Consider the following 115343-nt stretch of genomic DNA (forward strand, 5'->3'; position numbering starts at 1 on the left):
TGATCCTTGCTAATAATGTTCCACCTCCGAAATAGTCTGCCGAACTAAAGGTTCACAAACAAAAACAAAAAATGCGAGCCGCATTCGGCCCGCATCCAGTCCTCACGTTAACGTCCATGCCGGAAAGCCGAGGCTTCCGTCGCACTTCCGTATATCGTCGGCTACGCTGAACCCGTCAGCTATAGCCGATCGGGTGAGAAGCGGGCGCTTCTGCTTGCGCGTGCTGATTAATTTGCATAAACAGTCACAACGACCACTTTACCACGCCCGCCGCAGAATGTCAACATTCCGATTTGCATTTTCCAGCTTAGCCTTGTTAGCATTCCCTTACCAAGCCATGCAAGCGGATTACATCTGTTTGCCCTGAACTTCTTCCAAGCGAATGACGCGCGTATGCTGCGTATGGCTCCACGTCTTGTTGTTCTGAGTGAAGAACGCATAGAACGCGATCGGCCACCAGGACAGGAAGAATACGGGGAACAGCAGCAGCTTCACATACATGCGCCAGTTGACCTTCTCCATCAGCATCGCGATCGGACATTGCAGATAACCGTACAGCACGATCGTGAGCGACAGTCCGAGCGGCATTTTCGCATAGATGGAAGTCAGGTGCGGGTCGCCCGGGAGCATCATATCGAACCAGAGCGCCAACGTCACAAGGAAGCCGATCAAGTAAATAAACGCGTTGAAAATATAGAGAGCGGCGTCGATCTTGACGATGCTGCCCGTACGAATCCCCTGCCACAGCAGCGGAAGCATGTACCGGCGCGACACGTCGAAGTGTCCTTGCATCCAGCGCAAGCGCTGGCGGGCCGACGCCCGGAACGTAATCGGCTTCTCGTCGTAGACGCGCGCGTCGTAATTAAATTTCGGATAGATGCCCCTCTGGATACAACGGACGGTAAACTCCAAATCTTCAACAAGACTCGTCGCTCCCCAGCCCATCTCCTTCAGCAGCTTCGTCTCAAAGCACATGCCCGTGCCGCCCAGGAAGTTGGACAGCTTCAGGTTATAGCGCGGCAGCTGCCAGAGCCGATTGCAGAACCAGTAAGTAATGCCGTTGGCGGCGCTGATCCAGGAATCGTGCGGGTTTTTCGTGTCCAGGTAGCCCTGCACGACACGGTAGCCGTTGCACAGATCCTCGTTCATATATTCCAGGAAGTTCGTCGCCACCAGGTTGTCGGCGTCGAACATGACGATCGCATCGTATTGGCGGGGATTTTTCCATAGCTCCTTCAGCATCCACTCGATCGCGAAGCCTTTGCCCCGCTCGTTCGGATTCGTTCTCTCGCAGGCGTACACGCCTTCGTAGCTGCGAACGATGTCCGCCGTACCGTCCGTGCAGTTGTCGCAGATGACGAAAATATCGAACAGCTCGCGCGGATAGTCCATTTTCAACAGGTTCTCGATCAAAGCGCCAACTACGGCTTCCTCGTTGTGTGCGGCGACGATGAGCGCGAACGACTTGGTCGGTTTGTGCGTGATCCGCTCTTTTCTTCGATACCAACCGAAAAAGGACAGAAAAATCTGATACACGCCGATGGCCGCGGCTAGCGCTTGAATCGCCAAAAGAACGTTGTTAAACATATTCAGTTGTACCCCCGATTCCCTTTTTTCTTTGTCTCTTTTTTATTTTTCTCTTTGTCTGTTTCCTCCGAAGAGGTAATCTTGATTTTGTTGCCTTTGCTCCTTTTTGTCAAAACGGGAGGATCGCCATTTTAGCGTTCTACGCGCTGCATGCCGTAATGGCGGTGAGTCAGCCGATAGCGCAACAGAAATTCCTCTTGCTCAGTACCGATTTTCATCGATTTGCTCATTTTTTCTATCTGAAGACCTAAATCTCCCCTTTGAAAGTTTACCCATCGCACTGAAATGTAAAACTAAAAAAAACTTAATACAGCCGTGACACTCGCATTGTATGCTATGCTGAGAACGGATAAGACATTCCCGCACTGAAGGAGATGGAGTCCATGAGCCGGATCTACCGCATGCTCCAGGAAGTCGAACGTCCATTATTTCTGTACGTTAACATACGATGGAACCGTTCCACACTGAACTGGCTGTTTCACGCGCTGTCGCTGATCGCCGGGGCGACGTTCAGCTTAAGCCTGTCGTTGCTGGTCGCGATTTTCGCGCCGGAGCCTTGGAGCAGCACTGGATGGCTCGCGCTCGCCTCCGTCGTGCTCAGCCATATTCCCGTCTCCATTGCCAAGAGAAGCGCTCCCCGCCTTCGGCCTTATCAGGTGTTCCCGCAAGCCAATACGAATCGCCGTCCGCTCAAGGACCCTTCCTTCCCTTCGGGGCATACGACGGCTGCGTTCGCGATGCTGACGCCTTGGATGCTGGCCGAACCGTTGCTCATTCCGACGCTGCTGCCGATCGGCATCGGCGTGGCGCTGTCGCGAGTCTATTTCGGCTTGCATTTCCCCAGCGACACGATCGTCGGTGCGCTCTTAGGAACCTCTACCGCCATGCTGCTTTCCATTTGGATTTAAAATAGCGGAGGGCTGTCTCATAAGTAAAAAAGTCGTAGGAAAGGAGGATCGATAGAGGTTGTCGTGCATGTAGCTCCTTACGATGCTATACGCTCCTGAAATTTGGAATGGTTAACCCGTGACAAGGTGATTTCAGGAACGTATGAGGCAGTCTCCAGGAGAAACATGCACTTTTTCTTGATCGATCATCTTGTACGACTCTACTTATGAGACAGCCCTTTCTCTTTGTTGGCCGGATACTCGGCTTATTCCTCTTCCGATTCGAAATCCTTGGTCGTTCCCCGGCTAAGCTGCTTCTACAGCTCGTCCGCCACGCGGCGGCGATGCTCCTCGCGAACCTTGTCGCCGATGACCGCCTCCAGACGATAGATCGGCTTGCCTTGCCCGATGAATTTGGCCTCGTACTCCGTCAGCACCAGATCTTCGCGAATGCCGCTGCGGTGCAGGTCGAGGGAGATGTTGCGCATCTGCAGTTCGACGTCGGAGAAGCTGTTCAAGGAAAATTCGAACAGGCTGAGCGAATCCGTCTTGAAATGGATTTCCCCGACCTCGTTAAGCGCCTGCTTATATTTCATCAGGAAGCGCGGATGGGTCAGCCGACGCTTGCCATGCTTCGACTTCGGCCACGGATCGCTGAAATTCAAATAGATGCGCTCCAGCTCGCCCTCCTCGAACATTTCCTCCAGAAACTCGACATTGCCTCTTACAAGCGCCAAATTCGGCACAACCTCGGAATTTCTTTCCTTTTTCCAGAACGCTCTCGCTTTCTCGCTCGCACGACTAAGCAGTTCATCGTACATGTCCATTCCGATATAGTTAATGTCCGGATTGTTGACGCTCCACCGGCTGATGAACTGGCCTTTGCCCATGCCGCATTCGATATGAATCGGTCGATCGTTGTCGAAAAATTCGTTCCAACGTCCCTTAAGCTTGCGGGGCTCGAATACGATCAAATCCGTCTGGCGTTCCAAATCTTCCTTCATGCTTTTCCTGCCGCGAAGTCTCATCTGTCCGTTATCCTCCTGCGGTCCTTAGGCCGCTCAGCGTTCAATGAATTCTATTGTGAACAAACTGCCGTCGGTTGTAAAGGGAGCAATGTGGGTATATTAACGAAAAGGAATCATAAAGGAGGCCTATTCACGAATGAACACGACTCGACGAATTATCGCTCTTGTCGCACTATCGGCGCTATTCGCGCTCGGAGCGTGCGGAGGCAACAACAACGGCGCCAACAACGCCTCTCCGTCTCCAACCGTTAGTCCGACGACTCCGGCTACCGAGGGAGCGGGGGGGACCACCCAAGACGTTACAATCAAGGCCAGCAACTGGAAGTTCGAACCGGCGGAAATCCGCGTCAAAACCGGAGATACGCTCAAGCTTACGCTGGAAAATGCGCAAGGCGCGCATGGCATCGAAATCAGCGATTTGAACGTCAAGCTCAAAAACAACGAAACCGCGGAAATTAAGCTCGACAAAGCCGGAAAGTATGAATTTCATTGCTCGATCCAGTGCGGGCAAGGACATGATTCGATGACCGGATTTATCGTTGTCGAATAGCGGCTAACCATAACAAAAGCGGAAGTCCCTGAAACCGGACTTCCGCTTTTCTTCGTGGCATCAAGTTTATTCAACTCTTCGAGGAGCTTCCCAACCAGCCGCGAAACAGCTCGATTCCGAGTCCAAGCCAGACCATGCTTGCCAAGTAGCCTGCCAGCACATCGCTCGGATAGTGAACCCCAAGGTAAATTCGGCTCAAGCCTATAGAAATTACGAGCAGTATGGCCGACACGATCAGGATCAGCCTCCCCTTCCTGCTCTTAACATGTCTCCACAGCAAAAACGCCAAAACTCCGTAAAGCGCGAATGCCGCCATCGAATGACCGCTCGGAAAGCTGTACCCCGTCTCCTCCGCCAGGCGGTGCAGCGTAGGACGCTCCCTCTGGAAAGTCGATTTGAGCACCGTGTTCAGCAGAGCGGCTCCTCCCACGGAAAAACCGAACAGCACCAGCTCTTTGCGATGTCCAAGCATCGCAGCCAATAAAATGCCTACCACCGCTACGATTACGATGACGCCTATCGTCGAACCGATCGCGCTGAGCGTCTCGGCGATTCGCGTGACCGACGGCGATTCCCACCCTTGGACAACGCCGATCACCCCGGAATCAAAGGACGACAGCTTATCTTCAATAACGAGCCAACTGACGACTATAAATAAAAGCGCAGCCAATAAGGCCCAAACGTGCGCTCTGCGATCGTGTTTCACTTTCATATGTATGCTCCTTGCTCCGGCTGAATTGAGGATGCTGCATTTTGTATGGTATCATAGGTAGAACAGGAAACGAAAGGAGGAACGGAAATGACCGCAACGATACAGCCTTTTCGCCACAAATCGTTCGTTCTGATCCTACTTGCCGCTTTCGTTCTGCTTTGTATGCCGACCGTCGCGATTGGCGACAACTTTCTAACCTCCAAAAGTTCCTCCCTCGCTCATGATGTACCTAACAGCGTCAAAGCGACCAAACGCACATCCGTTCCCTTGAACGGCAAAGTGTTCTTTACCGCTCTGCTGCTGGTCGTTTTTCACCTTCACCTTTACGTAGTTTCGCCGCATTTGCTTCCGACGGCCACAAGCGCTTCGCGCTCTCTACATTGGCCCGGCTTGCGCAAACTCCTTCTAATGCCTCTAAAGTTTACCTCAACCTACGTCCGGATATAAAATTTTTCTCAGGCTTCAGCGTATGCGCGGAAGTTTATTTGACTTGCCGCCGAAGTATAAGCAGCATTGAAAATTTTATATCGGATGAAAAGGGGAGTATCGACATGACCCACATGCGCATCTCCGTCCGGCTTGCATGGGTAACGCTTGGAGCAATTTTATCCGCGGTCGGCTTGGAGCTGTTTCTTGTCCCGCACAATATGATGATCGGAGGGGTGACCGGGGCGTCCGCCATCTTCTCTTATTTGTCGGAAATGCGTCTCGGCTTGTTCCTGTTTCTGCTTAATCTGCCGCTTATCATGTTCCGGTATCGCAAGCTGGATGCCCAGACTCGTCTGCTGACGTTTGCGGGACTTGCCGTTCTGTCGCTTAGCGCCTTCTTCCTGCACCCGGCTCCGGCCGCAATGGATCATACGCTGGCTTCGTCTGCGGCGGGCGGCATCGCCTTGGGCCTCGGTATCGGCATCGTGCTTCGTTACGGCGGTTTCCTCGACGCCGCGGACGGCTGGGCGATGACCTCGGAGGCGAAAACCCCGAGAAGAATCAGCCGTAGATACTGGTTGTTTAACGGAGCGGTTCTGTTCGCCGGCGGCTTTGTGTTCGGTTGGGATGAAGCGATGTATTCGATTATCGCCTTCCTGCTCGCCTACCGCTGCTCCGATTTTGCGCTAAGCGGCTTCTCGTTGACGCGAATGGTATGGATTACGAGCGAATGCGTGGATGAGATTCGCGAGACGCTGCAGAGCGATTACGGGAAAGAGGTTATCGTGCTGGACAACGGGGAATCGGGCGGAGAAAAAGTGATGCTGTGCACGGTAAGCCGTATGGAACAAGCAGCCGTCATTCGCCGTATTCGTTCGCTTGATCCGGATTGTTCTCTGGCTTTCCACGCGGCTCATCGATAAGACGAAGAGGCTGTCCCAATAGCAGAGTTGCTCAAGATGATCGATAAATAAGGAAGGTGTATATACCTCCCGGAGACTGCCTCATACGTTCCTGAAATTTCCCTATCGCGGGTTTCCCAATTCGAGATTTCAGGAGCGTATAGCATCGGAGGGAGGTATATACACCTTTTACCTTTATTGTCGATTATCTTTCCGAGCAACTTGACCTGCTTATGGGACAGCCTCTTGCCATTTATGTCGACGCTTTGCGGAGCAATCCGTAGGAGAGGGCGATGTAAATCAATGTGGAAACGAGCAGCCAGTTTACCAGCTCAAGTACCGAAGTGCCCATAAACCAGTCCAGAATCGGCTTCCAATTATCGAAGTAAGTGATCAGATAGAAAGCGCAGGTAAGCGCAAGCGTCAGTACGATGAACACGCCGAACAATCCGTTGCGCCCCACCTTGCGATAAATAGCGGCGACGGTAAAGCCGCAGAAAAACAAATTCATCATCACGCTGAAGAAAATCCAGATCTGCGCAAGCGGCGAACCGTCGGCAAAATACGAAATGTCAAAGAAATGCAAGCCGATGCCCCAGTGATCCGTCGCTCGCTCCACAAAGCCGATCAACAGGAGAAGAATCGCCGAGCCGACGGAGACTAGCGCGGCCGTGGCCGTTGTCCCGAAGAAATAATCCTTTCTGCGGGCTCCGAAGCTGATCAGGAACGGGAACGTCTGCCCGACGCTGACAATGCCGATAACGAGCATGTAGACGAAGATGGAAGCCAGCCCTCCCGTCTTGATCTCGTCGCCGATCAAGCTTCCGATGATGAGATTTATAATAAAGCTCGATCCCAGAATAATCCAAGGGAGTATGAGCCAGGAGAATTTATCCGTCAAGTGTGTTTTGACAATTCCCGCCACTCTGTTCATTGCGCCGCCTCCTCGTTATTGCCGTTGCTGCCGGTCATATGCACAATCATCTGCTGCAGCGATACCGGCCCGATCTCAAGCCCCTGCTCCGCTGCCAGCAGCCGCTCTTGTTTGCTAAGCTGCCCCAGCACCGTCGCCGACATCAAGCCCCCGAACGGAGAGCGATGAATTACCTTTTTGCCCGCCAGGAACGCATCTACCTTGGCCGCGCTCCCGACGACGTTGGATGCGCTGCCTCTAAGCGTCTCCGCTTCCTCGTCAAGCAACAGCTTGCCGGCGTCGATGACCAGAACGTGCTCCAGCAGTTGACTGACCTCGTCGATCAAATGCGTGGACAATATGATCGTGCGCGGGTGTTCCCCGTAATCCGCCAGCAATCTGTCGTAGAACAAATTTCTCGCGACCGCATCCAGACCGAGATAAGGCTCGTCGAAAATCGTCAACGGCGCTCTGCTCGCCAGACCGACGACGATGCCGACGGCGGAAAGCATTCCTCGCGACAGCTTCTTCATTCTGCGCTTCAGAGGCAGCCGAAAGTCCTCGACAAGCGACTGCGCAAGCTCCTTATCCCAATTCGGAAAAAACAACGGACTTACGTTCAACACGTCTTTCACCCGGAACGTCTCGGGATACTTCTGGCTTTCCTTGATAAAACAAATTTGCTTCAGCACCTTTTCGTTCTCGTAGGGCTCCTCGCCGAACACCTTCATCTCGCCGGAGGTACGGAACAGTTGCGCCGTCAGCATATGCATAATCGTCGTCTTGCCCGCACCGTTTCTGCCGAGCAGACCGTAAATTTTGCCTTCCTCCAGCTTGAAGCTGACATTATCCACCGCTTTGACTTTGCCGTAATGCTTCGACAATCCCTTTACCTCGACAATCGTCGTCATTGCTCCTTCGCCCCTCTCTTGATCATATCTGTCAGCTGCTCAGCCGTGATGCCGAGCTTATGCGCTTCTTTCACCATCGATACGACGTATTGCTCATAAAACTGCTCTTTGCGTTTGTTAACGATTATCTCTCTTACTCCTGTCGCCACGAACATCCCGATCCCTCGCTTTTTATACAAAATGCCTTGATCTACGAGCAGGTTAATCCCTTTCAAAGCCGTCGCCGGATTGATCTGGTAGAACGCCGCGAACTGGTTGATCGAGGGCACTTGGGACTCTTCCGGCAAAATCCCTTCCAGAATATCGTTCTCCACCCGCTCGGCAATCTGTACGAAGATAGGGCGGCTGTCGTCCATCGGAAATGACATATTTTCACCACCACGTTATTCAGTTAGTTACTTGTGTAATTAACTATACATGCGAGTAAGCGGACTGTCAATGGGCATTCTCCCCGAAAATGCGGCAAGGACTGTAGCGCCCTGCCCTCAGGCAGCCGTTACAGTCCAGTCAAATAAAAAAAGAGCTGATTCCCACATTATAGGAATCAACCCTTTGATTGCGTATTCCGCTTCAATTAATGCGCCTGCTTGCTCTCATCGAGATAGTGGCCCTCGATTACGTGATTCAGCTTCTTCTTGGCGGAAATCTCAATGCTATGATTATTGGGGAACTTTACTCCTGTCAGCGCCAAAACTTCCTTTACCGTCAATTCCACTTTTACCGTGTCGTCCCCTTGAGGAATCCGTATGCCTGTATTCATTGCCTTCACCTCTCCAATCGAGTTTGATCTTCGCTATCAGCTTGCCCGAATATGAGAACATGATGAGTTAGGCTGCAGAAAATGGTGCGATGTCAGGTTTTTTCATTGATTTGTCGCACTCTCAATATAACACACCATGTTAGGTATTTCAAGTTTAAAGCTGCCGTTTTCCGCCTGAATTTCAATGTTTGTTTGGAATCGAACTGCGGTCGATCAATCGGAATTCGGAATGAATGATTGCCTTCAATAACAGCCGCTCTCGCAATTTGGCCCGAGATTCGCTACAATTAATACCGACTTCTGCAAAGGACGGATGCAACGATGGACATGACCGAAACGGAACAACGAGCTCCACTGCTCTGGACGGGCAAAAGATTTCATACATGGAATTACGAAATGCGCGAGACGTTCGGAACGAAAATTTTCAAGGTGATGCTCGACGCCGGGTTTACTTGCCCTAACCGGGACGGCACAATTGCCGCGGGCGGCTGCACGTTCTGCAGCACGAGAGGCTCCGGAGATTTCGCCGGCAGCCGGCGCGACGATCTCGTATCCCAGTTCAATCAAATACGCGACCGTCAGCATTTGAAGTGGCCGGAGGCGAAATATATCGGCTACTTCCAGGCATACACGAACACCTACGCTCCGGTGAAGACGCTGCGGGAATACTACGAGGTCATTCTGGAGCAGCCCGGCGTCGTCGGATTGTCCATCGCCACCCGCCCGGACTGCTTGCCGGACGATGTCGTCGATTATTTGGCCGAGCTGAACGAGCGCACTTATTTATGGGTTGAGATGGGTCTTCAGACGATCCATGAATCGACCTCGCAGCTCATCAACCGTGCTCACGACACGGAATGCTTCGTCGATGCGGTTCGGCGGCTGAGGGAACGAGGTATCCGCGTGTGCGCCCACATTATTCACGGCCTGCCGGGAGAGACGCGGGAGATGATGCTGGATACGGTGCGAACCGTCGCCGGCATGGACGTGCAGGGCATTAAAATCCACCTGCTCCACCTCATGCGCAAAACGCCGATGGTGCGCCAGTGGAAAGATGGGCTGCTGCGTTTCCTCGAGATGGACGAATACGTATCGCTCGTCGTCGACTCGCTGGAGCTGCTTCCGCCGGAGATGATCGTCCACCGCTTGACGGGAGACGCCCCGCGCGATCTGCTGATCGGGCCGATGTGGAGCCTGCGCAAATGGGAAGTGCTGAACGCCATCGACGACGAGTTGACCCGCCGCGACAGCTGGCAGGGCAAAGCCTGGGAGGGGACGTCCCGTACGTAACCTCTTCGGCCTCGCCGTTTAACGGATAGGACAGGACATGGACTGAGAGGGGAAAAGTCCCATACGGGCAGCCCCCTTTGGCTCTCGCCGTTCAGGTGACAGCTGACAAGTCAAAGATTGGGAGGAGCTAGAAACGCATGGGTTTTCTCTCCGTGCTTAGTCAGGCGCAGCGCTGGGTGAAGGAGCGCGCGGGGCCGGGCGACTGCGTCGTGGACGCGACGGCCGGCAACGGCTCGGATACGTTGTTTCTGGCGCAATCCGTCGGCCCGCGAGGTCGGGTATTCGCCTTCGACGTGCAGGCGGCGGCGCTGGAAAACACTCGCCGCCGCTTGGCGGGCGAGCCGGACGGCAAAGCGCTTGCTCCGGCGGAGCTGGTGCTGGCCGGCCACGAGACGATGGAGGCGGCGCTGCCCGCCGAGCTGCACGGCCGCATAGCCGCGGTGATGTTCAACCTCGGCTACTTGCCCGGCGCCTCTTCCCCGCTAATCACGCTGCCCGGTACGACGCTGGCCGCGCTGGAAGCGGCGGTCCGTCTGCTGCGCCCCGGCGGAGCGCTTACCGTTGTCGTCTACCCCGGCCACGAAGGCGGCAAAGACGAAGCGGACGCCGTTGAAGCTTGGGCGGCGGAGCTTCCGCAGACGACCGCTCAGACCGTTGTCTATCGTTTCCCGCAGAAGCCGGCTTCGCCTTATCTCATTGCATTAACCAAACGATAATCGACTATTAGGAGGCTATAACGAAATGAGCGTACAACCTTATCCGCTGCATTTTAAACCGGAATTCAAAGAAAGAGTGTGGGGAGGCCGCGCGCTGGAGAAGTTCGGCTTCGACGTGCCCGCAGGCGCGATCGGCGAAGGCTGGATGATCGCCGACCACCCGAACGGCGTATCGCATGTCACGAACGGAGCGTTCGCGGGCAAAGGTCTGGATGAGATCCGCGAAGCGGTCGGCGAAGCCTGGTTCGGGACGAAGGGCGGCGCTTCCGGCAACGGACGTTTTCCGCTGCTGATCAAGCTGCTCGACTGCAATGACGACCTGTCGATCCAGGTTCACCCGAACGATACGTACGAGAAGCTTCCGCAAGGCGAACTCGGCAAGACGGAAATGTGGTACGTGCTGGACGCCAAGCCGGATGCGAAAATCATTTACGGCCTGAAGCCGGGCGTCGATCGTGATGCGATGGCCCAAGCGATCGAGGAAAACCGGATTATGGACTGCTTGCAAGAGGTATCCGTCAAGGCGGGCGACACGTTCTACATTCCGGCCGGAACGGTGCATGCGCTGTGCGCGGGCGTCGTCGTGGCGGAAATTCAGCAAAACTCCGATACGACGTACCGGCTGTACGATTACGATCGTCCGGGTCTGGACGGCAAGCCGCGCGAGCTGCATATCGAGGATTCGCTGAACGTAACGGCTTATGAAGGCGCGGGAGCCGAGCGTATGGATACGTCGTCCGCCGTGCCGGGCGAATGGCTGACGCTGGCCAAATCGCCGTATTTCAAGACGGATAAGGGCATTGTGCGCGGGCCTTGGTCGCTGTCGACGACGGCGGACAGCTTCGTCATCGTCATCGTCTGCGAAGGCAGCGGTACGATCGGCTGGGGGAACGGCCTGGTCGACGCCAAATCCGGGGACTGCTTCCTGCTCCCGGCCAATCTGGGCGGCTACACGCTGGACGGGTCGATGACCGTGCTGCGCAGCTTGGTGCCTTAAACCGATTGATCTAGAACTTAGTTCATAAGGCATTCCCGGAAGCCTGTCGATCATTTTAGGCATAGGCTCGGCGTTTCGGGAAGGATTTTGCTTGACCCTGTCGAATACATGGCAGAACGACAGACCACACAAGTAGCGAAAGGACAGATCACGATGCGGCAGGGACTGATTATTGCTGGACTAGGCCTGGCGGTGTGGGCCGTACCGACCCTTTTCTTTCTGTTGTTCGGGGACTGGGTCCTGCTTGAAGTCGGAGAAGCTTATTTCGGAACTTCGCTGTTCCTGCTCGAAATGCTGTCGTTCCTGCTGCTGATCGGCCTAGCCTTGATCGTCAGACTAAGACTTATCAAGGAGCGCGGCTCCGCGGCCCGATTCGGGTATGCGGCTGCGGTCATCGGATTGCTGCTGAACGCTTTCGTCGTTTGGCACCGGGACTCGGTATTCTCCTCTTTCACCGAAGGACAGCATCACGCCTATGCGGTGTGGATGACATTCGCTTACGTCTTAACGCTGGTCGTGCCGGTCATAGTGGATCGCTTCGTCAGGGAGCCAGCCGAGGCGAAGGGGCCATTGGCAACCGCCGCCGTCCCCGATCCGATCGCCGAGGAACCGCTCGATTCGGAAGCGGAAGGAACGTCGAAAGAGCAAGATCAAGGGCAGCAAGCTCCGCAATAATCGAAGTGGCTTCTCGCGCGCATCATCCGATGCCGTGCGGGAAGCCTCTTTTGGGCTTGCAGACGGGGTTCCCTGTCCGTTACAGATAGGAACTAAGCGCTTCTACGAATCGGTTCAAGCCGCGGACGTCGTCCTCGTCGAAACGGGAGAAGCGGGGGCTGTCGATATCGAGTACCCCGATCAGGCGTCCGTTCCGATCCCTTAGAGGAAGAACAATCTCCGAATTCGAAGCGGCATCGCAGGCGATGTGGCCGGGATATTGGTGCACGTCGTCGACGACGATCGTTTCTCCCTTCTGCGCCGCTGCCCCGCACACGCCTTTGCCGAGAGGGATGCGAATACACGCGGGCAGTCCTTGGAACGGTCCCAGTACAAGCTCCTTCTCTCCCTCAAGCAAGTAAAAACCGACCCAATTGATTTCTTCGAGAAATTGGTTCAGCAGAGCCGAGGCGTTGGCCAGATTAGCGATGAGATTCGGCTCGTCCTTCACGAGGTGCTCCAATTGGCGCGTCAACGTCCCGTAATTTTCTTCCTTCGTTCCGGTGTAGATTTCTTTGGCGAACATGCTGCTTTCTCCTTTCGCGCAATCAGTTCGCGGCCTCTTCGCTGCGATCCGTCGCCAGCGGAGGATCGATCGACAGCGCCGTAATCTCCTTGCGCCATTCCTCGGTGAATTCCAAATCTACCGCCGCCAGCGACGGCTCCAGTTGCTCCACGCTTCGCGCTCCGATAATCGGAGCCGTAATCGCCGGATGACTCAGCACCCACGCTACCGCAAGCGTAGCCGGATGGATGCCCCGCTCGCTCGCATAAGCGGAGAACCTGTGGGCGATCGCATAGTAGGTTTCATTTTCGTAACGCTTCGTATAGTTGTTCTGCTCCACCAGTCTGCCGGTTTCCGGCCGTTTGCCGATGCCGTATTTGCCGGTCAGCAGCCCTCCCCCGAGGGGGCTGTAGCTGATGACGCCTAGTTTCTCGGATTCCGCTAACGGCAAAATCTCGACCTCGGCCTGGCGCTTGACGAGATTATACATCGGCTGGATTAACTCGAAGCCGGCCAGGCACTCCTTGGCGGAAACGCCAAGCGCTTTGGCGATCTGCCAGGCCGCCCAGTTGCTGACGGCCGGGTACAAAATTTTGCCTTGCCGGCGCAGGTCGTCCAACGCACGAACGGTCTCCTCGATCGAGGTCAGCGAATCGAATCGATGGATAAAATAAAACTCGATGCGGTCGGTCTTAAGCCGCTTCAAGCTCTGCTCCACGGCCAAAAACAGATGCCGACGCGAGGAGCCCCGGGCGTTGAGATCGGTTCCGGACGGGAAGCCGGCCTTGGAGGTAATGACCACTTCGTCCCGCCTGCCTGCGATCAATTCGCCGAGAATCTCTTCCGCCACCCCGTCGCTATAAACGTTCGCGCTGTCGAAGAAGTTGATTCCCTTGTCCAGACAACGATGAAACAATTGCTTGGACGTCTCGCGATCGGCATTGCCTCCGAACGACATCGTGCCGAAGCACAGCTCCGATACTTGAATGCCCGTCTTTCCTACCGTTTTATATTTCATTCTCTTTTACTCCTCCCGTTCTCCGCATCACAGCAGCTTTGCCCAGTTCGCCCCCGCTCCTGTCTGTAATCTACAATAGCCCTTGATCCGATCGCGCGCAACCGTTCCTCTATAGACTGTGTTATGTCCCCTTGCTCGTACTCTACTCACACTCACACTCATACTCATTGGCAAAATCGTTAGACGAGCTCTCGCCGGTTGCTCTTTTCGCTTGTCTCCGTGTCGAATATCTGTTATTTTCTAGGAAACCGATAGGGAAGGGGAACGTTCTCCATGACATCGAATTCAACCGAGCAGCACCGCCGGGAAGCTCCCGCCAGCGTCGCTTGCTCCATCATTACCGTATCCGACACGCGCACGCCGGAGACGGACAAGAGCGGACAGCTCATCCGCGAGCTGCTAGAGGCAGGCGGACATACGATCGCTGCTTACGCGATTGTGAAGGACGACTACGACGGAATCTCCGCGCTGCTGCGGGAGGCCGCGGGCAATCCTCTTGTTGAAGCCGTTCTGCTTAACGGGGGAACGGGAATTGCAGGCAGGGACACGACGTTCGAGGCGGTCCGCGATCAGCTGCACAAGGAAATGCCGGGCTTCGGCGAAATTTTCCGCTATCTCAGCTTCGCCGAGGACATCGGCTCAGCCGCCATTCTGTCCCGCGCCATCGCCGGCACGATCGGAGCGACCGCCGTCTTCTCGATGCCGGGCTCGACCGGCGCTGTCCGTCTCGCGATGACGCGCCTGGTCGTGCCGGAACTTGGCCATGTGATGCGGGAGCTGTACAAGGACAAGGTGGACAAGTAATCGCCGCGTAGGACAACTCTTGTTTTCTCGCACCGTGAGCTTGCACTTGGCAAGGGTAGGGGTACGGAATGTTTTAGGGGGGAATTGGCGGAACCGAGGCCGGGGCGCGAAGGCCAAGAAAGTGCCTTGACCGGGCCCAGGCCGGGGCGCGGAGGCTAAAACACCGTGTCCGCATGAATTCTTCGGCAAGCGAGGGAGCTGTATGATCTAAGGCCGCGTGATCAACGGGGATACTAAAGCAGCCTTGATGCGATGAACTCCAGCGCCTGACGCTGCATCTCCCCGGTCACCGCATGGCCGGTAAACGGAAACGGTACGATGCGCTTATCCCCATCGATCCGGTTGTACGCCGCGTAGATCGTCTCCGGCATCGTCACCGGGTCCTTCAGGCCGACGGTGACGAACACCGGAATGCGGATGCGGTGCGCCAGGTTCATGTTGTCGAAGTAACTAAGCGTATGGAGCACCGCCTCCAAATGGCCTGGGAACCGCTCCACGAACGAAGCCGCCTCCGTCAGCGAACTCGCCGAGTTCAAAATACCGAAATCCATATGGCACATATTCGGAATATGCGGAACTGCGATCGCCGGCTTGTCGGACAGCGCCGCGGCAATCATCGCGAGCCCTCCGCCCTGGCTGCCGCCCATCGCGCAGATGCGACCCGCATCGATCTCCGGCTGCTCGGAGGCCCAATCCAGCGCTTTGAGTGCGTCCACAGTAATCGCCTTATAATAGCAAGTATCGCGATCCAATATGCCCTGCGTCAGCCACCCTCTCGTCATACCGTAAGATTGCGGCATCAGGTTGCCCGTCTCTCCGGCCTGCCCGCGAACGTCGATGGCGAATACCGCCAATCCCATCAGCAAATAAGAAGCGTACTCCTCCGGATAGCCGCGACTGCCTCCATAGCCGTGATAAAGCACGACGCACGGAAGCTTGCGCTCTTCTCCGCGAGGAAACTTCGGCAGCAAATACCAGCCGCGAATCGGCGTCTCGTCGAAGCCTTCGTACGCAACATCGTACGCCTCCATGAACGCCATCGGCGTCTCTACGAGCGTCCTTGTCGCGTTCAACGGTTTGGCCGCATACCGCTTAAGCTCCTCGTCCCAGTATGAGTCCAGGTCGGGCTGGGCCGTCAGCGGCGGGGCCAATCGCTCCAACTCTTCTACTCTTCTCGCTACTGCATGATTCATGCTGCTTTTCTCCTCCAAGTAATTGCGGTATAACGTTATTTCAGGTCTAGGGGCGTCCCGTAAACAGTAGAGTTTGTCAGGAAAGCCCCCCGTTCTGATCTCGTGCAAGAATCTCCACTCTTATCCTAGTTCAAAATCGCTTCAATCCGAGACAACTCGTCCGCGGAGAAATCAAGCCGCTGCAGCATCGCAACGTTATCGTCGAGCTGAGCGACCTTGCTCGCCCCGATCAGCACGCTCGTCACCCGCTCGCCGCGCAGCACCCATGCCAGCGCCATCTGCGCCAACGTCTGCCCGCGCTCCGATGCGAGCTCGTTCAGTCTGCGCACTTTTTCCAACTTATCGGCGGTGATATTCCCTTCATTCAGGAATACCGATGCGCCCGCCGCCCGCGAATCCTGCGGAATGCCGCCCAGATAACGGTTCGTCAGCAGCCCCTGCTCCAGCGGCGAGAACACGATGGAGCCGACGCCGCCCTCTTCCAGCACATCCTGCAGCTCGGCTTCCATCCAGCGGTCGAACATGCTGTAGCGCGGCTGGTGAATGAGCAGCGGCGTACCGAGCTCCTTCAGGATGCGAATCGCTTCCTTCGCCTCGGGCGCACGATAGTTGGAAATGCCGACGTACAGCGCCTTGCCGGAGCGTACGGCATGATCGAGCGCCATCATCGTTTCCTCCAGCGGCGTCTCCGGATCGGGACGGTGATGGTAGAAAATATCGACATAGTCGAGGCCCATCCGCTTCAGGCTCTGGTCGAGGCTGGACAGCAAATATTTGCGCGAGCCCCATTCCCCATACGGCCCTTCCCACATATAGTAGCCCGCCTTCGTCGAGATGACGAGCTCGTCCCGGTACGGCTTCAGGTCGGAAGCCAGCAGCAATCCGAACATCTCCTCCGCCGACCCCGGAGGCGGTCCGTAGTTGTTCGCGAGATCGAAATGGGTAATGCCCAGATCAAAGGCGTGTCTCACCAAGGCTCGGCCGTTCTCGAAGGAATCGATCCCTCCGAAGTTATGCCACAATCCGAGCGATACCGCCGGGATTTTCAACCCCGAGCGCCCAACCCGGTTATACTTCATCGATGCGTAACGTTCCTTGTTCGCCACATAAACCATAATCCGTTTTCCACCTCTCGCCTTATAATTGGACTGCCGCAAGCCCCTCAGGAAGCGGCAGCGCCAGCAATTGCGGCCCTTCGCTTTCACCCGAGTATTGGAAAACAAGCAAGGACGGCCTCGTTCGATCGACCTTGCCTTCCTGCACCCATGCGCCGTAGTCGAACGGAAGCCGATCCAGCGTACTCTTCTTCTGCAGCTCGCGCTCGTCCAGGCCCAGCTTCTCGGCTGCATACTTCAACCCTGCCGACCACTCTTTTTTGTCCAGACGATCCTCCCACCAAAGCTTGCGAGGCTTGTACTTGTGCTGCAAATAGTAGTCGATGCGCAGTAAGCCGAACGCGACGTCGCGGTCCAGCTCGGGACGCGCATCATGCTCAAGGAACGCCCACAGCCGCGAGAATAAATCCTCCAACTGGTGGCCGATTCTGCTCCAGCCCCGCTCTTCCCAGTAGTCCCCGAACGCCTGGAAAAAGTCGAACGGAGACGGGTACGCCTGTACAATCAAATATTCCATCGTTCGATCCATCCGGTGAGCGTTCCAGAACTTCTCCAGCACGTCCTCTACCCGCTTGATCCGTACGATGTCGCCGAACGGCATCAGCTCGTTGCCGAGCATCTCGTACGGCGCGCGCCCCGAATAAATATACCCGTACTTGGCCGCGTCGTTGCGCAGTCCCGTTCCCCGCAGCATTTTCAGGAAGCCGAGCTGCAGCTCCTCCGGTCTGAGCGCGAACACGTCGTTAAACGTTTTGCGGAACGTATCGTAGTCCTCGTGAGGCAGTCCGGCGATCAAGTCCAGATGCTGGTCGATCTTGCCGCTCTCCTTCACCTTAACGACAGTCCGCGTCAGCTTCGCGAAGTTCTGCCGGCGCTGTACCGCCAGATTCGTCGGATCGTTCGTCGACTGCACCCCGATCTCGAAGCGGAAGACGCCCGGCGGCGCGTTCTCGGCCAGAAAATCCAGCACCTCGGGACGCATGATGTCCGCGGTAATCTCAAACTGGAACACGCAGCCGCGATGATTGTCGATCAGAAACTGAAAAATCTCCATCGCGTAATCGCGCTTGATGTTAAACGTCCGATCGACGAACTTGATCAGCTTGGCGCCGCTGTCGATCAGATAGGTCAGCTCCGCTTTCACCCGCTCCATATCGAAGTACCGCACGCCCACCTCGATGCTGGACAAGCAGAACTGGCAGCTGAACGGACAGCCGCGGCTGGTCTCGAAGTACACGACGCGGTTGCGCAGCGACGGAATATCCTCCTGGAACCGATGCGGCGAAGGAATCGTATTCAAATCCAGTTTGGGCCGTCCCGGCGTGATGACGACCTCTCCCTCCTTGCGGTAGGCCAGGCCGAATACGAAGTGATACTTGCGCTCTCCGGCAATCTGCCGCAGCAAGTCCCGGAACGTCTCCTCCCCTTCGCCCATCACGATAAAATCGACGGAGGAAAGCCGGTTCATCCAAAACTCCGTATCGTAGGACACTTCCGGTCCTCCGAGGATGATTTTCGCCTCAGGCAGCACCTTGCGCAGCATGTCGACGACGACAATCGTCTCTTCGATATTCCAGATATAACACGAAAACCCGATCACGTCGGGCTTCTTCGAGAACAGATCGGCGGCAATCCCCATCGCGGGGTCCTTGATCGTATATTCGGCAATGTCAATGTCAAACTCGTCCTGAGCGTAGGCTTTCAAATATCTCAGGGCGAGCGAGGTGTGAATATATTTGGCGTTAAGCGTCGCTAAGACGACTTTCATGGCAGGCTCCTCTTTCGGCATAAGGCTTTTCCTTATTGTAACGGATAATCGGCAAGGAAGAAAACCTTTTGCGCGAAGCTGGAGAAAGGGCGATTGCTCGCCCTCCTGTACGCCGTTCGCAGCTATTATACTTCAAATCCATTCTTCCCAATGACATCCTGGATAAAATAGTAGCTGATCTTCGGATGGCGCTCCAGCGTTTCGTAATTCGTATAGACGATGCCGAAGCGTTTGCGGTAGCCTTCCGCCCACTCGAAGTTGTCGAGCAAAGACCAGGCGAAGTATCCCTTCAGCGGCACACCGGAACCGATCAAGCGATGACACTGGATAAAATGCTTGCGATAATAGTCGGTACGCTGGACGTCATGCACGCGGTTGTCAGCGGTCAGTTCGTCCTCGTAGCAGGCCCCATTCTCGGTGATGTAGATCGGCGTATCGCCGTATTCCTCATGCACCCAGCTTAGCACCTTGTACAGTCCGTCCGCATAGACGTTCCAGTCCATATACGTCTTATCGAAGCCGATTTGCACTTCCTCGCAGTCGAACAGACCCTCGCCTTCCTTATAACGTCCGAAGCCGCCGCTGTAGTAGTTGACCCCGATAAAATCGATCTTCTGCGCGATCGTCTCCATATCTCCCGGAAGGATCGGCACCGTCGCCCCTTTGGTTTTGAACCAATCGACCATAAACTGCGGATAGCTGCCTTTGAACGTCGGATCCATAAACCATTCGTTGTTAAACGCTCGGTTGCGGCGAGCTGCCTCGATGTCTTCGGGAGAAGTCGTATACGGCTCAAACCAGTACAAGTTGTGCGTCGTGCCGATTTCTCCCGAAATACCGAGCTCGCGGAACTTCTTGACCGCCTCGCCATGCGCGACCATGCAGTGGTGGGCGACGTTGATCGCCAACTGAAGATCACGGTTGCCCGGAGCATGGGCGCCAATATAGTTGGACAGGAACGATACGCACCACGTCTCGTTAAACGTAATCCACTGCTTGATCTTGCCGTCGAATGCCTTGAACATGACTTCCGCGTAGTTCACGAACGCGTCGATCGTCTCGCGGTTGTCCCAGCCGCCTTTGTCCTGCAGCGCCTGCGGCAAATCCCAGTGATACAGCGTGGCGCAAGGCTCGATGCCCGCGGCAAGCAAGGCGTCCACGACCTTCCGGTAATACTCCAGCCCCTTCTCGTTCACGTCGCCCGTCCCTTGCGGGAAAATGCGGGGCCAGGCGATCGAGAAGCGATACGCCTTCACCCCCAACTTTTTCAACAGAGCCACGTCTTCCTCATACCGATGATAGCTGTCGCACGCCACGTCGCCGTTGTCGTCGTTGAACACCTTGCCCGGGGTATGGGAGAACGTGTCCCAGATCGACAGCCCTCGCCCGTCCTCTTGATATGCGCCCTCGATCTGATAAGAAGCCGTTGCCGTCCCCCAGACGAAATCCTGTGGAAATTGAATGTTGGCCATAAAAAAATCCCTCCGTGCCCGCTTAGAATGGAAAACGTTTTCTAAGATGTGATTTCGACGGAGGGGAGAGCAAATCCTGTATGCGATTTTGGCGTGTCTTTATTGCTTTTTAGCGGTGGGCAGCTTGGAGACGGCTTCATCCTGCAGCTTGTCGCGGAATTTCTTGACGGCCGGCACGTCCGTCTGCTCTCCGTTTTTGCCTTTGATGAATACTTGATCCTTAGATTCCGCAAGAATGTCCAGGAACTCCTTGGCGTATTGGCCCGCGATCGTTCCTGCATGAGAAGTTGCCATCCGCTCGTATTCACTCTTCAGCTCGGGCAGCACCGCGAACGTCTCGTAATCGAAAATCGGCGTATTGTTAAGTCCAATAAAATAAAAGCTCAAGTAGCGGACGTAGTAGTCCTCAGCTTGTTTTCTCTCGGGGGTGTCCGGAAACGTAACGATGTAGCTCTCGCTCGCCAACACTCTCGTCGCCAGCTCATCCCAGGAAATCACCAGTCCCGCATCCTTCGCGGACGGCGCATCGGATTCCTTCGCCATCAGCTCCAGGTAAGCTTTCATGGCTACCGAAACTTTATCCCCGAAAGCCGTCAGCTTGCCGTAATCCACGATGGGAAAATAGTAGCCCTCCGCGGTGTCGATTTTGTAGCCTCCGGCTATCGTATTCTCGACGAGTTGGCGGACGTCATCGTCCTTCAGCCCTGCGATCGCTTCCTCCGTCAGCGGCCAATCCAGCTTGGACAACGCTTGCTGCACCTTTGCGTCTTCGAAGCTTTTTTCGGCTTTCGGCAGATCCTTCTTGTAGAAGGTTTCAAGCGCGCGAATCAGCTCATCCGCTTGAGCGGGTTCTAGCGAATCCTGCCCGATCGCTTGTTTGAGCCCGGCGTACAGTTCGTTGGCCAGTTTACTGGCAAGCGTCATAGCGCGATACTCGCTCACGATCCGCTCGCCCATCTCCTGCGTCGATTCCTCAGGCGCTGCCGAACCTGACGGTACAGGCTCAGTCGCCGTTGGGGACGGCGTCGAGGTCGCGGTAGGCGTATCGGGTGCGTTATTTTTGGTCCCGCATGCGGATAGCGCAATAGACAAAACCAGCACAGATGCGGCAAATTTAATTCTTTTGTTCGTACTCATGGGTATGACCTCCCGTAAAAATGCAATGTGTCTAGTGGAGCGATTTAGTGGATTTCCGGTCGCTCTCCTGGTTATTACAACGTTTTAGGGGGCAACGATGTTGCAAAGGATTGGCGAGAGCGGAAGAATGGGCCTATTCTTGCGCCATGATCTCCCTACTATTAAACTTGTGAGACTAAAGTGGAAACAGGACGCTCTCCGCGAACCTTAAGCTCACACCGTTTTCCCGGGAGGTTCACGCAAAATGCCGGATTCGATCCTCGCGAGCTGCTTACACAATTGAAACAAACCGGACGAACAGTCGAGGATATACAACTCCGAATTCTCGAGTTAGTTAACCTGGAACAAGCCGCAAGCAAAAGCGCCTTCGGCGTACCATAGGCGCTGAAGCAATGCGCATTGCTCAAATTTACTGGGACAGAATGTTCGACTCGATCCGCTCAGGCAAAGCCTAAACGACTTGTTAGTCTAAGGCGGAAAAGCCGCGTTAAAAGTGCTGCCGCACTTTTTTGGGGGCGAATAAGGCGGGTTGTCCGCTTTAATTCCGCAAAATCGCTTATTCTGAAAAAATAAGCCCGATTTTCCTTCTTAAATCGCTTGTTTTCGCTCATTTTGTAGAATTACGGTGGATTTTCGAAAAAGCCTGCGATGCCCCTTTGACCAAGGAGCTATCGCAGGCTTTTCTGCTGTTATCGCAGCTTCTCAATGTCCATTAGTTTCACCAGCACGATCGCTGCTTCGGCACGGGTCAGCTTATCGTTAGGGCGAAGACGATTACGGTCGTCGCCTTGCAGCAATCCCGCTCCCACGGCTCGGCTCAGGCTGTTCGCGAACAAATCGGGAATGTCGGATTGATCCGCGAAATCCGCCGTCGCCCGGGCCCCCGTCGGCACTTGGACCGCCGTCTGCTTCAGCGCCCTCATTAACATAGCCGCCAACTCCGCCCTGGTGATCGTCTCCGTCGGAGCGAACCGCTCCTTCGATCTGCCCGAGACGATGCCCGCTTCGACCGCTGCCGCAACTTCATTCGCATACCAGCTTCGGGCATCTACGTCGGAGAAGCCAGTCTCCGAAATGGAAACGTCGCCGCCCTTAATTCCCAAAGCCCTAACCAGCAAGGAGGTCATCTCCGCCCGGCTTACCGCCAAGTTTTTGCCGAAATCGGCTTCCGATATGCCGTTGACGATTCTCCTGGCCGCCAGCTCGGTGATTGCCGAATAGGCCCAATGAGAAGCCGGAACGTCGCGGAAAGCTCTGACGTATTCCAGCACGCCATAAACGCTAAAGTGATTCAGGTCCGCAACGACGAGCCCGCCGGGTTCGCTCCGGCCTCCCTCGTACTCCAGACTCCTGCCGTTCAGATAATAGATGCCGGACCAGCCAGGATTCACGTCCATCCCGCTCTGCAGAACGATCCGCACGGGCTTACCGAAGGTTCTAAGCGGCAAAGCTTCCCCGTCGGGCCTAGAGAGCGAGAGCTTCAGTTCGTAGAAATCGCTTCCCCGCTTCAGCTTCGCGTTAACGGACGAAGCGGCATCCTTCAACATCGCATCCGCGTCTCCATCCGCCAACCGTACGACCTCAAGGTCGAAGGCCCACTCCTTCATCCCCGCCGTTCTGGCTTGCTCGATCAGATCCGCAGCGAGGCCAGCAGGAAACGTCAGGCCGATCCCCTGCCCCGCGAACTCGATCGGACCGGACTCCAGCTCTTCCAAGAGCTTTTGCGGAATTCGAATCTCGTTCGTGCCTTCAGGGATTACGATCCGGGTGCCTCCTCCCTGACGAGGAAGCAGATGCGCCTTAGTGACTTCAAGCCTTCCGTCCGCGTTCGGCTCGGAAACCGGCGCAGAGCCTCCGCCTCCGCTCCCGCCGGAAGACCCGCTTCCGGAACTCCGGATCACTTCGAAGCCGACGCTCGCTTCGCCCGATGCGGTCGATGCTTTCGCGCGATAGGCTCCCGGCGCGGTAGCGGCCGGGATGCCGAGCACCGCTGCGAATCGGCCGTCGGCATCCGTCTTGGCCGACGCACTCCCGCCAAGCGCGGATACCGTTACGTTCTCGCCTGCGACAGGCGTTCCGCTGCCCGCCTGCGTCACCGTCCCCGCAAGCCGCAAGGCGGAGCCCGCGACTATAGCGGCCGTCGGCGAATCCAGCAAGATCGTTTGTCTGCCGTCCACCTGCGCCGCGGCGCCGACCGCCAGCGTTCCGGATAGACTGTCGCGCAGCGCCTTCGCCGATCCGCCGCCCGGCAACGTATACGTCGCATAAGAGATCGCCGGATACAAAATAATCGCATCGATATCGGCAGGAACGGACTCATCGGGATTTTCCAGAACCAACGTCGCCACGCCTTGCGCTAGCTCTACCGAATCGATCCGCCGAATCTGCACGACATCGTTGCCCGTACCCTTGAGAGCTGCCGTCTTCGGTTCAAGCGCGTTAAAGCCGACATTCACCTTGGCGTTCGGATTCGCGATATAGCTCAGCATGACGTCGTATTTCCCGGCTTCAGGCACCTCGATATCGAAGCTTCTCCGTTGCCCGGAAGGGATCTGCACGTAACTCGACCCGGACAGATCGGTGTTCGAGTACCGGATCTCCGGCACGCTCATCCGGTAAAGCTTGCCTTCCGTGACCATCGCGTAGCCTTCATGCGGAGGGTTCTTCATCGAAACGACATCGAAGCGGATTTCCAGCTTCGTCGTCCCCTCCGGAATTTTGGCGACCGGCGTCGTCTTCACCGAACTCGATCCGGCATACCACGTACGCGGATGATACTTCATGTCGTTCGCGTCCGCGACGCGGACTCTGTCTCCGTTAGGCAGTACCGCGTACACCTCGGCCTTCAACGACGTATCGAATTCCACCCTCGCCGCGAATTCCAGCTTGACCGCATCCCCGGCTTGGAATCCTCCTGTAGCTCCGCCAACCGGAAGCTCGGTTTTGAGCCAGCTTCCATTAAACAGACGCATATTGTTATAACCCGTCGCGGCGACGAACAACGCCTTCGATCCCGTCCAACCGGGATAAACCTCCCGCTCTCCCGTCAGAGCTTGAACGTCCTCGTAGATTTTCGCTTCGTCCGTCCCCGAGTCCGCATCCTGCTTAACGAGCGCAGCGTTCGGATCGTTCAGATCGCCGTTCGGGAATACCAATCTTTCGTCCGGAGGGGCCGCTCGTTGGTACAACGCCTCCGCCTCCAGCGTCAATGCCGGATTGCCCGCCGTCTTGCGGGCGTACAGATAGGCTTCCGCGATCGGATTTTCCAGCACTCGGGCCAAGCCGCGTATGGCTTCGTCCAGCGATTCGGCTCCGCTGTTGATGTTGACCTCGCTGTCGTAGAAGCCGTCGTACGCATAGCCTTGCGTCTCATTGAACATCGGGAATCCGCGCTCGTTGTTCCCCGTCCACCACGATGCCGCGATTCCGGCTAGCTCCGCGTATTTCGCTTGGCCCGTTACTTCGTAAAGCGCAAGCAGGTTGTCGACGTAGCTGGCCGTTCCGTAGTTGATCTGCGGATACGGCTTCTTGTTCGGATGCATCGTCTCCGCTCGGCCGGAGATCAGCAGGTCGGACAGGAAGCTGTCCGCCGCGTGCTCGGCCGCTTCGATCCAGGCCGGAACGCCGGCGATCCGGCCGGCATAAGCCATCGCCCGAATCTGAACGCTGCCCCACTCGTCCCAATTGTAGATTCCCGGCATGCCTTCGTAGCGGTGCATGTATCCGCCGTAAGGGTAATCCCGGAAATCCCCGGCCCGAGTGGCCGCGACCGCTTCGCCCAGCTTGCGAACGGATTCCCGGATCGCGGACTTCGTCGCGGCGTTGTCGGCTACTTTGTCATGCTCCGCCAACGCGTTGATCGCCGCCGATGTGAGCCAGGAATCTCCGTAGAGCAGCCATTTGGCCGTCCGAATTCCGCCGGCTTCCACGTATTGGCCGTAGTACGGATCCGTCATCTCCTTAAGACGTTTCAAGCAAAGCGCAAGGCGGTCCTTCACCCGGCCGGCCAACGCGGCATCGTCCGCTTGGAGCAGCGGCAAGGCCGTCGCGAACGCTTCGTAAGAGCGTACCGCCCACCAGCTGAAGCTTTTACGCGAAGAAGCGCTATCCTTCGGCCGAATCGTGCCGTCCGGATCCTGAACGACGAAGTTGTCGAAGTCTCCGTCCTCGTGCTGCATCCACATGAGGAACTCGAGTCCTCGTTTGATCTTGTCGTAGCTGAGCGCATCGCCGTACAGACCGAAGTGTTCCGCGTAAGCGATGACCGCGCGCGAAACGTCGTCCACCGCGGCGAAGCCTTCCTGGGGATCGCCTACCCAGGCGTACCCTTTGGAAGGGTCGCTCCGGTCGATCGGCTCGGAATACAGGTGCGTGACCATCATCGGCACGCCGCCGATCTCGACATTCTCGTTCATGAAATTAAAGTGCTTCAGGTTCAGATAGAATTCTTCCCCGATGCGAAGACCGAATTTCTTGAAATAAACGAGATCCTTGGCGGTCAATTGTCCGTCTTCGTCGAAGTCCCCGGCAGGATCGAACGTGCCGCCGACGATGCGTTCTTCGAGCCAAACTCCGTCCGCCTCGTCAACCGTTCCGTCGCGGTTCAAGTCGTAGACCGAGGCCGCGGATCTTTCCGCCGTTAACGTTAACCCCTTCAACCGGACGGGAACGTTCGTATCGTTGTGAAGCTCGATCCAGAGCTCCGTCGATGCCGCATCGATCATGCCCTCCGCCGCGATCACCCGGCCTGCGGCCGAGAACCATCGACCGCGCGGAGTCCCGGCGATGTCGTCGATATCTCGAAGCGTGTTGCTTCCGGCGTTTAAGCGAACGAACACACTGTCCGTACGGTTAACCGCCGTCGGGACGAACAGGTTCGCCTTGACGCCGACCTTGTCTCCGGCTTGCGGCAAAGCCGGCAAGTTGCCGATCGGAAGGCTGCGCCAAGCCGCCGCCCCGGGCTCCAGATAGACGCCGGTGCTTACGGAGACCTTGTCGTTATACTCCCAGTTACCAGTCAGCGGCCCGGAGAAATCCCCGTTCGGAACCGCGTACGGCTTGACCCGGTCAGCGGCGTCTATCCCCCACGCTTCGACTCGCGTTACCTCGATTGTTCCCGCCGTATCGTTGTGCAGCTCAATCCAGAGCTGATCTTGACCTGGAGGAATCCTGCCGTTTAATTCCTTGGCCTGGGAGAGCAGTTCGACCGGCGCCTCTCGCGGCACGCCGGCCAGACTGCTCGCCTCCGCCAATTGCCCTCCCGCAACCAATCGCACCGTTACGTTGTCGTCCGTCGTAACGTCGCTGCTCAGTATCGCATACACCTTCGCGTAGACAGCGTCGCTTACACTAGGCCCATCTGCGTCGTTCGTGATGGATATCGGCTGCCAGACGGCCGCTCCCGGCTCCAGAATCAACGTCCGCTCGGCCCTGATTTTATCCGTCGCGCCGGGCGAATTGTTGTTGTCCCACCCGGTCAAGCCTTGGCTGAAATCGCCGTTATTCAGCGCGTATGAAACTTGAATCGTATCCCCCGTCGAAGCGATTGCCGTAGATGTCCATACAGGGATCAAGAGCGTTAAGGATAACAGAAAAGCCGTAAGCCGCTTCATGATCATCCCTCCCCATAGTCATGCGACGATTGTTTCTACGATAGCGATCGTTTGCGTTAATGCTCGTATTCCAGGAACGGGTCCTCGATCTCGATGCGGTAAGCTTCGGCGTCGCTCGCCCCGACGTACAGGTCGGCGAAACCTCCGGCCTTTCGCACGAGCCCGCCGCTGAAGACAACGTCTTGCAGATCCGGCCGCTTGGTTTCGCCCGGAGGGAAGCTGCCGCGCGTCGCGATGATTTTCATCCGCGTGGCTTCGCCGCTTGCCGGGTCGACGGCGAACGTCATCGCCCGGTACCGTCTGTCGCCTCCGTCGAACTCGGCGACGTGTCCGAGCACGCCGACCCAACCGTTCGAGAGCAGATGAGCCTCGTTGGCCCCGCCCCACTCCAGCGGAGAAAACTGTTCGTAGAAAGGCTGTGCGTCCGCGATCAGCTCGGTCGACACTTCCTCCAGCGAGCCGGCTTTCGCGAAGCCGATGACGCTGCCCGGCCCCCCGCCGAGCAAACCGCCGGGCCTGGAGAATACGCCGATCTCGCCGCTTGCGAGCTCGATCAGCCGGACGTCCTTCATCCGCGCAGGCCCCGTCAGGAACGGCCGCAGGCTGCGAACGTCGCTCCCCCGATAGAAGCGGGTCTCCCAGGAGACGATTCGCTCCGGTTCGAGAGGATCGGCGATGACGGCGACTCCGCCGAAGATCAGTTCCCCATTAATCCTCGTATAGAAAGGGTCCTGAAGCTCGTAGACGGGGTAATCGGGATGCGGAGTCCAGACGTCGTCTTGCCGCCGGAAGAAAAGAACGTTCGACCTTTCGGTCTCCCGTCCTTCCACCCGGCCCGCCAGGATGACGTCTCCGCCATCCTTGAACGGTGCCGTAATGTTGTAGACATCGCGGTCCCCTACGCCTTCGAATACGAGCCGCCGCGCCGAGCGTCCCCCGTTTTTCCCCGAGAACTCTTGCATCAACTCCGCGCAGCTTTGAAATCCGGAACGTTGTATCAGCATATCGGTCTCTTGCTCCTTATTGTCCTTCGTACGGATTCGTCTTCAAGAACTCGGAAAACTGCTTCTCCAGCTCCTGACGCACCTTCTCGTAGCCGGCTTTGTCGAACTCCTTCTGCACCTTGGCTAGCGTACCTTCGATGTCGTCGGTGACGCCGTCCCCGATCGTCCGGAGGAGCGACTTCACGTCGTTCAGCTTCGCCGTCTCGTTCTTGACGTTGTCCGTCACGAAGTTAAAGCCCGCGGACAGCTTCTTGAAGAAGAAGTTCGTATCGCCCAAGTTATTCAGCGTCGTCACCACGTCGTCAGGCGTATTCCCGTCGTAACGAACCATCGTCGGGTTCCAGGTCAGCGTAAAGCCCGGGAAGTTGTAGTTGGCCGCGGCGTCCACGCCGGCCGGAATCGAGTATTTACTGTCGCCCTCGGCCGTCCAATGCTTGCCTTCGATGCCGAACTCGAACAGGTCGTGATTGTTCAGATCGCTGAACAGCCAATCGAAAAACTGCATCGTACGCTCGATGTTCTTCGAGTTGGACGGAATAGCCGCGAAGTTCCAAGCCTTGAAGTCGCTGCCGACCGCTTTCGGCGTTCCCGTCAAATAACCGGGGTTAATAATGAAGTATCCCAGTTTCGCCCCGGGGATCGCCGTCTCAAGCTGCTGCTTCTGCGACGGATAAATGTCCAGAGTCCGCACGACGGACGCGGCTTTGCCCGACATAAACTGGCCGTCCGGATCCTTCTGGGCCAGTATGTCCTTCTCCAGGTATCCTTTCTTGTACCATTCTCTCGCCATTTTGAAGCCGGCGAGCGGATCGACGGACTTCAATTCGTCCGGCAGAAGCGCCATGAATTCGGGGTCGCTCCAAGGATTCACCGTCTTCGCCACGTACAGCGAACCGTCCGGCTTGATAGCGATGCTGCTGTTCGTGCCGGCCACATACGTCTCGAAGTTGTGTTTCGTCGTAAGCGGCGTTACCATCGTCCACAATACGTCGGAAATCAGATCCTGACTTCCGTTCCACGAAAGAGGGACCATGCCTTTCTCATTCGTCACGATGGCATCGTAATACTTCGTAAGATCCTCGACCGATTTGATCTCGGAGATCCCGTGCTTCTCCGCGAGGTCTTGGCGATAGTAGATGACTCCGCCGCCGTCGAACCCGTGCGTAAACGGAATACCGTAAATATGAGACTCGCCGTTGGCATCGATAAAGCTGTTATTTTTCAGATATTCCGGAGTAAACGCTTTCTTCAAGCCCGGGTATTGATCGTTGTTAAAGTAAGAGTCCAGATTGGCCAATTGGTTCTTCGCGATCATCTGATTGATGTTCGGGGCCGTCCACTGTGCGACGAACGCGCTGTCGACCTGCTCTCCGCCCGCGATTTTCAGGGATACCTGCTGACCGATGTTATCGAAGGTCGTGAAGTTGAATTTGAGCTTCGTATTCAAGGTGTCCTTCGTGTCCGCGTAAAACCGGTCGAGCACCGCCTGCAAGTCGTTAACGTCCGCCGTTCCCGAAGGCATGTAAAATTCCAGCGTAACTTCCTCCGGCGGCGCTTTGGCGGATTCGCCCGGTTCGCTTGACTCGCTCGGTTTCGTCGCTTCGGACGCCGACGGGGAAGCGGGCGTCGAAGCGCTCGGGGAGCCCCCGCTTTCTTTCTCGTTTTTCGAGCATGCCGCCATAACGGATAGAAGCAGCAGTAACGCGATAGCCAACGCCGTGCTTTTTCTCGTTATTCTAGTCATCCCATTAACCCTCCCGTAGATTTGAATCTATGCTAACCGGCCATGCCGGCAATAGCCTTCCTTAACCTTTCACGGCGCCGATCGTCAGTCCCTTGATAAAATATTTCTGAAGAAACGGGTACAACAGGATGATCGGACCGATCGAGACCATCGCCGTCGCTACGCGGATTCCGATCGTCGGGATCGTCTGTCCGCCCAGCGCGGCCCTGGCTGAGGCGCTAAGCGAGGAGTTCAGGAACTCCGCCTGCTGCTGAAGCCTCATGATGAGGAACTGCAGCGTGAACAGCTCTTTGTCGTTAATGAAGAGAAGCACCCGGAACCATTCGTTCCAATACCCGATTGCCGCGAACAACGCGATCGTCGCCAGAATGGGCATCGACAGCGGGAGAATGATTTTGAAATAAATATAAATCTCGCTCGCGCCGTCGATCTTCGCGGATTCCGCCAATGCTTCCGGGAGCGTAGCGAAGTAGTTTTTCATCAGGAACACGTTAAATCCGTTCAGGGCGGCCGGGATGATCAGCACCCAGAGCGTATCCTGAAGATGCAGGAAGCGGGTCGTCAAAATATAGGTCGGGACGAGGCCGCCGTTGAACACCATAGTGATATAGCAGAAAAATGAAAGCCTGTTGCGGTACTTCAGAGATTTCACCGAGAGCGGATAAGCGAACGAACTCGTCAGAAAGACGGTAAGCACGACGCCCGCAATCGTAGTCAGCACCGTAACCCCGTAGGCGCGATAGACGCTTCCCGTTCCGGTGAAGATCAGCTTGTACGCGGTCAGGTCGAAGCTGCGGACCCACAGTCCGTATCCGCTGCGAATGAGCTCCAGCTCGTTGGTGAAGGAAGCCATGAGAGCGATCCACATCGGGAGGACGCACAGGATGGAGAACAGGCCGATCGAGACGTAGAAGACCAGCATCATCGTCCGATCTCCGATAGATAGACGGTTCATAGAGGATTCTCCTTTCTCCCGGCCTCTTGGGCGTGTCTGCAAACCCGCTGTCCTCGGGATATGCAGACACGCCCTAGAAGAGCGCCGAATCTTTCTCAATTTTTCGCGTAATCCCGTTTACGGAGACGACGAGAATAAAGCCGACGAACGCCTGGAACAGACCGACTGCGGAAGACATGCCGATATCGTTGTTCATTCTCAGCGCGCGGTAGACATAGGTATCGATGACATCGGTGGTCGGCCTGAGCAGCGGGTTGTCGCCGATCAAGGCGAAGATCATCCCGAAATCCCCGTAGAAGATGCCTCCGACCGAGAGAATGAGCAGCAGGATCGTGGTCGTCTTCAGCATCGGCAGCGTCAGGTAGAGGATCGACTGGAACCGGCTGGCCCCGTCGATCTTCGCCGCCTCGAACATCTCCTGATCCATGCCGGCCAGCGTGGCCAGATAGATGACCGTTCCGAAGCCGACGCCTTTCCACAGCTTCAGGAGCACGAGGATGAGCGGCCACTTCGACGCGTCTTGATAGAAGTTGATCGGCTCCAGCCCCAGCGCCGTCAGAACGGCGTTGACGACGCCCGTATCGGTCGAAAACACGGCGATGGAGAAAATCGATACGACGGTCCAAGACAGAAAGTTGGGCAGAAACATGAACGATTGCGCCAGCTTCTTGAATCGGTTGCCGGCAACCTCGTTGAGCCCGATCGCCATGAACATCTGAACCGCCAGACCGGTGACGATAAACAAGGCATTCAAGTAAAGGGTGTTGAAGGTAATCGCCACCCAGTCGCCTGATCCGAAGAAAAACTCGAAATTGGACAGCCCGACGAACTCGCTCTTCATTCCATATAACCCGGCCATCGGGTTGTAATCCACGAAGCTTAAATACAAGCCGACCATCGGTAAATAATTGAAGACGATCAGGAACACAATTCCCGGCACGGTCAAAAGGTACAAATAGCGGTTCTTCGCAATTTCGCGCAGCATCCGATTCCCTCCTTAGGCCGTCGGCGAGGGTTCCGCAGAACCCCGCACGAGGTGGGCGACGAGGTCGTCCAGTGGAATCTCCGCGTATCCGACGCTCGTATCGCTCGCTCCGTAATACATTTTCACGACGCGGTTCTCGACGAGGACGCCGCAGGGGAAGATCACGTTGCCGAAAAAACCCTCGACCTCGAATGCTTCTTCCGGCTCCATGAACGGAAGGGCGCTTCGGGCGACGACTTTCCACGGTTCGTCCTTGTCCAGCAGCAACGCGCCCAAACAGTAGCGATTGTCTGCGTCGGCGCCGTGATAGATTTCGAGCCAGCCCTCTTCGATCTCGAAAGGCACAGCCCCGGCTCCGATCCGCCCGCCGTCCCACTCCCCTTCGCGCACGCCGATCAGATGGCGATGGTTGCCCCATAGCCGAAGATCGTCCGATTCGGCGATCCACATCTCCGGCTTGCCGTAGTGGGAGCACGAAGGCCGATGAAGCGCGTAGTATTTGCCGCCGATCCTTCTCGGGAAGATGACGACGTCCTTGTTGTCGGGATGAAACACGTTGCCTTCCCGCCGGAAGCTTGCGAAATCCTTCGTGGACAGGAGCGCCGTGCAAATCCCGTACTCCGAGATCGCCGAGTAAGTAATATAGAAAGTACCTTCGATCAACGTGATTCGCGGATCCTCTATGCCATAGCTCTCGTAGACGGAACTCGGCAGGACTGCAGGCTTATCGTCGATCTCGAACAGAATGCCGTCCCGGCTGCGGGCGACCCGGAAATGAGAAATTGAAGTTAAGTAGTTTTTGTCCGGCGTCTTGATGACTCTTACGTCCGAGAAATCGACGTTCGGTCCTCTTTCGATCGTCCGAACTCCCAATCGGTTCGTCTGAGCATCGTAGACAGGCGTATAATAGACGTCCGGGTTATCGTTGATCGGCCTCTCCGCGACGCGGAGCAACAGAATGACTTCATCCCGGTACTGGGCGACCCCGGCGTTAAAGACGCCGATGACCTCCCACCCCGCTTTGGAAGCGTTAACATCTTGCGGCGTAATAATCGGGTTTTGCGGCGATCTTGCGATCGGCATATCGCTTCTCTCCATTCCTGCTGAAATCGGAATTTGCGTCATTTACGGCCATGGGTAATTTTACCTTATGTTTGCGATTATAAATTAAGTTAAATTCAAATGTCAATCCCCATAAATAAAGTTATTTTTAAGTAACAAAACAAAGAGATTAAAGAGGGGAGAATTCTATCAGTCCTTGTTTTCTCTTGTCAGATCTAAGCGAACCGGGAATCTTCCCTATCGTTCGATTCCTCAGCTGTTCATGTCCTTTCGGCTGTTTTGTAAAGTAACTTTCTCGTCTCCATTGCTAATAATTGACTTGTAAAGTTACTTTCGTTTATATTTTATGAAAAGAGAACATTATTATTCTTAGGAGCTAGCCATTATGCAATCGAGAAAAGTAACGTTGGATACGATAGCAAACCGCTTGGGCATTACGAAGGTAAGCGTCTCCAAAGCGCTTAACAATCAACCGGGCGTTAGCGAAAGCCTGCGCAAAAAGATACTTCAAACCTCGAGCGAACTCGGCTATCTTCCTAAAAGCGCGTCCAAGCAAGCCAATAACGTCTCCAAGCTGGGGATCGTCGTGCCGAAGCGCTTCTTCCTCGACACCGACAACTTCTATACGAAAATTTACTACCACATGAATCAGGAATGCACGCAGCTGGGAATCAGCCTGTCCATCTATCTGCTCGATCCGGAGCAGGAACAAAGTCGCGCGCTCCCTCTCTCCCTGGCCCAGGACGCCTCGGAGCTGAGCGGCCTCTTCATTGCCGGCGAAGTGAGCGACAGCTACGTCGAACTGCTGGCCGCCCATGCTTTCCCGGTAATCGCCATCGATTTCTACAAAACGGATCTTGAGCTCGATTGCGTCATTCCGGACAACTTCCAGTCCGGTTACGCGGTCACTAAGTACTTGATAGACAGAGGCCACTCCCAGATCGGCTTCGTCGGCAACCCGCGCTATACGACCAGTGTCATGGATCGTTATTGCGGCTACTTAAAAGCCCTCAATACCTACCAGCTGGAGGCGCCCCCGGACTGGCTGCTCGTCAACAACGACGACGACGGGACTTATCAGGTCGACTTCGAGCTGCCCGCCGAGCTGCCCACGGCCTTCGTCTGCCATTGCGATATGGCCGCCTACAAGCTTTTGCTTAAGCTCCAGGCCGAAGGCGTGTCGGTCCCCGAGCAGGTGTCTCTCATCAGCTTCGACAATACCGATCTGAGCCGGACGATTTCTCCGGCCCTGACATCCGTCAACATCGGCAAGGAAGACTTCGCGGTCGAAGCCGTGTCCCGCATGCTGCACTGCATCAAACACCCGGAAGAGCCTTCGAAAAACATCTACTTGCCGAGCAAGATCATCGAACGGGACTCGGTTAGGAAACTGCATTAGCCACCGGACGACTATCGATTCGCAAAGTTCGCGCCGGGGATTCATCATCGGATCCCCGGCGCCTCCCATGATCATCGACGGACGACGTTCGTCCCGCTTCGGTGTGACTATTGATCCAGTTAGAACTCCACAACTCCCCTTACCTGCTCTCGAATTCAACGATTCCCCCCTTTCTTTTTTCGATTCCATTGTGTACCGAACAATTGTCTTCACCATGCGCATTTATACAGTTGACATATACAGTTCAACTGTATAATATAAGTTATACAGTCAGACTGTATAGTTGAACTGAACTCTGGAAGCATCCCCTAACGGATGCTTCCAGACGCTTCAAGGAGGTTAGGTTAGCCATGAACAGAGACAAAAATTTGCCTCTGACAGAAACCGTGTATTATATTCTGCTCTCCCTGATCGAACCTGCGCACGGGTACGTGATTATGCAGAAGGTCGAGGAGTTCAGCGACGGCCAGGTGAGGCTCGCTGCAGGAACGCTATACGGTGCAATCGAGAATCTGCTGAAGCTGAAATATATCCAGCCGGTCTCCACCGAGGACAAGAGAAGAAAGGTCTATCACATTACTCCCAAAGGTCAGGAAATTCTGCAGATGGATATGCAGCGCATGGAGCACATGATCAACGTAACGAAGCAAGCCCTATCGAAAATGTGAGGTGAACGCAATGAAGAAACTTAAACTGTTCCGAAGCTATCAAGCGGAAGAGAAATGGTTAAGCGAACAAGCTGCGGCAGGTTGGAGGCTCGTAAAGAAAGGCTTATTCTATACCTTTCGCAAGCATTCTCCGCAGCAACAGACGTTTAGCGTCGATTACCGCACCTTCAAAAACAAAACCGATTACGAAAGCTATCTCAGCTTGTTTTCGGACGCAGGCTGGACTCATGCAGCGGGCAAAATCCGTTCCGGCGAACAATACTTTACCGCTCCTGCTCAGCAGGACAGCGAGTTATCCATCTTTTCCGACAAAGAGTCCTCGCATTCCCGTTACACCAAGAAGGCTTGGCATAGCTTGTTTAAAGCCCTGTTTATCTTTGTTTTCATGATCCTTAGCAGCTTGTCCAATAGTCTCTACGATATCGGGATTATTGTTCATCCCAGTCGCGCCTTTCTGACGCCGGGAATCTGGGAGAAAACCGGAGGAGCGTTCTGGCAAGCCTTCTTCTTTGAGCTTCCGTTCGCGACATTCCGCATCGGTCTTTACGTTCTGCTGATCGGTTACGTCCTGCTATTTGCGTTTTACGCTGCATGGGCCTTGATCTGCGCAAAAATCGATAGGGGAATCGACAATGAACAATTGGATTAAAAGAGTGGCGATTTTCGCCCTTGGAAGCTTACTACTGATGACTGCCTGTTCGTCCAAACCGACAGAGTCGGATTCGACGGCAATTTCGACGGCAATTACACCGATACCTTCAACAGCGATTTCAGCGGAACAATTGCTTCCGGCCATTCAACCGATCGACCAGATTCGATATCCCGACAAAAAAATCATCGCTCTGGGCGAGGCCACACATGGGAACAAGGAGTTCACCGAACTGAAGCTGCAGGTTTTCCAGCAGTTGGTCGAACAGAAGCAAGTCCGCGCGTTCGCTATTGAGGGGGATATGGGCGGCAGCGCCAAAGTGAACGCCTATATCCAAGGCGGAGCCGGAACAGCCGAGGAAGCAGTGTCGGAAATCGGCTTTGCCATCTACCGGACTCAAGAAATGGCGGAGCTGGCGAAGTGGATGCGCAGCTTTAACGAGGGACGCGAGCCTGCCGATCGGATTCGTTTTTACGGCTACGATATGCAAAGATACGATAATAACAAAGAACAATTGTTGTCCATTCTGAATAACAGCGTTCCGGAGTTGGGCAAGGAATATGCTTCTGTGCTGACGGAATTTACGGACGCCACCATGAACGACCTTGATTCCGCACTTGTCCAGTCGACTTTCTCCCATTTGGAAAGCTTGAACCGCCGCTTGGATGAACAGCAAGAAGTCATTATTGCTGCACTCTCCGAGGAACAATTCCTATGGGCACAGCAATATGCAGAAGGTCTTAAACAGAACACCGAACTTCGGCTAGCCGGAAAAAAATATGGAACTGTGCGTGACGCTTATATGGCGGACAATGTGGAGTGGATTTTGCAGTACGAGGAACGGTTTCATGATCTCAAATCCCTTTTTATCACAGGGCACAATGGGCATATCGGAAAAACAACCGCTACTTTCGGCACCGCTAAAATCACGGGAGAACTATTAAAGGAAAAATACGGAGACGACTACTTCGCGATTGGAACGGAATTTTACCAAAGCTCGTTTCTTGCCAACGACCAGCAATCGAGCAAGCGCCAGCAATACCAAGTACAAAACAGCGGCGACACGCGTCTGGCCGTCCTGCTGCATCATACGAAACTCGACTCTTTATACTTAGACCTGGATGCTGCGCGTAATCGACAAGATTTAACGTCTTATCTGGAAACCAAACAACCGATGAGCTCGATCGGCGATATGTTCAGCGACTCCTTGTCTGCCAACCAGGCCTATTACACTCAGAAGATGGCTCCCGCTCTCGCTTACAACGGAATCTTGTTTGTGGATACTGCCACTCCTTCGACTATGTTGGAGTGAAATGTTCTTTGCTTTGTGACAGATGTGATTATGCTCGGCATGTTTTTGCTGACGTTGCTCACTTATCTGCACAAACGAAAATAACCCGCCCAGGTTAACGGCCAAGGGAACGGGTTATTTTCTCTGATTCTTTGGAAGTTTCCCATCCAATATGTTGTACGGGGAGTCGGACGGCCATCCGGCTCCTTTTTCTATTCTAATCATATCATGACTGTTTCAGTCATGCAATTTGCCTTTATAAGATTTCTAGTGTCAATCCAATACCGCTCTGGAAAATAAATCACGGATCAGCTCATTATTTTCACAAGCCTGCTTGAACCCAGTAGCAAATCGAAGCAGCGCTTCCCTATCCTTGGAATACGCACAGAACATGCCTGCCTCCGGGTCGAAACGCACAATCCCCTCCAACTCGGGCAGCTTCTCCTCCAAATAAACGGCAGCCAGCGAACCCCAATCGTAGCCGTTGCCTTCGAAGCCTTCGTCTGCACGCGTATCAAACAGTTCCTGCTTATAGCTTCCTGCATTTAAGATAATCGAGACATTCCCGCTGTCATGCTCGATCCAAACAAACGGCTTAAGCTCCTCTTCGAAAGAATTCGCCCCTTGATCCTCCAAATCGGATTCAATAGCCGCCAGCTTGTCCACCAAACGCTTGGTTGCAGCCACCGTTAGGCTTAATACGCCTCCGTCGTTCACGATATCGCCTTGCTCAATCCGTTCGTCCAGCCAGTCCGTAATAAAACCGGGCGCATAGCCGCCCGTGCCGAAGCCTTTGGCAAAGACGATGATCTCCGAATAATCCGCTAAATATTGCTCTCGCGTTACCGCCGGGTTAACATTGGCGTACAACCAGAACTGGATATCATACATCAGCACGGACAGCTCATCTGCATGAAGAGAGAAATGACCTTTATCTTCTACTATCCGGGTACAGATATTGCGGATTACCGCTTCAATCTGGCTGATTCCCTCTGCCTTCTCGCATAATGATTTCAACAGAGGTGAGAAGGGTGCATTTTCCACCTTGTCCAAATCATCGGCCTGGTCCTGCTCGGAAGTGTCGAATGCCTCCTCATTAACCAGTCCTACGATAAAAGTCGCAAAGCTCGGGGCAAGGAAGGTAATCCGGTAATTGGCCTCCTGATCCACATGAACGACAGCGGGCTCGCCGTCCCGGCCGCATGCGCGATAATCCAACATAATCACATCGTGCCCTGCCGACGGGCAGTCGCATAGGACCACCCCAATGTCCGGATAACCCCAATCATCCAGCATAAACTGGCTGCCCAAATCGCCGCACAAACTGTACGTTTTTTCGCGCCCGATCCCCATAATACCGGTAATCGCTACGTGATCCTCCGCCCATGAGGTCGCAATTGCAGTTGGAAAACAAGTATTTACCGGCACGCCGCCATTCTGCTGCTGCATCAGCCAAATATAATCAGCGGGAAGCTTGTAGCCAAGCTCCTCTTCTATGGATGCAATCATCTCTGCAGTAGGCGGCGCCTCTACATAGCTCTCGTCCGCATAATCGCTCCGCTCCCAAAACTGACTGAAATCGCGCTCTTGAAAGGGCACACGATTAATTTCTTTAATCGCCTCGGCTTGCCTCACCATAGTATCGCGGCAAGCTTCTATAAACTCCTGTGTTGTTTCATCAGGCTCTAGTTTGTCGGCCTGCTCAAATGCAGATAAAGCCTCTTCCCATTGTTGCAAGAAAAAATAAGAATAGCCGATGCGCCAGTGCCACACTGAATCCTGTCTTCCCTGCTGTTCGATCGACAACAGCTGCTGTAACGCTTCGCTGTAACGTCCCAAATTGTTAAGCGCACGGCCATAGTGACTTACAATTTCATAGTCCCTCTCCGACTCGGGCAACTGTTCGATTGCTTCCGCAATTTGGTCATGCTGATCATCTTCATACCAGCTTTTCAACTTGTTCAACAATTCTTTTGACATTACTCCACTTCCTCTCGTCCAAAAAAGCTAGCAGGCGCCAGTTGGTGTCCGCCTCTTCCAATCTATTCTAGTTCATCATTTAGAATGAGTGAAGGAAGAGAAGCTTCCCGAGGGTTAATCAAGCAAAATTACCTATGATTTATTGATCGACTAAGCTGAAAGTCTATCTTAAACGTTGGACAATCGCATCTTCTGAACTATAGCTTGGCTGTAGATTCAAGCTGTCTTCCATCCCACTCCTCTCATACAGGCACTGCAATTCGCGCACACGTTCCTCCAACTATGAGTTCCGGATTCAGCTTTTTCTGCATAACATGTTTTTTTTCAGGCTCGGAAATGGTCTGCAGCATGTATTCGGCGGATAACGTTCCTAAATCCTCAAAGGTAGCGTCAATGTATGTGAGGGGCATAGGCAGCAAATCGGCCCAGCCGTTTTTGATCACAGATATGACGGAAAGATCGGAAGGGATGGATAAATTCAATAGATCCATTGCCTTTTGGGCACCCAACACAATCAAGTCGTCGGCGGTGACGAAGGCAGTCGGGCGATCCTTCCAAGACATAACATGTAACGTGGCTCGCTGTAATTACGCTCGTCCGGTGACGTAAACAATTGAAGCACAAAGTCCTGTTTCGCATAATAATGACATATTTTAGCAGAGATCGTAGAGAAGAACATATTTTGTCTCACTTGTTCCACGTCGAAAGGCATGAACAAACCGACGGTTTTTACCGTTTTAATCGCCAAATTACGAGCTGCCACGTTGGGATGATAATCGAGCAACGCAATTGCTTTTTGGACTTCCACGATTGTCTCGAGTTTGACAAGCGGTGAGTTATTGATGACCCGGGAAACGGTTTGTCTGGATACACCTGCCAACTTTGCGACATCGTTTATTGTACTGGACATGAAGCATGCTCCTTAGGCTACTGATATTTCAGAGATTATCTGCTTGCGAATGCGTAACGACCTGCTTCGATTTCATATACCCGATATCCGTTTTCGTCTTTGATATATCGAATGCCGCTGGCCTGATCAGCCGGCAACCCATTTTCCGTTATTTGCCCTGCCGGTAATACAGGAACGTGAACCCTTGCACGCGATTGAACTGGGACATGCACCGTCAGTTTGAACGAGATGTCCACCGTACGGATCCATGCAACATGAATGATCCCTTTGACCGTGTCAAGCGTCGCTTCGGCCGACGTTAGGTCGCCAAGCGGGTAAGGCTTGACCTCCATTTCGGACCAACCGGCTGCAGTTTGCCGAATGCCGGCTATATACTCATAAAACCATTGCACGATGGTCCCGAACATATAATGATTTCTCGAACGTGTGTTAACATCCCAATATTCCCATAACGCAGTCGCTTCCTGTTGAAACCATAGCCCTATGCTCGGATAAGTAAGCTGCGTCGCTGCCCGATAGGCTGCCTCTCCATATCCCAAACGTGTCAGAGTCGGGTAAAAATACTTATGCCCAATAATACCCACATCAGCATGACCGTTCGATCGTCGTTCAATATCATGGAGCAGGCGGTTCTCGACCAGTCTTTCAACATTCGAGGGAACGACTGAGAGTGCAAGCGGCAGTATATTTGACGTTTGCCGATATCCCGTTGCTTTATTCGTATAGTAAAGTCCATTCTCCAGATCGAGACAATCGCGGTTTATGGCTTCAGCCGTTTCTTCAGCCAATTTCCCGTACCGCTCGCTATCCATCGAAAATCCCAATATGCCCGCAATGTCGGTCATCGTTCGCAGCACCAAATGGAGGTGGAACGAGGAAGTCAATTGACCTCCCTCCGGGGAACGTCCTTCCGGATAACCGGGAGCCAGCCAATCACCCAAGTCGCTGCTGGACATTCCTCTGTCAAGCAAGGCGATCTCATATTCGACGTATCTTTTCAAGTTGCCGTAATGCTCCCGAAGCACCTGGACATCGTCATAGTACCAGTACAAACGCCAGGCGATCAGGACATAGGCGCTACTCCATTCAGGTGCGTGAAAGTCCCCCCATCCGCTATCGGGAATCATAACGGGAATATACCCGTCATCCCGTTGGGAATCGCGCATGTCGATCAGCCACTTTTCCCAGAACAAGGCCATATCAAACTGAAAGGCAGCCGTTTCGGCAATCAACTGGGCATCGCCAAGCCAGCCATTTTTCTCATATTTGGGCGTATCGGTAATAATGCCGTGAAAATTGTTCAGCAGCGTCTTACGGGTTGCCTCGTGAATCCAATTAAACAGAATATTGGAGCACTGAAATTGTCCCGTTGACCGCAAATCGGTATGAACGCGTTTGCCAACCACATCAGACAAGCTCAGTCTGATTCCTTGCCCAATAATCTCTACATACCGAAAGCCCTTATAGCTGAATTTGGGCTCCCATTTTTCAGCCCGCTCGCTTGATTTTATGTAGTGATCCGTTTGTATTTCCGCCTCGATCGCAATCTGGCGGTTATCGACACGGCCGGTTTCATCCAGCTTTTCGCCGTAAATAAACGAGACGGATTGTCCCGATCCCCCACCTTGAATATTCGTTTCCACCCACCCGGCTATCGTGTCGCCCATATCGAAAACATAATGGCCCTCCCCCAAAACGGTCATTTTTGCAGCATCCACTTGACCTACGACTCGAATCGGCGGCATAGACTGGGTTTCGAGCCGTCGCGATGGTGCGGGAACTACCTTCGGTTTAATGGTCTCCGCGGCATTAAAACCGGCTTTACTCCAATTCGTCCGGCACTTTCTTGCGTCGTACTGCTCACCGGCAAATATGGAATCGGATATGGTCGGTCCTTCCCCAATCAACTCCCAACGATCGTCCGTCTTGACGAGAAGCACGGTACCGTCTATGTATTGAATGACCAATTGGGCAATAAACCGGGGATTGTCATTCCACTTGACCCTATGCCAGTTCCAGACATTGGGTGTTTGCAATCCGTAAAACCCTCTGCCAAGCTCAACACCGACACAGTTCTTTCCCGCCACCAGCTGCGCTCCGACATCATAGACATGATATAAATTTCGTTTATTATAAACGGTAAAAGCCGGTTCCAACTTGTGGTCCCCAACTTTGCTGCCGTTCAGATACGCTTCGCAATAACCGGCAGCGCTTATATACAGCCTGGCTTGTTTGAGGAGCTTGTCAACTTGGAACTCGCTGCGAAATAGCGGTGCATGTTCGCTGTCAGATGAGAGCCACACACCGGACCAATCCTCCGTATGAAGGAAGCCCGTCTCCCACCAAGCGATTGGACTCCATGTGGAAATACGATCCTTCTCGTCCCACACGCATACTTTCCAGTAATAGCGGGTAGCCGATTGCAGTTTTTCTCCTGAGTAGTCGATAGAAACACAGCGGTCGCTCGCGCATTTTCCGGAGTCCCATACTTCGCCGATTTCGGAATCCAGATTCTGTGCAATTGCGGAAACCAGAATGCGATAGGCCGTTTGACGTTGCCCACGCTGCATAGACTCGTTTATCCATCCAAGCCGGGGATTGGACTTGTCCGTTCCCAAGGGGTTCATTGCGTATTCGGTTGTCAGCGAACTTACCTTAATCATAGGAATAGCTTCCTCTCTTATATGAGAACAAGGGGATGTCCCATAAACCAGCCAAGTTGTTGGGAAAGATACTCGATGATTAAGGTTCAAGGGGGAGGTACACCCCCCTTTCTTTGTCTATCGATCATCTCAAGCAACTCTGCTTATGGGACAGCCCCTTGCCCATCGGGTTACAGCCACTTCTCTCAATTGTGTTTCTATTTAAACTCTACGGTAACCGTATCACCGGCAGTATGGGAATAACTGAACTGTCTTCCTGTACCGTTAGCCGTTGAGGAAACCAATGATCCATTGACATAAACCTGGTTGGATCCGATCGCACTGGTTGTCTTATAAGTGACCGAGCCGGATGCCGTTGAGCTTGCTGTAAATTCCAGTTCCGAACTGCTGTTCACCGTAACCACAATATTCGACTTGGCACTGGAAACCGCCGTAACTTGTAACGGGTAAGGGGATAATGTCCCCTGTGTTCCCGATACTACAAAAGGTGCCGGCAAGAGAGAAGCCGCCGCGCTCTCTGCTTCAATATAATTCCGATAAGCTCCATTAAAGTCGCCGGCATGATAAGCTGTATCTCCTGCAGTCAGCTTCATTGAGGCGAGTGTATCTCCCGGAAGAAGCGTGAACGAATTTCTCAAACGAACCGCGTCTCGTTCGGCAGCTATCGTCAAATTCTTCCTGCGTGGATTGACTAATGTAGCGATGCGAATCGGGTCGCCGGAAAAGGCGCTTACTTTATCGTTAAAGGCAATAAAGCTTGGGCTATGATACGGACCGGATATGCTCATGACATTGTAAAGCGTTACATACCTGAGGCCCAGCATAAATGAACCGGCCATATTCTTGTCATAGCCTTCGAGCGGCAATCCGCTGTGCTCTTGGTTCAAGTTGGCCGTTCGGCCGACATTATTGATGATTCGCTGTGCATGGGAGTAGTCGTGACTCAGAAAGTAGCTTTCGATTCCGGTTGCCGCTTCGTTCACGACTGCAGCCTCGTAGCCGGAATGATAATTATCAAATAAAGGATAAGTCGGATGAGTCGGATTTTGCGTGAACAGATTATGTTTGACCCCATCCGTCGCGTAGGTAATCGTGTTGTTGTGGATCTTCGTGACCGGTTTATAAAGACCTTTATTGATGTTGCCATATATAAACTGGTTGTAGTTATTCAGATTGGTCTGCCACCACTGCTTCATCGTATCCCAGTTGCCGGTATATGGGTTCAGGGTCACGCCGTCCGCACTGGCTTGTGCAACGGCATCCGGTCCGAAATCTCCGGCCCCCCGTACGCGCATATTCCCGCTGTTGACGGAAGCATACCCAAGTGTTGGATCCGAATCGGTGTCCATCTGATAGGCCCAGTAAGCCGGTTCGTTGTCACCCGATACGCTTAGTAAAAGATTGTCTTGGTTACTGTTCGCCAAATCAAGCATGTTCTTGTTTAATTGATCCGTACTCAACCCAAGCCGATCCTTCTTGAATCCGTTTAAGGTACCTGAGGCGGGACTCGTGAATCCGCCATTATTAAATGTAAGCCATGGAGTACTGCCCCAGATATTTGGAATTGTCCTTCCATAATGCGGGTCCGTTGCGTAATTCAGCGATTGCGTCAGCAGATTCATATTGGGATCTCTGTAATTATCCGTGCCGCTGAATAGGATCTGATCATAGAGGATGGAATCGTAAGGGCTGTTCGGCGTTCCGCCCCAAGTCGAGTTCAAATATAGATTCACGGGTATTCCAGCGGTTTTAGCTACTCCCAGAATATAATCGATATCGGTTTGCACGTTTAACGTATTTTTGGCATACCATTCTTCCAATGAAAAACCGGGGTTTATGGAATTGCCGCCAAGATAATTGTCGGTGCGGGTAAGCACGTTGTTCTTAATGACATCGACCTGTTCCGGATAATGCTGAGTTGTGGAATCCTCACTGGCACGGCCGAGCAAGGGCGAGAAATACAGGGGAACATCGTACCTCGACGCATAGGTGTCGAAGCCGGCATAATTCCACATTTTATCGATGTACGCGTTATTAACCGAACCTGGCAATTGGTTGACAACTTTGACCGAAATTGAGCTTCCGGCGTACAACTGCTGCAAGTCCACAAAATGGGTAAGCGCGCCAATTCCGCGATCATACAGATTTCGTGTCTTAAACAGCGGGTTGTGGGAACTTTTGAAAGACAGGGTCTGTCCGCTTTGAATCGAACGGTTCGTATACAAAGAGCCGCGATTGTAAGTGCTCGTCGGATAGAACCCCAATACAAATCGCCTGGACGAATCGAACGCTTTTACAGTCGTCACTTCGAAATAGTAGGTTCTTCCTGGAAAGACAAGCACTTTTTGCGGAAATACGAAGGTCGCCCAGTTATAACCTCCCGGCACCTCGTCAGGGGAAAGAACGGCTTGACCGATGACATGCGTATTCCAAGGCTTTGTAGCCAGATAAGAACTGTCACTTGTCGTCGGTGTGTCATAAAGCGTCAGCACCAAGGCATTATCCGCCGGGATTGAACCCGCCTTCTCTACTTGCAGGGCGATGGCCTGAAGTTCCGTTGTGTTTCCAACGGCAAAGGTTTGACCGGGTGGGGTCGAGTTGTCAACATCAAGTGCCGTAAAGCCGCTGCCTGTCGCCAATTGATCGATACCTCCAACTTGTTGCCCATCCACCTGTATATCGTATGAGGTGGGAATATTCGGACCGGTTTTGAAGGATAACGTTTTTCCGCTGATCGGGGATCCGCCGGAGTAGAGCGTACCACCCGCATACGAACTGGTGTTGTAACCATAAAGAATGTACCGATTATTCATATCGAACGGCTTGCTCGTCGTAAACTCCATGTAATACTGGCTGTTGGGAAGTACGCCGACATCCTCGGCAAAGTTGAAAATCTCCCATGCATACCCCCCTTGAACGGATTGAGCCAACAAGGTGCTTTCAGCAAGTTGTTGATGCTTATAGGGGGAATCCCACAATGTCAACGTCAAATTCATACTTGTGGAAGTGTAGATAAGTCCGACCTTCTCAATCTGAACCGCTATAGAAGGAATGTAAGTCGTGTTCGGCCCGGTTGTAAACGTCTGACCGGTCGCATTCACATCAAGGGGAATGCCGTTGCTACCCAAACCCGTCTGATCCGGATTGTCTAGCACCTTACGATAATTCGCCGAACCGACCGGATGGATCTCCCTGATTGCAAGCGTTCCGTAACGATTTGAGTTGTTGGCTATGTTAACGCTGAACCAGTCTCCCGCATTGCTGCCGGTATTTCGGTAATTATAAGTCTCGGCAATTTTTCCGATGCTTTCATGATAAGTCCCCGTTCCACCGCCATTAGATGAAAGTCCATGGCTCGTTTCGCTGCCGCTATTGCCCAAATCAACGGTATCCAGCACACCGGCAGTCGAATCTGTTACTACAGCCGTATAGATCCAATGATTGTTTGGCGCAGACACATCGCTGTAATCATTTACGATTTCATATTGAATCAAATGGTTGCCATCTTTAGTCGGGGTCCAGGTCCAAGTTAAATATCTTAAACTCCAAGCTTGACCGGACGCGTTCACCGCCATATTAAATCCCCCTCCTGGGGGAATGATTTGCTGTGAGCTGATGTAATCGCCGTCAATATAGAGCTTCACGGTAACGTTCTGACCGGCGGGCGTAGGCGTATCCCCATTATTCCCGATCTGCGTGGTTAAGGTCATGGATGTTCCGACTGTACCGGTTCCGGACTTCACGACCGTCGTATCTACCGAGGATACAGTCGTATTAACGAATAATTCAATGCCGCTCACCATAGCTGCACTCTTGCTCGCCGGGTAGACAAAGGATGTGAGAATTAGAGCTGCTATCATAACAACTGTCCACGATTTGACTAACAACTTGGATCGTTTCATAATCAAGCCCCCTCGTAAATTGATTTTGCATATTAGCAGGACCGTTTTTTGTGTATTCGCTTTCAATCCTATCTCAGAAGCAACGGTCCATTTATATCCATGAACCGTTGCTTCTGTTATTGTCTATAGAGACTCTTTTTTCAACTCTTGCGGGGAAACGGCATAACCGCGATCCATCAAGGCAATCAGGGCAAGCAAGCCTCCCCAATGATAATAGCGATCGCTTGTGATTACGTCGCAGCCCTCGCCGGTATTGCCGTTGTAATTTTCATGAACATGGCCGTGCGCCGCCCATTCCTTGAGAATGAGCTCGGCCGATTTGTCCGCGAGAAGTCGAGCCGTCTCTGTTTCACCCTGGCTGCGCAGACCGAGGTAGACGAGTAGATTCATCGGCGCCCATATTCGCCCACGCCAGTATTCCTGATCCGGATAGGCCGGATCATTCCGCGAGATGGACGGCAATACCCAATCCCCCCAGAACTCCGCCGGATTTAATAAGTGCTCGTCAATCATGCGCCTTACTTGCGTATCGGAAACATAAGGCGTCAGCAACGGGTAGAAATTCGTCGGAGACAAACGTTCGCTGAATGCTCCGGTATCGGTCCGCAAATTACGGAAAATGCCCGTTTTCTCGTCCCATAAACGTTGCATGCCCGAACCAAACCGATCCGCCGATCGGCGAAGCGCTTCAGCACGCTCGCGATCATCGAGAATATCGGCGATCTCCGCCAAAGCGAGACAATCCCAAATATACAAACCCATCAGACCGGCATCGGCAAGTTTAAGCGCGTTTTGGGTTTTATCGAACGGAATTTCGTCGTACATCGGCGAATTATCCAACCCGGATTCAAGCGCAGCCCCGAACGTATCGTGAACGCCGGCCGTTTCCCAGAAGTTATCCGCTGCCGGTGTCATCGTATTCGAGCCCCAGGCCAGTAATCCTTCCTCGATCTGTCGATTATCCGGCCACCAAGCATTCCATGCGCAAAGCTGCTCGTATACTTCTTCCAGAAACCAACGATCGCCGTACTTGCGATAGAGCTGCAGGACAATAAACGAGCCTACCGGCGGTTGGGAGCGATCCCGCGAAATGACCGTTCCCGACCAGTCGAAGTTCGGCACGAAGCCGTCAGCCACAGCCGCACGAGTGATCTCGACCGCATTGGCGTAAGCAAGCGCCCGATTGTCCTCCATACACATGTAAGCGGCAAAGTAGGTATCCCAGCAGAAAAGCTTATAGCCTTGGTCGTTCCAGATCCGACTTACCGGTGTGACGACCCGTTGAAATTTGGGTTCGTAGATGGTATCCCATGCCATGCAAGCCTGCATGGAAGCGTACAAATCCGCTGCATCGCCGAATGCCGATCGGCGCGCTTCCGCAATTCCGCGGCGCCGCTGATTGATGAGCTCCTGGATAGCCGCCAACTCGTACGGCTTGCCAGTCGATAAGCCGACCGTCTCATGGAGGGACAAAGCCATATAGGGTCCGGATGCGGAGACATGATATTCCTCGATGACGGGGCCGGTCGAATAGAGTCTAACGTTCCGATCCGGAAAGACAGCTTCGATGCTTCCGTCGTTCGCGTGCTGGACATAGCCTTTGCCGTTCCACAGGATGCCGCATTCGGCGATCAGAACGGCGGGCTTGAGTTGGTTGCGCAGCGGAGTGACCAACAGGAAAAGTTCTCCGTTCTCTACCGCGCTTTCAACTCGCAGCTCGATGTCGCGCCATTGCAAGGTCAGTTCGGTATACGCCCCATCGTAGCTGCGCAATCCGGGCCGCACGACCTCCTGATCCTTGCCTTGCCGTCCGATCAAGGCTTCGGCGAGAAAACCGCCTTCCCGGTATTCCTTGATGCCTAATTTGACCGCGGCACACTCCGGAAGCAGCACATGCGTCAGGACGCTGCGGGTATACCAGGTGTTCCAGCCGGACGACAAGTTCTCTTGCACTCGATCGTACTCGGATGGCGATACGGGTCGAACTTGGCTTTTGTGAATGTCTGACATTCGATTCATTCCTTTGTCTTGAATTGGATCGTGACAATTTCCTTCGGCTTCAACTCTACGGACAGAGAACGATCGGTGCCGTCCGTCTTCAACGTTAGCTCGCGGCGAATTTCGCCATTCAGACCGATTGTATGGGCGCTGAGAATCGGCAATCGGACCCGGATGAAGCCGCTGGCAGCCGTTTCTCCGAGGTTGACTAACCGAAGCTCGATGCCCTCTCGGTCATCCGGAGCCGGACGAAGGCTGGTCACCTGCAAGAGCGCATTGTCGATCTCCAGCCAACCGAGTTGTCCGCTTTGTCGATATTCCGTCATCGCCGGAGCGGTTTTCACCTCTTGGCAGGGAATAGGGATGCTGCGACTTTGAACTGAAATCGCCTGTTCATCCGCCACACGCCAAGGTGCGATTGCGCGATCGCGACGATCGACAGTCAAACCATAGTGGAAGATCAGCACCCTTTGTACTTGACCTCCCGGAGTCTTTAAGCCGGGCCCGGGGCGATTGGTCGTCGCCATCCCGCGATCTCCGCCGCCGAGATAGGCGACGCTCCGCAACAAGGTAATCGCCAATGTCCCTTCATCATTCGCACGGTCGGAAGGAATCCATTCGTATTCATGCAGACCATGCGCGTTAACAATCGTTCTGGTTTCACCATGGTCGGCAAACACGTAATGATGAAAAGGAAAAGACGTCGGTTCATTCTCCACCCAGACGTCCTCGGGGGGCTGCTGCACGCAGTCCGGACGTCCCGACACATCGAACGCGCCTCCCGCCTGAATGGGCCGAACTCCTTTCCTCATTGGAAACAACAGACGCAAGCGATGGTCAAGCGCGCGGTTGTCCACCGTCGTTTGGACAGACGCGGTGCGGCTGCGCGATAAAAGCGTCACTTCCGTCCGGATGTCCAAGGCAACCAAATCCGAGCTTCTCCTTCGGGAATCCGGTTCCGCCGAGCGCGGTACGAGCAGCTCGTAGGATACGGTCATACGCTGCCATCCGCGGCTTTCTCCCGATACGCGAACGCTTCGGACGGTCGCGGACGTGAAATGTTCGTTCAGTAACGGGCCGGAGTATACATATTCGTCGCCAACGTCGCCGCTGTCCTCGAATCGATGAAGACCATGCATAGACTCTCCAGTCTCCAAATCGAGCCAGGTCAAGGTGCCGTCAGGCTCTGCCGTAATCCGGACGAACTCATTTTCAATCGAGTTGGAGATCGCCTTCGCCGGGATATGCGCAAGTTCCGGTATCTTTCGTAATTGAGCGGCAATCGTCTTATAGCCAAGCGGCGGCAATTGACGAACGAGAATACGGACTTTGTGTCTGTAAGTCTCCCCTTTGCTCAGGGGGTACCGCAAAGAATCGTTTTCAATCGGACAAACCTTCTCGTATCCGACGATTTCCGCCTCGTACGATTCGCTGGCCTCGTCCGTGACCTTGACGGATCTGTATAGCGTGGCGTCATCCGCGTCAAGTTCGATTTCGGCTAGCGCATCTCTTCGCCAAGGCAGCGGATTGAACAGCAGCACCGGCTGGCTGTCCGGCGGCAGCCACGACAGATCGACTCTGTCGGACATCCGCGCAAGCGCCTCCGTGACCAGTTGTTCGCCGATATGACCGGCTTTGCGGTTGCGCGTCTCCATTTCGTCATGCACATCGTCGATACTGCAGCCGCAAATGCTGTCATGGGGATGATTCTGCAATACGTATTTCCAAGCTTGTCGGACAAAGGCGGGATGATGCCTATCTCCGGCCGCAAGCGCCAATGCCTCCAGCGGCTCGACCAATCTTTCCAGCAAATTTTGCGCGGTCGCGTTCTGCTGCTTGAGATACACTCTGGCCGAAAGCACGTTCGGAAGGATCGTGTTGATTACGCCGCCCGGCGTATGGCTCGTACGTCTGAATTCTCCGCCCAACACCGGAACGTCCGGCAGTTCGTCAAAGCAGTCTTGAACGTAGCTTTCAATAGAAGAGAATTTTATCGGAGATTCATTCGGCTTTGCGTTCCATTGTTCGATCATGGCGGAAATATGGCGCTGGGGCTCCATATGATCGAAGCCATTCATTAACAGCACATGTCCGCTCTTGGCATGCGGACCAATATGGCCAATCAACTCGCGCAGCCGGTCCTCGGCTTGCTCCTGATCGATAGGCAAGTTCATGGCACTCGTATATCCGTACATATGTGACAGATGTACGGTCTTGACCCGGTGCCCGCTCGGGCTCTCCCATTCGAATTCGGTAGGCACTTGTTCCGGAGCCCCGTTTAAACCGCGCCAGATGAGCGCGTACTCAAACCCGTATTCCTTCAACAGTTGAGGCATTTGAGCAATGTGGCCGAAGGTGTCCGGCAAGTAGCCGATCTCCAACATCGGTCCAAAGGACGAGCCGATTCGCCTTCCCTCCTCCAGATTGCGAATCATGGATTCCCCGCTGACGAGAAACTCGTCCACGAGCACGTACCACGGCCCAATCGTCAATCGGCCTTCTTGAATAAGCCGCTCAAGATCCGCCCGACGCTCCGGTCTGATTTCAAGGTAATCCTCCAAAGCGATCACTTGACCGTCGAGATGAAAGCGATAGGCCTTGTCCTCGTCCATCGTGCGCAGCAAACGGTCAATCAGGCCGACAAGCCGAAACCGAAAAGTTTCAAACGGCAAATACCATTCCCTGTCCCAGTGGGTATGGGCAACGATATGAATCGATTTGTAGGTGCTCATATCAACTTTCTTTCCTCCTGCTTCTTATGCTTTTACCGCACCGGATGTCATGCCTTGAACAAAATATTTCATGGTGAAGGCGAACAGTACCATTAGCGGGATTGAGGCGAGTGTCATCCCGGAGAACATTGAGCCGTAAATGATTTGTTGGGGATCCATGAAGCGATATAAGCCTACAGTGACAGTTAACTTGGATTGATCGGAAAGGACCAGCAGCGGCCATATAAAATCGTTCCATGTCGACAAAATATTCACTAGACCCATCGATAAAAAGATCGGAAAAGCAAGCGGCAGCACCAGCCGGAAAAAGACAACCGGTTCGCTGCCCCCGTCCATTCGGATGCTCTCCGTAAGTTCTCTGGGGATTTCTTCAAAGAAGGTGCGAAATACGAAAATGACGACCAACTGTCCGCTTGCGATATAAGGAAGAATCGCTGCCCAGGGACTATTGATTAATTTCAAATTCGTCACCAGAACGAACTGCGGAATGAGCGTCAGAATGCCCGGTATCATCAAGAAAGACAACAATACCAGAAACAGAGCCGATTTTAACGGAAAATCAAATCGAGCAAACACATAAGCGCTAAGACTGGAAACCGCCAAAACGCCAAGGACAGTGGCCCCGGACACAATAATGGAATTCTTCAGATACAAGCCGATCTTGGATGCAGCATCGCTGATAAATTCCACATGCGGGGTCAAGGGAAGACCAAAATAGTTGATCGATAACTGATAATTCGTTTTAAACGCTGTTACAAGCATGAAATACATGGGGAACAGCGTGAAAAACAACAGTGCGAACAGGAACACAATGACAATGATGCGCGCAAACCTTTGGCGATCCATCCGCGTTACCCCTTTTCCCGCATAAACTTCATATTCAGCAAGGTCAATCCAAGCGTAATCACGAATAGAATGACGCCGATTGCCGAACCGGTCCCCAGCTTACCGTAAGTAAATGCGTTATTAAACATGTACAGTCCAGGAACCATGGTGTCGTAACCCGGGCCGCCCTTGGTCATGATAAGCTGATCGCTAAACTGTTGCGTTCCGCCGATTAATACCAACACCGTTGTCAACCTGATTTGCGGCAAGATCAATTGCAAATCCACGGTCCAGAAGATTTTCCATGCAGAAGCGCCGTCTATCCTGGCCGCTTCCCTTAAAGACTCGTCGATATTTTGAAATCCAGCCAAATAGATGAGGAATCCCAGCCCGCTTACCCATGGAAATCCTTTCATCATAATGGACAGCATTGCCGTCAATTGGCTATCGCCCAGCCAGATTCTTTGCCAGTTTTCCAAACCGAGCAAGCCGAGCGTATGATTTAGCATCCCGTTTCCAGGTTCGTAGAAGAAAAGCCAAAACATCGTCGTGACCATGCCCGGAAGCACCATCGGAATTGTGAAAGAAACTTTAAAAAATCCAGCCAATCCGGTATTGCCCAAATAGTTGATCAGGTACGCTCCCAAGATGGATGCGCCTTGCAGGATGATAATGTTCCACAAAAGAAATGCCAGTAGAATAATAAAACTGTTTCGGAAGATGGGATCCTGCAACAACTCGACATAATTGTCCAAGCCGGCAAATGTCGGATTCAAATAATTGGTCATGTTCCAGTCCAGAAACGACATTCTGAAAGCTTCTATAGACGGATATAACAGGAACAAACCGACAAAGAAAAAAGTAGGAAATAAACAAGCGTAAAGCCACATATAGCGCATCGTCTTGCTCATGATTGCCTCCCCGGCCGGAATCCGGCGCGATCGGCATACCCTACATCTGCCGAACGCGCCGGAAACGATCCCAAGTTCAAAATACTACTGTTCTGCGTTCCATTCCGGATGATTTTTGACGGCTTCTTCCGCAAATTTCTTCAGGTTTTTTCCGAAGTCCTCCAAAAATTCATCCGCCGTCGCTTTGCCTGCCAAAAATTCCTGCTGTTTCTTCAACCATCTGTCTTTTTGCTCCGGTGTGAATTCATTGGCGTGGAAACCCATATTCTCGTCATTTCCGAAGGACTCCATGATCGGCTTCAAAATTTCAGGAACTTCAACGTCCGATACGACCGGAATGAGGTTGAGATCCTCGGCAAGCACCTTGGCTCCCCCATCGGGGGCAGTCAAGTATTGCAAGAATTCAACAGATGCCCCGTCCGCCTTATTGTCTTTGGCATTTCGGCTGACGGCAAAGCTCGGCGTCGAACCGATCTTGTATTTATAGCGGACATCTTGACCGAACTTCGAATAAGCCGTGTCCAGATAAGGCATCGGCGCCACGCCGTAGTTGACGGGGTAACCGCCTTGCTGATGTTGATTCGGATACCAGCTGCCGTTAAGCACCATCGCGGATTTTCCGTCGTTGAAGATCCCCTCAAACTCCCAGCTGGCGCTGTTGAAGCCTTCGTTAAAGAAAGGCTTCAAGTCATTCATAAGCCGCAAGTATTCTCTCAATTCCGGGCTGTCCTTCGTCACTTTGTCTGCAAGGACGGCTTCTGCCCATTCCTTCGGTTCCACTTTGCCAGAACCGTTCGTATCCAGTTCAGCCAAGCGCGATTTCCACAAATAGCCGAATACGTCGGAAGCCAGCCAACCCAGATTCCAATCCATGGAGTTTTGAATGCTGAATGGAATGTAGCCCGCATCCTTTGCTTTCTGTGCCACTTCAAGGAATTCAGAAATGGTAGCCGGCGGCTGCGCAACGCCGATTTCGTTGAAGATATCTTTGTTGTAATACAAGTTCACCGTGACGACCTGCGTTGGAATGCCGAACAGACGGGGATTGTTCGCATCGGTCTTATCAATCGCCGATTCGATCAGTCCTGGAAGAAACGATTCTTTCCACGGCTTGTTCGTGTAGGGGCTGACTTCGTCCAAATAAGGCAGCAGATCGACAATCCAGCCGTTTTTGTATGCATCCGCAAATTTCGAAGTGCCGCTTACAATTTCAGGTTCGGAGTGGGCGATGAATTGAGCTTGTAACCAGCTCTCTGATTCCTGCGCCGGGATGTACTTCAAGGTGGCCTTATTTCCGGACTTTTCATTGTAATCGGCTACAATTTTTTCGTAGGAGGGCCACGCGTATTCCCCTTGGTTATGAACGATAGTAAAGGCAACAGGCGATTTGGATTCGACAGGTGCAGAGCTCGCGGGTGAAGCGGAAGTCTCGGACGAACCTGGAGATTCGCTTGAACCAGAATTACCGCTGCATGCGGACAGAGTCGTCACGATCAGCGCAGAAGTCAAACAAACGGTACCGAACTTTTTCATTGGCTGTCATCCCCTTATGAGTTGTGTCTCTTGTTAAGCTTTTTGGAATCTGGTTTGGTACAGATCAAATTCTGACGCGTTCTTCTGTCTCCCCTTCCCGCTTCATCAAAATGTTAACGTTAACACTCGAATCGATCATAACAACAGAGGAAAGCGTTGTCAATAACCCCAACACTGATTTTATATAACGAAATTGTGCATGTTTCTGCCGTAAATACTTGTAATTTCACGCCATAACGCGTAAGCTTAGTAAAGAAATACGATACGTTCCATAACAAATGTTAACGATGACAAATATAGAATGGGGCTTCTGTAAATGGCTAGTACAATTACCGACGTTGCCAAATTGGCAGGCGTGTCTGCGCAAACGGTATCCAGAACAATTAATACCCCTGAACTGGTCAGCAAAAAAACGTTGGACAAAGTTCAACGCGCTATCCATGCGCTCGATTATCATCCCAATCTCACTGCCCGTCTTCTTGTTAACAACAAAGTACGATCGATTGGCCTCTTCATGCCGTTTTCGAGCGATCAGGTCAAACAAAGTCTGTTTTTCTCTACCCTTTCGGCCGCTATTTGCCAGTTTTGTTCCCAGAATAATTTAATTATGCAGATGTTTACGTCCATGTCGCGAGAGGATTCCAGCCGGTTATTTGTGAAATTGTTCAAAGAACGGCAAGTCGGAGGTTTGATTTTAACTTGTCCTTCCGTCAGCAATGAAGAATTGATTCATCTTCTGTCAGAGAAAATTCCGTTCATCATCGTGGGCCGGCCGGGTATCCTGACCGCACAAATTCCCTATGTAGACGTCGATAATGTCAAAGCCGGCAGTATTGCCATAGAACATTTAATAAAATTCGGGCATCGGAGAATCGGATTTCTGAATGGGCCGTCTAATATGACGCTTTCTACCGACCTCCGCGAGGGTGTAACGGCCGTTTCCCGAACTCTCCCCGAGCTTGAAATGATGGAATCAGAGACAAATCTAACACTGGAATGCGGCTATATCGAAGCACTAAAGCTTCTGCGATCGGAACGTCGCCCTACGGCGATCTTCACCGCGGACGATCTTCTGGCGGTCGGAGTCAAGAAAGCGGCCGATGAATTGAACCTTCGCATCCCTGAAGATTTATCCATCATCAGCGGTGTACAAAACGGTTGGGGACTTATTCTGCCATTCAAATTAACGCATGTGGATACACAATTTGAAAAGTTGGGGGATATTGCGGCCCAGCACATGGCGCGCCATATTTTAGATGAGGAACCCATTAACCTTTCTAAGTTGCTGGAAGTTCGACTGGTGGAAGGGCAGTCTTGTGGACCCGTTCTCTGATCGAATAGGTTTCTGCGGTTTAAGGGGATTCATGAAGGCTTCCATTTCCGCCACAGCCACAGTCAATAGGCGCTCCCGGTGGGAGCGCCTTTTTGTGACCTACTCACGAACCGCAACACTTACCGCAAGTTCCTCCTGCAACTCAAGATCCGTCTGAGGCATTGTCCCTAGGAAATAGAGCTGCGACGCATCCAATGCAGGATATTCCAGAATGTACTCGTAAGAGGTATCGCTGACTCTAGTCCGCTTCCCATTATCCGAGATAAACCGCTGTCCATCCGGCGTCTCCAGCCAAAGCGAGGCGTATTGCGAATACGGGTTCTTACCTTTCACTTCGTAGTGGATCAACGTTTTATCCTGCCTAAACTCGACGTTCTGAACAACAATCTCTCCTACCTCTCCCTGTGACAACACGATCGGATAATCGGTCGTTAGCTTGGCTGTAACTTTCTTCTCTGTATCCTTTTTTCCCACCAACAAGTTGTAAGGCGTGACCTCCACCCTTGTCGTACCTGGAGGAAGCGGAACAAATCGAACTGTCCCTTCCACCGTTCCATTCTTGCCGACTGTAAAAGCTATATCCAGCATTTCAATCAACATTCCTCTATCATCCTTAAGCTGAAAACCTAACCACTCCGTATTGCCGGAATAGAGAAAATCCACTTTCGTCGTCACCGGAGTCGCCATATATCCGGTCAGTTGAAAGCGATCTCCTTTCCAACTCGCCGAGTAGCCGTCGGCAAGCGAAATATATTCGCTGTCAGCGATACGATTTTCAACGTTCATCTTAAAGCCCCATTCGCCGCTGACTTTCGTTTGGTTTCCTTCATTCATACCGCTCACACCGCCAATTAGAAGCTCTAGCTCGAAGCGGTCCTCCTTCTCCGGCTCATCCAAATCGATCGTCATAATTCCAGCAGCATGTTTGGCATCAAGAAGATGCGGTTGGGCGCCTGGTCTGGCATCGGGGCGAAAAACACCATTAATGCTAACTCTGACATTTTCCAAAAAGATCAAATGATTCGCCTGTTCCGAAACAATCTCGTAACCTATTGACAATCTCGCACCGTCATAAAGAACGTCTTGCAGCTTAATTGTGACTCCCTGATCATTGGCTTCCTCGTTTACCCCGGAAGAAAGCCCAGACTTTTGACCGATTACGATTCCGCTATCTCCTGCAAAATCAAAAATATTCCCCTCAAATACCTTCCCGATAACTGGAATTTTTCGCAATTGCTCTGCCGAAGCTGGGAAAATGGACAACAGGCTGATTAGCGCAACTACAGATATGACCATGCTGATCGCAGCAAGAAGTCGTCTGGAACGACGAGCGTTAGCCTTCTCCGGAAAAACCTCTTTTGTCGTGTCTAGCTCTTCCAATACCCGAGCCTTCAACTGAATTTGAGGCAATCTGGTCTCGCCAAATTTTCGTTGCAGCTCCTGCTCCTCAGTAAGAAAGACTTCGGCTTTGTTCATCGGACTCTCCCTCCTTTTCAGTCAACCCGTTTTTAAGCTTCCGTTTCGCCCTCTCGTATCTTTTGCGAACCGCCGCGTAGCTCATATTGAGCTGTTCTGCAATATCCTCGAATCGATTCTCCTCCACAATCCGCAGCAAAATAATATGCCTGTCCTCCGGATTCAGACGCAGCATCGCCAGACGAAGCTCGGCATTGTATTCTACATCTGGCACCGGATGCGATTCTACTACCGGGGCCGTCCTCACAAAAAGACGGATTAGACGCTCATAGGTTTTAGCCCGCTTCAGTTTGTTCAGGCACTCTCGATAAGCGATTTTATACAACCACGCCCCGAAATTAGTCCCTTCCTGGTACTGCTCAAGTCGTTCAAACCCTTTGATGAACACGTCCTGCGCAACATCCTCCGCTTCCTGCATTTGCCCCAACATATGAAAACAATATCGAAAAATTCGCTGCTGATAGACTTCGACCAGCCTGCCGTAACTTTCCCTCTCTCCTTGCTTTACGGCCATTACAATTTGTTCCGTCTCTGTCCGTTCCACGCTCTGCCTCCTTTCTCATTGACTCGATTCGTTTATGTAACAATCTCACCTTGTATTTTGGGACACCTTCGTCTCTGTTTCTTTTAACACGGCATAGCTTTGCACCCCAGAAGTATATCTCCCACAACCCTTTAGGAAAAGCTTATAATAGGATTGATAGTCCATATCTTCAATCAGATCCATTCTTTCCATAGTGAACGTAGAGTCACTCCCCCACGTGAGTACGAATTGAAACCAGAACAGCTCCCTGCGATGAAAGGAGAAGAAATGACCAAACCTGTACATATCCTTGTTGCAGAGGACGATAGCGAAATTAGTCAGTTGCTCTGCGGCATTATCAAGAAAAGCGGATACACCCCGCAACCGGCCTTTTCGGGGACAGAGGCGCTTCTCTATCTGGAGCAACGGCAATGGAGCATGCTGCTGCTCGATCTTATGTTGCCTGGAATGACTGGCGAGGAATTGCTTCAACGAATCGACAGAAATGGCGATATGCCCGTTATTATCATTTCGGCCAAAGGTGAGCCGCAGACCAAAGTGACCGCGCTGCGCGGGGGAGCGGACGATTTCATTACGAAACCGTTCGACATAGAGGAAGTATCGGCACGAATCGACTCTCAACTGCGGCTGTACGCACGAATCGCCCAACCGGCTTTGCCCAACGTGCTCTGTCACAAGGAGCTTATGCTGGACCGCGATGCGATGTCGATCTCTGTGAACGACATCAAGCTCACGCTCACAAGTCGAGAATATGAGATTCTTGCCTTGCTGTTGTCCTCTCCGAAGAAGGTATTCACAAAAGCCAATTTGTACGAGAGCGTCTGGCAGGAACCCTACCACGGAGACGACAATACCGTTAACGTCCATATTAGCAACTTACGCAACAAGCTAGCCAAGGCCGCTCCCGGGAAAGATTTTATCGAGACCGTGTGGGGTATGGGTTATCGACTCAAGCCCTAAGTGCCTTAAGAGATTCTTAATGTTTCGCTTAAGCACTTCTTATCTCTTCATTTCTATACTTGGTCTATCACAAGAAGGAGGCCAAGACGATCATGCACCAATACGTATTGCAAACCAATCAACTCACCAAAAAATTCAAAGGACACGCGGCGCTCGACAAAGTCAACCTATCCATTCGAAAAGGCGCCATCTACGGGTTTATCGGACAGAACGGAGCCGGGAAATCTACGTTGATCCGCATCGTGACCGGACTTGCTTTCCCGACCGACGGCTCGATCGAGTTGTTCGGTTCCGGTGAAAATAAAGCGTTGATTCAAGCCCGCAAGCGGATCGGCTCCATCATTGAAAGTCCCGCCCTGTTTCCTCATATGACCGCCGCCGAGAACTTGGAAGCGAACCGCATTTTGCGCGGCATCCCCGGTAAAGAGTGCGTCCCCAGAATGCTTCAGCAGGTCGGACTGCACGGGGTCGGCAAGAAAAAAGCAAAAAACTTCTCCCTCGGCATGAAGCAACGACTGGGGCTTGCAATCGCCTTGCTTGGCGATCCCGAATTTCTGATTCTGGATGAGCCGACGAACGGGCTGGACCCGATGGGCGTTGTGGAAATGCGCGAGTTGATCAAACGCCTAAATCGTGAGCTTGGCATTACAATTCTCATATCCAGCCATATTCTGAGCGAACTGCATCAGATGGCAAGTCATTACGGCATCATTCATCACGGCCAGTTGCTGGAACAGCTTACCGCCCAAGAATTAGAGGAGAAGTGCCAGCAATACGTCATGATCAAAGTAGACAACCCGGACAAGGCCGCTGCCGTTATTCAGAATAAGCTGGGCACCGCCGACTTCGAAGTGATGCAGAATGGGGTTATCAAGCTGTTCAGTCGAATTGAACATCCAAGTAAAATATCATCGTCGCTGTTCGCCGCCGGTCTGGAGATCGAGCAATTTACGCCAATGGGCGAGGATTTGGAGAGTTATTTTACGAAGCGGATCGGAGGTGGTGTTCCGCATGTATAATTTGATTAAAGTCGAGTTCTACAAGCTGCGCAAAAATAGATCGCTCTGGACGCTGCTGCTCGCGCTGGCCGCCCTATCCATCGTATACCCTCTTTTATACTATGTTGATTATAAGACGAGCGGCGAACCCCAGATTAAAGGCGCCGAATTTCTAATCCATTTTATATCCGGGAATGCCTATGTGATCAAGCTCGCTGTAGCTATTCTAGCCGGTTTCTTTATCTCCAACGAGTATTCTTCCGGCGTCATGAAAACAATCGCGTCTTCCGGCAATACCAGAGGACGGCTGTTTACGGCCAAACTGATTGGATTTTCCGTCGGGACGATGGCGCTCTCGCTGGTGTTTCCGTTCGTAAGCACCGTGACGGTCACACTGTTGTCTGGATTTGGCGAACTGCCGGAAGGGAATACGCTGCTTTTTATCCTGCGTGTTTTGGGATTAACCCTGCTGTACGCTACTGGATTCGCATCTATTGGGGCACTGTTCACCGTCATTTTGACCGACAGCGGTAAAACGATCGGCTTTACCATGATTTTCTTCCTTATCATCGATACAGCTTTAGCCGGCTTAGGCTCGAAGATTAATTTCTTTAAGATGCTGTACGACTACTCTATGTTTAAGCTAATCGGAGTAATTGGCAACCCCGTCATCAGCAACTCTGATTTGCCTGCACTTCTGCTTGCGCCAATGCTCACATTTGCTATTGCTGGTTTTCTCGGCGTTCTGGTATATCGTAGAAAAGAAATCAAGTAAATCAGGCGAGGAGGAGTCGGAGCGTGTTTATTCTGTTCATCGTGGCGATTGTGGCAGCCGCACTCCTGCTCTTCCGCCTGATCCTGATTAGACGTGAGTTAGGACGCATAACGAAGCAACTACGCTGCTACAACTCAGGGGAAACCGGCAAGAAAATCGACGTATCCTTATTCGACCGCCGCCTAGAAGCTCTTGCAAGCGAGATTAATCGACAATCCCATCTTATCGTCGAAGCGAATGCCCAAAGAACGCAAATCGAAAACGAACTTCGGCAAGCCATCGCAAACATTTCCCACGATATTCGAACACCCCTGACGTCCATCTTCGGTTATATTCAACTGTTGGAGGCCGAGTCGATTACGCCCGATGAGAAGCTCCAATATGTCACTATCGTGAAAAATCGGACGAAGAGGCTTCAGTCGCTTCTGAACGATTTTTTCGAGCTGTCCGTGATCGAGTCTTTGGATTACCCCCTCAGACCTGACAAAATTGAGCTGACTAACCTAGTCTCCGACATTCTATTCGGTTTTTACGATTCTTTTAATGAACGTGAGATTACGCCGGAAATCCGCTTACCGGATGAGAATGTACATTTGTATGCTGATGAATCAGCTATTCGAAGAGTGGTTGAAAATTTGCTAGCCAACACAATCAAGCATGCAGCCGGCCATGTTCAAATCTGGCTCGAACCAAAGCCGGAGACGGTAGATTTGATTATTGTGAACGATGCCCAAAAGCTTGTCGGAAGCGATGTCCATCTGCTGTTTAACCGATTCTATACTGCGGATCGTACCCGATCCTCTCAAGGATCGGGATTAGGGCTTTCCATCGCCAAAAGCTTGATGAACAAAATGAACGGCTCTCTGACGGCCAAGCTGGACGGGGAAAAACTAACGATGACCTGCAATTGGAAACGGTAGTTTCATTTTTGCTATTAACCTGTCTAGCTTAAAGTATTGGAGAATATCATCTCCTGATCTATACTGAAAATATCTGGTGCGAACCCTAGGCTCACATGTTTTTCCCGGGAGATTCGCACCTCTTACGACACAAGGGTTTTCGGCATTTCGAGCTAATTTACCACTCGCTTTTCCCCATCAAAAATGCTGAGTCGCACTTTTGGGCTCTAAATCCCTTGCCCAGCAAGGGCTCAGCATGCTCGCTGTCACTCCCTTTACGGGGGTGTGGATTGAAACCTTGGTTATGTCGAGAACCGTGTGCTAGAGCGGAGTCACTCCCTTTACGGGGGTGTGGATTGAAACGCCCGAGCGAACTCTTCCGTCAGATAAAGCTCGGTCACTCCCTTTACGGGGGTGTGGATTGAAACTCGTCCGGCCGGAAGATTGCAACCCTACGCTGCGTCACTCCCTTTACGGGGGTGTGGATTGAAACATGATCCGCAAAGAGCGCTAGAGCCGATCGAATGTCACTCCCTTTACGGGGGTGTGGATTGAAACGCGCTTGGTTATCCTGGATGGACCGTGCGTAAGGTCACTCCCTTTACGGGGGTGTGGATTGAAACATTGCGGGAATTAAGCAATACACTCTCACTGAGTCACTCCCTTTACGGGGGTGTGGATTGAAACTGCGAAGCGCTCCCCCCCCCAATGCGGGCGACAGGTCACTCCCTTTACGGGGGTGTGGATTGAAACGCTCGTATAGATGCCGTATTGATCCTTACGCTGGTCACTCCCTTTACGGGGGTGTGGATTGAAACCTGACTTGATTTCGTTTGCTAGTTGAGTCATATGTCACTCCCTTTACGGGGGTGTGGATTGAAACCATCGATTGTTGCTGCATCATCGCCTGTTGTTGTGTCACTCCCTTTACGGGGGTGTGGATTGAAACGGCATGGATAATGCCGCCGGCGCGACGCGCCGTGTCACTCCCTTTACGGGGGTGTGGATTGAAACATACTTTTTACAGCAAACTCGACATTGTTAACAAGTCACTCCCTATACGGGAGTGTGGATTGAAACATGGCCGTCGACTACGATGCACCGACTAGTGATGTCACTCCCTATACGGGAGTGTGGATTGAAACAATCACTTGGAGGTAAAGCATGAGCTTACTTAAAGTCACTCCCTATACGGGAGTGTGGATTGAAACTCAACAACGTGATTGACGGTAAGAATGCCGAGAGTCACTCCCTATACGGGAGTGTGGATTGAAACTCCTCTACGGCTATTAATGCTTCTCTGTACCACGTCACTCCCTATACGGGAGTGTGGATTGAAACATGCGGTTATACATGAGTTCCGAGTCCATGAGCGTCACTCCCTATACGGGAGTGTGGATTGAAACGTTTGTCTACCGGCTGCGCGATGTGTGTCAATCGTCACTCCCTATACGGGAGTGTGGATTGAAACGTCGCGGAGATCCGTGCCGAAGTGGAGCGTGCGGGTCACTCCCTATACGGGAGTGTGGATTGAAACGTCCGTCAGGTCCATGCTGCTTACGTCCACATTGTCACTCCCTATACGGGAGTGTGGATTGAAACTCGAGACGCTCCGGACGAAGCGCCTTATCGGTACGTCACTCCCTATACGGGAGTGTGGATTGAAACGTCACTGTACACGTTAATACTTGAAGTTAGGCTGTCACTCCCTATACGGGAGTGTGGATTGAAACTACCAATTTCGACATGCTCAATCCCCCACTCCCGTCACTCCCTATACGGGAGTGTGGATTGAAACTGGAATGTCGACGGAAAACCGTGGGTCACAGCTCGTCACTCCCTATACGGGAGTGTGGATTGAAACTTTGGTGCTTCCATCTGATTCAATGTCTTAGCAGATCACTCCCTATGCGGGAGTGTGGATTGAAACTCCTTAAAAAAGAAGGGGATCTTAACCATTTGTGGTCACTCCCTATGCGGGAGTGTGGATTGAAACGAGGGGATAAAGTATCTCCCAAACACCCATAAATAGTCACTCCCTATGCGAGAGTATGACTTGAAACTACGCCGACATAGTCTCATCTCCTCATTGTCTGGTCACCCGCTATGCTAAAGAGTAACCCCAACTATCGCCCACGATGCCACACACCAAAACAAAGAGCCGACCGACAGGGCGCCCGAAGATCGGGGACTGGCGATCGGCTCTTCTCACTAGTCGGCGGAGACCGTCTCTGGGTCTCCGTACAACCATACTTTAACGGCGACGTCGGGCTTCGGATCGCCTGTGAACTTGGCGCTGAACGACAGCGTCTGTCCGCCGTGACGGACAGTCGGTGCTTCGGCGGAGGCTTCGACGACGTGGAGCAGGTTGCGGTTCGAGTCGTAGACGCGTCCGGTCCGGGTCCCGTCGCATTCCAGATACTGATTCGCGGCGATTTCCGTATCGAACGTCATATAGACGCCGTCGGTGTAGAAAGTGGGCCGCTGCACCGCGGCGTCCTCGTTGCCGTAGGATGGACGTACGCGCATGGTGAAGCGAAGCGGCTGCTCGGCGTACTTGTTGAATAGCGCCCAATCAGAGCCGCCCGGCTGTCCCGGCTGCTGCTCGGCCGGGGTGCAGACGAGAGGCTTCGTCGCCTGTACCGGATACAAATGCCAACGCTGCGGTCCAACAGGCTCAAGATGCCAGTCCCCTTTCGGTTCGACGAGTCTCTCTCGCTGCTCCGCGCTGAACGCGCCGAGTCGCCGCGCCGTCTCCCATTCCCGCACCGCCGCCAGCAGCGCTTCGATGTTACCGTTACGCTTCAAAACCTCGTAATCCGCAACAAGCGCGAATCCCGCTCCGAAGCCGGCTGCCTTGGACAGCACCCACTCGATCTCGTCCAGTGCCGTCGACTCGAAGCGGTCGGACGACGAGCGAACGAGGAACCATCCGAGCATGGGCGGAATAAAATTACGCTCGAAATACCGCTGATTGCTGAGCCGCCACTCCAACTGCCCTTCGCGTGTCTCCGCTCCCCACGGTTCGCCCCAGTTGAAGCGGGTGGCCATATGCCACAGGTAATTCGGCACGACGATGCTCGCGTCGTTGATCACTTCCCGTCCCCAGCGCCGATATTGCCGCTCGACGAACTGGACGACCCCGTAATCGTCCTGCCCGGTCGCGTACAATCCCTCCAGACCGTCGAACGAAACCTGCCGAATGTCGGCCTCGTTCATCAGTTCCGCTAGCCGATCGGCATATACGTCCTGCAGCTCCAAATCCGGAAACACGACGTCATACGGATGGTCCCATAGCCGAGCTACCTTCTCTCCTTTGTCATGCTTCGATGCGGCAGTGCCGTGCATGCCCCGCTTTACGCCAAGCAATCGCCACGGCTTTGTCTCCGATACCGTGTCGTATTCCACCAGTTCGCTGCCGATGCGCGCCGTTTTGCGATATAGCGCAACGGTAAACGGCCAAGGCTCGTCGATCGTCAGACTGTCGTCCCGCTCGTCCGCCTCCTCAGCAAGCGCGGCCGTTCCGAGAGGCTGCAGTCGTACGTCCGGCACTGGCGTAACGTAAGAATCGTTTAGCGTCGTAAAATTGCTGAGCGTATGGATGCCGAGCGATACGCCTTCCGCCCTTGCAGCCTCCGAGCAAAGCCGCAACCCTTCATCGCCTCTCGGGAAGCTGCCGCGCTTCAGCTTGAAGTGCCCCCATTGCTCGAAAGGATCGGGGTGATAGACGTAACTCAGTCCGGCAAGCTTGGCGTATTGGACCGCCTTCCCGATCGTCTCTTCCGTAAAAGCGGTAATCAAGTAGGATTGATTGGCTGCCGGAGACGTCTTCCCCCACTGCCCTTCGATAATCGGGTGAGGAAGATCTTCCCCCAACTCGATCTGCTCTATCGTTTCTAGCACCTCTTCGACGGGACAACCGAACAAAGCAATCCCGCTCCCGACAATGACCGCATCCTCGCCCTCAAACGGCAGAACTTCGGTGGCCGGCACGTTCCACGCCTTGCGGACCGAGCGCTTCGTCCGATCGCGGGCATATGCTTGCAGTGCGCTGCCGCCGTCCACCGTCGGCCAGGCAGTACAAACCGGATATTCGAATTTGTTGTCCGACACCCGACGACCGTTCGGGTCCGGAGCGTCCCCCTCGCTGTACGACGGCGCCATGTACGCCAATCTTTCCAGCTCCAGCGGCCAGCCGCCAACCGTCTTCGCGTTCAGCACCTGAAGGCCGATCGCGAATCGGCCGTCGTGCACAACGCCGACCGACTCTCCGATTGAACCGCCGATACATGTACGGAACGGCCCCCATATGACTGCATCCGGGCTGCCCGACTCGATGGTCAGCACCTCCAGCAGCGCGTATCCATCCCGTACAACAACGCCCACCTTGATCTTCGTCCCGTTCGGATACGTCAGCATCAGCGCTTCGGTTCTGTCTTCCTGTTCACAGACCGCCGGCGCCTGTATTTCCCCGTCCTGCACGAGCTGCAGCAGCGGCGACGCATACATCGTCATAGGCAAGCCGTCGGAAGCGCCGACCTTGTCGGCCTGAAGCCGAACCTCTCCGCGCTCGTTGATCTCCAGTACAAGCTGATCTGCTCGAATGTGATAAGTCATCGAAGCTCCTCCTCCAGAAGAAGGCTGCCGCCATCCAGCGGACAGCCTTCCGCGAAGCCATATTATTTCAAATATTGATCATAGATTTGCTGGGCCTCTTCGAGCACTTTGTCTCCGCCCATCTTCTTCCACTCGGCCACAAATCCGTCGAACTCGTTCAGCGATTTGCGTCCCGTAATAATATCGATATAAGTCGTCAACGTAAATTGCTTCAGCTTATCCTGGTTTTCGTTGTAGATCGGCTTGCTGAACGGCGCCAGGATATCGATCACGCGCGAACCCTGAGCACGGGTATCCTTGGCCAACTGGCGCAAGCTCTCATCCGACGTGTACGACGTTTGAAAATCGTAATCGTTAAACGATCCGGCCATAGAATAAGCAACGATGCCCGCTTTCTTGCGCTCGTCTTCGTTGTCGTAAGGCGGTAGGAACTCGATGGTTCCCTTGTCGCTCCGCTTCCAATGCGTGCCTTCAATTCCGAAATTCATTGCCTCGTACGAATCGGGCTCGAACTGAGTCGCTTCGAACACTTGCATGTAGCGAATCATTTTCGCCTGATCCTGCTCGAGCTGCTTGCCGAACATGACGCCTGACGCGAACGCCGGATTGTATTGCGAAATGCCCCAATTGCCGTCCGGTCCTTTGACGCCGCCCGTAGTCGCGAAGGCGAAATCCGGATTTTGCGCCTTGAGCTTGTCGTACCACTGCTCGCCGCCAAGGAACGCGCTGCCCGGCAGGAACGCCCACCAGTAAAACTCGATGGCCCCGATTTTGCCGCCAAGCACTTTGTCCTCGACGTTATTGCCTTTGTTGACGACGAATTCCGGATCGATCAATTCGTTCTTGTACCAGCGGTTGAGCACTTCCAATGCCTGCTTCGCTCCCGGTTCGATATCACCGCGAACGATCTTCCCGTCCTTCTCGCGGAAGATGTTCGGATAGGCATCGAATGCGCCGAAGACGGTGCTCATCATCGACTCGATGTTGTCTCCGGCCGAGGTGATGCCGTACGTATCCTTCTGGCCGTTGCCGTCCGGATCGTCGTTGCGGAACTTCGTGAGCGCTTCTTCCATCTCCTCCAGCGTTTCCGGCGTTTTCGCTATGCCGACCTTCTTCAGCCAGTCCTCGCGGAAAGCTAACTGCAAGCCGTCGATGCCGATGTCCCAGATAACCGGGAGTGCGTAGATTTTGCCTTCTCGGCGCACGTACTGGAACGGATCGTCGCCAAGGTAGCGCTTCAGCCAGGCCACGTATTTCGGCATGTACTGCTCGACGAGCTCCTGCGGAATTTCCGCCGCCACGCTCTGCTGCAGCAGCTTGTCGTAATCCGGGAACGACGGCTCCTTCCACCAGTCCGGAATGTCGTTCGAAGCCAACATCAAATTCAATTTCTCTTTCATCGCTTCCCGGGTCGTCGAGATGTAGTCGACCTCGATGTTCAGCTTCTGCTGCAGCGCCGTGACCCCTGGGGAGCTCTTCACGGCCGTTCCGTCGAGATCCCAGAACGTCAACTTCATCGGAGCCTCGAGAGAGGCGCTTTCGCTAGAACCCGCGCTGTTGCTTGGCGAAGCGCTCGGGCTCGAGTTGCCTCCGTTATTGTTCCCGCTGCACGCCGACAGCAACGTTGCCGTAAGCGCGATTGCCAATGCGAGGGACAGCCAGCCTTTCTTTTTCATCTGTAACCAACCCTTTCCCTTATCATGGTTATCTATTAAATGGGGCCTTACCCCTTAATAGCGCCGATCATGACACCTTTGACGAAATACTTCTGAATGAAAGGATAAACGACCAGCATCGGAATGATCGAGAACATAATAACAGTGGCCTGCAATTGCCTGCCCGAGAAAGCTGTCGCTTTGCCGATGCTGTTGATCACGTTGTTGATGTCGGACATATCGTTCTGGATGACGATTTTACGTAAAATGACCTGCAGTACCTGCTTGCCCGGATCGTTTACGTAGATCATCGCATCGAACCAGGCGTTCCAATGGCCGACTCCAACCCATAGCGCGATCGTGGCGAGCACCGGTTTAGAGAGCGGAAGGACGATTCGGAAAAAGATCATCGCATAGCCTGCACCGTCGACGCGAGCAGATTCCTCAATCTCCTCGGGAATGCCGCGAAAAAAGTTGCGCATGATGAGCACGTTAAACGCGCCGATCATTCCGGGAATCACAAGCGCCCACAGCGTGTTGATCATGTTCAGCTCTTTAATGAGCAGGTAAGTCGGGATCAACCCGCCCCCGAACAGCATCGTGAACAAAATAATGCCGGTAAAAACGCCGTTAAACGGCAAATCCCGTTTGGCTAGCGGATACGAGGTCAGCGCGGTGAAGAATACAGCCAGCAGCACGCCCACTACCGTTCTCAGTATCGTGTTGCCATAGCCGGTCCACAACTCGGCAAAATCGAACGCCAGTTTATAGCTTGCGAGCGTCAGCTCCTTCGGCCACAAAATCATCCCCGACGCATAGGCGGCTCCGCCGGCTCCTCCGCCGTCCAGCGAAATGACGACCTGCGTCCAGAATGGATACACCGTAATTATCATAACGACCGCCATCGCTGCATACAGCACTACATCGACCACCCGGTCTCCGCGCGACTTTTTCACGTTGATCATCGTCTTCTGCCTCCCTCTTCCGGCTTACCACAGCGCATGATCGCGTCCGCCCAGCCGCTTGACGACCTGATTGACGACAACGATCAGGACAAGCGCCACCGCCGACTTGAACAATCCGACTGCCGTCGCGTAGCTGTAGTTCATCTCCAGCAGACCTTTGCGGTATACGTACGTGTCGATAATGTCCGCGACCCTGTAAACCTTGACGTTGTACATATTGAAAATTTGATCGAAGCCCGCGTCCAGAATGCCCGACATCGAGAGGATCAGCATGATCGCGATGACCGGAGCCAGCATCGGAATCGAGATGCGGATCATTCGCTGGAACCGACCCGCTCCGTCCATAATGGCCGCTTCGTGAAGCTGCGGATCGATGTTCGTAATCGCTGCGAAGTAGATGATCGAGCCCCAGCCGAAGCCTTGGTAGATGCTCGTCGCAACGAGAATCGAACGGAAATACCGGTCGTCCGCCAAGAAGAGAACGGGATCGCCGCCAAGCAGCTTAACGATCGAGTTGACCGGGCCCTCAAGCGAGAAGACGGTGAAAAAAATACCTCCGAGCACCACCCACGACATAAAATGCGGCAAATACGAAACGGTCTGCACCAGCTTCTTGTACTTGGCGCTCACGATCTCGCTCATCAGCAGAGCGAACACAATCGGAATCGGAAAACCGAAGACCAGCTTGTATAAGCTGATGACAAGCGTGTTTTCCAGAATCGTGTAAAAGTAGCTGTCCGAGAATACGGTTTCAAAATGCTTCAGCCCCGCCCACGGGCTGCCGACGATGCCTTCCGTCAGCTTGTAATCCTTAAACGCCAGCAGAACGCCGTACATTGGGGCATAGTGGAAAATCGCATAATACGCCATGGCCGGAACCATCATCAGCAGAAGCACCCGATATCGCTTGATGAGGCGCACTCGTTCGGATTGTATCCGCTTTCCGTTAATCGATGCCGTTTTGTTCATCCTGTCGCCTCCCCCTGCGTTTCACTATATCAGCGGCGAAGCCAAAAAGAATTATCAAAGAATTTAGAAACGCTTCGGTTTTTTACGCACTTTCCAAAAAGTCCTCCAAAACGAAAGGATCTCGCCTCCCCGCAGCCCGGCGGAGATTGGAGATCCTATTTGTCGTCGGTATCCGGAAAATAAGGAGGAACCGTTAGTTCAATCGTCGTTCCCTCCTCGGGTTCGCTCGCGATGGAGATTCCGTATTCTTCTCCGAATTTCAGCTTGACCCGTTCGTTCACATTCTTGAGACCGTAGCCGCCCGATTGCGTGGAGGCTGCGGCGCGAACCAGTTCCTCGGGCATTCCCGGCCCGTTGTCGCGAACCGTGAATACGATCGCTCCCTCTCGGGCGGCGGCGGAGACGCGCAGCGTTCCCCGGCCGTCGCTCTTCTTGTTCACCCCGTGCTGAATCGCATTTTCGACCAACGGCTGCAAAATCAAATTAATCGTCGAGTAGCGAAGCACCGCCTCGTCAATCTCGAATACAACGTCGAAGCTATAGTCCTGCATAAGCTGAATGACTTCCAGATAGGAGCGGACGTTGTCCAACTCGTCGCGTACAGAGATGATATTGCTGCCGCGATTCAGCGCCGTCCGGTAGAAGCGCGACAACGAAGTTACGGTATGGCTAATATCGTACGCGTCCTTGCGCAGCGCCTTCCAGTTGATGAAAGAAAGCGCATTGTACAGAAAATGCGGATTGATCTGCCATTGCAGCGCCTTGAGCTCGGCTTCCTGCTGCTTGATTTTCCCGTTGTACGATTCTTCGATCAGCTCGTTAATCCGTCCCAGCATGCTGCCGAACCGGTTGGTCAGCTCGCCGATCTCGTCGCGGTCCACGCTGCGCACGTCCAGCGTCAGATTGCCCATCTCGACTTTTTTCATCATCACGTTCAGCGCCAGAATGCGCCGGATCATCGTCCGGGAGAACAGCGTAATGACGGCGAGCATAATCGCGACGCAGATTACGATCATGCCGACGGTGGCGCTTATGATTGAGCCGGCCTCCGTAGCCGCCCGGTCGGCCGGAACGAACCAATAGATCGTCCAGTCGCTTTGCCGCAGCGGTTTTCGGGCCAGAAACAGTCGCGTATCCCCCAGCTTAACCGTCCCGTCCTTCTGCTTAAGCATCTCCTCCGCCGTAAAGCCGGGAAAACGGGCCGCGAAGGCGTTGGCGTAGATCGGGCGTCCTTGCCCGTCGGCGATTACGATGCCATTGTCACGCTGCATGTCGGCCGCGCCAAAAATCGATTCCGCCTTCAAGCTCATATGGACGACATGCGTGTAGGCGCTCCCCAGACTGCGCGGGAATTTCGCCGTCACGAACAGCCCTTCGTCGTAAAACCAGCGGTACTCATTGGGAGGAGCATCCAGCGTCTCCCGGTACCAAGCCTTATCGTCTACGCGCTCGGAAGAGAGTAGAAGCGTGTCGTATTCCGGTACGTCTCCCTGCGCATAGAGCGTTATTTTGGCAATATCGTTGTCCAGGTTTTTCATCATATTGAAGTAGGGAGTCAGGTAGCCGTTCAGATCGCGGGACAGATTGACCAGGTCCAAATAGTCGTTCTCGACGATTTTCTGGAAGGTGACGTTATAGGTAATCGAGCGAAGCGTGTGACTGTATCTCTCAAGCGAGCTGTCGATGCTGCCCGTCACCGTCGTTATGTTCTTATCGATGCCTTCAAGCGTCCGGTAATCCAGCATCTGCCGCGACTGGTTGTACGCATAGATGCCCAAAATCAGGATCGGAATAATGACGACGACCATGTATGAGAGAAACAGCTTGTTCTTGAACCGCATGCGGTTCAACAGTCCGGGCGACGTCTGGTTCATAGACTACGATTCCTCCCGGAATTGCGCGGGCGTTTTGCCGAAATGGCTTTTGAACAGTGAAATAAAATAGGGTACGTTACCGTAACCAACCTGCGGCGCGATATCCACCACCTTGGCATTGGTCGTCAGCAGCAGTTCCTTCGCTTTGTCCATTCGGTACAGCGTCATATATTTGTTTAAGCTAATGCCCTTCTGCTTCTTGAACAGGTAGCTCAAATAGCTCGGCGACAAATACACCCTCTCCGCCAGCCGCTCCAAAGACAGATCCTGATCGTATTCGCGCTCGATCCATTTCACGACCTCTTCTATTGCTTTCGAGGAGCCTTCCCCAAGCCGGGCGGCGCTTGCAGGCGAATGCTCTTCCAGAATCGTCCTCATGACCAAGCGCAGATCGGCGAGCCTCGTCGTTTTGTGTACGCTTTCAAGATGCTTGTTGAAGAGCTCGAAGTTTTTCCGCGCCGAAGCGTCGAACAACGCCTTTACCACTTCCATGCATACGTATTTGACGTAAATCGACGACAGGCGGTCGCTATTCTGCAATTGATCGAACAACTGCTCGAATCGCAAATAAGCGAAGTCGAAGCGTGTGCGCTCGATGTGCTGCTTCACCTCGTCCAGCATTTCCTGAACGCCGGCCGTCACCTCGTCCTCCGACGTTCGATTCGTCTGCACGATTGTCCCTTCGCCCCAGAAAAACTTTCCCTCCAGCATCGTCTCCATCGTCTGGTATTCGCGAATCAACTGGTCGAGCGTCTCTACCGGACCGCTGACGACAACGGCGACGTCCTGTCCGTACTCGGTCAACAGCCTCTCCGACAACGTTTGCGCGATACGCACGAATTCATCCGCGTTTTCTCCCGGCTGCGCCTCTGCAAACAACAGCGCCTGGAATTCGTTGAGATGAAACCATTCGCGCCACCGTCCAACAACGCTGTCGAGCCGCTCCTCGAAATCCGGCGGAGTGCGATCAAAAAATCGGCTTCGCGCATCCAGCATCAACAGACGCAGATTCGGCTCGTAGCCGAAATCGGCCAGCCTCATACCCGCATACACGTCCGGCTGAAGCCGCCCGGAGAGCAGATCGGCAAGCAGCCGATGCTTCTCCATCCGCGATTCCCGGTTGTACGCCATCTCCATCCGTTCCAGCTGCGCCTTCTCCTGCCGCTCCTCCTCGCACTGCTGAATGGCCTGGGAGAGCACCTTCAGCGCGTCGGTCACCTGAATCGGCTTCAACATATAACGAATAGCGCGCACATCGATCGCCCGTTGGGCATATTCAAACTCTCCGTAAGCGCTCATAAATATGATTTTGATCGGCCACCCTGCCTCCCTGATCCGATCCGCGAATTCCAGCCCATCCATACCCGGCATCCGAATGTCCGACAACACGATATCGACCGGATTTCTCTGCAAAAACTCCAGCGCGCTCTCGGAGCTGTCGGCCTCGGCCAACTCCAATCCCAGCCCGAACTTGTCGACCAGAAACCGCACACCCTCCCGCTCAAACTTATCGTCGTCCACTACGAGCATCCTCAACATGCCGCTGCCCCCTTCTGCTGGCTCGAATGTTCAACATCTTGTTCGACACTAGTTTACTATCCTCCTGCTGTCAAGCATCTGAATATCAGCCAAAAATCAAATCGACCCTATCGCCGATTCAGGCGATTAGGTCGATTTGTCGTTTTTCTATATTGCTGCCCCTATTAGAAGCCGATGTCGTCTCGAGCCGCCGCTTTTTCGGCTACGAAATCCGCCATTTCCTGTGCGCCTGCCGCCCTGAACTTGTCTTGGATGTCGCGCAGCATTTTCAGCGCTTCTTCGTCGGATTTGGCGAAGAGGGCTTTCCGGAACTCGGTGTCAAAATTCAAAGAGTTGGTGGCATCCCGGTATTTGTCGTATTGCGGCCATTCCCTGGCAACATAGTTGGCGCTGATCTTGTCGATTACTTTGATCGGAATTTTTTTCCAAAAGCTTTCCTCCAGCTTCCTCCACTCCGTCTTCTGGTCCTCCGGCTGAGGCCAGGTCACATCGGAGGAGAAGGCGCCAATGAATCTGCCGGGCAGGAAGTTAAGGCCTTCGTCGCGCTTCTCGTCCGGGTTATTGTCATACTTCTGCTTCACTTCGGGAAGCCAACGAGGCTGCCCGTTGTCCAGCGTATACGTCTGGCCTTCGACGCCCCAATAGGCGAGCAGACGGCCTTCTTCGCTATTTACATAATCGAGGTACCGCAGCGCCGCTTCGGGATCTTTGATTTTGGCGCTCAAGAAGATGACCGGGAATCCGCCGCGTCCGGGCGTAGCTACCTGCGTCGCGATTTCCCCGTTTTTATTTTTCATCGGTCCGAGCAATTCGTACTGCATCTCCGGATTCGTCTTATAGAGCGTTTTCGACAGTTGATCCATCATCGGTTGGGCTCCGTACACGGCCATCTTGCCGGTAGCGAGCTTTTCGTTGGCCGTCGTATCGGTGTTGCTGAAGGCTTCGGGATCGAACAAGCCGTTTGAGATCAGCTTTCTCATGAACAGCAGCCGGGGCTCCTGGTCTTCGCCAAGGGTCCAATGCGTCACCTTCCCGCCTTCCAGGCGGAAGTCCGAAATGTTGTAATCCGACCACCCCATCAGGTATCGGCCATAATCCCAACCGTTGTGCATGGTGCCGGCAGGGATGACCGACTTTCCGCCGATATCCTTGAAGTTGCCGTTCTTGATTTGGGTCAGCAGGTCGTACAGTTTATCTTGCGTATCGATATCCTCGGCCTTCACGTTCAAAGCCTTCAGAATATCTCCCCGCGCATAGAGCCCGTAATTCCAGTTATGAATGCTCTCCAGCGTACCGTCCGGCGTCTCCACCGGAATAAAATATTGCTTGCCTTCGAACTCCGGGCTGTTCATCTCGAATTCGTAGAAGTCCTTGGACACGCCAGTCGTCAGCAGTCGCTTCACATTGGGATATTTATCGAGATAAGGGGTTAAATCCAGGAGCTGTCCTTCCATAGCGGCCTTCTTGATGACTTGCCCTTCTCCGCCTGTCGTCGACCAGAAGGGAGCGTTGACGATATCCGGAACCGTGTCGGAAGCAAAAATCGTGTTCAGCTTTTCAACTTCGCTCGTTGTAATCGATTCCAGCTTTAACGTTACGCCTGTCTTCTCCCTCACCTGCCGGGCCACGAGATTGTTCTCCTGATCTTGCGGGAATGCTCCGCCGCCTCCGTTCCAGGCGCTCAGGTAAGTCAACGTAACCGCCTTGGGCGCCTCCGATCCTGTTTGCACCGCACTTCCCGAGGGAGTACTCGAGCTTTTGCTTTCTCCGTTTCCGCTGCATGCGGTCACAGTCAGTACGAGCATTGGGACGGCAATCATCATGCTAAGCGAACTTTTCAACTTTGTCTTGCGCATTTGACAAGCCCCTTTCGTTTGCTCATTTTTTATATAAAAGGCCATGCCTCTTATACCGTCGTCTACTCCTTCAGCGAGCCTACCAGCACACCCTTGACGAAATACTTCTGAAGGAACGGATACACGCAGATGATCGGAGTTGTAATAATGATGACGAAGGTCATCCGGAGCGCTTCCGGAGTTACGCCGCGCAGCCCCATCTGGGACTCGCTCATGTTCTGAATGCTGGAGCCGCCGCTTGATCCCGTCATCGTCTGGAAGGAAGCTTCGCTGATCATCTTGTTCAGAAACGTGGCGGCGGGATAGAGGTCTTCATTCTGGATGAAGAACTGCCCGGTAAACCAATCGTTCCAGACGCCTACCCCGACGAACAAGGCGATCGTAGCCAGAACCGGCAGCGATAGGGGGAGGATGATTCTCGCGAATACCGACAGCTCGCTGGCGCCGTCGATTCGGGCCGATTCCGACAGGCTTCCCGGGATTCCGTCGAAGAAAGTTTTCATGATAATCGCGTTGAAAAAGTTATACATCATCGGCAGAACGAGCACCCAGTACGTGTTGAGGATTTCCAGCTGCCGGAACAGGATAAAGGTCGGAATAAGCCCGCCGCTGAACAGAGTGGTGAAGAAAAAGAAGAAGACGATATACTTCCTTCCCGGCAAGCCTTTGCGTGAAAGCCCGTAGGCCAGCAGAGCCGTCAGCAGAACGGAACTTACGGTCACGATAAACGTTCTTGTAACCGAGATCATGAAGGAATTCAAGATGAGCGGGTTGTTGAACGCCTTGTTGTAGTTCTCGAGCGTAAAGACTCGCGGGAAAAAGTAGATGCCGCCCTTCATGGCGTCGTAGCCGTCGTTGAATGAAAGCGCAAGAAAATAGATAAAGGGATAGAGGGCCGTCAGGCTGAACAAGGTCAGCACCGCATAGTTAAATGTCGAATAGGCTTTATCGGCTGCAGACATTTTTCTTACGCCCATACCCGCACCTCCTTTGTGTCATGTGATGAGATTCGCCCGCTTACCATAGCGATACGTCGCTGACCTTTTTGGAAACCTTGTTGACAATCACGATCAGAATCAGCGAGATAGCCGACTTGAACAAGCCGATTGCCGTGGAGTAAGCGAATTGCCCCTGCTGGATGCCCGTTTTCAACACGTAGGTGTCCAGTATCTCCGCGACGCTTATTGTAGCGGGCGTCTGCATGAGCCAGATTTGGTCGAACCCTGCGTTGAGGATGCCGCTAAGGGAGAAAATCAGCAGAATGCCGATCGTAGGCGTAAGGCAGGGCAGCGTAATTTTAAATAAGGTGCTCCAGCGGCCCGCTCCATCCATTTCCGCCGCCTCGTACAAGTGCGGATCGATATTGGTCAGGGCGGCCAAATAAATGATCGATCCCCATCCGACGCCTTTCCAAATATCCGAAATAATGACCAGCGGATAAAATAACGACGTCATGCCCATAAAAAAGATCGGATCCAGCCCCATCTTTTCTCGGATGTCATTGATAAGTCCGACGTTGGGCGAAAGAATCTTTTGCATCAGCGTCACGACGACAACCCAGGATACGAAGTGCGGAAGATAGGATATCGTCTGGAAAATCCGCTTTATTTTGCTGCGAAAGACGGCATTGAGCATTAAGGCAAGAATTAAAGGGGCCGGGAATCCGAAAACCAGCTTAAGCGCGCTGATGGACAGCGTATTGTAGAGCACCGAATAGAAACTGGAATCGTTCAGAAACTGTTCGAAATATCGAAAGCCCGCCCAGGGGCTGCCTATTATTTCCATGTTATATTTGAAATCTTTGAACGCGATCAAAATGCCGTACATCGGGTAGTAGCAAAACACGAGATACCAGACGATAGCGGGAAGCATGAATAAGTAGATGTGTCTGAAACCCCATACTTTGGTCCAAGTTTTGTTCGTTCTCAACGGCAGCACTTCCGCTCTCGCTTCTTTCACGATCATTGTTTCCCCCACCTCCTGCAAAATGTCGCCCTTCGAAGCGCTTTCAAATCCGAGGACCGTTGTATGGAATCGTTTCCACAAAAGTGATTCTATCCTCCGGGCTTCTCCGGTCCAGTCGAAGAAGCCCGGCCGGAACAGCGGCGTCAGCCTGCCCAGTCTACCCTCACGTTTGCCTTGTTCTCGCTCCCGTGCCAGTATTCCAGCAGAACGCTCCGCGTCCCTTCGTCCCATTCCCATGCAATCGGCTCCGTTTTTCCTTCGCATTCAAGCGCTGCGGAGACCGGCATGCGAGGACAATAGAACCTTGCCGTCGCGCGCATGCTTGCAGGCCCCCTCGCGATGAACGTAAAACCGTTTGCCTGCGAGTTCAGCTCCTCGACTCGGGACGAAGCGGAGATGACCGCCGCCTCATCGGCCGCCGGGCGGCCAGCCTCCACGTCGAACAGCAGCGTCTGCGCGCCCGGCATCAGGCGCACCTCCCGCTTGACAGGCAGCGACGGGTCGAACAAGTCGACGACCGGCCCGTCGATGACGAGAGGCTCATCGGCAACCGACTCCTCCATCACCGCCGCGATCACGTAAGGACCTCGCCTGATCTTGAAATACGGCTTCGCGCGCCAGCCGAGCGCCGGATCTCCGAGCGCCTCCATCGTCTGCCTGACCGTCGAGCGCAGCGCTTCCGCTCCCGCCTCCGACGCGGCGCAATCGTCCGGACGGACGGCGAGATAACCGACCGCTCCTTTGCCCGCCTTGTAGATTCCGCCATCCGCGCCGCCAAGCTGCAGCTGCTCGAACAGATGCTCGCGAGGCGAGCCGTACGTCCGCGCTCTTCCGCCGGAGCCTTTGCTCTCGTTCCACCATGCCCGAATCCGGTGATACGGATCGGAGTCGTCTCCGACGTATATCAGCGCTCCGCCTTCCCTCACCCACCCGGCCAAAGCGTAATGAAGGTCCGGATATTCCGGCTTCATATATTCGTAGCTGAGCAGAAGGACGCGATAATCCTCCAGATAGTGAGCGAAGCGGCGCACGTTATCCAATTGCACCGGACGAACGGGAATGCCGTGCTTGAGCAGAGGCAGCGCGAGTCCGTAGAACGGCGAGAAATCAAGCAGCTCCGTATCGCCTTCTTTCTTGAAGCCTTCCGGATCGGTGCCGTCGTACTTGCCCGCGTTGGCCGCCTCGGATTCCGGCTTCATGCGCTGGAACATCGCGGAATCGGCAATGAGCACCCCGATCCCTTGCGCCGCGTCTTCTGTCTCGACCTCGTCCTGGGCCATGTTGCCGAGCGTGTGCATCACGTGAAGCAGCGTTGTCGCGTAATCGGGCGGAATCGCCGCCTTCCCGACGCCGTCCTCCGAAGGGTACTTCCCCTGAAAAATGCGGCGGGGCCACGGGGACACCTCGTAATGAGCAACTCCGGGATGAAGAAGCGAAGCGACGACCGTCTTGATGTAATTCTGCTTGTAATCCGACCAGGTGTAATTCGGATTGTCCTCGATCGGATCGTGGAGAAACCACATGCGGCGGTCGGTTCCCCTGACCAGTTCCTGCATGATGCCGTATTCGAGATAAGCCGTCTCGAAGGTCCGCTCATTCCGCACGCCTTGATACACGTTGGGCGTCCGCGACGTCCCCGTCCAGATCTGGGCGATGTAGCCGTCGATCGACGGGAGCTCCAGCAGCCTGGATTCCGGGCTGACGATCCGCCACTGCGTGTAGTTGATCAGGCTGTGGGTCGGAACGTAGAAGCGCAGCCGGCGGCCGTACTTGAGCAATGCGTAATCCTTCATTTCCGCGCACAGCCGATCCAGAGCCCGCGTATATAAAAACGCTTTCAATTTCGAAGCGCGATACTGCGCGTCCGGCGATGCGTGCGGGGGAGACCAAGGCTCTCCGTAATACAGCAGCCACTCGCGCTTAAACGCCTCGGAGTAACCGCCGTTGACCCAAAATTCGGGCTCTTCCAGGTGAATCGCCTCCACGCCCGCGTCTACCGCGATGCGGATGCGTTCAGCCAGAAAATCGGTAAAGCTCAGCGTAGGCACCATGTAAGGAATGACGACCGGCTTCTTCCCGTGTACAATCATCTCGCCGCTGCGGTCGGTCTGCGCCTCGTCCCAATGCGTCCGCCCATCCGTCTTGCCGTCCAGATAGTCGTTGTACGTCCCCCATGCGATGCCGGTCATCAGATGAACGACATATCCTTTGTCCCTCCACTGCCCGATTCGCTGCTCCATCGTGCCGTCGATGCCGTACACCATGACGAAGTCCGTCTGCAGATCGTAATCCGGGTGATACGCACCCGATTCCTGGAACCCCGTCCGTTCTTCCGTTCGATTTCTCGCCATGCCGCCCAACCTCCCGTTTTGTCCGGATGTGAATCGAAGCGCTTTGTTTTCTTTTCCAAAATATAACACACATATTTTACATATTCAATATGGTTTTTAAATCAATCCAAAAAAAATAGGCAGTCTCCCTCATCCGAAAAGGCTGCCTCCCATCGTTCGCTTTGCTATTCAAATTGTCGCAACGTTCCTCTCGCTGCTTAACGCTGCCGGTTCGGTCCGGAAGTCTGACGAATGACCAACCGCGGTTCGATCAGCGTTTTGTCGAAGTGCTTCACGTTCCGCTCCCCGCGGATAACCTCAAGCAGCTTGCCCGCTGCCTTGACGCCCATCTCTCTCTCGAACTGGTTAATATGGGTGAAAATGCTGCCCTCCTCCACAATCGATGTCGGGTCGTCAAAACTCACGATCGACACGTCGCCCGGCACGTCGAGCCCCGCTTGCCGCGCCATCTGGTAGATATGAACGCTCAGCCTGCCGTTCAAGGAGATATAGGCGGTCGCCATCTGGTTGCGGATATAGCGAAACAACGGATGTGCTTCCGATTCCTTCAAGCTTTCGGCCAGCGTAAAACCAGTAATCATATGGGCCGGATTGATCAGCGCCCCCTTGTCCTTCAGCGCAGAGATGTATCCCTCGATCCTCTCCTGCACTGTGACGGTCAACAGCGGGGAATCGGAGCAGATCGCGATCTCGCGGTGTCCGAGCTCCCAGAGATGGTCAATCGCGAGGCGAACGCCCTGCCGGCCGTCCGAAGCGATGAAGTGCGTCTCGACGCCCGGAAGATGCCTATCCATCAGAACAAACGGGAAGCCTTCGAACTTCATGCTTAGAATTTCCTCGTTATAGTTCTCCTCGTCCACCGGGAAAATAAGCAATCCTTCCGCCTCAAGCGCCTTCAACTCCTTGATGGCCGCCTTTTCCTTCTCTATCTTGCCGCTGGACAGCATGATCATGCTCCTGTAGCCTTCCGATTCAAGTGTGTGCTGTATGCCCTTGATCAGCCGAATTGCGAAGTAATCGTCGATGGATGGCATCACCAGGCCAATCAATCCCGTGCGAGTTTGTCGTTCACCGACGTCACGGCTTTGCACGGCAACGGCGGACGACGGCGCGCTCTTCTTCGCCCCCTTGTCCGTCACGAAGCTCCCTTTCCCTGGCACGCGGGTAATGACCTGTTCGTCGGCCAATCCGGTCAAGGCTTTGGCCACCGTGATTTTGCTGACCTGGAACCGCTCCAACAGTTCCTTCTCTGTAGGAATCCGGTCGCCGGCCTTCATTTCTTCCACGGTGATAATATCTCGGATATAGTCCTGTATTTGCTGATATAACGGGACGCGCTCGTTCGTGCTCATCGTAATCACCAATCCCATAGCGGTAAGTATGTAATATATATTATATTCCTAATAGACAAAGAGCAACCAGAGATAAATAGCAAAAGCACCGATAAACAGGTACTTCAGTCTATCTCCCGCCGCATTCAACAACCATTTTCCCCATAAAATCGAATTCCCTTCCTATCGCAAAAGCAAATTTAGCGTGTAATTGTTAGAACATTTGTCGAGCGTATCGTAAGTTTCAATAAACCATATTAAATATGTAATGATTCTAGAGTAAAGGGCTCTGAAATTGACCGCGAAGAACGGAAACGAGGGATTCGTGCAAAGGGAGGGATTGTTTCAGAAGTGTGGAATAAACCCGCGAATGCTGTTAAATTGCCGTCCGCCGATCGCCTTGCGAAAGCAAGGGCAGCGCTTCTCTTCGGCGAGATGCTTGGTCGTGATGAGCGGAACAAGCGGCAAGTCGAGCACTCTCTTGTCTCAGGGCTTGTCTAACGAAGCGCGCGATCGCGTCGAGCGTGCCCAGACGGGTTAACTGCGGAAAAGGAGAGCCGTGAAAAACCGGGTCGGACATACCCCCATCGTGCTAGAGCGAGTCCGGCCCGTTCCTCCAGCATCAGCGTATCGGGAATCACTCGTTTTGCCATGTTCCATCTCTCTGCTATTCCATTGTCATGCCTTTACCGATTTGTTCACGATTTGCCGGAGACGAATTCGCTGCGGAACTCGCCCAACGTCTTGCCGGTCTTCTTCTTGAAAATCTGGCTGAAATACCGATAGTCCTCGTACCCGACTTTCCGGGCAATTTCATAATTTTTATAGGTCGGAACCCGCATCAGCTCGATCGCTTTCCGAATGCGGGTGTCCGCCAAGTAGTCGACGAAGTTTTGCCCGGTCATCTTCTTGAACAGCCGGCTCAGATAGTCCGCATTGACGAAGCGGCTTTCCGCAATGTGCTGCAGCGACAGCGGCTGGTCGTAGTGCGACTCGATCATTCGCTGCATCTCGCCGACGATTAGCTCCCCTTGCGTCGCCCCCTGCCGCTGGATCGACGCCAACATGGCAGGGATAAGCTCTTCAACGAACAGAGCCCCTACCGAGCCCGGATCGCCCCTATCCCGCAGCGCCTCGATCAGCTCCAGCGGCGGCTTGCCGCAGGCTTGCTCCAATCCGGAATCGTTGGCGCGGAGATGGCGTTCCAGCGCGTGAACGAGCAGGATTGCGCCTTGCTTAAGCTGGCCCACCGTCGCCGATTCATCGCCGATGGAACGCAGCAGCAGCTCGAATTCCCGTTCGGCCTCCTCCCGGTTTCCCATCTGCAGCGCAAGCAGAAACGCCTGCTCATGCCTATGCGGATAAGGCGGCGAGACGGAGGAGCCCGCTCCCGCGGCAGAAACCGAGGCAAGCAGAACGGCTTCCTTCTCGGATAGCTTCCTCCCCGCCAGCGCGGCCAGCGCTTGCTCCAATGCGCGCTTAAGCCAGCCCGCGTCCGCCGAAGCGGTCTCGCATACGCCGATACTGTAGCCGCAACCGGCAAGCCGTTTCAGTTCGGCTTGAACGGCTTCGAGCAGACGCTTCAGCTCTCCCGGCGGCAGCTGGCCCGAGGCGACGGCGACAGCCCCGACTGCCCCTGAGCGACCGTCCGGTAGCGGCGACAACGCCGCCTCCCACGCGCCGCCGAAATAAAAGGCCCGCTCCCGGACAAGCTTATCGCGAAGCGAACGCAGCAAGACCGCACCGCCGCCTTGATCGTCACGGTACAAGTCGGCCTGAACGACGAAGACGGCAGCCGCTTTGCCCGCCCAAGAAGCCGGTATGCTGCCGCTCTCCCGTCCTTGACCCGCCCGCTCCAGCAGCAGGTCGCGGAACCAGCCGTCGCTTCGATTCGCTTCCTCTACTTTACGCCGCTCCCCTTCCCGCCGCTCCAGCTCGACCACCGCCTTGTCCAACACCTCGGCGAGCTCGTCCTTCTTGACCGGCTTAAGCAAATAATCGAAGGCGTGATGAATAATCGCCTGCTTCGTATATTCGAAATCCGAGTAGCCGCTGACGACGATCGTAAGCAGCTCCGGCAGCTCGGCATCCATCCGCGCCAGCAATTCCCTGCCGTCCAGTCCGGGCATCCGCATATCGAGAAACAGCAAGTCGGGCCTCAGCTCCAGTGCCATATCGTAAGCGTCCTGACCGTCTGCGGCCTCGCCGACAAGCTGGAGGCCCAGCTTGTCCCATGGAATCGATTGAATCAGCCCGCGTCGAACCCATTTTTCGTCATCGACTACCATCACCTTGCGCATGCCGGACCTCCTTTCTCTTCTATAACGTAAGAACGTATCGTATCCTCGCAGCGTCGATGCGGTTAGCCTTTAACCGATCCAGCCGTCAGCCCGTCGATAATGTATCGTTGCAGCAGCAGATACACGAGCATCACCGGCAGCACAACGATCACCATAAAGGCGAACACGACGCCCCAGTTCGTATTGTACAGCGACACGAAGTTGAAAATTTGCAGGACGATTGTCCATTTTGTGCTATCTGTGACTAGATAAAACGGCCCGAAAAAGTCGTTCCACACGGATACGATAACGACGATCGACACCGTCACAAGCACCGTAATGAGCAGAGGCAAGATTATTCGGGCGTACAGCCGGAAAAATCCCGCCCCTTCGATCTGAGCCGCCTCGTCCAGCTCTCTGGGAATCTGCTTCATAAAGCCGACCAGCAGGAAGACGGAAAAAGGCAGCAGCACCGCCGTGTAGTACATCACCATGCTGAAATAAGTGCCCTTAATGCCCAGTATGTCCATTAATCGGATCGTCGGTACGATCGACACCGGCACGATCAACCCGATAATAAACGTCAAATACAAGCCGCGCATCAGCCTGTCGTCTCGCCGCTGGATGACGAACGCGGCCATCGAGGCGAACAGATTGACGCAGAAGACGGTCAGTCCCGCCAACAGAAAACTGTTTTTGAAGCCGCGCAGAATGTTGCCTTGCTCGAATACTTTTTCATAGTTGCTGAACAGCCACTCGGACGGCAGTCCCATTCCGAACAGAGCCGATTCGCGGACGCCTTTGAACGAATTGACCAGGATCATGTAGAACGGAATGAGGATGACGAGCGCGCCGAGCAGGACGAAGAGGTGCAACGCCAGCTTTTTTCCTCCCTGTCTCATCACATCTCCACCTCCCGTTTCTTAAGCGCGGCAAGCACCGGAAGACCGACAAGGGTAACGAGCGCAAAAAGAACGAGGTTGATCGCCGTTGAGTAGCCCATCTGCCCCATGCTGAACGTGCTGCGGATGTAAGTATAGAACACTTCCGTCGTATAACCCGGACCGCCGTCCGTAAGCACCATGACCATCTCGAACACCTTCATCGACCCGATGAGAGACAGCAGAATGTTGACTGTCGTGGACGATGCGACCAGCGGCAAAATAATGTTTTTGAGACGATGCCAGTAGTTGGCCCCGTCGATGGCCGCGCTCTCCAGCAAATCCTTCGGAATAAATTGCAGGCCGGCCAAATAGATAACCATCGTAAAGCCCGATACCTTCCACAAATCCGTCAGAATAATCGAAAACAGCGCCCATTTCGGATCGTTCAGCCAATCCTGAGCCATGAAGCCGAGGCCGACGCCCTCCAGAATCGTGTTGACGATGCCGTGCTCGGGGTGATAGATGGCGCGGAACACGTAACCAATGACGATCGGCGCAATGACGTACGGCATAAAGAATACCATGCGGAAAAAATTTCTCATCCGAATCGACTCGTTCATGACAAGCGCGAGCACGAATCCGATGACGTTCTGCAGGACGGTGACGGCCGCCGCGAAAATCAATGTATTGCTGAGCGCCTTCCCCAGCCTAGGTTCCTGGAAGAGAGCCGCGTAATTGTCGAAGCCAATGAATTTCACCGAATCGGCGTTAATGTTCCAATCCGTAAAGCTGTAATACACTCCGAACAGAGTCGGGGCGATAAAAAAGATCAGAAAAACGGTGACTGCAGGGTACGAAAAATAGAGCGGGTATTTGCGTCTTTCCATAGTCTCGCCTCCTCCCTCCAAGGTGGATGGGGCCGTTCCGCGGACGACTGTATAGCCATCGTGCGGAGGCGGCCCCGTCGTTTATCTCTGGTTGATCGAATTAGAAGCCTTCCAGCAGCTTGGCTTTGCCATCCTTCTGATAGTTGGCGCTGAATTCTCCGATCGCTTCGTCGATATCGCCTTTGAGGAAGAAGTTTTGCAGCGTCTTCGAGAAGTCCACGAACGACGCGGTCAAACGGTTTTGAATGTTGACGCGGGACTTGCCGGCGTCGATGTATGCTTTAACGTCCTGCTGCACCGGGTAGAGCTCGCTGGTTGCGCCCTCGAAAATCGGAATACCCGGCTTGTTCGCATAAAACAGGTTGACGTTGTCCGGCTGAAGCATGAACTTCACGAGCTCGATCGCCGCGTCTCTGTTCTTGGCTTTCTCCGGCACCATCAGCTGGTTCGGAGGCGTGATCATCGCCGTTCCTTGATCCGCAGCGGACGGGAACGGGAAGAAGCCGAGATTGTTGTTCACCCAATCCTTGCCGAATTTCTGTTCCAGCTGCGAGACGATGCCGTCCAGCATGAACGCCATGGCTACTTTGCCGTCGCCCATCTCGTTTTGCATTTCGTCGTAGGTGCCGGCCATGACGTTTTTCTGGTACAGGTCCAGCTCCTTCAATTCCTTCTGCTTCGCGAACAGGTCTTTCAGCTCCGGAATGTCGGCGAACTTCAGCTCGTTGCGGTTCAGCTTGGCGACGCCTTCGTCGCCGATCGCCGGATCGACCTGAGTCACCCAGCCCGTGTAGTAGAACACTTGCGGCGGCCAAGCGTCTTTGACGCCTTCATAGAACGGAGTGAAGCCTGCAGCCTTGATTTTCTTGGCGATCTCGATCAGGTCGGCGTAATTTTTCGGTACGTCCACGCCCGCCTGCTTAAACACTTCCTTGTTGTAGAACACGCCCATCATTCCGGTGGAGCCGTACGGAACGCCGAAAATTTTATCGTTTTCCACCTGCGCCTGCTTGATCGAATCGAATACGTTGTCCCAAATGCCGGATTCTCCGGACCATTCGTGAAGCGTTTCGGCCGCTCTTAGCTTGACGTACTGCTTCGTGCCCGGCTGCATCAGGAACAGGTCGGGAAAATCTCCGGTGGAGAAACGCGTTTTGATCAGATTGTCGTAATCGCCGCCTGGCAGCGCCTGAAGCTCGACCTTATTGCCCGACTGCTTCTCGTAGGCTTCGAACACTTTCGTGAATGCCGTCGTATCCTCGGTGTTGGAGATGACGAACGTCAGAGTGACCGGGTTGCTGTTCTTGGCGCTTTCCGACGCTCCGGCCGATGCCGACGGGGAGGCGCTGCTTCCGCTGCCGTTGCTTCCGTTGTTGCTGCTTCCGCAGGCTGCGAGCGATGCGCTCAACAGGCCGACGGCAACCGCTGTCGATACCGCTTTCATATGTTTCATTGTGTGTGACCTCCCAAATGATAATGATAAACTGATGACGTTTTCATTATACGGGAAGCGCTTTCTCTCACCCCATTCATAGATTCGACTCGTTTTGTTGAATAATCTTACTTTTCGAAGTCGTCAAGCGGCAGCGTAAGCTTGATTTGCGTTCCGGCTCCCTTCCGGCTGTCGATATCGAAGCTCTGCCGCTCCCCGAAATGAATGGCGTAACGGGAGTAGACGTTGCGGACGCCAATGCCTCCATCGGCGACCGACACCGTCTCCTCGCTGTGCAGAGACTGCTTCAGCTTCGTCCGCAGGTCCCCGAGATGCTGCTCGGACATGCCGACGCCGTCGTCGGATACGGTCAGAACGAAATGTCCCTCCTCCTTCCACGCGGCAATGCGGATCGTTCCCTTGCCCCGCTTGCGCTCCAGCCCGTGAAAAACGGCGTTTTCGACTAGCGGCTGCAGCGTCATTTTCAACACCGGGTAATTGTACAGACTCTCGTCCACGTCTACATCGTAGGCGATTTTGTCGTCGAATCGGATGCTCTGGATTTTCATGTACGCCTCGATCTGATCCAGCTCCTCCTGCAGCGTGACGATCTCGTCGCGGTTGCGCGTATTGTAGCGGAACATATCCGCCAGCGCATGGGCGATCTCCCCGATTTCCGGCGCGCGGTGATAGTCCGCCATTGCCCGGATGATGTCGAGCGTATTGTACAGAAAATGCGGATTGATCTGCGAATACAGCATCGCCAGCTCCACTTCCCGCAGCTTGATCCGGTTGACGTACGTGTTCTCGATCAGGTGGCGCAGTTCATCTTGCATCGCGTTGATATTGGAGGCGATCAGCCCGATCTCATCGCCCCGCTTCAGCTCGACCCGCTCGGAGAAATCCCCACGCTTGATCCGATTGACATGCTTGTACAGCGTCAGGATCGGCTGCGTCATCCACCGCCCGAACAGGACGGACAGAATAAACGTCAGCGCAAAGGCGCCGAGAGCCGTCGCAATGACGATCGTCTTGATCTTGTCGATGGGACCCAGAATGTCCTGGCGCGGGGTCGAAATGACCACTTTCCAGCCGGTCGATTCGGAAGAGATATACGATACGAATTGCTCGTCGTCCTCTCCGTCCGTCCAGAATTTCCCTTCGGCTCCGATCAGGCGGTTCAGCAACTGTGTCTCCGGTTTCTTGTCGACCGCTCCCGCCGAATCGTAGACAGGCACATTCTGCCCGTCCAGGATCAGAATCCGGCTGGCGGCGGACAAGTCGTCATTGCGGCCGATCGCTCGAAACAGATGATCGCCATATTCGACGCGTACAACGATAAAACGCTCCGGGCTGGAAAAATCGCGAATGAGAATAGACGAGGAGTACGCCGTCTCGTCGGTGTCGGTCGTGCCGTCGCCCGAGCTTGGACCGTTGAAGAACACTTCCCCGTCCTTGGCCACCGTGCGCAGGAACCACTCGGAGTTGCGCACTTGAACGGGAGTCCAAGGCTTATAATCGCCTGAAGCGGCCAGCAGCTCCCCGGTGCGATAATAAATCTGAAACCGGATAAAACCGCGAATCGGCGTAGCGTTAAAGCTCTTCAGATACAGGTTCTCCAGCTTCTGCCGGAACAAAAACTGGTTCTGCTCGCTCATCTCCGGGTAGGCGTTGATGCCGTCGATATATTCCTGATCGTAGTAAGGGGCGAGCAGCAAATTGCGTTTACTGCGAAAATCGTTGTCCATGTTGTTGGCGATTTGCCGCACGAGCTGCACGTTGGCCGACTCGACCCTTCCTTTGATGGTGGAGGAGGAAATGTAAAAGGAGATCGTTCCGACGATAAGAATGGATAGCAGAATGAGAACAAAATAGCTGAACAACAAAACCGTGCGGATTCGGGAAAAGAAGTCGCGAATTTTGCCGACAACCGACTTTCCGCCTGCTTTCATCTTCCTTTCCCTCCCCGTCGCATTTCTATAGTCTGCGTGTGCTTACAAATTATAATCCGATCCGGGCCGGAACGCCATTAACGCTTCGGACTCCCGCACGGACGAATGTCCAGCGCGAAGGAGAGCGGCCGATCGGGGCGCAGCAAGTAGGACTCAAGCGTTGGCGCATAGCCGCAGCTGTGGTTGCCGATGCCGCTTTGGGCCGCGTCCAGCTTCACGACCGTCTCGCTTAACCCAGTCAGCCGATGAACATGACTCGTCCGGGTCAAATCCTCGGTCGTGTAATGATGCGCGCTGGCATTAAAATGATGATTGCCGACGGCCTCAAAGCGGAGACCGAGACCCGAGGCGTTCGTCAACGAGGCCCAGCGGACGTCGGCTTTGTTGCCGTTCTCCTGCGGCTTGATGTAGGGCACGAACTGCTCCTGCACCGTACCGCCGTAGATGCCGAGCTTTCCGCTTTCCTTGCGGTCGGCGTAGCACTCATGCGGCCCCCTGCCGAACCAGTCCATCCTCTCGAAGCCGGCCGGCATCGTCAGCTCGAAGCCAAAACGCGGCAGCGGAGGGAGCGGCAGCAGCCTCTCTCTCGGCACGATGCATGCTTCCAGCCGAAGCCCGCCGTCGGCGCTAACCGACGCTGTCGTTCGCGCCTCGAATGCGATGCTTTCGCCTTTTGCGCCGATGATCGAGTTAACCGTAACGGAAAGCCGGGATTCGTCTGAGCGGTCGAACGCTACGTCGCGAACATGGGCCGCAAGTCGGTGATACCCGGCCTTGGTCCATTCCTGCGCCATACGGACGTCATTGTCGAGCGGAGCGCGCCAGAAATTCAGCTTCGGTCCCGAGCTCAGCAGCGGAACGCCTTCGACCAGCCATTCCTCAAGCTGCCCCGTCCGCTCGCACAATGCCAAAACAAAGCCGTCTCCTTGAACGCGGACCTGCCCGTCGATCTCCTCGACCCGCAGCTTTCTTTCAGCGGCAGGTTTCGCAATTGCAGCCACGGTCGCAGCCCCCCGCTCCGTCTGAGCTTTCGGCACGACAAGCAGAGGCAGGTCCGCCCAGGCCGTCTCAAAGCCCTGTTCCGCCCAAGGCGTACTCTCACTTAGCACGAACCGGGCATGCACCCAATATTCTCCGGCTTCGAGCACACGCTCTCCCAATTCGCTCTTACGCTCGACGGCGAACGCAGACAGCCAATCTTCCGGAAGCGGGATCTGCGCCGTCTCCGTCTCTCCCGGTCCGGCGGACAGCGCGGGCAGCTCGCCGCTTGCTATCGTTGCGCCGTCCCGCTTCAGCGCCCACTCTCCTCGCAGATAGGCAAGAGACAAGAAATCGTAGCGATTGCGGACCGTCCATTCGGAGGTGGACGCGTTCCAAAGTTCCGTTTTGACCGGTTCGAGCACCTTCTTGTACTCCAGCAACGAGGCTTTGGGTGTTCCGTCCGGGAACAGCAGACCGTCGAGACAGAAGTTGCCGCTGTGCGGCTCATCCCCGAAATCGCCGCCGTACAAATAATAAGGCTCTCCGTCCTCGGTCCGCTGCCCGATCGCCAGATCGGCCCATTCCCAGATCAGACCGCCGAGCAGACGCGGATACCGGTAGACCGCATCCCAATATTCCTGCAAATTGCCGACGGAATTCCCCATCGCATGGCCGTATTCGACCATCAGATAGGGGCGATCATCCGGCTTGTTCGCTTCGGCGATCAGCATATCTACGGACGGATACATCGTACTGACGATATCGACGACCGGCGCGTCATACGCCCGCTCGTAATGAACCGGACGAGTCGGATCGGCTTCACGAATCCAGGCGGCCATCGCATCGTGATTCGCGCCGTAGCCCGATTCGTTGCCAAGCGACCAGACGATAATCGACGGGAAATTGCGATCCCGCTCCACCATCCGTCTCGCCCGGTCGATATACGCCTCCGTCCAGTCGGGATGCTTGGACAGATAGCTTTCCGCCGCCCCTTTGGCAAAGCCCGGCGTCTCCTGATTGACGCGTTCGCCGGTAAAAGCGAAGCCGTGCGTCTCCAAATCCGCCTCGTCGATCACATACAGCCCGTAGCTGTCGCACAGCTCCAAAAATCTCGGATCGTTCGGATAATGGGACAGCCGAACCGTATTGATATTGTGCCGCTTCATCAGCTCGACGTCCCGCTTCATCGCTTCGTAGGTCACGGAGAAGCCGCGCCAAGGATCGAACTCGTTGCGGTTGACGCCCTTGACGATGATCGGTCGCCCGTTAACCAATAGCTTGCCGTCCGCAATCCGAACCTGACGGAAGCCTACGGCGATCCGCATGACCTCCGCCGCTCGTCCGTCCGGATTCGTCACCGTAAACAGCAGCGTGTACAAATGAGGCGTTTCCGCCGTCCACAGCTTCGGACGTTCCAGCTCCTCGTTCAGCGTCACCTCAAGCTCCTCTCCCGGAAGCGGAGCCACCGTCTCGCAGCGATCCAGCACCGTTCGCCCCTCTGCATCCAGCAGCTCGATTCGCAGCTCGCACGCCGACTGCCTCAAGCGCGTTGCGTTCGCGACGGCCAGCGTCAAACGCAAATTAGCGTCGCCGCCGCTCTCGTCCACCTCGGTGACAACCTTTGCGTCCCGAAGCGTAATCGGAGCAGATGCCAGCAAATACACATCCCGGAAAATCCCGCTGAGCCGCCACTTGTCCTGACTTTCGAGATAGCTCCCGTCCGACCACTGATACACCTTGACCGCCAGCACATTTTCGCCTGAAACGAGCCGATCCGTGATGTCGAACTCAGAAGCCATATGGCTTCCCTGGCTATATCCGACCAGATCGCCGTTAACCCAGACATGGAACGCAGAGTCGACCCCTTCGAAAACAAGGCGGACGCTGCGGCCGTCCCATGCCTCGTCCACGCGGAAAACGGTCCGATAGCACCCGGTCGGGTTGTCAAACGGCACATTAGGCGGATCGACCGGAAACGGATACGGACAGCTGCTGTAGTGCGGCCGCCCATATCCGTGCAGCTGCCAATTGCCTGGCACGGGAAGTTCGTCCCAGTCCCTGTCGGCATAAGCCGGCTCCTCGAACTTTAAGGGAGCCTGATCCGGAGATTCGCTGTAACGAAACTTCCAAATTCCGTTCAACAAATGAAAAAAAGGGGACGCTTCGCGCGCCTCCTTCATAGCCGACTCGCGGCTCTCATAAGGGATCAGATAAGCATGGGGAGGCTCGGTATTCCTCCCCAGCACGTCGAGATTCATCCAATCCGGCGCAGCTTCCCGTTCCTGCTCAAGTCGCAATTCCTGCATCTCTGTTTCCTCCGTCTTTTTATTGCCCCTGAAGCACTCTTTCGAAAAACCGCTCTCCTCCAACCTGGCCGCCCTTAAGCACAAGCTCCAGCCCGTCGAGCGTCGTGTCGCTCGAGAACGCCCGGCAGAGCGGCGCTCCCGGAGCGAGCGCGGACACGCATTCGAGCGCATAGATGCCCAGCTGACGCGAGACATAGCCAGACGTATCTCCGCCGGCGATCAGCACACGGGACAGTCCCGTCTGCGCGACAATCGTCCGTGTTAGAGCGCCAAGCTCGCTTCCGAGCACCCGGCTGCTGTCTTCCGCTCGCAACCCTTGGGCCTCAAGCGCCCGACGCAGCTCCGCGATGCTCGGATCGGAAGGACCGGAGGCCGAATACAGCACGACGCTCCGCCCGGACCGCAGCTGCTCCTCCGCTTCCGCAAGCAGCCGTCTCCTCGCCTCATCGGCCAGCTCGGGGCGAATCAATTCGTGCACAGGCACGCGTATTCCGGCAAATCCGGCCTCGAGCGCCTCCGCGATCTGCCGTTCCGTCACCGGCGAACAGCTCCCGGAGACAACCAGCAGCCGGTCAACCGGGCTAACGACCGTCTCCGCCGAAGCGTCGGCAGCCGAGCCGGTCTCCTTCAGGCATGCGCCGAGCGCATACTCGACGCCGGACGAGCCGACGACGAACAGCGGCCCCGCACGCTCCGCTTCCTCAAGCATCAGTCTTCCCGCCGTCTGCAGCCGCTGCTCGTCGAAGGCGTCGAACAGAACGATATCCGGCGTTTCTGCATGCAGCAACGCTTCCATCCGCGAACGAACGGCCTCAATTGCGCCGTCCAGCGCCGTTATATCCATCAAAGATGTGCGAAGTGTCGTTTGCTTGGACAGATGAAGAAGCAAATCCGCTTCGTCCATCGGCGTCACCGGATGGCGCGACATCGTCGGATGGCGATCGAGCCGGAATACGTTTTCTCCCGCCGCGGCGAAGTGATGGCCGAACAGCGTGTAGCGACCCAAGTAAGGCACGCCGACCAGCAGCGGAATATAGCGGCCGCCGAACACCTCGCGGCCGATTTCCGCCGCTTTGCCGATGCTGCCCGTATTCGGGGACGAGTCGAACGTCGAGCAAATTTTATAATGCACGATTGCGGCGCCGGCGCCCTTCAGCGTCTCGAAGATCGGCCGCAATTCGCGCTCCATCTCGTCCGGCGTCATCGAGCGGCCTACGCCCGCCACGCCGAAAGCGTCCGCTTGGGCAAAGCGTCCCTCCAGCTGTTCCCCGGTCGGCGGCTCCAGAAACAGCACCGGCTTCATGCCGGAGCGGAACAACGCCTCCAGCACGTCCGTCGATCCGGTAAAGTCGTCGCCGTAGTAGCAGATCGGCCGTCTGCTTGCCGCAGACGAGCGAGCCGTTTCGTTCGCGTTCATCCGCGTCAGCCCTTTCCGTATTTGTCGATGGCGCGCTGCAAAATCGGATGACTAAGCGCGTATTCGCTCAGCGGAATGCCCTGAACCGCCGCTTCCCAGCCCAGCTTCATGCTCTCGAAGCCTGCGGCCGGGCCGTCCGGGTGCGCGAGCATGCCGCCGCCCGCCAGATGCATGACGTCGACGCTGCCCGTTGCCTCGTAGGTTGCCGGAGCCGTTCCCGCCCATTGCGCCGACGATACGACCGGCATCGCCTCATAGCCGCCGAGCAGCGGCGTCGTGCACGCTTTAATCGAACGCAGCACCGATTCGTTGCTTTCGTAAAACTTGCTGTTTAGGCCGTTGACGTGCAGCTGATCCGCCCCGGCCAACCGGCACAGCTTCTGGTAAGCGGTAAATTCGAAGCCAAGCAGCGGCGCTCGCGTCAGCATGCCCCATTGGTTGCGATGGCCGTGGATCGGCACCTCGCTAAAGCTGTTCAAATACGCCAGCCCGGCTAGTCCGACGCTCAAAATGCTGACCATGACGCAAGTTCCGCCCGAGCGGACGACCAAGTCGTGATTGGCTTTGAGCTCATCGATATCTCCGGTAATGTTGAACGCGTACATCAGCTTGCGTCCGGTAACGTCCGCCGCCCGCTCCACGGCTTCCATTACCGTCTTCACCTTTAGCTCCAACGGAAAATAGGGCGGATTGGCGTTCAACTCGTCGTCCTTGATAAAATCCATTCCGGCCAAAGCCAGGTCGTACACCAGCTTGCCCAGCTCCTCCGGCGACAGCCCAATGCTCGGCTTCACGATCGTGCCGAGAATCGGACGCCCGTAGACGCCCGCCAGCTTCCTCGTGCCCTCGATGCCGAACTTCGGCCCCGGGTAACGCCGGGCGAACGATGCCGGCAGCTCGAGATCGACGAGCCTTAGGCCGGACAGCTCTTGCAGTTCGTACAAATTGCCAGCTACCGCCGACATCAGGTTCGGGATCGACGGCCCGAAATTGTGCAGCGGAAACGATACCGTGATATAGCCCCGCCGATACTTGCCGTCATGTCCCTGCGGCAGCTTCGAGCCGGGCAAGGAGGGGGCGTCAGCCTCCTCCAGCGCCTCGATCGCTTCCACTCTGGCGGCATGCCGCTCCTTCAGCGCATCCGTCTCGCCGGGAACCGCCGTGAACGTACCCGTCGACTGCTCCCCGGCAATGATCTGCGCTACCCTCTCCAGCGAATAAGGCGTTTCCGCCAAGTAGACCGCCTTCACGCGCTCCTCGCTCATCTTTCGTTCCCCTTTCAAGTTCCGCGTTTCCGGTTTGCCTAACGGCTCAGCCGCAAGCCTGCGTCGCCCCGCCGAAGCTAGGCCGCTCAATCGGTTCGCCCCGGCTCAGCTTCTCCAGCGTCTCCCTTACCTGCTCGACGCCAAGCCGCGGGCTGGATAGCACCGGCTTGCCCGTCTCTTCGGCCAAAGCCTTCTCCATCCTAGCCATCGAGCCCTGCGCCAATACGATCGCATCTGCGTCCTTCGCGACGCGCAGCGCCGTCTCAAGCAGGATGCGATCATGCTCCTCCGGCCTTCCGCCGGTCAGCGCCTCGAACGCGCCCTCCGCCAGGCCGTTAACGAGCTTGACGTCGCGTCCCAGTTCGGCCGCTTTGGCCTCGATCAGACGCATCGTCGGCTGAAGCGTCGACGGCAGCGTAGCCAGCACGGCGACCCGGTCGTAGGCCGCGGCCGCCTTGGCCGCCATCGCGTCGTCGATCTTGACGATCGGAACGCCGATGAGCTTGCGCGCTTCCTCGGCGACCTCGCCGACCGACGAGCACGTATTCAGAATGACGTCCGCGCCCAACTCCTCGCCGTGATGGAAATATTGCACAAGCCGGCGCGCCACGCCCGGCGGAATATGCCCCGCCTGGACGACATCCCCGATCAGGGAGTCGTCAATGATGTTCACCAGCCGCACGTCCGGCAGCACTTCGCGAAATACCGCCTTCAGCGGATCGGCCAGCCCTTGGCCGGTATATACGGCAACGACAGTTTTCATCGTCCTATTCCTCCTTAGGCATTACCATACGATTTCGTTGCTCGGCCGCTGGTATTCGCCTTCGCGCATCGGGGCGGTATCGAACACCTGACGTCCGCTGTAGAACGGATGATAACGTCCTTCCGGGGAAATGCCGACCACGTCGTCGCCGCGCCATTGCGTCAGGAATGTTTGCCCGATCGCCGTCTCGACGGTCGTGCGCGTATCCAGCGGGAACGTCACCGTAATCTTTTCTCCCTCGCAAGCCTCGCCCAGCAGCAGGAAATGCTCCTGTACCCAACTGCTCGGGTCCATGCCGCGGCCTTCCGTAACGTCGTCGCCGCGCTCGCGGACGATTCTCACCTTCGTATAACCGGCCCATTCCGGGATGCGGATGCGCAGCTCCGAAATGTCGCGGCGAACGTGCAGCACCACTTTTCCTTCATGCGGCAAATAGCTGTCCACGTCCAGCCAGACGGAGCCGCGGTTGAGCAGGAAGTTGACGCTTACGCTGCCGTTTTTCTCCGTGATCGTATTGCTCCAGCCCATGTACAGGCCGCGAGTGCCGGAGCCTAGGCAACAAATTTGCAGATCGTTCGTATGGCCGCGCCCATGATTGACGTCGCAGCAGAAATCGTTCGGAGCGGAATAACCGGCGAACGACCCGCGAGTGCGCTTGGCGACGTCCGTATAGCTGATATGGCCCGGAACGTTGCCCGACTTGTCGGCCGTCTCCTTCACCCAATCCAGATCGAGCAGCTGCGATTCCGCCAGATGATTGCGGAGGAAACGTTCGACCGTTCCCCAATATTTCGTGTAGCCGTTTTTCGCCAGTGTAATTCCCGTCGCGATCAGATCGACAAGGGAGCAGGTTTCGTGCTCGTACGCCTGTTCCTTCAGATCTCCCGGAGTCCATCCGAACGCGGTACATTTGGTCAGCGCCCAAGCATAGCTCTTCTCCACCCAGGCGATCAGCTTGGCGTCGCCCGTGAAAGCGCCGAAGCGAGCGATGGCGTCCAGCGTGCCGAGACGCGTATGGAAGTGGCCGCTCCGGTATGCTAAACCGTCGTTAAAGCTGCCGTCCTCGTTAAACACGCCGCTGCGCTCGACGATCAGTGCAGTGAAGAAACGGCACAGCTCGAAGGCATCCTTGTTGCCGGTTACCTCGTAATACTTGAGCAGCGGCATGACGAGCCGTCCGCAGAACGCGGCCGGGTCGGGCGCAAGGCGAAGCAAAGCGGCGTTCTTCGACGGCCATCCGCCCTCCATGTATTCCGACGCCGGGTAGTACCAAACCTCGCGCTCCTTGATCGCGATCCGCTTCAGCGCGGCGACATGACGATCAGCCGCCTCCTTGACCTTCGGATCGCCCGTCGTCATGTACCAGGTCGTCAGCGACAGAATGACGGCCCGCTGATCGATCAGGTTGGCGTTCTGCTCCCAGTCGAAGTTCGGATTGTGCTGCCGGTAGCTAAGTCCGTCTTCCTTGAAGAAGGTCATCAAATTTTCGCGGTATTTGGCCTCGATCTCCTCGCCCAGCGTCTCTCCCGACATAAGGCGAGCCAAAATCATGCCGTCGATCATGCGGCCGTGAGAGGATCCGAAATCCCAGTCTCCGTGCGTCAGGTTGGCCGGCTCGGTCATCAGGTTCGCCGCGAAAAAGGGATAGCCGTGAAAATCGGGATCGGACATGCCTGTCATCGCGTTCAGCGCGTGCCCGCCTCTTTCCTCCAGCATCAGCGTATCGGGAATCAGTCGTTTTGCCATGCTTCATCGCTCCTCTTTTTATCTATTGCCGTTAAACGCCTGTAGAAGAAATATGGCTCTCGAATACGTACTCGCCGGAGCCGATCTCGATTGCGGACGATTCACCGGCGCCCGATACGGGCTGGCCATCCATACGGACGTCCGCTCCGGGTACGAAGACGGCTGCCGTCGCGCCTGCCGGCACGCGGACGTTCAAGCGGAAGCGCCCGTCAGGCGACAGCTTCCAGTCGGTCGACAGAACACCGTACAGCGACTCGTACTCCGCCTTCGCCTCGGTAAGCCGCCCGCCCGGAAGCGGCCGGACAATTGCGCGGCGGAAGCCGGGCTGTGCCGGATCGGCTTCGAGGCCCGCCATGTAGCGGAACATCCACTCGCCGACAGAGCCGAGCGAATAGTGGTTAAACGAGTTCATCGACGGCGTCTGGAAGCCGTTATGCTCGGTCCAGCCGTCCCAACGCTCCCAGATGGTCGTCGCGCCGTGCTTGATCGAATACATCCAGCTCGGGAACGCCTCCTGAGTCAACAGCGTATACGCCACGTCGAGCTGTCCGTTGTCCGTCAGCGAAGGCAGTAGGTAGCCGACGCCGAGGAAGCCGGTTGACAGCCGGTTGCCCCGAGCGCGGATGTTATCGACGAGACGGGCGATCGCCAGCTCGCGAACGCGGCCATCCAGCAGCTCGAATTGCAGCGCGAGCACGTATACGGTCTGCGTCTCGCCGTGGATGCGTCCTTCTTCGTCCACGAAGGCGCGGCGGAAGGCGGCGGCGATATCCCGGAACAGTGCGTCGTAATGCGCTTCGTCTTCCGTTCGGCCCAGCACGCCGGCAATGCGCGACAGCAGCTTGGCGCTGTAAGCGAAATAGGCCGTCGCCAGCACTTCTTTAGGCGTATCCGCGTCGATCGACAGCCAATCGCCGTAGTTGGCGTAGTCCGGGCGCACGAGCTCGTTCGTATTCGCCTTCAAATACTCGACCCAGCGAACCATCGCTTCGTAGTGCGTGTCCAGAATGCGCGTATCCCCGTACATCAGGTACAGAGTCCAAGGAATGACAACGCCCGCGTCGCCCCATCCGGCATTGTCCGGCGCGAACCAGTTCAGGCGAGTACTCCACATTTTGTGACGAATCCAGCCTGCATCCGGAGCAACGTCCGTGAAGGCGCCGGACGGCTGCTGAGCGTCGATCATATCCCACATAAATTTGGTGAAAAAGCGGGAGACGTCCATGTTATAGGAAGCCGTTCTGGCAAAAATCTGCGCGTCTCCTGTCCAGCCGAGCCGCTCGTCGCGCTGCGGGCAGTCTGTCGGTACGGACAGGAAGTTGCCTCGTTGACCCCAGACGATGTTCGAGTAGAGCTTGTTGACCATTTCGTCGTTCGTCTGCAGCCGGCCCGTGCGAGGCGTGTCGGAGTGAATGACCTTGCCGACGATCGTCTCCAGATCCGCTTCGCCCGGATAGCCGATCAGCTCTACATAGCGGAAGCCGTGGAAAGTGAAACGAGGCTCGTAGCTCTCCTCGCCTTCTCCTTTCAGAACGTAATGATCCTGCTGCACGGCGACGCGCAGGTTGTCCAGGTACAGCGAGCCGTCCGGGTTCAGCATCTCCGCATGGCTCAGCGTCACCTTCCGACCGCGTTCCCCGCGAATCTTCACTTCCGTCCAGCCGACCATGTTTTGCCCCATATCGTAAATGTACGAGCCGGATTCCGTGCGACGAACGGAGATCGGCTTTAACGTCTCGGTAATCCGCACCGGCGGCTCGATCGAGGCAGTCAGCAATCCGTTGTAGCCGGGCCGAACGTCCGGCTGCTCCCAGCCCGAATCGTCGAAGCCCGGCCGATCCCAGCCGTCCAGCTCAAGACGGGCGTCGTACGCTTCTCCCTTAATCATATCGGAGTATTGCAGCGGACCGCGGTTCGTCCGCCAGGACGAATCGGTCGCAACGATGCGCTTCGTGCCGTCTGCCAACTCGATGTGGATCTGCAGGAGGAAAAACGGGCGCTCCCCGTACACCTTATCGCCCAGAAACCCGACGGTTCCGCAATACCAGCCGTCGCCCAGCACCGCGCCGACCGCGTTATCCCCTTCCGTCAGAAGACGGGTCACGTCGTAGGTTTGCACCTGCACCCGCTTGTCGTAATCGGTAAAGCCCGGCGCGAACAGATCGCCGACCTTCTCCCCGTTCACGCGCAGCTCGTACAGTCCGAGCGCCGTCGCGTAAGCGGTCGCTCTCTGAATCTTGCCTTCGACGGCAAAAGATTTGCGAACGTACGGTGAAGGCTGCATCTGAACGTTAGCTTCCGTCTTGCGGCCGATCCAGCCGGCTTTCCATTCGCCGCGGTCGAGCAGCCCCATCGTCCAGAATGCCGTTTCGCTCCAGTCGGACGGCAGATCTGCGCCGTCCCATACTTGCACCTTCCAATAATAGCAGCCTTCGGAAACAAGCGGCTTGCCGTCGTATTCGATCTGGATCTGACTTGAGGACGCGACTTTGCCGGAATCCCACTGATCTCCTTCATGGCGATCCAGCGCCTCCCTCGAAGAAGCGACGAGCACACGATAGGCGCTCTGCGCGGCTCCCCGTTCCGTCGAATCCAGACGCCAGAACAGCCTTGGCTTTTTCTCGTCGAGTCCAAGCGGATTTACGACATATTCTGTTTTTAAGTGGACGACGCGCAGTGACATTTGGCGATTCCTCCGTGTTCCTGTATTGGTGTTGGCGGCGCGCCGGCTTCCACAGTCGGCCGACGTCCGCAGCTTAATCGTCTCGCGACGTTTCTTCGGCGACGAGCACTGCTTTCACGGCGGCCTGCCAGCCTCGACTCAGTCGCTCTCGCGTATCCTTAGCCATATTCGGCGAATAAACCTTAACCTTGCGGTAAAAAGAAAACAGCTTCTCCCGATCCCACCATCCGAGGGCGAGCCCGCCCATATAAGCGGAGCCTAGCGCAGACAGCTCGGCCGCATCGGAACGGACGACCTCCGCATCCAGCAAGTCGGCCTGAAAGCGCATCAGCAGCTCATTGGCGGTAGCGCCTCCATCGACGCGCAGCTCGCGCAGCGGCTCGCCGGTCTCCGCCGACAGCAGCCGAACCGCGTCCGCGACCTGGAAAGCGATGCTCTCCAGCGCGGCGCGCAGCAGATGGCGCCGATCCGACGAGCGGTTCAGGCCGATGACGGCCGCACGAGCGCGAGCGTTCCAGTGCGGCGCGCCGAGCCCGACGAAAGCCGGGACGAGATATACTCCGCCCGTATCGGCAATCTCGGCGACGGCTGTCTCCAGCTCGGAATAATCGGAAAACAAGCCAAGCTCGTTGCGCACCCAGTTCAAGCAGTCGCCGGTAGAACGGATGACGCCTTCCAGCGCATACTCCGCTTTGCCATCGATGCTCCAGGCAATCGCCGCAACCAATCCCTGATTGGCTTGTACCGGCTTATCGCCCGCATACATCAGCACGGACGTCCCTGTGCCGTATGTGCCCTTGGCCATGCCCGGCAAGGTGCACTGCTGTCCGAACAGCGCCGCCTGCGAGTCTCCGATGACGCCCGCAATCGGCTTCGGAACCGGAAACAGCTCCGGCTCGTCCGTCATGCCGTACAGGGCATTGCTATCTCTCGCTTCGGGAAGCATGGACAGCGGAATGCCGAACCTCTCCGCCAATTCCTCGTCCCACATCAGCGTATGAATGTTAAACAATTGCGTTCGGCTGGCATTGGTGTAATCGGTTGCATGTACGCTGCCGCCCGTCAGCTTCCAGATCAGCCAGCTGTCGACCGTGCCTGCGGCCAGTCGCTCGGCCGGGATGCCGCCAGCGGCGTGATCCAGCAGCCAGCGCCACTTGCCTGCCGAGAAATAAGGATCGAGCGGAAGTCCAGTTTTGGAGGCGACGAGCGGCTCCAGCCCTTCCCGCTTCATCCGTTCGCACCAGTCGGCAGAACGGCGGCATTGCCAGACGATTGCATTGCCGACGGGCAGCCCGGTCTCGCGATCCCAGAGCAGCGCCGTCTCGCGTTGATTCGTAATCGTCAGGGCCGCGACCTCGTTTGGTCCGATGCCTGCCTGCTCCATCACGCCGCGAATGACGCCTTTAACGTTATCATACAGCTCTAGCGGATCATGTTCCACCCAGCCGTCCTGCGGATAAATTTGGCGATGCCCCCGCGAGCAGCGGTGCCGGATGCGTCCCTCCCGATCGGTCAGTACGGCTTTCGTGCCGGCCGTGCTTTGATCTACGGTGAGCAGATAGCGATCCAAGCCGCTCATTTCGCCTGTACACCGGTCCGCTTCAGCAATTGTTCGGCCAGCTCCTTGACGTGCTCCGCAGAGATCCCATAATGGCGGAACACTTCGGCCGTCTTGCCAGCGATTGCGGGCTCGTCGGGAATGCCTAGAATCCGCAGAGGAACGGGACAATGCTGCGCCGTCACTTCGGCGACGGCGGCTCCAAGCCCGCCGAATACGCTGTGCTCCTCAAGGGTAATGATCGCCCCCGTCTCTTCGGCTGCGGCGACGATTGCCTCCTCGTCGAGCGGCTTGATCGTATGCATATTCAGCACGCGAGCCCGAATGCCGTCCTGCGCCAGCAGCTCAGCCGCATCCAGCGCTACCCGCACCGTCTCGCCTGCCGCGATCAGCGTCAGATCGGCGCCGTCCTTCAGACGGACGGCTTTGCCAAGAACGAACTCGCGGTCGTCGTTCTCCTCGTACACGTCCTCGACCGGGTTCCGGCCGATCCGCACGTAGACCCCGCCTTCGTATTCAGCGATCGCCTTCGTCATCTTCTTCGTCTCGTGGCGATCGGCCGGAAGTACGACGGCCAACCCGGGGATGGCCCTCGTTACGGCGATGTCCTGTACGGAGTGATGGGACATGCCGAGCGCGCCGTAGGAGATGCCGCCGCTAATCCCGACCAGCTTCACGTTAGTACCCGAATAAGCGACATCTACCTTGATTTGTTCGATGCTTCGCATGCTCAGGAAGCATGCCGGGGAAGTCACGAACGGCGTCTTGCCGCTATGCGCCAGCCCCGCCGCAATGCCGACAATATTTTGTTCCGCAATGCCGGTCTCCACAAACTGCTCGGGGTAGCGCTTGGCAAACGGCGCCATGGCCGCCGAGCCGCGCGAATCGCTCGCCAGCACCATAATATCGCGATCGCTCTCGGCCAATTCGAGCAGCGCCTCGCACATCGCCTGGCGGTTCGGAATCGTATTAGGCATGAGTCCCGCTCCTTTCCTCTTCGCCTTCAAGCGCGGCCAGCGCAGCGTCGAGCTCCTCGTGCGCCTGCTTCAACTGATCGTCGCTCGGGACGTGGTGATGCCATTCCGGTTTGTTTTCCGCAAAAGAAACGCCCTTGCCCTTGATCGTATTCGCCAACACCAGCGTCGGTTTGCCGTCCGCCTCCGGAGAGCCGCGAAGCGCCTTCAACAGTTCGTCGTAATCGTGTCCGTCCACGGTGACGACATGCCAGCCGAACGCCTCCCATTTGCGATCCAGCGGCTCCAACGCCATGACGTCTTCCGTGCTGCCGCTAATCTGCAGCCGGTTGCGGTCGATGATGCCGACGAGATTATCGAGCTTGTAATGGGCTCCCGCCATCGCCGCTTCCCAGATCGAGCCTTCGGCCTGTTCACCGTCGCCCATCAGGCAAAATACGCGATAGGATTTGCCATCTCGCTTGGCGGCCAGCGCCATGCCGACCGATACGGCGAGGCCGTGGCCGAGCGCTCCGGTGTTCATCTCAATGCCGGGAACTTTATTGTTCGGATGTCCGATCAGCCTTGTGCCGAACTGACTGAACGTGGCCAGCTCCTCCTGCGGAAAATAACCGAGATCGGCAAGAATGCACCATAGCGATTCTACGCAATGTCCCTTGCTCGCCACGAAGCGGTCGCGATCCGGCAGCTTCGGATGGTGCGGGTCGTGCTTCATCACCTCGTAATAAAGCGCCGTCAGAATGTCCGCGTTGCTGAGCGAACCGCCGGTATGGCCGCCCTTCGCTCCATGGATCATCGTCAGCAGCTCCTTGCGGATTTGCAGCGATTTGCGTTTCAGCTCCAGTACAGTCGCCATCGTTACACACTTCCTCTCAGCCAGGCGCGAATCTGCTCTTCTGTCGGGTCGACCGGGTCCGGCGTGAGCCCCGGAATATACTGACAAGCTTCATATAGCGCCGGAATAACATTGGCGTGGATGCCTACGGAATGATGCACGTACGGCCCCTTCACCAGCTTCTCCTCCCACAGCGGCCAATCGTTCACCTCTACCCATACATATGAGCCGCGCGTATAGGGTCCCGCAATCCCCTTCGCCTTGCCGAGGAACAACTGGTATTCGCCATTGTCGCCGTCAAAGCGAGCCAGCGTCATGCTGCCGCCGCGAATCTCGCCCTCGTGCGTGCCCGGCGAGTGATCGTCGAACAAGAAGTGCTTGCGCATTTTCGGCTTGTTTTCCACGCTGAGCGACACGGGAAAGTTCCCGCAATGGAACAGCAGCTCGCCGTTGTCGTTCTCCGGGTGACGGACCGTAATATCGGCGAAAAAGGTCGGCGCCTCGTTCATCGCCGCCGCCTGAACCATAACGGATGTAATCGCTCCGTGAATATCGGTCTCGCAGGTGACCGGAATTTGCTCGTCGGTCAGAATCGCGTTAGCCAGGCATGGCATAATGCCGATCGCATCCTGCAGCGCGGACCAGCATTGAATCGCGATGGCGGTGCTGCCGGAATCGACCGCCAGCTTCTTCATCGCTACCTTGAGCGCGGCCACCCGTTTGACGTCGTCCTCGGTCACTTCGGCGATGTCCAGCTTATCGCGAATGTATGCGATTGCTTCCGTCAGCTCGGGGCCGCCCGATTTCTCGACCTTCTTCGCCGCGTTCGTAATGTCCACCAACGTAATCGGATGCAGCTCGATGCCGAAGCGCTCCAGCAGCTCGCCTTCGTTGCACATCATCGTCCAGAAAGAGGTCGGGCGAGGTCCGATCTGCAAAATCCGCAGGCTGCGGAAATGGCGCACGACATTAGCGGCCGCCACGAAGTTTTTGAAGCCGCGTTCGAAAACCGGATCGTCCAGACGGCTGTTCGTCACATAGGTGAAAGGCATCCCGAAACGGCGCAGCACCTTGCCGGTCGCGAACAGTCCGCACTGAGTGTCGCGCAGACGCATTCCGTTCTCGAGCGGCGCTTCGTCGCGCGGTCCCCACAGCAGCACCGGCTTGCCGATCGCCTTGGCGACCCGCGCCACCGTGTCCTCCGTACCGAAGTTGCAATGCGGAAAAAAGACGGCGTCGACCTTCTCCCTCTGCAAATGCTCGGCAATCTGCTCCGCTCCGATCCGGTCGTCGTACAGCAGTCCTTCTTCGTTCAATCCTTCCAGATCGACGATATCGATATCCATTCCGAATGAGTCCATTTTGTTGCGGATCTGCACCTTGTACTTGAAGGCATCCTCCGCGCTGAACGTAAACCTGCGAGTCGGCGCGTATCCCAGTTTCAGCTTTTTCATGTTCAGCCTCTCTTCTCCGTTAGTAGCGTTTTCCGTTTGTCATCGTCAGCAGAACTAAACATTCAGACAACAACTAAACTAATTCAAAATAAACAATTTAGTTAGTTTAGCGCTTTACCCTATCGTATCATCCCTAAAATAGACCGTCAACTCGATTTTTAGCTATAGTTTAGCTGATATAACTAAACCAATTAAGTTGTTAAGTTTATTCTGTTGCGCAAATGGAAAGATTAGTAGTAAACTAAACTTAATGACGCAAGCTATACATTCAGTTGATAGAACGGAGAAAATCCGATGAGAATGGAAGATATCGCTAAAATCGCGCAAGTGTCCAAATCCGCCGTCTCTTTGGCGTTCAGCGGCAAGCCCGGCATCGGGAACGAGACGCGGGAACGCATTTTGCGCATTGCCCGGGAAATGGGCTATAACGCCAAGCCCCGCGTCACCGCAACGGTACAGGAGAAAAGCTCGAAACAGCTCGTATTTCTCGTTATCACCAATCTGGGGATTATATCGGAGGAATATTATCAGCAGCCCTTTTTTCGGGAACTGATTCATTTCGTCGAGGAGCGCTGCCGCTCCAAAGGATATTCCGTCGTTTTTTCATCCGTAGATATGGAGCATTTCGATCAGAGCATCCGCGCCGTTGCCGACGATCACCGCAACAGCGGAGTCATCCTGCTCGGCACCAATTTGAGTCGGGAACAGATCGCCTTCGTCGCGGACAAGCTGCCGCAGCTCGTCGTGCTCGACACTTGCTACGATACGCTGCCGATTCACTTCGTCGAAATCAATAATGCAATGGGCGCCTATCAAGCGGGTGCGCATCTGTGCGACATCGGCCACAAGGATATCGGCTACGTCGCTTCCAACGTGCGAATTCATAACTTCGAGGAACGCAAAGCAGGCTTTGCCGCCGCGCTTCGGGAGAAGGGCTTAGAGGTCGCTCCAAGCCGGACGTTCTCGGTCGCGCCGACGTTGTTGTCGTCGCAGGACTCGATGCGCCAACAGCTTGAGGGCTGCCTTCACGCCGAGGGCAAGCTGCCTACGGCGCTTTTCTGCGAGTGCGATTATATCGCCATCAGCGCAATGAAGACGTTGACCGAGCTTGGCTATCGCGTTCCCGAGGACATATCCGTCATCGGCTTCGACAACATCAACGAGTCCGTGATCGTGACTCCGGAGCTGACGACGATCCATGTCGAGAAGGAGAAGATGGCCCGACTGGCCGTCGATCTGTTGACCGATCCCGCCGAACACGGCTCCAACGCCCGCAGCAAAACCCGAGTGGACACCCGTTTCGTCGCTCGGCTGTCTACCTGCGCTCCGACCGCCGCCGTCGGGATTGGCAGCTCAGGCTCGAAGCCCGGTTGAGCGCGGCCTGGCAGGCCGTTCGTCGCCGCTCTCCAACACGATATGAAATTTCGAAATTTCGAATTTCCGCTCAAAAGAATTCGGCCCTCTTCGTCTATTTGAGACCAACTTGTACGATTAATCATACAAATCTGCCGCCCCGACCGCCCCAACGCCGTATTTTGTACGATCAATTCTACAAAATAGACGCAGCGCCCAACAAAATCGCGGCATTTGTACGGTTAATCATACAAAGCCATATTCTTCAAACTAAATACGTCACCTGTCTAAAAAAAAGAGTCTCTTTCATACCTTGCTGAACCGCTTAAAAAAGCTCGAATCCCTTTACACCTAGGGCTGCGAGCTTTAACACGAGCTTGCCCGAAGATTGAAACTCGAAACTTGAAGCTCGAGTCCCGAGGCTCGAAACTCTAAACCCAAGCTCGAAACCCGAGGATCGAAACTCGACGCTCGAAACTCGAAATCCAAGCTCGAGTCCTGAGGCTCGAAACCCGAAACCCGAAACTCGAAACTCGAGCTCGAGTCCCGAGGCTCGAAACCCGAAGCCCAGCCTAAAACTCCGCCTAAAGCTCCACCGCCCGGACAATCCTTCCTAAAATGCCGCCCGTTTGAGCAGGAATCCTCGTAATCGCTATGGTACGATTCCCCTATATTGATTGATGGAGGAGATTCGATGAACGTTCAACCTAAGCTCGGCATCCAGGGGCCGGTGCTCGGCTGGAACGATCCGTGGAATCGCGCCGGCTCCGGTCGGCTGATGCGGACCGGAACCGGCAGAATGATTCCGCCGCAGGAGCCCGACGTTGCGCCCGAGTCGTATATGGCGTTACTGAAGGAGCTGGGGGCCGAATTTTACGTCCACCACCTGTTTCCGGATTTGCAGGAGCTGCCCGCACTGATCGAGGACTGCCGGAAATTCGGTCTTCGTCTAGTCGTCGGCAACGAATACGGCAATATCAACGGTCCGTGGAGCGAAGGCGCCAATCGTTACGACATCCCCCCGGAGGCACTGCGGACGCTGGCAGACAGCGGGCTGCTGGAAGCGCTGCTGCTCGACGAGCCCGAGCATCTGCAGATCAACGCGGCACAATATCGCAAGAACGAATGGTTCCCGCACTGGGGCAAGCTGCAGGCGGACAGCCTGCAGGAAGCGCATGGGCAATTCGTAGAGAAGGTTCAAGAGGGGCTAGTGCCGCTAAAAGCAGCCTTGGAAAGTAATCAGCCGGTTCTATCGGAACAGGTTTTCCCTACGCTGTTCCATGCCCAGGCGAGAGCCGGCATGACCCCGGCGCCGAAAATGATGAAGGAATCGTTCCATCCGCTCCAGCTCGGCACGGCGCTTGGGGCGGCGAAGCAATACGACCGAGCGCTCTGGATTTGCGCCGACCTGTGGGGACCGGACGTAGGGGCGTGGCCGACTCGCCTCTCCGGCTTTCCCGGACATTCGCCGACCGAGTTTGCTTCCGCTTTGCGGCTGGGTTACCATATGGGACCGTCTCATCTGTTCGTGGAAAATATAGACGGACTGCTTCTTACGGGTGAAGGAGGAAAGCTAGAATCGACCGTTTTCGGGGAGGAGTGGCTGCGGTTCGTGAGAGAGTATGTGCCTGCCCATCCGCTGCCTTACAATCATCGGCAAGCGCGGGCGACTGTCGCGATCGTTCACTCGGACGACAAGTATTATTCTTCCGAAGTCGGAAAATACTCCATCTCGCTCTATCGGCTGCTGTACGACGAATATAACGTGCCGATCGGAGCGATTGAGGTCAAACAGTACGCGCACCGCATTCTTGCAAGCGCTGCCGATTTCGAGAGCAACAATCCGTATAACGGACATATTTACGTGCTTAACCGGGAAGGTCGGATTATCTATCCGTTCGAACACGACAGCCAGCGGAGCGAAGCGTTTCGCAGCCTCGTTGCTCCGATAGACGGGAGCAGCGACTCTTATCGCAGTCTTCCTTTCACCGATCCCGTCACGGAGGAGAAACAGCTGCTGTCGCTGCACTATTCCGCGTCGACCGGCTGGTATACGATTCTGACGACTTCGGAAAGCGACTTGTTCCGGCCGCTTAAGAGATTTACGTTTCAGCTGTTCGGCACCGCCTTCGTGCTCCTTGCTCTCGGCATCGGCCTAAGCTTCTATGCAGCCAACAAAATTACGTTCCCGATCTATCGGATTCGTCGCGCGGTACGCAACTTCTCGTTCGAGCATATCGGTTCCAACATTATCGCCCAGCAGAAAATGAAAAGCGGCTTCATCGAGCTGGACGAGCTGCACGATGCGTTCCAGAGCATGAGCGAACGGCTGAAGCAGTCGCTGGACAACCTGCTGCTGGCCGAGGCGCAAAGTCTGCAAGCGCAGTTGAACGCCTTGCAATCTCAGATGAATCCTCACTTCCTGTACAATACGTTAGCCAATCTTCAGGAAATGGCCGAGCAGCAGATGAACGGGCCGCTGATTGCGACGATCGAGCATATGTCGGATTTCCTGCGGTACATTACCTCTAAGGAGCGGCAAGTGCCGCTGAGAGACGAACTGATGAACACGATCAACTATTTGGAAGTCAATCAGATTCGCTTCGGCGAACGGCTGACTTACTGCGTTTCCGTGCCGGACGAGCTGCTAGCGCAGACGATACCCAAGCTGGCTGTGCAGCCACTAGTCGAAAACTGCATTAAATTCGGCACCTCCCAAGCTCCTCCCTGGAGGGTCGAAATTATCGGCACGATGACCGACTCCAGGTGGCAGATCGAAGTGAGAGACTTCGGAAGCGGCTTTGAACCGGATAAGCTCGCCCGGCTGCAAGCCAAACTCGCTTCGCTGGAGAAGGAGAGCAACCTTCCGGCGCTGGAGCTGAACGGAATGGGGCTCCTCAATATTTATTTAAGATTGAATTTGATTTATGGCGAACATAAAATTTTTGAAATTCGCAACCTTCCGGAGGGCGGTGCGTCCGTACGCATCGGAGGGCTGCTGCATCAGGAGGGATAAGTCATGAGGGACATTACGTATTCAACGGTAATAGCGGAGGACGAGGATCTGATTCGCAGCGGCTTGATCCGCAAAATCGAGCAAAGCCGGCAAAGCTTCGCCGTCGTCGGCGAAGCGACGCATGGAGAAGAAGCTTTGGAGCTCGTCCGGCGCGTGCAGCCGCAGCTGCTCATCACGGACATTCGCATGCCCGTCATGGACGGGCTGAGGCTGATCGAAGAGGTGCATAAGTATTATCCGAGAACCGCGATCATTATCGCCAGCGGATATGCCGACTTCGAATACGCCCGGCAAGCGATGAAATTCAACGTCAAGCACTATCTGCTGAAGCCGGTCAAGCAGCAGGATCTCGCGGATGTACTGGACGACGTTCGGGCACAGCTCTCGAAGGAGCCTATTATCGAAGCCAATGATATCGAGAAAACGGTGCAGCGCGTTCAGCAATACTTGCGCGAGCATTTTCACGAGGAAATTAGCCTGGAGCAGCTTGCCAAGCAATTCAACTTCTCCTCCGCGTATTTAAGCAAAATTTTCCTCAAGCATACCGGCGAGGCGCCATCGAAATATATTGCTACATTAAGAATCAACGAAGCGAAGCATCTGCTCAAGCATCGAAAAGATTTGCCCGTCAAGACGGTCGGCGAACAGGTCGGCTACGGCGATCCGTTTTATTTCAGCCGCATTTTCAAGCAGGCTACGGGCATGACTCCTCGCGATTATCAGAAGTGAGCGCGAACGGGGTTGAATTTTCCTGATTTCTCTATCGGCTCGGGTGGATTGTTTAAGACCGTCTCGTGCACTTATCCACCCAACACCGACTCAGACGGATCGATTTAGTCCCTCCCAGATACTTATTCATCTGTCACCGACTCAGACGGATCAAATAAGACTTCCGTCATCCGTTATGGGATAGCCCCTCCGCGCGAATAGGCAGTCCCTGAGAGCTGCCTATTCGTAATTTCCCTATTTCCCTTACTCGGAAGATTTCAGCTCGTAAAAAAGCTGAAGCTTGGCGTACAGATCCTCCATAATGAACCGGGAGTCTACGCTTTTGTATACCCGGATTTGTCTTGCCGTTCCAGGATGATCGTAGCCCATATCGTTCCGAATTTCCGGGGCGTACCGCAACTCGTAATCGAAATTCTGATCGTCGATCAGCAGGGACACCGCCGGCGAATCGCCCATATTCCACGACTCTCCGGGCGGCCAGCGCAGCGTATGCGTCGGCAGCATATTGAATTCTTCCAATTGGCGGAATAGATATTCGCCGATTGCTCCCCATGGCTTTACCTTGACGGCAAGCTCCGCGAGCGAGACGCGCGGCATTTTATAGACGTCTCTCGGAACCTGCCACAGCGGGATGTCGGACCCGAACACGATGTTGGCGGCAGCGACGTCGTTGCCCAGATTAAATTCCTCTCCGCCATGCGGGTAAGCGCCGCCTCCGATCCAGACTGCCGTCAATCTTCCCGCGATTTCGGGTTTGGCCTTGTAGGCCGCCGCCAAGTCCGTAATGGCGCCGAGGAAGATCGCGAATAGCGGCTCCGTCTCATCGTCCCGCATCGCCTCGTCAACGATAAACTGCGCTCCCTCGCTTATAACTGGAGAGTCGAGGTTGAGGCAACCGGTCGAACCCCGGTATACGTGGTAATCTTCGCTCATGTCCATCAATCGCAAAATCCGCTGGATCTCGTCATAGGACTGCTCCATGGACGTATCCGTTCTGTTCGTGCCAAAATGTGTCGCAACAAATCCGCGTATATCCAGCTTTGGCGTCAGCAGTGCCTGCACGATCGCATACTGGTCGTCCGCCTCGTTCGCTGCATCGGTATTGACGATAACGCGCACGCGTTTATTGGCCGGTACCCGATAAGGAAACCGTTCGAAAATTGGATGCAACCGCAAACTCCCCTTCCCGTGATAACGATACTTTTCCTCGAATGCACTTCCAAGCCAGGACTAAACAAATTGAAAACATAAGCTTAATAGCCGTTGCGTCGTATCCTATCGTAGCATCCTAAAAATGTATGGTCAACTAAATTTAATCCGTAGTTTAGGTTTATAAACTAAACATTAGAATATTAGTTTAGTCAACTTTATTCCATAATATAGAAGGAAAATCAGGGTGCATCCGCTTAGTCGGAATTCCCCTGATCCATTTGGAAGTAAGCTTGTAGGGAACGAGCGACGCGATTAACCCCCACGTTTTCCTACAATCTCAAAATCTAGCGTGAAGCCCGCCGCATCTCCCCGGAACATCCTCACTTCCCCGCTGCCAAAACGTTGTCGCCAGCAATCTCCGCCTCCGATGAACGGCTCCAACGTCTCCTGCACCGCGTCATTGTCGAGAAAGCTATCCGCCACGATCCACGTGCCTTCTCCGACCCGACCGCTCGTTCGCCAGCGTTCCGGCACAAGCCAAGAAGCAATGATGACGGCTGCGCCCTGCTCGGCACGACGGCGAACGGTCAACAATGTCTCCTCTGACAGTCTCGTACCGGCGACGACGATCAGTCGAGGGGTGCCTAATAAAGCCTCACCCACCCGTTCGTCATACACGAGCACGTTGTTAATCGGATAGAACAACGGATGCATTCGTTCCTTAGGCGGCATCGCAACGCCTCGTTCCAATGGAAAAGCCTCCTGCGGAAAATCGGCCTTCAGCTTATGGCGAGGAAAGGAATAGCCCGGAATGTGCATACAGCTCCCATGCGCGGGAATTGTGCGATGACTGAGCAGATGCCAGACATGGAACACGCTTTTGCCTTCATCTCCGGCCGTCAGCCCATGATTGCCGTAGAGCCGCTCGTTTTGGCCGTAATTACTATCGTCCGCATGGATAAAGGCAATGTCGGGCTCTGCTTCCGAATGGCTCCAGGACAGCGGATTTTCCGGAACGTATTTGCGTGCGAATTCTTCCCATACTTCTCCGAATTCCGTCTTGCGGAACTCGCCCCCCTCGTACTTCAGAAGCACGTCGACGTTCTCGGCGAACAGATGGGACGGCCCCATCCAATACCCCATCCTTAGTGCGGAAGCATACTCCTCCGGCGAGTGACCGGGAAAACCGGAAGTACGGGTAAACCAAGGTCCCGCATCCGGTCCCCACAGATCGGCGCATATCCAGAGTCGGCGTCCGTATTGCTTCGCCGCTCCGAGCGCTGTCGACAGTTGCAGCGGCTGGAACGATTCCTTCATTATTTTCGGACACAGGTCCATGCCCCCGCGCGCATGCGTATGAAAAAGCACCGGAAACACATGTTCAGCTATGAGAGGCGCATCGCCTGACTCAAAGCCGCGGCTCTCCAGCAATCGACGAACGCGAGACGTCGCGGCGGCAACCGTTTCGACAACCGCCTCCTGCGACTCGGCAAGCGTTAAGCCGTTCGTCGCTCCCCAATGCGGGTAAAATCCGTCTTTACGATATTGCGCCGCATTAATTTGCAGATGCTCGGGCTCATCGTACAACAGCCCCATCAGCCGTCCGCTTTCGGCCGCCTCCAGAACGTCGGCGTCGGCAACGTCGAAACGGCTGGTTCCCTCTATATAAGGGCCGTTGATGTTGCCGTATTCATTGCCGAGACAGACATCCATCCCGCAGGCCTCGGCATCGCGCCAAAGCCCGACATGATCCGGCGCTCCCGGAATTACGTGATGGACATAAAAGTCGGCGCCCAGTCGCCCGATCGCGTCCATAAAATCCCTCGGCGGCGGAGTCTGATCCTGTGCCGGAACGACGCTTCCGGTACCCGTGCGCATGATGGAGGCGGATCGTTCTTCTTCCCATGGGTCCAGCCAGGACACCGTCGGTCCCTGAATCCCAAGACGCGGTCGTCCTTCAAAATGCTTCATTCGGTCTCTCTCCTATTCTTAGCTCCGTTGCCCGCTCCTCTTAGAAGAACGGTAAACTTCCAGTACTAAGGCGAGCGCCTCTCTACCGGCTTCCCCGGCAACGGTCGGCTCCCGTCTCCGAATAATCGCATCGACGAAGTCTTCGTATTGCCGAACGAAGGCCTCCTGATTAGAAGGGATAGCCGATTCTCCCCCGATGAGACCTTGCTTGTCCAATTCCTCCGTCTTCTGAACTCCGGAGCTTCCATTGCCGTTGTTCAAATCAAGCCTAGTTAACGACTCGCCCTCCAGCAAAGCGGACCCTTTGGAGCCAATCACTTCTATTCTAACGGGGGAACCGGGAAAGGCCGACGTCGTGCACGACAACGTCCCCATCGCGCCGTTGGCAAACTTCAGCAGCGCAACCGCGGTATCCTCCGTCTCCATCCGCTCGTGGGTCATCGTCGCGGTATGTCCGGCGACCTCCGCGACCGGCCCCAGCAGATGCAGCAGCAAATCGACGGTATGGATGCCTTGATTGATCAGGACGCCGCCGCCGTCTCCCGACCACGTGCCTCTCCAGCCGCCGCTGTCGTAATAAGCTTGGTCCCGATACCAGTGAACGCAAGCGGAAGCCAGCACCGGACGGCCCAACTCCCCGGCCTCTAGCAAAGCTTTAAGGCGGACGACGCCAAGGTCGAAACGGCGCTGCGAAATGACGCCCAGCCTAAGGCCTCGACTTCGAAAGGCGGCGATCGTCTCGTCCGCCTTGGAAAGCGAAATATCGATCGGCTTCTCGATCATCGCATGCTTGCCCGCTCCGGCGGCGCGAATCGCGATATCGCCGTGACTGCCGCTCGGCGTGCAGATCGCGACGGCGTCGATATCCTTTCGTTGAAGCAGAAGCTCCAGATCGGTATAGCCGTCCAGCCCCCAGGCTTCGGCGAAAAAAGCAAGACGCTGCGGAGATTGTCCGACGACGGCGACAAGCTTCGCGTTCGGCAACGACGCTATCGCCTTTGCATGCGTCGAGGCCACTGCTCCGCAGCCGATCAGTCCGAATCGGATAGAGGAAACCATGGCCGATTCTCCCTTCATGTATCCGCAGCATAGGCGAGATAGATTTAAGCTTTGACGGCGCCGCTGGTCAGCCCGTCCACAAAATACTTCATTGCGAAGCCGATGACTAGCATAAGCGGAACGGAAGCCAGCACGTAAGCGGCCATCATCGGACCGTATTCCGTCGCGTATTCGTTCGAGAACGTCATAATTCCGGTGACGATCGGCTTCAGCGCCTTGTCGTTAATCGTAACGAGCGGCCAAATATAGTCGTTCCACGAGGAGTGGAAGTTCAGGACGGCGATCGTACCGAGAATCGGTTTGGACAGCGGCAGCACCAGACTTCTTAGAATACGACCCTCTCTAGCTCCGTCTATACGGAAGCTCTCGAACAGATCCTCCGGCAAGCCCGCGAAAAAGCTGCGAAGCAGAAATACAGCAATGATGCAGCCGCTGGCGATCTGCGGAAGAATTACGACCGCGTAGGTGTTCAGCATTCCCATGCCTACCACCAGTTTGAACATGGGGATAAGCAGCAGGACGGCCGGAACCATCATCAACGCGATAACCAGGTAATATAGAATTTCCCGGCCGGGAAACCGGAATCTCGCGAACGAATAGGCCGCAAGAGCGGCCACAAACACTACGCCCGCTACGGCGCACACCGCAATAATAATCGAGTTGAGCGCGAACGGAACGACCGTGTCGAACGCCCGTTTATAGTTGTCCCATTGGATGACGTCCGGCAATTGGAAGACGCCCATACTGACCTGCATTTTCGACTTGAACGAGGTCAGCACCATAATAAGCACTGGAAAAAAGCTGAACAGCACGAACAAAACCAGCAGGCCGGTTAGAATAATAGAAACGTACTTTCTGTTATGCGATGACATCGAGAAGATGCCCCCTTCCGTTCAACTCTAGTCGCCGTCCGATTTGATCAGCTTGTTGGAAGCAAACGTCAGCGCCAGCATCATTATGAGCATCACAAAGCCGATTGTGGAGGCATAGCCGAAATCGTTGTGCGAGAAGCCCGATTGAAACATATAGAGACCGGGTACGAGCGTCTCGTTGCCCGGACCGCCGTTCGTCATAATCAGCGGTTTATAGAAAGCCTGCATGCCATGCAAAATGCCGAGGATAAAAATGAGCTTGAGCTGGCCCATAATCATCGGAATGTCGATAGACAAGATGCGCCGCCACGCACCGCATCCTTCCATCACGGACGCTTCGATCAGCGATCTCGGGATCGCTTGAAGAGCGGCGAATACGACGAGCAGGAAAATCGGATTAATAAACGGGAAGCCGGAGAAAATGACCGAGAACAAGGCGGTGTCCGAACCTCCCAGCCAGAGCTGCGGAGAAATGCCGAACAGCTCCACGATCACGTTCATCCCGCCGACGACCGGGTTGTACAAGAACACCCACACCAGAATGAGAATGACCGACGGAACCGTAATCGTGATGACGAACAGCGTCCGAAACACGTACTGAAGGCGCGCACTCTTCAAATGAAACAACAACTCGGCGATAAACAGCGGCATCAGGACGCCAATCGTGCAGTCGAACAGGATGAACCAAAGCGCGTTCGTCAACGACTTATAGAAAGTGGCATCCTTAAACAGCGCCACAAAATTGTCCAATCCGATGAAGATCGCCTCGTTGCCGCCTTTCCACTGGTAAAATGACATCTTGAGCGCCATGACGATCGGATAATAGCTGAAGACGCCCAGCAGAGCGATAAGCGGCAGTAAAAATAAATAGGCGTGCTTGTTGCGATAAATAGAGCGAAGCAGGTTTAAACCGTAAGTTGACATCGTTGGGCCCTCCCGTTCCTCGCGGCGCGGGGCCGGAACGCCTTAAAAGCAGCGCCGGCCGCGGAATCCGTTCCGCTGCCGGTCGCCTTGGCCGGTCCGATCCCGGACAGCCGTTTACTTGTTGCCGTAATTGTTGTCCTTAGACCAGCCCTTCTCCTGCTTGATCTTCTCCGCTTCTTCCTTCATGTTCTTATCGATAAGCTCGACAAGCTGATCCGTCGTAATATCGTTGAGAACATAGCGCTGAATTTGCTGCAGCACAAACTGCCGTGCGTTCGTGCCGAGAATCGCCTGCGAGTTCAGGTCGACCTGGTTTTGCGGTCTGTACTTCGGCAAGTAACGCTCCAGGTTTACGTTCGGTTCGATGCCGCTAGCCGTAGGCGTAATCCAATTCATGTCGGCAAGCTGAGTAGCGATCGCCGGAGACGTATAGAACATAATGAAGTCCATCACTTCGTCTTGAATGTTCTTCTTGATTGCCGACGGCATCACGACGAACGCATCGGCCAGGTC

The 115343-nt window shown here is 54.8% G+C and carries 85 protein-coding genes and 1 CRISPR repeat array (1 of these 86 only partly in view); of the genes, 21 read left to right on the forward strand and 64 right to left on the reverse strand.

All coding sequences use genetic code 11. The annotated features are described in order from the left end of the window. Positions 1-348: 348 nt before the first annotated feature. Positions 349-1587 (reverse strand): glycosyltransferase family 2 protein, encoded by a 1239-nt coding sequence (locus J4772_RS08375; RefSeq protein ID WP_116062640.1) that lies wholly within the window; start codon positions 1585-1587, stop codon positions 349-351. Between the two features lie 383 nt (positions 1588-1970). Here J4772_RS08375 and J4772_RS08380 point away from each other — a divergent pair, with 383 nt between their 5' ends. Next, entirely contained in the window at positions 1971-2495 is a 525-nt protein-coding gene (locus J4772_RS08380) for a phosphatase PAP2 family protein (protein ID WP_116062639.1), read from the forward strand. A 296-nt stretch (positions 2496-2791) separates the two neighbouring features. On the opposite strand, the gene trmB is transcribed toward J4772_RS08380, so the two are convergent. Then, entirely contained in the window at positions 2792-3502 is a 711-nt protein-coding gene (trmB, locus tag J4772_RS08385; protein WP_209074862.1) for a tRNA (guanosine(46)-N7)-methyltransferase TrmB, read from the reverse strand. Between the two features lie 136 nt (positions 3503-3638). Here trmB and J4772_RS08390 point away from each other — a divergent pair, with 136 nt between their 5' ends. Further along, positions 3639-4052: a cupredoxin domain-containing protein gene (locus tag J4772_RS08390; protein ID WP_116062637.1), complete on the forward strand. Its 414-nt coding sequence runs from the start codon at positions 3639-3641 to the stop codon at positions 4050-4052. Between the two features lie 70 nt (positions 4053-4122). Here the strand turns inward: J4772_RS08390 and J4772_RS08395 are convergent, their stop codons facing one another. Further along, on the reverse strand, positions 4123-4764 hold the full coding sequence (locus J4772_RS08395) for a phosphatase PAP2 family protein (RefSeq protein ID WP_209074863.1): 642 nt from the start codon (positions 4762-4764) through the stop codon (positions 4123-4125). 87 nt (positions 4765-4851) lie between these two features. On the opposite strand from J4772_RS08395, the gene J4772_RS08400 reads away from it, so the two are divergent. Together J4772_RS08400 and J4772_RS08405 are read left to right on the forward strand one after the other, a co-directional pair. Beyond that, on the forward strand, positions 4852-5211 hold the full coding sequence (locus tag J4772_RS08400; RefSeq protein WP_116062635.1) for a hypothetical protein: 360 nt from the start codon (positions 4852-4854) through the stop codon (positions 5209-5211). A gap of 104 nt (positions 5212-5315) precedes the next feature. Further along, positions 5316-6116 (forward strand): YitT family protein, encoded by an 801-nt coding sequence (locus J4772_RS08405; protein WP_209074864.1) that lies wholly within the window; start codon positions 5316-5318, stop codon positions 6114-6116. 232 nt (positions 6117-6348) lie between these two features. Here the strand turns inward: J4772_RS08405 and J4772_RS08410 are convergent, their stop codons facing one another. The 4 genes from J4772_RS08410 to J4772_RS08425 all read right to left on the reverse strand — a co-directional run bounded on the left by J4772_RS08410 (position 6349) and on the right by J4772_RS08425 (position 8679). After that, positions 6349-7029, reverse strand: coding sequence for a hypothetical protein (locus tag J4772_RS08410; RefSeq protein WP_209074865.1), 681 nt, complete (start codon positions 7027-7029; stop codon positions 6349-6351). Next, positions 7026-7919, reverse strand: coding sequence for an ABC transporter ATP-binding protein (locus J4772_RS08415; RefSeq protein WP_116062632.1), 894 nt, complete (start codon positions 7917-7919; stop codon positions 7026-7028). The genes J4772_RS08410 and J4772_RS08415 overlap by 4 nt, the downstream gene beginning before the upstream one ends. Beyond that, positions 7916-8287, reverse strand: coding sequence for a GntR family transcriptional regulator (locus J4772_RS08420; RefSeq protein ID WP_209074866.1), 372 nt, complete (start codon positions 8285-8287; stop codon positions 7916-7918). Before J4772_RS08420 ends, J4772_RS08415 begins: the two co-directional genes overlap by 4 nt. Positions 8288-8493: 206 nt before the next feature. Continuing rightward, complete coding sequence (locus J4772_RS08425; RefSeq protein WP_116062628.1) at positions 8494-8679, reverse strand: hypothetical protein; 186 nt, start codon at positions 8677-8679, stop codon at positions 8494-8496. 321 nt (positions 8680-9000) lie between these two features. On the opposite strand from J4772_RS08425, the gene J4772_RS08430 reads away from it, so the two are divergent. From J4772_RS08430 to J4772_RS08445, 4 genes are all read left to right on the forward strand, one after another. Further along, complete coding sequence (locus tag J4772_RS08430; RefSeq protein ID WP_371822836.1) at positions 9001-9969, forward strand: tRNA modification radical SAM protein MnmL/YtqA; 969 nt, start codon at positions 9001-9003, stop codon at positions 9967-9969. 137 nt (positions 9970-10106) lie between these two features. Beyond that, positions 10107-10685, forward strand: coding sequence for a tRNA 5-(aminomethyl)-2-thiouridylate-methyltransferase MnmM (locus J4772_RS08435; RefSeq protein WP_209074867.1), 579 nt, complete (start codon positions 10107-10109; stop codon positions 10683-10685). Between the two features lie 25 nt (positions 10686-10710). After that, positions 10711-11682, forward strand: coding sequence for a type I phosphomannose isomerase catalytic subunit (locus J4772_RS08440; protein WP_209074868.1), 972 nt, complete (start codon positions 10711-10713; stop codon positions 11680-11682). Between the two features lie 153 nt (positions 11683-11835). Continuing rightward, a complete protein-coding gene (locus J4772_RS08445; RefSeq protein WP_209074869.1) occupies positions 11836-12357 on the forward strand; it encodes a hypothetical protein in 522 nt (173 codons plus the stop codon). 79 nt (positions 12358-12436) lie between these two features. Here the strand turns inward: J4772_RS08445 and J4772_RS08450 are convergent, their stop codons facing one another. Both J4772_RS08450 and J4772_RS08455 read right to left on the reverse strand, forming a co-directional pair. Next, complete coding sequence (locus J4772_RS08450) at positions 12437-12922, reverse strand: GAF domain-containing protein (RefSeq protein ID WP_209074870.1); 486 nt, start codon at positions 12920-12922, stop codon at positions 12437-12439. 22 nt (positions 12923-12944) lie between these two features. Continuing rightward, the gene (locus J4772_RS08455; protein WP_209074871.1) at positions 12945-13919 is read right to left on the reverse strand and encodes an aldo/keto reductase; all 975 of its coding nucleotides are present in this window, start codon (positions 13917-13919) and stop codon (positions 12945-12947) included. Positions 13920-14192: 273 nt separating this feature from the next. On the opposite strand from J4772_RS08455, the gene J4772_RS08460 reads away from it, so the two are divergent. After that, the gene (locus tag J4772_RS08460) at positions 14193-14723 is read left to right on the forward strand and encodes a MogA/MoaB family molybdenum cofactor biosynthesis protein (RefSeq protein WP_209074872.1); all 531 of its coding nucleotides are present in this window, start codon (positions 14193-14195) and stop codon (positions 14721-14723) included. A gap of 233 nt (positions 14724-14956) precedes the next feature. Here the strand turns inward: J4772_RS08460 and J4772_RS08465 are convergent, their stop codons facing one another. The 11 genes from J4772_RS08465 to J4772_RS08515 all read right to left on the reverse strand — a co-directional run bounded on the left by J4772_RS08465 (position 14957) and on the right by J4772_RS08515 (position 32791). Then, positions 14957-15916 carry an acetylxylan esterase gene (locus J4772_RS08465; protein ID WP_209074873.1) on the reverse strand — a complete coding sequence of 320 codons (960 nt, stop codon included), beginning with the start codon at positions 15914-15916 and terminating at the stop codon, positions 14957-14959. A 125-nt stretch (positions 15917-16041) separates the two neighbouring features. Continuing rightward, on the reverse strand, positions 16042-17031 hold the full coding sequence (gene mgrA, locus J4772_RS08470; protein WP_209074874.1) for an L-glyceraldehyde 3-phosphate reductase: 990 nt from the start codon (positions 17029-17031) through the stop codon (positions 16042-16044). A gap of 22 nt (positions 17032-17053) precedes the next feature. Next, positions 17054-18799, reverse strand: a complete 1746-nt coding sequence (locus tag J4772_RS08475) for a B12-binding domain-containing radical SAM protein (protein ID WP_209074875.1) — start codon at positions 18797-18799, stop codon at positions 17054-17056. Between the two features lie 125 nt (positions 18800-18924). Further along, positions 18925-20271, reverse strand: a complete 1347-nt coding sequence (locus tag J4772_RS08480; protein ID WP_209074876.1) for a GH1 family beta-glucosidase — start codon at positions 20269-20271, stop codon at positions 18925-18927. A 99-nt stretch (positions 20272-20370) separates the two neighbouring features. Next, positions 20371-21408 carry a hypothetical protein gene (locus J4772_RS08485; RefSeq protein WP_209074877.1) on the reverse strand — a complete coding sequence of 346 codons (1038 nt, stop codon included), beginning with the start codon at positions 21406-21408 and terminating at the stop codon, positions 20371-20373. Positions 21409-22097: 689 nt separating this feature from the next. After that, entirely contained in the window at positions 22098-27020 is a 4923-nt protein-coding gene (locus J4772_RS08490) for an S-layer homology domain-containing protein (RefSeq protein ID WP_209074878.1), read from the reverse strand. A gap of 56 nt (positions 27021-27076) precedes the next feature. After that, positions 27077-28024, reverse strand: coding sequence for a DUF1861 family protein (locus J4772_RS08495; RefSeq protein ID WP_209074879.1), 948 nt, complete (start codon positions 28022-28024; stop codon positions 27077-27079). A 16-nt stretch (positions 28025-28040) separates the two neighbouring features. Next, positions 28041-29768 (reverse strand): DUF3502 domain-containing protein, encoded by a 1728-nt coding sequence (locus tag J4772_RS08500; RefSeq protein WP_209074880.1) that lies wholly within the window; start codon positions 29766-29768, stop codon positions 28041-28043. A gap of 61 nt (positions 29769-29829) precedes the next feature. Continuing rightward, entirely contained in the window at positions 29830-30723 is an 894-nt protein-coding gene (locus tag J4772_RS08505; protein ID WP_116065436.1) for a carbohydrate ABC transporter permease, read from the reverse strand. Between the two features lie 73 nt (positions 30724-30796). After that, the gene (locus J4772_RS08510) at positions 30797-31708 is read right to left on the reverse strand and encodes an ABC transporter permease (protein WP_209074881.1); all 912 of its coding nucleotides are present in this window, start codon (positions 31706-31708) and stop codon (positions 30797-30799) included. Positions 31709-31720: 12 nt separating this feature from the next. After that, the gene (locus J4772_RS08515) at positions 31721-32791 is read right to left on the reverse strand and encodes a glycoside hydrolase family 130 protein (RefSeq protein ID WP_209074882.1); all 1071 of its coding nucleotides are present in this window, start codon (positions 32789-32791) and stop codon (positions 31721-31723) included. A gap of 364 nt (positions 32792-33155) precedes the next feature. Here J4772_RS08515 and J4772_RS08520 point away from each other — a divergent pair, with 364 nt between their 5' ends. The 4 genes from J4772_RS08520 (at position 33156) to J4772_RS08535 (ending at position 36798) form a co-directional block, all read left to right on the forward strand. Beyond that, entirely contained in the window at positions 33156-34169 is a 1014-nt protein-coding gene (locus J4772_RS08520; RefSeq protein ID WP_209074883.1) for a substrate-binding domain-containing protein, read from the forward strand. Between the two features lie 350 nt (positions 34170-34519). Further along, positions 34520-34837 carry a PadR family transcriptional regulator gene (locus J4772_RS08525; protein WP_209074884.1) on the forward strand — a complete coding sequence of 106 codons (318 nt, stop codon included), beginning with the start codon at positions 34520-34522 and terminating at the stop codon, positions 34835-34837. A gap of 10 nt (positions 34838-34847) precedes the next feature. Beyond that, positions 34848-35486: a DUF2812 domain-containing protein gene (locus tag J4772_RS08530; protein ID WP_209074885.1), complete on the forward strand. Its 639-nt coding sequence runs from the start codon at positions 34848-34850 to the stop codon at positions 35484-35486. Then, positions 35470-36798 (forward strand): erythromycin esterase family protein, encoded by a 1329-nt coding sequence (locus J4772_RS08535; RefSeq protein ID WP_209074886.1) that lies wholly within the window; start codon positions 35470-35472, stop codon positions 36796-36798. Before J4772_RS08530 ends, J4772_RS08535 begins: the two co-directional genes overlap by 17 nt. A 252-nt stretch (positions 36799-37050) precedes the next feature. Here the strand turns inward: J4772_RS08535 and J4772_RS08540 are convergent, their stop codons facing one another. The 10 genes from J4772_RS08540 to J4772_RS08585 form a co-directional block, all read right to left on the reverse strand. After that, the gene (locus J4772_RS08540; protein WP_209074887.1) at positions 37051-38757 is read right to left on the reverse strand and encodes an Imm51 family immunity protein; all 1707 of its coding nucleotides are present in this window, start codon (positions 38755-38757) and stop codon (positions 37051-37053) included. A gap of 242 nt (positions 38758-38999) precedes the next feature. Beyond that, complete coding sequence (locus J4772_RS08545; RefSeq protein WP_209074888.1) at positions 39000-39320, reverse strand: substrate-binding domain-containing protein; 321 nt, start codon at positions 39318-39320, stop codon at positions 39000-39002. Next, positions 39272-39667, reverse strand: a complete 396-nt coding sequence (locus J4772_RS08550) for a LacI family DNA-binding transcriptional regulator (RefSeq protein ID WP_209074889.1) — start codon at positions 39665-39667, stop codon at positions 39272-39274. Before J4772_RS08550 ends, J4772_RS08545 begins: the two co-directional genes overlap by 49 nt. 35 nt (positions 39668-39702) lie before the next feature. Next, positions 39703-42420, reverse strand: coding sequence for an alpha-L-rhamnosidase (locus J4772_RS08555; RefSeq protein WP_209074890.1), 2718 nt, complete (start codon positions 42418-42420; stop codon positions 39703-39705). Positions 42421-42527: 107 nt separating this feature from the next. Beyond that, positions 42528-46232: a hypothetical protein gene (locus J4772_RS08560; protein WP_209074891.1), complete on the reverse strand. Its 3705-nt coding sequence runs from the start codon at positions 46230-46232 to the stop codon at positions 42528-42530. A 123-nt stretch (positions 46233-46355) separates the two neighbouring features. Next, positions 46356-48242 carry an MGH1-like glycoside hydrolase domain-containing protein gene (locus J4772_RS08565; protein WP_209074892.1) on the reverse strand — a complete coding sequence of 629 codons (1887 nt, stop codon included), beginning with the start codon at positions 48240-48242 and terminating at the stop codon, positions 46356-46358. Positions 48243-48247: 5 nt separating this feature from the next. Next, positions 48248-50962 carry a glycoside hydrolase family 38 N-terminal domain-containing protein gene (locus J4772_RS08570; protein ID WP_209074893.1) on the reverse strand — a complete coding sequence of 905 codons (2715 nt, stop codon included), beginning with the start codon at positions 50960-50962 and terminating at the stop codon, positions 48248-48250. Positions 50963-50986: 24 nt separating this feature from the next. Further along, a complete protein-coding gene (locus J4772_RS08575) occupies positions 50987-51808 on the reverse strand; it encodes a carbohydrate ABC transporter permease (RefSeq protein ID WP_209074894.1) in 822 nt (273 codons plus the stop codon). Between the two features lie 5 nt (positions 51809-51813). Next, entirely contained in the window at positions 51814-52698 is an 885-nt protein-coding gene (locus J4772_RS08580; RefSeq protein ID WP_209074895.1) for a carbohydrate ABC transporter permease, read from the reverse strand. An 84-nt stretch (positions 52699-52782) separates the two neighbouring features. Further along, positions 52783-54231, reverse strand: a complete 1449-nt coding sequence (locus J4772_RS08585; protein WP_209074896.1) for an ABC transporter substrate-binding protein — start codon at positions 54229-54231, stop codon at positions 52783-52785. Positions 54232-54547: 316 nt separating this feature from the next. On the opposite strand from J4772_RS08585, the gene J4772_RS08590 reads away from it, so the two are divergent. After that, positions 54548-55564 carry a LacI family DNA-binding transcriptional regulator gene (locus tag J4772_RS08590; RefSeq protein WP_209074897.1) on the forward strand — a complete coding sequence of 339 codons (1017 nt, stop codon included), beginning with the start codon at positions 54548-54550 and terminating at the stop codon, positions 55562-55564. A gap of 99 nt (positions 55565-55663) precedes the next feature. Here the strand turns inward: J4772_RS08590 and J4772_RS08595 are convergent, their stop codons facing one another. Both J4772_RS08595 and J4772_RS08600 read right to left on the reverse strand, forming a co-directional pair. Next, entirely contained in the window at positions 55664-57040 is a 1377-nt protein-coding gene (locus J4772_RS08595; RefSeq protein ID WP_209074898.1) for a DUF4179 domain-containing protein, read from the reverse strand. Further along, positions 57012-57584 (reverse strand): RNA polymerase sigma factor, encoded by a 573-nt coding sequence (locus J4772_RS08600; RefSeq protein ID WP_209074899.1) that lies wholly within the window; start codon positions 57582-57584, stop codon positions 57012-57014. The genes J4772_RS08595 and J4772_RS08600 overlap by 29 nt, the downstream gene beginning before the upstream one ends. 267 nt (positions 57585-57851) lie before the next feature. Here J4772_RS08600 and J4772_RS08605 point away from each other — a divergent pair, with 267 nt between their 5' ends. The 4 genes from J4772_RS08605 to J4772_RS08620 all read left to right on the forward strand — a co-directional run bounded on the left by J4772_RS08605 (position 57852) and on the right by J4772_RS08620 (position 61237). After that, positions 57852-58544 (forward strand): response regulator transcription factor, encoded by a 693-nt coding sequence (locus J4772_RS08605; RefSeq protein ID WP_209074900.1) that lies wholly within the window; start codon positions 57852-57854, stop codon positions 58542-58544. Positions 58545-58636: 92 nt separating this feature from the next. Then, positions 58637-59563 carry an ABC transporter ATP-binding protein gene (locus tag J4772_RS08610; RefSeq protein ID WP_209074901.1) on the forward strand — a complete coding sequence of 309 codons (927 nt, stop codon included), beginning with the start codon at positions 58637-58639 and terminating at the stop codon, positions 59561-59563. Continuing rightward, a complete protein-coding gene (locus J4772_RS08615) occupies positions 59556-60317 on the forward strand; it encodes an ABC transporter permease (protein ID WP_209074902.1) in 762 nt (253 codons plus the stop codon). Before J4772_RS08610 ends, J4772_RS08615 begins: the two co-directional genes overlap by 8 nt. A gap of 23 nt (positions 60318-60340) precedes the next feature. Next, the gene (locus tag J4772_RS08620) at positions 60341-61237 is read left to right on the forward strand and encodes a sensor histidine kinase (RefSeq protein WP_209074903.1); all 897 of its coding nucleotides are present in this window, start codon (positions 60341-60343) and stop codon (positions 61235-61237) included. 244 nt (positions 61238-61481) lie between these two features. Continuing rightward, positions 61482-63279: direct repeats of the CRISPR family, unit length 32 nt; unit sequence GTCACTCCCTATACGGGAGTGTGGATTGAAAC. Between the two features lie 148 nt (positions 63280-63427). On the opposite strand, the gene J4772_RS08625 is transcribed toward J4772_RS08620, so the two are convergent. The 26 genes from J4772_RS08625 to J4772_RS08750 all read right to left on the reverse strand — a co-directional run bounded on the left by J4772_RS08625 (position 63428) and on the right by J4772_RS08750 (position 103754). Continuing rightward, positions 63428-65833: a hypothetical protein gene (locus tag J4772_RS08625; protein WP_209074904.1), complete on the reverse strand. Its 2406-nt coding sequence runs from the start codon at positions 65831-65833 to the stop codon at positions 63428-63430. A 62-nt stretch (positions 65834-65895) separates the two neighbouring features. After that, positions 65896-67509 carry an extracellular solute-binding protein gene (locus J4772_RS08630; RefSeq protein ID WP_209074905.1) on the reverse strand — a complete coding sequence of 538 codons (1614 nt, stop codon included), beginning with the start codon at positions 67507-67509 and terminating at the stop codon, positions 65896-65898. Positions 67510-67556: 47 nt separating this feature from the next. Beyond that, positions 67557-68453, reverse strand: coding sequence for a carbohydrate ABC transporter permease (locus J4772_RS08635; RefSeq protein WP_116065458.1), 897 nt, complete (start codon positions 68451-68453; stop codon positions 67557-67559). 24 nt (positions 68454-68477) lie between these two features. Next, on the reverse strand, positions 68478-69422 hold the full coding sequence (locus J4772_RS08640) for an ABC transporter permease (RefSeq protein ID WP_209074906.1): 945 nt from the start codon (positions 69420-69422) through the stop codon (positions 68478-68480). Between the two features lie 155 nt (positions 69423-69577). Beyond that, the gene (locus J4772_RS08645; protein ID WP_209074907.1) at positions 69578-71296 is read right to left on the reverse strand and encodes a sensor histidine kinase; all 1719 of its coding nucleotides are present in this window, start codon (positions 71294-71296) and stop codon (positions 69578-69580) included. Between the two features lie 3 nt (positions 71297-71299). Then, on the reverse strand, positions 71300-72835 hold the full coding sequence (locus J4772_RS08650) for a response regulator transcription factor (RefSeq protein WP_209074908.1): 1536 nt from the start codon (positions 72833-72835) through the stop codon (positions 71300-71302). Positions 72836-72999: 164 nt separating this feature from the next. Beyond that, positions 73000-74691 (reverse strand): extracellular solute-binding protein, encoded by a 1692-nt coding sequence (locus tag J4772_RS08655; RefSeq protein ID WP_247741051.1) that lies wholly within the window; start codon positions 74689-74691, stop codon positions 73000-73002. Between the two features lie 62 nt (positions 74692-74753). Further along, complete coding sequence (locus tag J4772_RS08660; protein WP_209074909.1) at positions 74754-75668, reverse strand: carbohydrate ABC transporter permease; 915 nt, start codon at positions 75666-75668, stop codon at positions 74754-74756. 40 nt (positions 75669-75708) lie between these two features. Then, positions 75709-76656 (reverse strand): ABC transporter permease, encoded by a 948-nt coding sequence (locus J4772_RS08665; RefSeq protein ID WP_209074910.1) that lies wholly within the window; start codon positions 76654-76656, stop codon positions 75709-75711. 143 nt (positions 76657-76799) lie between these two features. Beyond that, the gene (locus J4772_RS08670; protein ID WP_209074911.1) at positions 76800-79007 is read right to left on the reverse strand and encodes a hypothetical protein; all 2208 of its coding nucleotides are present in this window, start codon (positions 79005-79007) and stop codon (positions 76800-76802) included. 197 nt (positions 79008-79204) lie between these two features. Further along, positions 79205-80359 carry a GntR family transcriptional regulator gene (locus J4772_RS08675; RefSeq protein ID WP_209074912.1) on the reverse strand — a complete coding sequence of 385 codons (1155 nt, stop codon included), beginning with the start codon at positions 80357-80359 and terminating at the stop codon, positions 79205-79207. 677 nt (positions 80360-81036) lie between these two features. After that, a complete protein-coding gene (locus tag J4772_RS08680; RefSeq protein WP_209074913.1) occupies positions 81037-82638 on the reverse strand; it encodes a response regulator transcription factor in 1602 nt (533 codons plus the stop codon). 62 nt (positions 82639-82700) lie between these two features. Then, on the reverse strand, positions 82701-83519 hold the full coding sequence (locus J4772_RS08685; RefSeq protein ID WP_209074914.1) for a carbohydrate ABC transporter permease: 819 nt from the start codon (positions 83517-83519) through the stop codon (positions 82701-82703). After that, the gene (locus J4772_RS08690) at positions 83519-84388 is read right to left on the reverse strand and encodes a carbohydrate ABC transporter permease (RefSeq protein ID WP_209074915.1); all 870 of its coding nucleotides are present in this window, start codon (positions 84386-84388) and stop codon (positions 83519-83521) included. Before J4772_RS08690 ends, J4772_RS08685 begins: the two co-directional genes overlap by 1 nt. 100 nt (positions 84389-84488) lie before the next feature. Then, positions 84489-85841, reverse strand: a complete 1353-nt coding sequence (locus J4772_RS08695) for an ABC transporter substrate-binding protein (protein ID WP_209074916.1) — start codon at positions 85839-85841, stop codon at positions 84489-84491. Positions 85842-85948: 107 nt separating this feature from the next. After that, positions 85949-87772, reverse strand: a complete 1824-nt coding sequence (locus tag J4772_RS08700) for a cache domain-containing sensor histidine kinase (protein WP_209074917.1) — start codon at positions 87770-87772, stop codon at positions 85949-85951. 77 nt (positions 87773-87849) lie between these two features. Next, positions 87850-91059 carry a glycoside hydrolase family 2 TIM barrel-domain containing protein gene (locus J4772_RS08705; protein ID WP_209074918.1) on the reverse strand — a complete coding sequence of 1070 codons (3210 nt, stop codon included), beginning with the start codon at positions 91057-91059 and terminating at the stop codon, positions 87850-87852. Between the two features lie 19 nt (positions 91060-91078). Next, entirely contained in the window at positions 91079-92476 is a 1398-nt protein-coding gene (locus tag J4772_RS08710; protein ID WP_209074919.1) for a four-carbon acid sugar kinase family protein, read from the reverse strand. A gap of 5 nt (positions 92477-92481) precedes the next feature. Continuing rightward, a complete protein-coding gene (locus J4772_RS08715) occupies positions 92482-93741 on the reverse strand; it encodes a ribulose-bisphosphate carboxylase large subunit family protein (RefSeq protein WP_209074920.1) in 1260 nt (419 codons plus the stop codon). Positions 93742-93787: 46 nt separating this feature from the next. Further along, a complete protein-coding gene (locus J4772_RS08720; protein ID WP_209074921.1) occupies positions 93788-94504 on the reverse strand; it encodes an aspartate/glutamate racemase family protein in 717 nt (238 codons plus the stop codon). Positions 94505-94525: 21 nt separating this feature from the next. Then, positions 94526-96250: a glycoside hydrolase family protein gene (locus tag J4772_RS08725; protein ID WP_116061731.1), complete on the reverse strand. Its 1725-nt coding sequence runs from the start codon at positions 96248-96250 to the stop codon at positions 94526-94528. A gap of 31 nt (positions 96251-96281) precedes the next feature. Then, positions 96282-98933 carry an alpha-L-rhamnosidase gene (locus J4772_RS08730; RefSeq protein ID WP_209074922.1) on the reverse strand — a complete coding sequence of 884 codons (2652 nt, stop codon included), beginning with the start codon at positions 98931-98933 and terminating at the stop codon, positions 96282-96284. A 73-nt stretch (positions 98934-99006) separates the two neighbouring features. Then, the gene (locus J4772_RS08735; RefSeq protein ID WP_209074923.1) at positions 99007-100512 is read right to left on the reverse strand and encodes an FGGY family carbohydrate kinase; all 1506 of its coding nucleotides are present in this window, start codon (positions 100510-100512) and stop codon (positions 99007-99009) included. Further along, positions 100509-101468, reverse strand: coding sequence for a transketolase family protein (locus tag J4772_RS08740; protein WP_209074924.1), 960 nt, complete (start codon positions 101466-101468; stop codon positions 100509-100511). Before J4772_RS08740 ends, J4772_RS08735 begins: the two co-directional genes overlap by 4 nt. Further along, the gene (locus J4772_RS08745) at positions 101461-102321 is read right to left on the reverse strand and encodes a transketolase (protein WP_116061727.1); all 861 of its coding nucleotides are present in this window, start codon (positions 102319-102321) and stop codon (positions 101461-101463) included. Before J4772_RS08745 ends, J4772_RS08740 begins: the two co-directional genes overlap by 8 nt. Positions 102322-102323: 2 nt before the next feature. Beyond that, positions 102324-103754: an L-fucose/L-arabinose isomerase family protein gene (locus J4772_RS08750; RefSeq protein WP_116061726.1), complete on the reverse strand. Its 1431-nt coding sequence runs from the start codon at positions 103752-103754 to the stop codon at positions 102324-102326. A 294-nt stretch (positions 103755-104048) separates the two neighbouring features. Between J4772_RS08750 and J4772_RS08755 the strand changes: the two genes are divergently transcribed. The 3 genes from J4772_RS08755 (at position 104049) to J4772_RS08765 (ending at position 108852) form a co-directional block, all read left to right on the forward strand. Continuing rightward, complete coding sequence (locus tag J4772_RS08755; protein ID WP_209074925.1) at positions 104049-105128, forward strand: LacI family DNA-binding transcriptional regulator; 1080 nt, start codon at positions 104049-104051, stop codon at positions 105126-105128. Between the two features lie 673 nt (positions 105129-105801). Beyond that, positions 105802-108123: a sensor histidine kinase gene (locus J4772_RS08760; RefSeq protein WP_209074926.1), complete on the forward strand. Its 2322-nt coding sequence runs from the start codon at positions 105802-105804 to the stop codon at positions 108121-108123. Positions 108124-108126: 3 nt separating this feature from the next. Further along, positions 108127-108852 (forward strand): response regulator, encoded by a 726-nt coding sequence (locus J4772_RS08765; protein WP_116061702.1) that lies wholly within the window; start codon positions 108127-108129, stop codon positions 108850-108852. A 243-nt stretch (positions 108853-109095) separates the two neighbouring features. Here the strand turns inward: J4772_RS08765 and J4772_RS08770 are convergent, their stop codons facing one another. From J4772_RS08770 to J4772_RS08795, 6 genes are all read right to left on the reverse strand, one after another. Continuing rightward, the gene (locus tag J4772_RS08770) at positions 109096-110022 is read right to left on the reverse strand and encodes a nucleoside hydrolase (RefSeq protein ID WP_247741052.1); all 927 of its coding nucleotides are present in this window, start codon (positions 110020-110022) and stop codon (positions 109096-109098) included. Between the two features lie 294 nt (positions 110023-110316). Continuing rightward, complete coding sequence (locus J4772_RS08775; RefSeq protein ID WP_209074927.1) at positions 110317-111975, reverse strand: hypothetical protein; 1659 nt, start codon at positions 111973-111975, stop codon at positions 110317-110319. A gap of 18 nt (positions 111976-111993) precedes the next feature. After that, entirely contained in the window at positions 111994-113034 is a 1041-nt protein-coding gene (locus J4772_RS08780; protein ID WP_209074928.1) for a Gfo/Idh/MocA family protein, read from the reverse strand. 44 nt (positions 113035-113078) lie between these two features. Beyond that, positions 113079-113906 carry a carbohydrate ABC transporter permease gene (locus J4772_RS08785; RefSeq protein ID WP_209074929.1) on the reverse strand — a complete coding sequence of 276 codons (828 nt, stop codon included), beginning with the start codon at positions 113904-113906 and terminating at the stop codon, positions 113079-113081. A gap of 27 nt (positions 113907-113933) precedes the next feature. Beyond that, positions 113934-114830, reverse strand: a complete 897-nt coding sequence (locus tag J4772_RS08790) for a carbohydrate ABC transporter permease (protein ID WP_116061698.1) — start codon at positions 114828-114830, stop codon at positions 113934-113936. A 114-nt stretch (positions 114831-114944) separates the two neighbouring features. Continuing rightward, a protein-coding gene (locus tag J4772_RS08795) for an ABC transporter substrate-binding protein (RefSeq protein ID WP_209074930.1) crosses the window boundary here: on the reverse strand, positions 114945-115343 show its final stretch. 1077 nt of this gene lie beyond the right edge of the window; the window shows 399 of its 1476 coding nt (coding positions 1078-1476); the start codon falls outside the window, past its right edge — the gene reads right to left on this strand; it ends in the stop codon at positions 114945-114947.

Source organism: Cohnella sp. LGH (assembly GCF_017671885.1).
In the GTDB taxonomy this organism is placed as follows: Bacteria; Bacillota; Bacilli; order Paenibacillales; family Paenibacillaceae; genus Cohnella; species Cohnella phaseoli.

Bases quoted from the DNA above. Each gene is read 5' to 3' on its own strand.
- J4772_RS08610 (WP_209074901.1), top strand. From the start codon at position 58,637: ATGCACCAATACGTATTGCAAACCAATCAACTCACCAAAAAATTCAAA.
- J4772_RS08490 (WP_209074878.1), bottom strand. From the start codon at position 27,020: ATGAAGCGGCTTACGGCTTTTCTGTTATCCTTAACGCTCTTGATCCCT.
- J4772_RS08680 (WP_209074913.1), bottom strand. From the start codon at position 82,638: ATGCGCAAGGTGATGGTAGTCGATGACGAAAAATGGGTTCGACGCGGG.
- J4772_RS08625 (WP_209074904.1), bottom strand. From the start codon at position 65,833: ATGACTTATCACATTCGAGCAGATCAGCTTGTACTGGAGATCAACGAG.
- J4772_RS08460 (WP_209074872.1), top strand. From the start codon at position 14,193: ATGACATCGAATTCAACCGAGCAGCACCGCCGGGAAGCTCCCGCCAGC.
- J4772_RS08690 (WP_209074915.1), bottom strand. From the start codon at position 84,388: ATGGAAAGACGCAAATACCCGCTCTATTTTTCGTACCCTGCAGTCACC.
- J4772_RS08750 (WP_116061726.1), bottom strand. From the start codon at position 103,754: ATGAAAAAGCTGAAACTGGGATACGCGCCGACTCGCAGGTTTACGTTC.
- J4772_RS08615 (WP_209074902.1), top strand. From the start codon at position 59,556: ATGTATAATTTGATTAAAGTCGAGTTCTACAAGCTGCGCAAAAATAGA.
- J4772_RS08725 (WP_116061731.1), bottom strand. From the start codon at position 96,250: ATGGCAAAACGACTGATTCCCGATACGCTGATGCTGGAGGAAAGAGGC.
- J4772_RS08395 (WP_209074863.1), bottom strand. From the start codon at position 4,764: ATGAAAGTGAAACACGATCGCAGAGCGCACGTTTGGGCCTTATTGGCT.
- J4772_RS08390 (WP_116062637.1), top strand. From the start codon at position 3,639: ATGAACACGACTCGACGAATTATCGCTCTTGTCGCACTATCGGCGCTA.
- J4772_RS08705 (WP_209074918.1), bottom strand. From the start codon at position 91,059: ATGCAGGAATTGCGACTTGAGCAGGAACGGGAAGCTGCGCCGGATTGG.
- J4772_RS08580 (WP_209074895.1), bottom strand. From the start codon at position 52,698: ATGAGCAAGACGATGCGCTATATGTGGCTTTACGCTTGTTTATTTCCT.
- J4772_RS08565 (WP_209074892.1), bottom strand. From the start codon at position 48,242: ATGTCAGACATTCACAAAAGCCAAGTTCGACCCGTATCGCCATCCGAG.
- J4772_RS08480 (WP_209074876.1), bottom strand. From the start codon at position 20,271: ATGGCCAACATTCAATTTCCACAGGATTTCGTCTGGGGGACGGCAACG.
- J4772_RS08650 (WP_209074908.1), bottom strand. From the start codon at position 72,835: ATGTTGAGGATGCTCGTAGTGGACGACGATAAGTTTGAGCGGGAGGGT.
- J4772_RS08635 (WP_116065458.1), bottom strand. From the start codon at position 68,453: ATGATCAACGTGAAAAAGTCGCGCGGAGACCGGGTGGTCGATGTAGTG.
- J4772_RS08740 (WP_209074924.1), bottom strand. From the start codon at position 101,468: ATGCCTAATACGATTCCGAACCGCCAGGCGATGTGCGAGGCGCTGCTC.
- J4772_RS08775 (WP_209074927.1), bottom strand. From the start codon at position 111,975: ATGAAGCATTTTGAAGGACGACCGCGTCTTGGGATTCAGGGACCGACG.
- J4772_RS08380 (WP_116062639.1), top strand. From the start codon at position 1,971: ATGAGCCGGATCTACCGCATGCTCCAGGAAGTCGAACGTCCATTATTT.
- J4772_RS08585 (WP_209074896.1), bottom strand. From the start codon at position 54,231: ATGAAAAAGTTCGGTACCGTTTGTTTGACTTCTGCGCTGATCGTGACG.
- J4772_RS08695 (WP_209074916.1), bottom strand. From the start codon at position 85,841: ATGAAACATATGAAAGCGGTATCGACAGCGGTTGCCGTCGGCCTGTTG.
- J4772_RS08715 (WP_209074920.1), bottom strand. From the start codon at position 93,741: ATGAGCGAGGAGCGCGTGAAGGCGGTCTACTTGGCGGAAACGCCTTAT.
- trmB (WP_209074862.1), bottom strand. From the start codon at position 3,502: ATGAGACTTCGCGGCAGGAAAAGCATGAAGGAAGATTTGGAACGCCAG.
- J4772_RS08525 (WP_209074884.1), top strand. From the start codon at position 34,520: ATGAACAGAGACAAAAATTTGCCTCTGACAGAAACCGTGTATTATATT.
- J4772_RS08570 (WP_209074893.1), bottom strand. From the start codon at position 50,962: ATGAGCACCTACAAATCGATTCATATCGTTGCCCATACCCACTGGGAC.
- J4772_RS08545 (WP_209074888.1), bottom strand. From the start codon at position 39,320: ATGTCTTGGAAGGATCGCCCGACTGCCTTCGTCACCGCCGACGACTTG.
- J4772_RS08435 (WP_209074867.1), top strand. From the start codon at position 10,107: ATGGGTTTTCTCTCCGTGCTTAGTCAGGCGCAGCGCTGGGTGAAGGAG.
- J4772_RS08665 (WP_209074910.1), bottom strand. From the start codon at position 76,656: ATGATCGTGAAAGAAGCGAGAGCGGAAGTGCTGCCGTTGAGAACGAAC.
- J4772_RS08700 (WP_209074917.1), bottom strand. From the start codon at position 87,772: ATGAAAGCAGGCGGAAAGTCGGTTGTCGGCAAAATTCGCGACTTCTTT.
- J4772_RS08660 (WP_209074909.1), bottom strand. From the start codon at position 75,668: ATGGGCGTAAGAAAAATGTCTGCAGCCGATAAAGCCTATTCGACATTT.
- J4772_RS08445 (WP_209074869.1), top strand. From the start codon at position 11,836: ATGCGGCAGGGACTGATTATTGCTGGACTAGGCCTGGCGGTGTGGGCC.
- J4772_RS08645 (WP_209074907.1), bottom strand. From the start codon at position 71,296: ATGAACCAGACGTCGCCCGGACTGTTGAACCGCATGCGGTTCAAGAAC.
- J4772_RS08410 (WP_209074865.1), bottom strand. From the start codon at position 7,029: ATGAACAGAGTGGCGGGAATTGTCAAAACACACTTGACGGATAAATTC.
- J4772_RS08535 (WP_209074886.1), top strand. From the start codon at position 35,470: ATGAACAATTGGATTAAAAGAGTGGCGATTTTCGCCCTTGGAAGCTTA.
- J4772_RS08465 (WP_209074873.1), bottom strand. From the start codon at position 15,916: ATGAATCATGCAGTAGCGAGAAGAGTAGAAGAGTTGGAGCGATTGGCC.
- J4772_RS08430 (WP_371822836.1), top strand. From the start codon at position 9,001: ATGGACATGACCGAAACGGAACAACGAGCTCCACTGCTCTGGACGGGC.
- J4772_RS08780 (WP_209074928.1), bottom strand. From the start codon at position 113,034: ATGGTTTCCTCTATCCGATTCGGACTGATCGGCTGCGGAGCAGTGGCC.
- J4772_RS08485 (WP_209074877.1), bottom strand. From the start codon at position 21,408: ATGAGTACGAACAAAAGAATTAAATTTGCCGCATCTGTGCTGGTTTTG.
- J4772_RS08425 (WP_116062628.1), bottom strand. From the start codon at position 8,679: ATGAATACAGGCATACGGATTCCTCAAGGGGACGACACGGTAAAAGTG.
- J4772_RS08575 (WP_209074894.1), bottom strand. From the start codon at position 51,808: ATGGATCGCCAAAGGTTTGCGCGCATCATTGTCATTGTGTTCCTGTTC.
- J4772_RS08450 (WP_209074870.1), bottom strand. From the start codon at position 12,922: ATGTTCGCCAAAGAAATCTACACCGGAACGAAGGAAGAAAATTACGGG.
- J4772_RS08530 (WP_209074885.1), top strand. From the start codon at position 34,848: ATGAAGAAACTTAAACTGTTCCGAAGCTATCAAGCGGAAGAGAAATGG.
- J4772_RS08500 (WP_209074880.1), bottom strand. From the start codon at position 29,768: ATGACTAGAATAACGAGAAAAAGCACGGCGTTGGCTATCGCGTTACTG.
- J4772_RS08710 (WP_209074919.1), bottom strand. From the start codon at position 92,476: ATGAACGCGAACGAAACGGCTCGCTCGTCTGCGGCAAGCAGACGGCCG.
- J4772_RS08590 (WP_209074897.1), top strand. From the start codon at position 54,548: ATGGCTAGTACAATTACCGACGTTGCCAAATTGGCAGGCGTGTCTGCG.
- J4772_RS08735 (WP_209074923.1), bottom strand. From the start codon at position 100,512: ATGAGCGGCTTGGATCGCTATCTGCTCACCGTAGATCAAAGCACGGCC.
- J4772_RS08540 (WP_209074887.1), bottom strand. From the start codon at position 38,757: ATGTCAAAAGAATTGTTGAACAAGTTGAAAAGCTGGTATGAAGATGAT.
- J4772_RS08745 (WP_116061727.1), bottom strand. From the start codon at position 102,321: ATGGCGACTGTACTGGAGCTGAAACGCAAATCGCTGCAAATCCGCAAG.
- J4772_RS08655 (WP_247741051.1), bottom strand. From the start codon at position 74,691: ATGCGCAAGACAAAGTTGAAAAGTTCGCTTAGCATGATGATTGCCGTC.
- J4772_RS08455 (WP_209074871.1), bottom strand. From the start codon at position 13,919: ATGAAATATAAAACGGTAGGAAAGACGGGCATTCAAGTATCGGAGCTG.
- J4772_RS08605 (WP_209074900.1), top strand. From the start codon at position 57,852: ATGACCAAACCTGTACATATCCTTGTTGCAGAGGACGATAGCGAAATT.
- J4772_RS08675 (WP_209074912.1), bottom strand. From the start codon at position 80,359: ATGAGCACGAACGAGCGCGTCCCGTTATATCAGCAAATACAGGACTAT.
- J4772_RS08415 (WP_116062632.1), bottom strand. From the start codon at position 7,919: ATGACGACGATTGTCGAGGTAAAGGGATTGTCGAAGCATTACGGCAAA.
- J4772_RS08785 (WP_209074929.1), bottom strand. From the start codon at position 113,906: ATGTCATCGCATAACAGAAAGTACGTTTCTATTATTCTAACCGGCCTG.
- J4772_RS08515 (WP_209074882.1), bottom strand. From the start codon at position 32,791: ATGCCGATCGCAAGATCGCCGCAAAACCCGATTATTACGCCGCAAGAT.
- mgrA (WP_209074874.1), bottom strand. From the start codon at position 17,031: ATGGTTTATGTGGCGAACAAGGAACGTTACGCATCGATGAAGTATAAC.
- J4772_RS08550 (WP_209074889.1), bottom strand. From the start codon at position 39,667: ATGTCCAGTACAATAAACGATGTCGCAAAGTTGGCAGGTGTATCCAGA.
- J4772_RS08760 (WP_209074926.1), top strand. From the start codon at position 105,802: ATGAACGTTCAACCTAAGCTCGGCATCCAGGGGCCGGTGCTCGGCTGG.
- J4772_RS08790 (WP_116061698.1), bottom strand. From the start codon at position 114,830: ATGTCAACTTACGGTTTAAACCTGCTTCGCTCTATTTATCGCAACAAG.
- J4772_RS08560 (WP_209074891.1), bottom strand. From the start codon at position 46,232: ATGAAACGATCCAAGTTGTTAGTCAAATCGTGGACAGTTGTTATGATA.
- J4772_RS08720 (WP_209074921.1), bottom strand. From the start codon at position 94,504: ATGAAAACTGTCGTTGCCGTATATACCGGCCAAGGGCTGGCCGATCCG.
- J4772_RS08440 (WP_209074868.1), top strand. From the start codon at position 10,711: ATGAGCGTACAACCTTATCCGCTGCATTTTAAACCGGAATTCAAAGAA.
- J4772_RS08475 (WP_209074875.1), bottom strand. From the start codon at position 18,799: ATGAAAGTCGTCTTAGCGACGCTTAACGCCAAATATATTCACACCTCG.
- J4772_RS08420 (WP_209074866.1), bottom strand. From the start codon at position 8,287: ATGTCATTTCCGATGGACGACAGCCGCCCTATCTTCGTACAGATTGCC.
- J4772_RS08595 (WP_209074898.1), bottom strand. From the start codon at position 57,040: ATGAACAAAGCCGAAGTCTTTCTTACTGAGGAGCAGGAGCTGCAACGA.
- J4772_RS08755 (WP_209074925.1), top strand. From the start codon at position 104,049: ATGAGAATGGAAGATATCGCTAAAATCGCGCAAGTGTCCAAATCCGCC.
- J4772_RS08730 (WP_209074922.1), bottom strand. From the start codon at position 98,933: ATGTCACTGCGCGTCGTCCACTTAAAAACAGAATATGTCGTAAATCCG.
- J4772_RS08505 (WP_116065436.1), bottom strand. From the start codon at position 30,723: ATGAACCGTCTATCTATCGGAGATCGGACGATGATGCTGGTCTTCTAC.
- J4772_RS08375 (WP_116062640.1), bottom strand. From the start codon at position 1,587: ATGTTTAACAACGTTCTTTTGGCGATTCAAGCGCTAGCCGCGGCCATC.
- J4772_RS08400 (WP_116062635.1), top strand. From the start codon at position 4,852: ATGACCGCAACGATACAGCCTTTTCGCCACAAATCGTTCGTTCTGATC.
- J4772_RS08640 (WP_209074906.1), bottom strand. From the start codon at position 69,422: ATGAACAAAACGGCATCGATTAACGGAAAGCGGATACAATCCGAACGA.
- J4772_RS08685 (WP_209074914.1), bottom strand. From the start codon at position 83,519: ATGAGACAGGGAGGAAAAAAGCTGGCGTTGCACCTCTTCGTCCTGCTC.
- J4772_RS08670 (WP_209074911.1), bottom strand. From the start codon at position 79,007: ATGGCGAGAAATCGAACGGAAGAACGGACGGGGTTCCAGGAATCGGGT.
- J4772_RS08495 (WP_209074879.1), bottom strand. From the start codon at position 28,024: ATGCTGATACAACGTTCCGGATTTCAAAGCTGCGCGGAGTTGATGCAA.
- J4772_RS08630 (WP_209074905.1), bottom strand. From the start codon at position 67,509: ATGAAAAAGAAAGGCTGGCTGTCCCTCGCATTGGCAATCGCGCTTACG.
- J4772_RS08510 (WP_209074881.1), bottom strand. From the start codon at position 31,708: ATGCTGCGCGAAATTGCGAAGAACCGCTATTTGTACCTTTTGACCGTG.
- J4772_RS08520 (WP_209074883.1), top strand. From the start codon at position 33,156: ATGCAATCGAGAAAAGTAACGTTGGATACGATAGCAAACCGCTTGGGC.
- J4772_RS08765 (WP_116061702.1), top strand. From the start codon at position 108,127: ATGAGGGACATTACGTATTCAACGGTAATAGCGGAGGACGAGGATCTG.
- J4772_RS08405 (WP_209074864.1), top strand. From the start codon at position 5,316: ATGACCCACATGCGCATCTCCGTCCGGCTTGCATGGGTAACGCTTGGA.